Source organism: Methylobacterium fujisawaense (assembly GCF_039619325.1).
Lineage (GTDB): Bacteria > Pseudomonadota > Alphaproteobacteria > Rhizobiales > Beijerinckiaceae > Methylobacterium > Methylobacterium fujisawaense.
In genome coordinates this window covers 526497-641839 of sequence record NZ_CP155000.1, presented here as the reverse complement: position 1 = coordinate 641839, position 115343 = coordinate 526497, and the positions used below count along the sequence as shown (strand labels likewise).

At 66.6% G+C, this 115343-nt stretch carries 96 protein-coding genes and 6 pseudogenes (2 of these 102 cut by a window edge); 44 read left to right on the top strand and 58 right to left on the bottom strand.

The window, feature by feature from the left end; genetic code table 11:
- From ABC766_RS03060 to ABC766_RS02995, 14 genes are all read right to left on the bottom strand, one after another.
- Positions 1-1685, bottom strand: partial view of a rhamnan synthesis F family protein gene (locus ABC766_RS03060; protein ID WP_345821105.1) — the 5' portion only. The gene continues 568 nt to the left of window position 1, outside the view; only the first 1685 of its 2253 coding nucleotides appear in the window; its start codon is at positions 1683-1685; its stop codon lies beyond the left edge, outside the window.
- Between the two features lie 385 nt (positions 1686-2070).
- On the bottom strand, positions 2071-2943 hold the full coding sequence (gene rfbA / locus ABC766_RS03055) for a glucose-1-phosphate thymidylyltransferase RfbA (RefSeq protein ID WP_345821103.1): 873 nt from the start codon (positions 2941-2943) through the stop codon (positions 2071-2073).
- Complete coding sequence (gene rfbD, locus ABC766_RS03050) at positions 2940-3845, bottom strand: dTDP-4-dehydrorhamnose reductase (RefSeq protein WP_342142610.1); 906 nt, start codon at positions 3843-3845, stop codon at positions 2940-2942. The genes rfbA and rfbD overlap by 4 nt, the downstream gene beginning before the upstream one ends.
- Positions 3845-4894 carry a dTDP-glucose 4,6-dehydratase gene (gene rfbB / locus ABC766_RS03045; protein WP_179696692.1) on the bottom strand — a complete coding sequence of 350 codons (1050 nt, stop codon included), beginning with the start codon at positions 4892-4894 and terminating at the stop codon, positions 3845-3847. Before rfbB ends, rfbD begins: the two co-directional genes overlap by 1 nt.
- 91 nt (positions 4895-4985) lie before the next feature.
- A complete protein-coding gene (gene rfbC / locus ABC766_RS03040; protein ID WP_345819999.1) occupies positions 4986-5537 on the bottom strand; it encodes a dTDP-4-dehydrorhamnose 3,5-epimerase in 552 nt (183 codons plus the stop codon).
- A 346-nt stretch (positions 5538-5883) separates the two neighbouring features.
- Entirely contained in the window at positions 5884-6372 is a 489-nt protein-coding gene (tnpA, locus tag ABC766_RS33960) for an IS66-like element accessory protein TnpA (protein WP_427902283.1), read from the bottom strand.
- Between the two features lie 49 nt (positions 6373-6421).
- Positions 6422-6577 (bottom strand): DUF5681 domain-containing protein, encoded by a 156-nt coding sequence (locus ABC766_RS03030; RefSeq protein ID WP_345821102.1) that lies wholly within the window; start codon positions 6575-6577, stop codon positions 6422-6424.
- On the bottom strand, positions 6570-7160 hold the full coding sequence (locus tag ABC766_RS03025) for a hypothetical protein (protein WP_345821101.1): 591 nt from the start codon (positions 7158-7160) through the stop codon (positions 6570-6572). The genes ABC766_RS03030 and ABC766_RS03025 overlap by 8 nt, the downstream gene beginning before the upstream one ends.
- A gap of 657 nt (positions 7161-7817) precedes the next feature.
- Positions 7818-8468 carry an acetyltransferase gene (locus ABC766_RS03020; protein WP_345821100.1) on the bottom strand — a complete coding sequence of 217 codons (651 nt, stop codon included), beginning with the start codon at positions 8466-8468 and terminating at the stop codon, positions 7818-7820.
- Positions 8465-9202, bottom strand: a complete 738-nt coding sequence (locus ABC766_RS03015; RefSeq protein ID WP_345821099.1) for an SDR family oxidoreductase — start codon at positions 9200-9202, stop codon at positions 8465-8467. The genes ABC766_RS03020 and ABC766_RS03015 overlap by 4 nt, the downstream gene beginning before the upstream one ends.
- A gap of 4 nt (positions 9203-9206) precedes the next feature.
- Entirely contained in the window at positions 9207-9434 is a 228-nt protein-coding gene (locus ABC766_RS03010; RefSeq protein WP_345821098.1) for a hypothetical protein, read from the bottom strand.
- Positions 9431-10471, bottom strand: coding sequence for a ketoacyl-ACP synthase III (locus ABC766_RS03005; protein WP_345821096.1), 1041 nt, complete (start codon positions 10469-10471; stop codon positions 9431-9433). The genes ABC766_RS03010 and ABC766_RS03005 overlap by 4 nt, the downstream gene beginning before the upstream one ends.
- Positions 10464-10781 (bottom strand): hypothetical protein, encoded by a 318-nt coding sequence (locus ABC766_RS03000; RefSeq protein ID WP_345821095.1) that lies wholly within the window; start codon positions 10779-10781, stop codon positions 10464-10466. The genes ABC766_RS03005 and ABC766_RS03000 overlap by 8 nt, the downstream gene beginning before the upstream one ends.
- Positions 10747-12354 (bottom strand): HAD-IIIC family phosphatase, encoded by a 1608-nt coding sequence (locus ABC766_RS02995; RefSeq protein ID WP_345821093.1) that lies wholly within the window; start codon positions 12352-12354, stop codon positions 10747-10749. Before ABC766_RS02995 ends, ABC766_RS03000 begins: the two co-directional genes overlap by 35 nt.
- Before the next feature lie 179 nt (positions 12355-12533).
- Here ABC766_RS02995 and ABC766_RS02990 point away from each other — a divergent pair, with 179 nt between their 5' ends.
- Positions 12534-13961 carry an SDR family NAD(P)-dependent oxidoreductase gene (locus ABC766_RS02990; protein WP_345821092.1) on the top strand — a complete coding sequence of 476 codons (1428 nt, stop codon included), beginning with the start codon at positions 12534-12536 and terminating at the stop codon, positions 13959-13961.
- 197 nt (positions 13962-14158) lie between these two features.
- Here the strand turns inward: ABC766_RS02990 and ABC766_RS02985 are convergent, their stop codons facing one another.
- Complete coding sequence (locus ABC766_RS02985) at positions 14159-14683, bottom strand: hypothetical protein (RefSeq protein WP_043756280.1); 525 nt, start codon at positions 14681-14683, stop codon at positions 14159-14161.
- A gap of 351 nt (positions 14684-15034) precedes the next feature.
- Between ABC766_RS02985 and ABC766_RS02980 the strand changes: the two genes are divergently transcribed.
- The 7 genes from ABC766_RS02980 (at position 15035) to ABC766_RS02950 (ending at position 24052) form a co-directional block, all read left to right on the top strand.
- On the top strand, positions 15035-15637 hold the full coding sequence (locus tag ABC766_RS02980) for an acyltransferase (RefSeq protein ID WP_043349829.1): 603 nt from the start codon (positions 15035-15037) through the stop codon (positions 15635-15637).
- 325 nt (positions 15638-15962) lie between these two features.
- On the top strand, positions 15963-19889 hold the full coding sequence (locus ABC766_RS02975) for a glycosyltransferase (protein ID WP_345821090.1): 3927 nt from the start codon (positions 15963-15965) through the stop codon (positions 19887-19889).
- 84 nt (positions 19890-19973) lie between these two features.
- The gene (locus ABC766_RS02970; RefSeq protein ID WP_345821088.1) at positions 19974-20768 is read left to right on the top strand and encodes an ABC transporter; all 795 of its coding nucleotides are present in this window, start codon (positions 19974-19976) and stop codon (positions 20766-20768) included.
- Positions 20769-20967: 199 nt separating this feature from the next.
- Positions 20968-21309 (top strand): hypothetical protein, encoded by a 342-nt coding sequence (locus ABC766_RS02965; protein WP_345821087.1) that lies wholly within the window; start codon positions 20968-20970, stop codon positions 21307-21309.
- A gap of 50 nt (positions 21310-21359) precedes the next feature.
- The gene (locus ABC766_RS02960) at positions 21360-22112 is read left to right on the top strand and encodes an FkbM family methyltransferase (RefSeq protein WP_043349817.1); all 753 of its coding nucleotides are present in this window, start codon (positions 21360-21362) and stop codon (positions 22110-22112) included.
- Positions 22113-22126: 14 nt separating this feature from the next.
- On the top strand, positions 22127-22447 hold the full coding sequence (locus ABC766_RS02955) for a hypothetical protein (RefSeq protein WP_043349814.1): 321 nt from the start codon (positions 22127-22129) through the stop codon (positions 22445-22447).
- Between the two features lie 192 nt (positions 22448-22639).
- On the top strand, positions 22640-24052 hold the full coding sequence (locus ABC766_RS02950; protein WP_345821085.1) for a phosphomannomutase: 1413 nt from the start codon (positions 22640-22642) through the stop codon (positions 24050-24052).
- A 486-nt stretch (positions 24053-24538) separates the two neighbouring features.
- On the opposite strand, the gene ABC766_RS02945 is transcribed toward ABC766_RS02950, so the two are convergent.
- The 3 genes from ABC766_RS02945 to ABC766_RS02935 form a co-directional block, all read right to left on the bottom strand.
- Positions 24539-25492 (bottom strand): sulfotransferase domain-containing protein, encoded by a 954-nt coding sequence (locus ABC766_RS02945; RefSeq protein ID WP_345821084.1) that lies wholly within the window; start codon positions 25490-25492, stop codon positions 24539-24541.
- A 33-nt stretch (positions 25493-25525) separates the two neighbouring features.
- Positions 25526-26122 (bottom strand): adenylyl-sulfate kinase, encoded by a 597-nt coding sequence (gene cysC / locus ABC766_RS02940; protein WP_427902311.1) that lies wholly within the window; start codon positions 26120-26122, stop codon positions 25526-25528.
- Between the two features lie 694 nt (positions 26123-26816).
- Positions 26817-27772 (bottom strand): IS630 family transposase gene (locus ABC766_RS02935; protein WP_345821082.1). Its coding sequence is split into 2 segments (ribosomal slippage): positions 26817-27421 and positions 27421-27772, totalling 957 coding nucleotides; the frame shifts between segments, so codons are not numbered across the junction.
- A gap of 91 nt (positions 27773-27863) precedes the next feature.
- On the opposite strand from ABC766_RS02935, the pseudogene ABC766_RS02930 reads away from it, so the two are divergent.
- Positions 27864-28624 (top strand): annotated as a pseudogene (locus tag ABC766_RS02930) (IS630 family transposase); the annotation flags it as partial.
- A 122-nt stretch (positions 28625-28746) separates the two neighbouring features.
- Entirely contained in the window at positions 28747-29241 is a 495-nt protein-coding gene (locus ABC766_RS02925) for a hypothetical protein (RefSeq protein WP_345821081.1), read from the top strand.
- Positions 29242-29400: 159 nt separating this feature from the next.
- On the opposite strand, the pseudogene ABC766_RS02920 reads toward ABC766_RS02925, so the two are convergent.
- The 4 genes and pseudogenes from ABC766_RS02920 to ABC766_RS02905 all read right to left on the bottom strand — a co-directional run.
- Positions 29401-29932, bottom strand: a pseudogene (locus ABC766_RS02920) (IS5 family transposase); the annotation flags it as partial.
- 116 nt (positions 29933-30048) lie between these two features.
- On the bottom strand, positions 30049-31773 hold the full coding sequence (locus tag ABC766_RS02915) for an AAA family ATPase (RefSeq protein WP_345821080.1): 1725 nt from the start codon (positions 31771-31773) through the stop codon (positions 30049-30051).
- A 14-nt stretch (positions 31774-31787) separates the two neighbouring features.
- Positions 31788-32231, bottom strand: coding sequence for a hypothetical protein (locus ABC766_RS02910; RefSeq protein WP_345821079.1), 444 nt, complete (start codon positions 32229-32231; stop codon positions 31788-31790).
- Positions 32232-32341: 110 nt separating this feature from the next.
- Positions 32342-33055, bottom strand: a complete 714-nt coding sequence (locus tag ABC766_RS02905; RefSeq protein WP_345821078.1) for a hypothetical protein — start codon at positions 33053-33055, stop codon at positions 32342-32344.
- Positions 33056-33992: 937 nt separating this feature from the next.
- Between ABC766_RS02905 and ABC766_RS02900 the strand changes: the two genes are divergently transcribed.
- Positions 33993-35171 carry a HipA domain-containing protein gene (locus ABC766_RS02900; RefSeq protein ID WP_345821076.1) on the top strand — a complete coding sequence of 393 codons (1179 nt, stop codon included), beginning with the start codon at positions 33993-33995 and terminating at the stop codon, positions 35169-35171.
- 309 nt (positions 35172-35480) lie between these two features.
- Here the strand turns inward: ABC766_RS02900 and ABC766_RS02895 are convergent, their stop codons facing one another.
- Positions 35481-35771, bottom strand: coding sequence for a hypothetical protein (locus ABC766_RS02895; protein WP_043349792.1), 291 nt, complete (start codon positions 35769-35771; stop codon positions 35481-35483).
- Positions 35772-36013: 242 nt separating this feature from the next.
- Between ABC766_RS02895 and ABC766_RS02890 the strand changes: the two genes are divergently transcribed.
- Entirely contained in the window at positions 36014-36277 is a 264-nt protein-coding gene (locus tag ABC766_RS02890; RefSeq protein ID WP_075379904.1) for a hypothetical protein, read from the top strand.
- A gap of 37 nt (positions 36278-36314) precedes the next feature.
- Here the strand turns inward: ABC766_RS02890 and ABC766_RS02885 are convergent, their stop codons facing one another.
- On the bottom strand, positions 36315-36542 hold the full coding sequence (locus ABC766_RS02885; RefSeq protein WP_043349788.1) for a hypothetical protein: 228 nt from the start codon (positions 36540-36542) through the stop codon (positions 36315-36317).
- A 412-nt stretch (positions 36543-36954) separates the two neighbouring features.
- Between ABC766_RS02885 and ABC766_RS02880 the strand changes: the two genes are divergently transcribed.
- Positions 36955-38568 (top strand): hypothetical protein, encoded by a 1614-nt coding sequence (locus ABC766_RS02880; protein WP_345821073.1) that lies wholly within the window; start codon positions 36955-36957, stop codon positions 38566-38568.
- Between the two features lie 375 nt (positions 38569-38943).
- Here ABC766_RS02880 and ABC766_RS02875 read toward each other — a convergent pair whose 3' ends face one another.
- From ABC766_RS02875 to ABC766_RS02850, 6 genes and pseudogenes are all read right to left on the bottom strand, one after another.
- On the bottom strand, positions 38944-39402 hold the full coding sequence (locus ABC766_RS02875) for a GtrA family protein (RefSeq protein WP_345821072.1): 459 nt from the start codon (positions 39400-39402) through the stop codon (positions 38944-38946).
- Positions 39392-40066 (bottom strand): hypothetical protein, encoded by a 675-nt coding sequence (locus tag ABC766_RS02870; protein ID WP_345821071.1) that lies wholly within the window; start codon positions 40064-40066, stop codon positions 39392-39394. The genes ABC766_RS02875 and ABC766_RS02870 overlap by 11 nt, the downstream gene beginning before the upstream one ends.
- Before the next feature lies 1 nt (position 40067).
- Positions 40068-40355: pseudogene (locus ABC766_RS02865) on the bottom strand (glycosyltransferase family 2 protein); the annotation flags it as partial.
- Between the two features lie 161 nt (positions 40356-40516).
- Positions 40517-43681: a CusA/CzcA family heavy metal efflux RND transporter gene (locus ABC766_RS02860; RefSeq protein WP_345821070.1), complete on the bottom strand. Its 3165-nt coding sequence runs from the start codon at positions 43679-43681 to the stop codon at positions 40517-40519.
- 8 nt (positions 43682-43689) lie between these two features.
- Positions 43690-45048 carry an efflux RND transporter periplasmic adaptor subunit gene (locus ABC766_RS02855; RefSeq protein WP_345821069.1) on the bottom strand — a complete coding sequence of 453 codons (1359 nt, stop codon included), beginning with the start codon at positions 45046-45048 and terminating at the stop codon, positions 43690-43692.
- 76 nt (positions 45049-45124) lie between these two features.
- Positions 45125-45322: a polyhydroxyalkanoate synthesis regulator DNA-binding domain-containing protein gene (locus tag ABC766_RS02850; RefSeq protein ID WP_043349771.1), complete on the bottom strand. Its 198-nt coding sequence runs from the start codon at positions 45320-45322 to the stop codon at positions 45125-45127.
- 285 nt (positions 45323-45607) lie between these two features.
- On the opposite strand from ABC766_RS02850, the gene ABC766_RS02845 reads away from it, so the two are divergent.
- The 4 genes from ABC766_RS02845 (at position 45608) to ABC766_RS02830 (ending at position 49817) form a co-directional block, all read left to right on the top strand.
- Positions 45608-46285, top strand: a complete 678-nt coding sequence (locus tag ABC766_RS02845) for a response regulator transcription factor (RefSeq protein ID WP_345821068.1) — start codon at positions 45608-45610, stop codon at positions 46283-46285.
- Entirely contained in the window at positions 46278-47720 is a 1443-nt protein-coding gene (locus ABC766_RS02840) for a HAMP domain-containing sensor histidine kinase (protein ID WP_345821067.1), read from the top strand. Before ABC766_RS02845 ends, ABC766_RS02840 begins: the two co-directional genes overlap by 8 nt.
- 95 nt (positions 47721-47815) lie before the next feature.
- Positions 47816-49357, top strand: coding sequence for a sensor domain-containing diguanylate cyclase (locus tag ABC766_RS02835; protein WP_342142322.1), 1542 nt, complete (start codon positions 47816-47818; stop codon positions 49355-49357).
- A 211-nt stretch (positions 49358-49568) separates the two neighbouring features.
- Positions 49569-49817, top strand: coding sequence for a PilZ domain-containing protein (locus ABC766_RS02830; protein WP_043386543.1), 249 nt, complete (start codon positions 49569-49571; stop codon positions 49815-49817).
- Positions 49818-49934: 117 nt separating this feature from the next.
- On the opposite strand, the gene ABC766_RS02825 is transcribed toward ABC766_RS02830, so the two are convergent.
- Positions 49935-50663, bottom strand: a complete 729-nt coding sequence (locus ABC766_RS02825; protein WP_043386546.1) for a GntR family transcriptional regulator — start codon at positions 50661-50663, stop codon at positions 49935-49937.
- Between the two features lie 176 nt (positions 50664-50839).
- Here ABC766_RS02825 and ABC766_RS02820 point away from each other — a divergent pair, with 176 nt between their 5' ends.
- The 9 genes from ABC766_RS02820 (at position 50840) to ABC766_RS02780 (ending at position 58619) form a co-directional block, all read left to right on the top strand.
- Entirely contained in the window at positions 50840-51589 is a 750-nt protein-coding gene (locus ABC766_RS02820) for a maleate cis-trans isomerase family protein (RefSeq protein WP_043349762.1), read from the top strand.
- The gene (locus ABC766_RS02815) at positions 51586-52668 is read left to right on the top strand and encodes an ABC transporter ATP-binding protein (RefSeq protein ID WP_043349755.1); all 1083 of its coding nucleotides are present in this window, start codon (positions 51586-51588) and stop codon (positions 52666-52668) included. Before ABC766_RS02820 ends, ABC766_RS02815 begins: the two co-directional genes overlap by 4 nt.
- Before the next feature lie 37 nt (positions 52669-52705).
- Complete coding sequence (locus ABC766_RS02810) at positions 52706-53749, top strand: ABC transporter substrate-binding protein (protein WP_345821064.1); 1044 nt, start codon at positions 52706-52708, stop codon at positions 53747-53749.
- Entirely contained in the window at positions 53746-54651 is a 906-nt protein-coding gene (locus ABC766_RS02805; protein ID WP_345821063.1) for an ABC transporter permease, read from the top strand. Before ABC766_RS02810 ends, ABC766_RS02805 begins: the two co-directional genes overlap by 4 nt.
- Positions 54652-54658: 7 nt before the next feature.
- Positions 54659-55477, top strand: a complete 819-nt coding sequence (locus tag ABC766_RS02800) for an ABC transporter permease (RefSeq protein WP_043386552.1) — start codon at positions 54659-54661, stop codon at positions 55475-55477.
- Positions 55478-55495: 18 nt separating this feature from the next.
- The gene (locus tag ABC766_RS02795; protein ID WP_043386555.1) at positions 55496-56248 is read left to right on the top strand and encodes an aspartate/glutamate racemase family protein; all 753 of its coding nucleotides are present in this window, start codon (positions 55496-55498) and stop codon (positions 56246-56248) included.
- Positions 56245-57666, top strand: a complete 1422-nt coding sequence (locus ABC766_RS02790) for an amidase (protein WP_345821060.1) — start codon at positions 56245-56247, stop codon at positions 57664-57666. Before ABC766_RS02795 ends, ABC766_RS02790 begins: the two co-directional genes overlap by 4 nt.
- Positions 57663-57995 (top strand): hydroxyisourate hydrolase, encoded by a 333-nt coding sequence (locus ABC766_RS02785; protein ID WP_345821059.1) that lies wholly within the window; start codon positions 57663-57665, stop codon positions 57993-57995. The genes ABC766_RS02790 and ABC766_RS02785 overlap by 4 nt, the downstream gene beginning before the upstream one ends.
- A 132-nt stretch (positions 57996-58127) precedes the next feature.
- On the top strand, positions 58128-58619 hold the full coding sequence (locus ABC766_RS02780) for a hypothetical protein (protein ID WP_345821058.1): 492 nt from the start codon (positions 58128-58130) through the stop codon (positions 58617-58619).
- Here ABC766_RS02780 and ABC766_RS02775 read toward each other — a convergent pair.
- Positions 58561-58893 carry a hypothetical protein gene (locus tag ABC766_RS02775; RefSeq protein ID WP_043354278.1) on the bottom strand — a complete coding sequence of 111 codons (333 nt, stop codon included), beginning with the start codon at positions 58891-58893 and terminating at the stop codon, positions 58561-58563. The two genes, ABC766_RS02780 and ABC766_RS02775, sit on opposite strands and share 59 nt — an antisense overlap.
- A gap of 64 nt (positions 58894-58957) precedes the next feature.
- Between ABC766_RS02775 and ABC766_RS02770 the strand changes: the two genes are divergently transcribed.
- From ABC766_RS02770 to ABC766_RS02760, 3 genes are all read left to right on the top strand, one after another.
- A complete protein-coding gene (locus ABC766_RS02770) occupies positions 58958-59323 on the top strand; it encodes a hypothetical protein (protein WP_345821057.1) in 366 nt (121 codons plus the stop codon).
- Positions 59324-59520: 197 nt separating this feature from the next.
- Positions 59521-60369, top strand: coding sequence for a methyltransferase domain-containing protein (locus ABC766_RS02765; RefSeq protein ID WP_043354281.1), 849 nt, complete (start codon positions 59521-59523; stop codon positions 60367-60369).
- A gap of 98 nt (positions 60370-60467) precedes the next feature.
- Complete coding sequence (locus tag ABC766_RS02760) at positions 60468-60644, top strand: hypothetical protein (RefSeq protein ID WP_164706397.1); 177 nt, start codon at positions 60468-60470, stop codon at positions 60642-60644.
- 24 nt (positions 60645-60668) lie between these two features.
- On the opposite strand, the gene ABC766_RS02755 is transcribed toward ABC766_RS02760, so the two are convergent.
- The 4 genes from ABC766_RS02755 to ABC766_RS02740 form a co-directional block, all read right to left on the bottom strand.
- Positions 60669-60953 carry a hypothetical protein gene (locus ABC766_RS02755; protein ID WP_236952889.1) on the bottom strand — a complete coding sequence of 95 codons (285 nt, stop codon included), beginning with the start codon at positions 60951-60953 and terminating at the stop codon, positions 60669-60671.
- Between the two features lie 64 nt (positions 60954-61017).
- Positions 61018-61311, bottom strand: a complete 294-nt coding sequence (locus ABC766_RS02750; protein ID WP_345821054.1) for a hypothetical protein — start codon at positions 61309-61311, stop codon at positions 61018-61020.
- A gap of 836 nt (positions 61312-62147) precedes the next feature.
- Positions 62148-63092, bottom strand: a complete 945-nt coding sequence (locus ABC766_RS02745; RefSeq protein ID WP_345821053.1) for a helix-turn-helix domain-containing protein — start codon at positions 63090-63092, stop codon at positions 62148-62150.
- A gap of 313 nt (positions 63093-63405) precedes the next feature.
- Positions 63406-64839 (bottom strand): GGDEF domain-containing protein, encoded by a 1434-nt coding sequence (locus ABC766_RS02740; protein ID WP_345822659.1) that lies wholly within the window; start codon positions 64837-64839, stop codon positions 63406-63408.
- A gap of 780 nt (positions 64840-65619) precedes the next feature.
- On the opposite strand from ABC766_RS02740, the gene ABC766_RS02735 reads away from it, so the two are divergent.
- Both ABC766_RS02735 and ABC766_RS02730 read left to right on the top strand, forming a co-directional pair.
- Positions 65620-66552: an NAD(P)-dependent alcohol dehydrogenase gene (locus ABC766_RS02735; protein WP_345822658.1), complete on the top strand. Its 933-nt coding sequence runs from the start codon at positions 65620-65622 to the stop codon at positions 66550-66552.
- 2 nt (positions 66553-66554) lie between these two features.
- Positions 66555-67256, top strand: coding sequence for a YafY family protein (locus ABC766_RS02730; RefSeq protein WP_345822657.1), 702 nt, complete (start codon positions 66555-66557; stop codon positions 67254-67256).
- Here the strand turns inward: ABC766_RS02730 and ABC766_RS02725 are convergent.
- The 6 genes and pseudogenes from ABC766_RS02725 to ABC766_RS02700 all read right to left on the bottom strand — a co-directional run.
- A pseudogene (locus ABC766_RS02725) lies at positions 67248-67746 on the bottom strand (IS5/IS1182 family transposase); the annotation flags it as partial. The gene ABC766_RS02730 and the pseudogene ABC766_RS02725 overlap by 9 nt on opposite strands.
- A 141-nt stretch (positions 67747-67887) precedes the next feature.
- On the bottom strand, positions 67888-68631 hold the full coding sequence (locus ABC766_RS02720; RefSeq protein ID WP_345821051.1) for a glycosyltransferase family 25 protein: 744 nt from the start codon (positions 68629-68631) through the stop codon (positions 67888-67890).
- Positions 68632-69057: 426 nt separating this feature from the next.
- Complete coding sequence (locus ABC766_RS02715) at positions 69058-69789, bottom strand: hypothetical protein (protein ID WP_345821049.1); 732 nt, start codon at positions 69787-69789, stop codon at positions 69058-69060.
- A gap of 451 nt (positions 69790-70240) precedes the next feature.
- Complete coding sequence (locus ABC766_RS02710) at positions 70241-71050, bottom strand: hypothetical protein (protein ID WP_345821047.1); 810 nt, start codon at positions 71048-71050, stop codon at positions 70241-70243.
- A 43-nt stretch (positions 71051-71093) separates the two neighbouring features.
- Positions 71094-73085, bottom strand: coding sequence for a tetratricopeptide repeat-containing glycosyltransferase (locus ABC766_RS02705; RefSeq protein ID WP_345821045.1), 1992 nt, complete (start codon positions 73083-73085; stop codon positions 71094-71096).
- A 513-nt stretch (positions 73086-73598) separates the two neighbouring features.
- Complete coding sequence (locus ABC766_RS02700; protein ID WP_345821044.1) at positions 73599-76058, bottom strand: hypothetical protein; 2460 nt, start codon at positions 76056-76058, stop codon at positions 73599-73601.
- Between the two features lie 116 nt (positions 76059-76174).
- Here ABC766_RS02700 and istA point away from each other — a divergent pair.
- Both istA and istB read left to right on the top strand, forming a co-directional pair.
- Positions 76175-77441: pseudogene (gene istA, locus ABC766_RS02695) on the top strand (IS21 family transposase).
- Complete coding sequence (gene istB, locus ABC766_RS02690) at positions 77438-78307, top strand: IS21-like element helper ATPase IstB (protein ID WP_345821043.1); 870 nt, start codon at positions 77438-77440, stop codon at positions 78305-78307. The pseudogene istA and the gene istB overlap by 4 nt, the downstream one beginning before the upstream one ends.
- A gap of 7 nt (positions 78308-78314) precedes the next feature.
- On the opposite strand, the gene ABC766_RS02685 is transcribed toward istB, so the two are convergent.
- Positions 78315-78845, bottom strand: a complete 531-nt coding sequence (locus ABC766_RS02685) for a hypothetical protein (RefSeq protein ID WP_345821042.1) — start codon at positions 78843-78845, stop codon at positions 78315-78317.
- Between the two features lie 507 nt (positions 78846-79352).
- On the opposite strand from ABC766_RS02685, the gene ABC766_RS02680 reads away from it, so the two are divergent.
- The 5 genes from ABC766_RS02680 (at position 79353) to ABC766_RS02660 (ending at position 88564) form a co-directional block, all read left to right on the top strand.
- Positions 79353-81536 (top strand): peptidase domain-containing ABC transporter, encoded by a 2184-nt coding sequence (locus ABC766_RS02680; protein ID WP_051044930.1) that lies wholly within the window; start codon positions 79353-79355, stop codon positions 81534-81536.
- Between the two features lie 106 nt (positions 81537-81642).
- Positions 81643-83043, top strand: a complete 1401-nt coding sequence (locus ABC766_RS02675; protein WP_345821041.1) for an HlyD family type I secretion periplasmic adaptor subunit — start codon at positions 81643-81645, stop codon at positions 83041-83043.
- Positions 83044-83074: 31 nt separating this feature from the next.
- The gene (locus tag ABC766_RS02670) at positions 83075-84862 is read left to right on the top strand and encodes a hypothetical protein (protein WP_345821040.1); all 1788 of its coding nucleotides are present in this window, start codon (positions 83075-83077) and stop codon (positions 84860-84862) included.
- A gap of 121 nt (positions 84863-84983) precedes the next feature.
- Positions 84984-85220, top strand: coding sequence for a hypothetical protein (locus ABC766_RS02665; protein WP_043354299.1), 237 nt, complete (start codon positions 84984-84986; stop codon positions 85218-85220).
- Positions 85221-86041: 821 nt separating this feature from the next.
- Complete coding sequence (locus tag ABC766_RS02660) at positions 86042-88564, top strand: hybrid sensor histidine kinase/response regulator (protein ID WP_345821039.1); 2523 nt, start codon at positions 86042-86044, stop codon at positions 88562-88564.
- A gap of 396 nt (positions 88565-88960) precedes the next feature.
- On the opposite strand, the gene ABC766_RS02655 is transcribed toward ABC766_RS02660, so the two are convergent.
- The 3 genes from ABC766_RS02655 to ABC766_RS02645 form a co-directional block, all read right to left on the bottom strand.
- Entirely contained in the window at positions 88961-89605 is a 645-nt protein-coding gene (locus ABC766_RS02655; RefSeq protein ID WP_345821038.1) for a response regulator transcription factor, read from the bottom strand.
- Between the two features lie 805 nt (positions 89606-90410).
- Positions 90411-90965, bottom strand: coding sequence for a PAS domain-containing protein (locus ABC766_RS02650; protein ID WP_345821037.1), 555 nt, complete (start codon positions 90963-90965; stop codon positions 90411-90413).
- A 96-nt stretch (positions 90966-91061) separates the two neighbouring features.
- The gene (locus ABC766_RS02645; protein WP_345821036.1) at positions 91062-91355 is read right to left on the bottom strand and encodes a hypothetical protein; all 294 of its coding nucleotides are present in this window, start codon (positions 91353-91355) and stop codon (positions 91062-91064) included.
- A 736-nt stretch (positions 91356-92091) separates the two neighbouring features.
- On the opposite strand from ABC766_RS02645, the gene ABC766_RS02640 reads away from it, so the two are divergent.
- On the top strand, positions 92092-92925 hold the full coding sequence (locus tag ABC766_RS02640; RefSeq protein WP_274926606.1) for an outer membrane protein: 834 nt from the start codon (positions 92092-92094) through the stop codon (positions 92923-92925).
- Between the two features lie 408 nt (positions 92926-93333).
- Positions 93334-93543: a hypothetical protein gene (locus ABC766_RS02635; protein WP_043382471.1), complete on the top strand. Its 210-nt coding sequence runs from the start codon at positions 93334-93336 to the stop codon at positions 93541-93543.
- Between the two features lie 995 nt (positions 93544-94538).
- Here the strand turns inward: ABC766_RS02635 and ABC766_RS02630 are convergent.
- The 7 genes from ABC766_RS02630 to ABC766_RS02600 form a co-directional block, all read right to left on the bottom strand.
- Positions 94539-94787, bottom strand: a complete 249-nt coding sequence (locus tag ABC766_RS02630) for a hypothetical protein (RefSeq protein WP_427902282.1) — start codon at positions 94785-94787, stop codon at positions 94539-94541.
- A gap of 378 nt (positions 94788-95165) precedes the next feature.
- Positions 95166-96491, bottom strand: a complete 1326-nt coding sequence (locus tag ABC766_RS02625; protein ID WP_345821034.1) for an NHLP bacteriocin system secretion protein — start codon at positions 96489-96491, stop codon at positions 95166-95168.
- Between the two features lie 54 nt (positions 96492-96545).
- Positions 96546-99155 (bottom strand): ATP-binding cassette domain-containing protein, encoded by a 2610-nt coding sequence (locus ABC766_RS02620; protein WP_345821033.1) that lies wholly within the window; start codon positions 99153-99155, stop codon positions 96546-96548.
- Positions 99152-101293 (bottom strand): cysteine peptidase family C39 domain-containing protein, encoded by a 2142-nt coding sequence (locus tag ABC766_RS02615; RefSeq protein ID WP_342145071.1) that lies wholly within the window; start codon positions 101291-101293, stop codon positions 99152-99154. Before ABC766_RS02615 ends, ABC766_RS02620 begins: the two co-directional genes overlap by 4 nt.
- A 108-nt stretch (positions 101294-101401) precedes the next feature.
- A complete protein-coding gene (locus tag ABC766_RS02610) occupies positions 101402-101863 on the bottom strand; it encodes a hypothetical protein (RefSeq protein WP_043354744.1) in 462 nt (153 codons plus the stop codon).
- A 58-nt stretch (positions 101864-101921) separates the two neighbouring features.
- Entirely contained in the window at positions 101922-102431 is a 510-nt protein-coding gene (locus tag ABC766_RS02605; protein ID WP_345821032.1) for a hypothetical protein, read from the bottom strand.
- A 65-nt stretch (positions 102432-102496) separates the two neighbouring features.
- Entirely contained in the window at positions 102497-105172 is a 2676-nt protein-coding gene (locus ABC766_RS02600; protein WP_345821031.1) for a hypothetical protein, read from the bottom strand.
- A gap of 237 nt (positions 105173-105409) precedes the next feature.
- On the opposite strand from ABC766_RS02600, the gene ABC766_RS02595 reads away from it, so the two are divergent.
- The 4 genes from ABC766_RS02595 to ABC766_RS02580 all read left to right on the top strand — a co-directional run bounded on the left by ABC766_RS02595 (position 105410) and on the right by ABC766_RS02580 (position 111036).
- Complete coding sequence (locus ABC766_RS02595; RefSeq protein ID WP_345821030.1) at positions 105410-105637, top strand: hypothetical protein; 228 nt, start codon at positions 105410-105412, stop codon at positions 105635-105637.
- A 366-nt stretch (positions 105638-106003) separates the two neighbouring features.
- Positions 106004-107083 (top strand): efflux RND transporter periplasmic adaptor subunit, encoded by a 1080-nt coding sequence (locus tag ABC766_RS02590; protein ID WP_345821029.1) that lies wholly within the window; start codon positions 106004-106006, stop codon positions 107081-107083.
- Entirely contained in the window at positions 107080-110199 is a 3120-nt protein-coding gene (locus ABC766_RS02585; protein WP_043756346.1) for an efflux RND transporter permease subunit, read from the top strand. Before ABC766_RS02590 ends, ABC766_RS02585 begins: the two co-directional genes overlap by 4 nt.
- Before the next feature lie 252 nt (positions 110200-110451).
- Positions 110452-111036 (top strand): TetR/AcrR family transcriptional regulator, encoded by a 585-nt coding sequence (locus tag ABC766_RS02580; RefSeq protein ID WP_345821028.1) that lies wholly within the window; start codon positions 110452-110454, stop codon positions 111034-111036.
- 145 nt (positions 111037-111181) lie between these two features.
- On the opposite strand, the pseudogene ABC766_RS02575 reads toward ABC766_RS02580, so the two are convergent.
- The 5 genes and pseudogenes from ABC766_RS02575 to ABC766_RS02555 form a co-directional block, all read right to left on the bottom strand.
- Positions 111182-111541, bottom strand: a pseudogene (locus ABC766_RS02575) (transposase); the annotation flags it as partial.
- Positions 111538-111828 (bottom strand): hypothetical protein, encoded by a 291-nt coding sequence (locus ABC766_RS02570; protein ID WP_345821027.1) that lies wholly within the window; start codon positions 111826-111828, stop codon positions 111538-111540. The gene ABC766_RS02570 and the pseudogene ABC766_RS02575, both read right to left, overlap by 4 nt.
- Positions 111829-112309: 481 nt before the next feature.
- The gene (locus ABC766_RS02565) at positions 112310-113641 is read right to left on the bottom strand and encodes an SDR family NAD(P)-dependent oxidoreductase (protein WP_345821026.1); all 1332 of its coding nucleotides are present in this window, start codon (positions 113639-113641) and stop codon (positions 112310-112312) included.
- 9 nt (positions 113642-113650) lie between these two features.
- Positions 113651-113899, bottom strand: coding sequence for an acyl carrier protein (locus ABC766_RS02560; protein WP_345821025.1), 249 nt, complete (start codon positions 113897-113899; stop codon positions 113651-113653).
- A protein-coding gene (locus ABC766_RS02555; protein WP_345821024.1) for an HAD-IIIC family phosphatase crosses the window boundary here: on the bottom strand, positions 113899-115343 show its 3' portion. The gene runs 457 nt beyond the window's last position; the window shows 1445 of its 1902 coding nt (coding positions 458-1902); its start codon lies beyond the right edge, outside the window; the stop codon is at positions 113899-113901. The genes ABC766_RS02560 and ABC766_RS02555 overlap by 1 nt, the downstream gene beginning before the upstream one ends.

Below are 115343 nucleotides of genomic sequence, written 5' to 3'. Positions count from 1 at the left end.
GCGACAATAATTGCAACTGAGAAGACTGGAGATGCCTCCCTGTGGATTCGGATAGTACCTCCCTGAGAAAAAAATTGATGCATTTCTGTTATCAATTTTTTAGACGAAAACGGAGAATTAATAGAATCGAGTTGATCTTGGCTTTGCGCAGCCGCGGCGATTTCGGCTAATGTCGCGTCTGCGACGCGAGCATCATAGCCGCGGCTCCGCAGTCGCTCTCGCCACCCAGCGATGTCGATCCTTGTCACCAGTCGGCAAAGAATAGAAGCCTTCAGATAAGGAAAGCCTCTGTCTATCAGTTCTCGCCATCTATATAAAGTGTAGTTTGTGTGATCAACCGACCGGAATATTGCTTCACATCTTAGTCCCTCTCCTATCATTTCACTGGCAAATTGCGTTTCATACTCATTTATAACGTCGATTTTATACTTATAAGCCACCACCCGATTGAAAAATTCATGTAACGCATGGGATTTCAGGGCACGCTGCTTGAGCGCGAGAAAATAGCTTTGCAGATGCCATCCAAGCTGGTGATTGTCTGTGAGTCCAACTATATCAGCGTCCGTATTTTCGATATCCTGCAGTAGATTTTTAAAATCACCAACATCAAACGGGCCGATCGTGCTATCATTCAACAGGTAAGCGCTGCGTCCGATATATATCTCTGGTCGCTCCCGCAATATGTGCGCCCAAGCAGCGAAATCATAGCCGAAATTCTCACGTGTGTAGATAACATTCGCCAAGTCGTAAATTTCACTGGGAATCACGATTTTCTTTGCGTCTGTAGCAACAATGAGAATGATACTTACGTCAGCATTTTTAATAGCGGCCAAATGTGCGCGCAAATGGGGCTTAAGCTTGCCAGTAGGCGAGTGAGAAACAAAGAGAGCAACGTCTGCTGATAGCTCACCATCCTTTAGGCAATTTAAGCGCGCTTCGTCTACAGAGGTATGATCGAGTATGGTTTCAGCGTTCGGCTTGCGTCGCGAAATGATTCCGTATTGAATGAAATGCTCAAGCGGCAGTAACCCGGAGCTACGCACGTCAAGATATCGATCAGCATACCACTTCTCGTCGAAGGTGTCGCTCCATAAACCGCGATCTTCTTCTGCGGTGTTCGCTGCTCGCCCCTCATAAATTCCTTTCTTTAGATAGTGCTCCAACGGCGCCAGGCCCGTTTGATCGACGTCGAGATATCGCGCCGTGTACCAAACAGGATCAAACCAATTTATCCAATATGAACGTGGTTCGCTCGCTTCATTTGGGCTTCTCCCTTCGAAAAAGCCATACTCGCGGAAATGTTGAAGTGGATCCATGCCGCTTTTGGCTACATCGCGGTTGCGCGCAAGGTACCAAACCGGATCAAATACATCGACTTGGGCTTGGCGCTTTTCGTCATCGGCGTTGGTATGGCGTCCCTCCTGAGCACCAACCTGTAGGTAGTGCGCGGCGGCTTCCAGGCCTGTGCCCACTACGTCGGGATAGCGTTCCATATACCAATTGGCATCCAACATAGCAGCCGAACGATGAGCCCTTTCAACTTGACCGTTCGGAAAGCGACCCTCTTTTTTGCCAAATCGCGCATAATGTTCAGCGGGATCCATTCCGCTGGCGGCTACATCACTATAGTTTTTTAAATACCATTCCGAGTCAAATCGGTGATAAGATTCTTTCTCGATATGCATTGCGCTTCTAATTCTCTATGCTTTGTTTCACGCCTGCTAAACGTCAGGATTATGCGATTTGTCGCATGCGCAGCTCACTCCTGTCTAAATCTTACCACTCAGCTCAGCCTTTTGGTGATCATAGGGACCACTTCGAGCCGATTCTACTGTAGGCGGTCATGGGAGCAAAGAGCCCTCATGAGACGCCGCCCGATGGTCATAAAGCCCAGAGAATTCTGCGTAAACCAGTCCAGACCCGCGGGTGCTATTAAGAGGCGCACTAGTCATTCTGAAGACTATGCTGATTGGAAAGTTATTTCCTTTGGGCGATGAAGGTGGTTTTCCAGCAGAACAGTTAGAACGACTGTGATACTACATAATTGGTTTGATATTTCTGGAATTAGCGCTATTCGCTCTCGCGGGCGAGCCGCAGCAGGTTCTGCCCGTAGGCGGTCTTGGCGAACATCTCGCCCCGGGCCACGAGCTGGTCGCGGGTGATGAACTTCTGCAGGTAGGCGATCTCTTCCAGGCAGGCGACCTGCAGGCCCTGGCGGTGCTGCAGGGTGCGGACGAACTCGCTCGCCTCCAGCAGGCTGTCGTGGGTCCCGGTGTCGAGCCACGCATAGCCGCGCGACATGCGCTCCACGTGCAGTTGACCGCGTTGCAGGTAGGCCTCGTTGACGCTGGTGATCTCCAGCTCGCCGCGGGCCGAGGGCTTCACGTCGGCGGCGATGTCGAGCACCTGATTGTCGTAGAAGTACAGGCCAGTCACCGCCCAGGTGGATTCCGGGTTCTGCGGCTTCTCGACGATCTTGGTCGGGCGGCCCGCCTTGTCGAGGTTGACCACGCCGTAAGCCTGCGGGTTGTCGACGTGGTAGGCGAAGACCGTCGCGCCCTGCTTGCGCGCGGCGGCGCGATCCAGGAGTTCGCCCATGCCGGCGCCGAAGAACAGGTTGTCGCCGAGGATCAGCGCCACGTCGTCGTCGCCCACGAAGTCGCGCCCGATCACGAAGGCCTGGGCGAGGCCTTCCGGCCGCGGCTGCAGCGCGTAGGAGAATTTCAGCCCGAACTGCTCGCCGGTGCCGAACAGGCGCTTGTAATTGTCGAGGTGCTCCGGCGACGAGATGATCAGGATCTCGCGGATGCCGGCCAGCATCAGCACCGAGACCGGGTAGTAGATCATCGGCTTGTCGTAGACCGGCAGGAGCTGCTTGTTGATCGACAGCGTGGCCGGGTGCAGGCGCGTGCCGGATCCGCCGGCCAGAACGATGCCCTTCATGGCTTGGAAACTCCCTCTGAAACCGGCCCGACGAGCCGGTCCAGGATGTCGTCGAGCGCCGCCTGCCAGGCCCGCGGCGCGATGCCGTAAGCGGCCGTGAGGCTGTCGGTGGACAGGCGCGAATTGGCCGGCCGCCGGGCCGGTGTCGGATAGGCGGAAGTCGGGATGCCCTTGACCGGCACCGAGCGGCCGCCGCGGCGGGCCGAGCCCGCCACGATCGCTTCGGCGAAGCCGCACCATGTGGTGTCGCCGGCGTTCACGCAGTGGAACGTGCCGGTGGGAGCGTCCGCATCCCCGGCCATGCGCTGCGCGATCGTCGCGAGGGCGGCGGCGAGGTCGGTGGCCGAGGTCGGGCAGCCGTGCTGGTCGTCGACGACGGTCAGGGCATCGCGCTCGGCCGCGAGCCGCAGCATCGTCTTGACGAAGTTGCCCCTGTGCGGGCTCACCACCCAGGCGGTGCGGACGACGGCGTGGCGCGGATTGCCGGTGCGCACCGCCAGCTCGCCGGCGGCCTTGCTGGCGCCGTAGACGCTCTGCGGATCGATCGGTGCGTCGGGCGCGTAGGCCCCGTCGCGCTTCGTGCCGGCGAAGACGTAGTCGGTCGAGACGTGGACCAGCGGGATGGATTGCGCCGCCGTGGCGGCCGCCAGGATCGCCGGCGCGAGCGCGTTGAGGCGCCACGCCGCGACCACATCGGACTCGGCCTTGTCGACGGCCGTGTAGGCGGCGGTGTTGATCACCGCCCGGTAGTCGCGCGCGGCGAGCGCCGCCGCGACGGCGTCCGCGTCGGTGATGTCGAGATCCGTACGGCCCGGTGCGTGTACGCGGACGCCGTCCGGCCAGGACAGGGCCTGCAGCTCGGTGCCGACCTGGCCCGCGCCCCCGAGGACGAGGATGTCCATCAGCCGTTCAGTCCCAGGCGCTCGCCCTTGTACCGGCCCTCGCGGATCGGGCGCCACCAGCCCTCGTTGGCGAGGTACCAAGCGACGGTCTCCTCCAGCGCCTGCTCGAAGGTCTTCTGCGGGCGCCAGCCGAGTTCGGCCTCGGCCTTGGTGCAGTCGATGGCGTAGCGCCGGTCATGGCCCGGGCGGTCGGCCACGAAGCTGATCAGCTGCTCGTGCGGGGCGTTCTGCGGACGCAGCCGGTCGAAGGCCGCGCACAGCGCCTTCACCACCGCGAGGTTGTTGCGCACCGCCCGGCCGCCGAGCAGGTAGGTCTCGCCGATCCGGCCGCGCTCCAGCACGGCGACGAGGCCCTTGGCGTGATCCTCCACGTGGATCCAGTCGCGCTCGTTCAGGCCGTCGCCGTAGACCGGCAGCTTCTTCCCCTCCAGGGCGTTCAGGATCATCAGCGGGATCAGCTTCTCGGGGAAGTGCCGCGGCCCGTAATTGTTCGAGCAGTTGGTCACCAGCACCGGCAGGCCGTAGGTCTCGTGCCAGGCGCGGGCGAGGTGGTCGGAGGCCGCCTTCGAGGCCGAGTAGGGCGAGCGCGGATCGTAGCGGCTCTCCTCGGTGAAGAACGCGTCCGGCGGCAGCGAGCCGTAGACCTCGTCGGTGGAGACGTGGAGGAACCGGAAGCTCTTTTTGTCCGCCTCCGGCAGGGCTTCGTAATAGCCCCGCGCCCCATCCAGCATGGTCTGCGTGCCGATGACGTTGGTGCGCACGAAGGCGCCCGGATCGGTGATCGAGCGGTCGACGTGGCTCTCGGCGGCCAGATGCATCACCGCCTGCGGCTTGAAGTCGGCAAAGGCCTTCTGCACGGCGGCGCGGTCGCAGATGTCGGCCTCGACCAGGCGATGGCGCGGGTTGTCGGCGAGCGGCGTCAGCGAGACCGGGTTGGCCGCATAGGTCATCGCGTCGAGGGTGCAGACGTCGTGGCCGAGATCGTTGACGAGGTGCAGCACCAGCGCCGAGCCGATGAAGCCGCAGCCTCCGGTCACCAGGATGCGCATGGCGTGTCACCTCTTCGGATAGGTCAGAAACGGAATAGCCGGGCAGCGTAAGACTGGCCGGCGTGACGAAATTGCGGCCGGGCCGCGCGGTTCAGAAGACTTGGCCGAGATCGGCGAGGCGCGGGGCGCGGCGATCCTTGTCGGACAAGATGGCCGCCTCGCCCGAGACCGGCCACGGGATCCCGACTTCGGGATCGTTCCAGGCGAGCGCCCGGTCGTGCTCGGGGCTGTAGTATTCGTCGACCTTGTAGGCGACCATGACGTCGGGGGTCAGGGTGCAGAAGCCGTGGGCGAAGCCGTGCGGGATGTAGAGCTGTTCGCCCGTCTCGGCGTCGAGAGTCACGGCGACGTATTTTCCGTAGGTCGGCGACCCGCTGCGGATGTCGACCGCGACGTCGAGGATCGAGCCCTGGAGCACGCGGATCAGCTTGGCCTGGGCCCGGGGCGCGATCTGGAAGTGCAGACCGCGGATCGTGCCCTGCGGCGCCGAGAAGGACTGGTTGTCCTGTACGAACGGCGTCGTGATGCCGACCCGCGCCAGGGCGTCGGCCCGGAACGTCTCGGAGAACCAGCCCCGCGTATCGCCGAAGCGCTTCACCGCGATGCGCTTCACGTCCGGGATCTCGGTCTCGATGACGTCCATGCCAGCGCCCTTCTTGCGGATCCCGTCGCGAGGTCCAGCGGACGTCTCCGCATCGGTCGTTCCGGGCCGCGCGCCCGCCTTGCCGACCACAACCTCGGTGATGCCCCGCGACTTCCGGTCATTCGCCGTCCGTGTCAAGGCGTGCCCGCTGCGGTGGCATGCGTGCGAGGCGCCGATAGCACCCTGCCCCGGCAATGTAGTTTCTAATTAAAACCCAATAAAAATAACTTTTGTAATAAATATATATGCCGGATATAGGCGGAACCAGCCATCGCAACTCAGCACAGTAAGCAATCAGTGCGCTGACCAAACTCAGTGTATAATCGCTCTATCCCGCTTTATCGCGTCACTCCTGATCTTCGATCGGATGGCGTCGCACGACGCGTCCGCCGATGAGGCGCTTGTATGGGCTCGCCCTGCCGCCCGGCAGTGGCCGGCGGCGCAGGTCTATGATGCCCATGTGCCTGTCGCGCACCCGCCGCGCCGCGGCATCGACGTCGGAGCCGACCCGAACGCGCCAGCCTCTGCCGAGATCGATCTCGATCACTCCGCCGGAGCGACGGCCGCGGCTGTGCGCTCGACCAGGCTCGACCGTCATCGCGGCGGACGGGGGAGTGATCACGACGGGGACCAGCGCTGGCGTGGGAGCACCGACACGCTCGCACAGCAACTTGCGCCAGCGAAACAGCTGACTGACGTGGAGACCGGCCCGGCGGGCGACATCCGAGGTCGACACACCCGGTTCAAACGAAGCGGCGACCAACCGCTCCTTCTCCGCCCGCGTCCAGCGTCGACGCCGCTCGGCTCTCACCAGTTCGATACCCGCCTGGGTCATGCTCGAGGTCCTAGGATTACTCTTATGACCTCAGCCTCAACGGGCCAGCTCACAAGGCGGCCTTCGCCGGATGCGTACGTTCGAACAGCGTGTCGATGTTTTTCGACCGACGCGGACGCCCACGCCGATTGCCGGAGGTCCCTGGCTTGAATTGGGTGTGGCGTGGCGGCTTGCGGTAGCCGACCTCGTAATCCTCATCACCCATAGTCGCGATCCCGAACGCGGAACTGGGCTACGACATCGCCCCAGTTTGAAGGCGGCTGAGACGGCTGACGCCCACGCTTGCGCACCGGCGCGTGCTGGACAAGTTCGGTGATGCGGACGGCCAACTCGGATAGCTCGATCACGAAGGCACCGAAAAGACCGCCGGTCAGCTCCTCAGAAAGGAACGTCGCGAGGTGCTCTGGCCCGTCCAGAATTTCGATGTTATTGAGCCGCTCCCCTTCTTTCAGCGATGGCCCAAAATATTCGACCGCGCTTTCTGTCGCCTCGACGCGACGCAAAGCGAGGAATATTTTAAGCTGCTTTCGTTTCTGGCGCAGTGATGATGCTGGATCAGCCCCGCCAGATTGGGTGAAGCTTGTACGCCCCCATGTTTGAAGGCCATCATTCGCCCTGTTGAAGGCATCCTTGAGCTTGTCTTGGGTCGCGGCGATGAGCTCGACGACTTCCCCTTGCTTGCAGCCGAAGCGGGTCAGCTCATGCGCCATAGCGAGATTGAAGACGCGGTAAGGCGTATACTGAACTTCATGCCCAGTCCCAGCCGGGAACTCGTCGTAGAACGCCAAGGGACATGCTGAATTCCCCCCTTGACTGGCGCGAGCACGCGCGACGTCCTCGTCGAGAAGGCGCCGCACGCTAGCGATAAGCCGAGGGGGTATCGGCTTATCGAGGCGTAGGCGTGCTGTCTCTGACGCCCCGTACATGAGCGCATAGACGAGTTGGATAGCCTGTTGGCGGGTCACGGTCATAAGAGCATTTATAGAACCACCGATCACAGTTTCAATAGGCTGTGTCGGCTGTTTTGAGGGCGGGTAAATACCCAGTGGCGCGTGGCTGTCCCCTGTAAGGGCGCGACAATTCCCTGAACCAAAACAGCGGGAATTATACCGCTATATATCTGGTTTCTGGTCGGAATTTCCGGCAGCGCGCTATCGAGGGAAGGCGTCTAATGGCCTAATTCCCTGATGAGCAGATCTGCCTTGAACAATCGCACCAGCCGTAGGTGCTGAGTACGTAGGGAGGTAGCGTGGAAGATCTGATCAACGTCGCCTGATTGCTCGTAGAGATCCAGCCGAGATGGGAGCGGCCAAATCGATCAGGTAGCTGAGTTGAAGACGACGCAATCGCAACCTTGCCCAACGCGCGATCGATGACGCAAATTCGAAGCGAGCTATCGCACAAACCCAAGCGTCGTCATGCCACTCAATCGGGCTCGGATCGGCTCAACCGCGATCTGAAGCGACGACAGGATTATCCGGCCTCGGCCAGATCACGGCCTCATTAGGCACAGCGCGTAGCACGGTACAGCCCATGCCGATCATCGCTCGTTCGCCGACCTTGAGCCCCTGTAGCACCTTGGCCAGCGGGCCGACCAAGCTGTCCGCGCCGATCGCGCAGCGCCCACCGATGAACGCCGCCGGCGAGATCGTCGTGTTGTCGCCGATCTCGGCATCGTGTCCGATGATCGCGCCAGTGTTCACCACGCAGAACCGCCCCAGCCGCGCATCGACGTTGACGATCACCCCGTGCGCCACGAACGCACCCGCACCCAAAGCGACGCCCTGGCTGACGATCGCACGCGGCGAGACCAGGGGCGGGCAGGGCAGGGCGTGGCGGTCGAGCCACGCGATGATCTCGGCCCGCGCCTGGATCGCCGCCCGGCTCACCCCGCCCACGGCCAGGGCCACACCTGCATACGCGGCGCGGTCGGCCAGCAGTTCGTCGAGATAGCCCCGGTAGGTGCCGACCTGCGCGCTCGGCAGGCTCGAATAAGTTGCATCCACGGTGTAGCCGCACATTTGCGCGACCTCGGCGATCTCCTTGGAAAATCCGCCGCCGCCGATCAGCGCGAGACGCTGCCCCGGCCCGGTCACAGCATGGCTCCGCCATCGACCCGGAGGATCTCGCCGGTGACGTGCCGGGCCTGGGGCGACATCAGGAACGCGATGGCGTCGACCACGGATTCGACGGTCGCGGCGCCTGCGGGGCTCCGTTTCTCCAGCGCGTCCTTGAACTCCGCGCCGTACAGGCGGGCATGGGCCTGAGTCATCTCGGTGTCGAGCCAGCCGGGGGCGACGCCGACGGCGCGCCGGGGGGCAAGTTCCCGGGCCAGCCCCTTGATCAGGGCGTCGAGCCCCGCCTTGGAGGCGGCGTAGGGCACGATCGCCGGCTCGGGCCGCTGCGCCGCGACGGACGACACCGCGCAGAACACCGCGTCCCGGGTCGAGACGCGGGCGCTGCCGAAGGACGCCGCGAACAGGGTCGGCGCGACGAGGTTGGTGCGGTAGAGACGCTCGATCTCCTCGACGCCGAGGCTGCGCATAGGCTTGATGATCTGAACGCCCGCGCAATACACGAGCCCGGTCAGGAGGCCCCGCTCGGCCACCGCCGCCTGCAGCACGCCGCCGATCGCCGGGAGATCGGTGACGTCGGACGCGACGGCGGCGCAGCCGAGCGCCTCCAGCTCGGCGAGCCGGTCCGCCCGCCGGGCGAGGGCGGTGATCCGCGTCCCGCCCGCGCGGAGACGCTCGGCGACGGCGCGGCCGATGCCGCTGCTGGCCCCGACGACGAGGACGTGCCCCTCTGGCTGCGACATCGGCTCCGACATCGGCTCAGTCCTGTAGCTTCGCGCCGGCCAGCGCGATCAGGTCGTCGGTGGTCGCCGCCCCGGCGATCCGCTGCGGATCCACCTCGAGGCCCAGCGTGTCGTAGAGCGCCATGATGTTGAGGATGCCCAGCGAGTCGAAGGTCTCGATCTCCCCGAGGCTCTGCCCGCGGGCCAGCGGCCCCGGCTGATCGAGGATCGTGCCGAGCTCGTCCAGGAATGCGCCCTCGGTCATCGGATGGTCTCCTCGTAGGTCATGACCGGGGGCGCGTAGATCCGGTCGGTGGTGATCGTGCAGGCCCCCCAGCTCAGGCCGACCCCGAAGCCGGCGAGCAGCGAGCGCACTTGGCCGTACGCATAGGCCTCCGCGAGGAAGCCCGAGATCGTACCGGGGATCGAGGCCGAGTTCTGGTTGCCGTAGACCGACTGGGTGCCGGTCGGGAGCTTGCTGTCGTCGAGCCCCAGGCGGCGCTGGAGGTTCTTGAGGATGTACTTGTTCGGCTGGTGCAGGACTAGGAAGTCGACGTCCTCGGCGCGCGTGTCCGAGACGGCGAGAATGCCCTCGATCAGCGGCGGGACGCGCTTGAGGGTGAAGTTGAAGACCTGCGCCCCGTCCATGTGCATGGTCGCGGGCTTGTCCGCATCCACCGCGTCGGCCCGCAGGCCGCTATGGGGGATGAACAGCGCCTTCTCCCCCGAGCCGTCGCTGTGGAGCTGGAAGACGCTCTCGCTCTCGCGCCGCTCGATCAGCACCGCGGCGCCGGCATCGCCCATGATCGGGGTGATCGACCGGTCCCCGGTCGCGACCATGCGGCTCGCGACGTCGCCGACGCAGAGCAGGACACGGTTGAGGCTGGATTCGACGAGGCTGTAGGCGACCGACAACCCGTAGACGAAGCCGCTGCAGCCGAGGCGGATGTCGAAGCAGAGCGTGTCGGTCCGCATGCCGAGGCGGTGCTGCATCGCGATCGACGTGGACGGCGAGCTGTAATCCGGCGTCTGGGTCACGAGGATCAGCCCGTCGACGGCGTCGGGCTGCAGGTCGAGGCCGCGCAGCAGGTGGCGCGCCGAGTGGAGGCAGAGATCCGCCGTCGTGGTGCCGGGATCGGCGACGACGTGCCGGGTCGAGAAGCCCATCGCGCGCTTGAGGCGCTCCGCCTCCTCGGGGGCGAGCCCGAGGGCGGCCGCCTCGTCGTCGAAGGCCAGGACGCGTGCGCCGACCGTGGTGACGAGACCCGCAAGGGTCGCGCGCGAGAACCGCAGGTCAGCCATGCTCGACCGTCTCGGCGACGTAGTCGATCCAGCCCTGGAAGCGGCGGAGGGGCGACTTCGTGCTGTCGAGGATGCTCTCGTTGGCGAGCGGCACGTAGCGGCCGATCGTCCGCTCGATCTCGGATTCCGTCTCGAGGAGGAGCTCGACCACCGCGAAGGAATCGAGCCGCTCGTACACGTCGTCCTCGGGCCCGAGATTCTCCAGGTCCGGGCGCCCCCAAGTCTCGACGAGCCGCGCGAAGGTGGCTCGGGCAGCCGCCTCGACGGCGCCGCGGTCACTCCGCGACGATGTGGATGTAGGGGGTGTCATCCGGTCCTCGTGTCAGTCGGTACGTCTTGCCATCCGGGCCAGCGCTGAGGGGTTCGAAGCCGTTGTCGTCGAGGAAGGTCTCGACCATCCGGTTCTTCGCGCTCGGGCGATACTGGGCCTTCAGGTCCCGATCACCCTCCTGATGGCAGATGTGGCGCAGAATTTGGGCCTCGATGCGGCGTCCGAGAGCTCGGCAGCTCATCAGGAACGTCTCGAGTTCGCCGCCCCGGACGATGGCGACCCCGACGATGCCCATGTCGCCGAACCGGTCGACCACCCGGGCCGCGTAGACGCCGCCCTCCTGCATGGCGGTGGCGACCTCGTCCTCGGTGTAGCGCCGGGTCGTCAGGTTGAACTGGTTGGTCTTGTTGATCAGCTGCGTGACCCGCCGCAGGGAGCCCGGGTTGTTGCGGGCGACATGAACCCGGATCTCGAGGGAGGCGAGGTAGTCGTCCATCGAGGCGGCCGAGCGCTGCAGCTCCTGCCGCTTCGCCTCGCCGCGGTACTGCTCGGTCTTGGCCAGATCCTCGGCGGTGACGTTCCGGGCGCGCAGCGACGCGATCCCGTCGAGCAGGGTGAGCGCCTGCTCGGGGCGCGTCCGGTCGAACAGGTGGCACTCGACCCCGGGGAGCCGGGCGCGGACCTCCTCGATCTCGAAGGGGTTGTCGTCGAGGAAGACGAAGCTGTCGAGGCCGAGGTTCAGCGTCGCCGCGAGGTCGCGGATGTTCTCGCTTTTCTCCGACCAGTTGCTGCGGTAGGCCACGAAATCGTCGAGCCGCAGCGGCATCGCGCGCTGGGCGAAGACCGCGCGGAAATCCTCCTCGTTGTTCTTCGTCACCGCGCAGAGCAGGATCCCGAGGCCCTTCAGGCGCAGGAGCTGGCGCTGGAGCTGGGTGTGGACGATCCCCGGATAGTCGCTGTCGACCTCCAGGTTCTCCACCCCGTCCTCGCCGACGACGCCGCCCCAGAGGGTGTTGTCGGCGTCGACCACCACCACCTTGCGCCGCGCCCGCAGCCGCGCCGCGACGGCGTCGGCGTAACGCTCGTTGAGCGCGTCCACGGCGGCCGGGGCGTAGGGCATCTGGTACATGTACCGGTTGCGCTCGCGGAAGGCGTTGGCGAAGCCGAGCAGCGCCAGGGCGCCGGCGGCGTCGACGACGCTGACCCGCTCCTGCGCCCGGGCGAGGTCGAACAGCACCGCGTTCACCCGCGCCAGGGCCTCCAGCTGGTCGTGGAGGTCGCTCTCGACGGAGGAGAATGGCACGAACGGCACGGTGTTGAGGATGATCGTCCCCGGCGCCCGGGCGAGCCGCGCCGAGACCAGCTCGGCGAGGCCGCGCGCGCGGGCGACGGCCGCCTCGTCCGGGGCGACGTCGAAGAACCAGCGGTGGTCGAGATGCACGATCAGGACGTCGGCGGCGGCGGGACCCGCCAGCACCTGCTCAATCTGTCCGATGGGGAAATGCTCGCAGGAGACAGTGGCGAGATCCGCGAGGCGGCCCGCCACCTTCCCGAACGGGTTGGTGACGACGTTTCCGACGAAGCCGATCGACAGGGCGCGAGCCGTGGTCATCCTCGATACCGGTCCCTGCGACATCCTGCGGATGCCTGCCCTCAGGCGATCGACCGGCCCTTTACCGTGCGTGCGAGCGCCGCCCTCTTGCGAGATCGCGTGTCATAAAGCAAGGGGCCGGGCACCCGGCGGCCGGCCAGCCCGGCCGGGGCGGGGACCGGCCGAGGAGGAGCTGCGCGATGAACGGATCCGGTTCGGACGACGCCGCCGCGGCGCGGATCTGGACCGAGGCGCACCAGGCCGCCTTCGCGCGGGCCACGGGGGACGTGAACCCGATGCACATGGATGCGCGGATGGCCCGGCGGACGCTCGCCGGCGAGCGGGCCGTCCACGGCGTCCACGCCGCCCTCTGGGCCCTCGATGCCTGCGCCGACGCCCATCCTGTCGACCGGCTCGCGACGCTGCAGATGCGGTTCGAGCGGTTCGTGCTGGTCGGGGATTGCACCGTGCTGACGGTCCACGCGGCGGACGCAGGGCAGCTGCGCCTGTCCCTGGCGGTGGACGGCGTCCGCACCCTGACGATCCAGGCGACCTTCGCGGCGGACAAAGCCCCGGCCCAGCCGATCGAGACGGCGCCCACCGCGATCCCCGCGGAGCCGATCGCCCGCGATCCGGCGGCCCTGACGGGGCTAGCCGGAGCCTTCACGCTGCCGGACCCGGCGGCGATCGCCGCGCTGGCGCCGGGCCTCGCCCGCGCCCTCGGTCCCGGCCGGGTCGCCGCCCTGGGCGGACTCTCGACGCTCGTCGGCATGTTCGTGCCCGGGCTCCACTCGATCCTCTCGAAGATCGACGTGACCGTCACCGACGGTGATGCCGGCTCGAGCTTCGGCTACGCGGTGAAGCGGTTCCAGCCGATGCTGCAATCGGTGACGCTGGACGCCGCCGGCCCCGGCCTCACGGCCCGGGTCGAGGGCTTCGTCCGCCCGCGGCCGGTGGAGCAGGAGAGCCTGCAGGACCTCGCGGCCCTGGTGGAGCCGGGCGCCTTCGCCGACGTGTCCGCGCTGATCGTCGGCGGGTCGCGGGGGCTCGGCGCCGCGACCGCCAAGCTGATCGCCGCAGGCGGCGGGACGGTGTGCATCACCTACGCGTCCGGCGCCGACGAGGCGGAAGCCGTCGCCCGGGAGATCCGCGACGCGGGCGGGCGCTGCCAGGTCCTCCGCTACGACGCCGCCGCGCCGGCCGCCGCGCAGCTCGCGGCGCTGGCGATGCGCCCGTCGCAGCTCTACCATTTCGCGACGCCCCGCATCTTCCGCCAGAAGCGCGCGCCCTTCGAGCCGGCCTGCCTGGACACGATGATGCGCGTCTACAATGCTGCGTTCTACGAGCTGAGCCAGTTCTGCCTCGACCGCAGCGACGCCGTGGCGGCCTTCTACCCGTCGACCACCGCCATCGACGAGGCGCCTCGCGACACCCTGGAATACGTCATGGCCAAGATCGCGGGCGAGACCCTCGCCGCGACTTTGGGGCGGACGCTCCCGAAGCTGCGGACCGTGATCGAGCGGCTGCCCCGGGTGAAGACCGATCAGACGGCCACGATCTTCCCCGTGCCGGCCGCCGCCCCGAGCGCGCTAATGCTGCCGATCATCCGGCGGATGGCGTCGGCCTGACCAGAAGGACCGGGGCGCGGAATCGACGGGCCGGACGGGGCCGTCACAGGGCTGTTGATCAATTCAAGCGCCCCCCTGCACCGACACGAGCGCAGGACGGTGAGCCCGGCCAGCGCGACATCTCCGCGCGCTGCGCCGCTGTCTTGTTTCGCTCCGCCCGCCAAAGGCGGCACCATCGCCCTCGCCGGACGCCCGTCTCACTCGGCGGCGTCGTGTTGGACCTCCGCATCCGAGTCCGGGTCGGCCTCGTCCTCGGCGTCAGCCTCACCGTCCTCGGACTCCACGGGCGCGGCAGCCGTGAAGAAGTCGCCGTTCCGGATCGCCTCGCCGCCGGTCACCAGCATGCTGAGATAGGTGTTGAGGGTATTCGGCGCGACGTCGGGCAGCCGCTCGGCGATCTCGACATGCGACAGGCCCTGCGGGCCGGCCGAGCCGAGCAGCGCCTTCAGCCGTCCCTTGGCCGAGTTCGCCCGGGGACCGCGGGCGCCGCGCCGTCCGCCGGAGGCCGGCGCGGCGCGTTCGGCCGCGGAGGCCCGCAGACCTTCGGGCGCGTGGAGACCGGAGGCGTCCAGCGGGATCCCTTCGACGATCGAGGTCAGCGCCGCCTCGGCCGCGCGGAGCTTGGTCAGCTCGGCTCCGATCCGGTCGTAGTCGCTCTGCAGTGCGGCCCTGCGCGCCCGCACGTCGACCAGGGCCTTCGTCAGGGTGTTGTCCTCAGCCACCGGACGGCCTCATCCCATGATTTCGCTGGGTGACGGCATACGTCATAGGACCATTGCGGCGTCAACAGGCGCGCGGAGGCTCGCCGGCCGGGCCCGGTGACGGCCCGCGATCGGCAGCGCGAGTTGTGAGGACGACGCCCGATGGCTTAGAGACATCTTCGAACGCCTCTGCCGGCTTGGAGTCATCGGCGCAATTGCCGAATCTCGACGGATTCCGATTTCGGCACGCCGATACCGTAATCGTCACGTCAGAAGGCGAACGTTCTTCCACGGGTTCGATGTGCGGCCGTCCGCTCCGGGACGTCGGCCGCGTCGCGCCCAGGGGCATTCATCGATCCCGCAGAGCAAATTATGTCTTTGAATATTTTCGACAAAGGGGAGAATAATGTCATCGACATCGATTCGCGGGATCAGCACAGCCAAGCCGGAAAGATCTACATCAACGGCGACAACAACTACATCCGCATAGGCAGAGGCTGCGTGTCCGACAAGGACATGCACATCGTCATCGAGTCCAACTGCCGGTTCGATGTCGGCGAGCACGTCCGGCTCTCGATGGCCAACATCTATGTCGGCCCCAGCTCGATCCTGCGCATCGGCGACAGGACCGGCTTCACCGGTCTTGTCCATCTCAATCCCGTCGAGGCGAAGGCGATCGAGATCGGGACGGATTGCTCCATTGCGTCCGGCGTCTGGATGACGACGAGCGATTTTCACTCGATCGTCACCCGGGATACCGGGCAGCGGCTGAATCCGGCCAAGCCCGTTCGCGTCGGCAATCACGTCTGGATCGCCAATCACGCCACGCTCCTCAAAGGCTCCGTGGTCGGCGACAACGCCATCATCGGCGCACACGCTGTCGTCACCGGAACCGTGCCGCCCCATTGCGTGGCCGCCGGCAATCCCGCACGCATCGTGCGGGAAGACGTGACATGGCGTCCGGACCTGATCTGACCGCACCCGCGATGAGGCAGGCGAGGGCGGACGGCTCCGGGCCTCGGACTGGTCCTGCGGAGCACCATCGGCGTCCCGTTGTTTACCCGGTGCGCGTGTTCCGTTAGGGCGATGAACCGCCGACACGGCGCCTCGTCCGACGCGCCGGCACGCCTTCGATCAAGCCCACAATCGGCCAGCGCGAACACATGCTCCTCCGAGCCTCAGGTCTCGTCTCAAGCGCCGCCGGGCCGAAGCCCGCCTCGGGGCTGGTGGCCTGCACCGCCTCCGACGCCGCGGATCGCGGACAGGCGCGCGCGGCGCGCGGCGCAGCGCGAGCGGTACGTTGAAGCGGTTCTTCCGCCTGTACCGCAGGGTGCGCGGCAATCCGCTGATCCGGCTGGCGGTGCGCCGCGGCCTTCCGGCGGCGAACGATCTCGTCACCGCGGATGCGCAGATCGCGACTCTGGCCCCGCATGTCGACGCGGCCTTCTACGCGAGCTGGTACGGGATCACGGCCGATCCGGTGCGCGACTACCTCGTCCGCGGCTGGCGCGAGGGGCGCGACCCGCGCCCCGACTTCGACTCCGCCGCCTACCTCGCCGACCGCCCCTACCTCGCCCGGGCCGGCATCAACCCGTTCCTGCACGCCCTCACGCGCCGGCGCGCCCGGGCCGGCGGCGAGGGGGGCGGCGAGGGGGGCGGCGAGGGCGGGGCGGCCGGCGCGCCCCTGCCCAAGCCCGACACGGCCCGGGCCGAGCGCCTCGCCCGCCGCCTCGTGGACGGGGCCTTCTACCTGGCCAACAACCCCGATCTCGCCGCCGCCGGCGTCGATCCGGTCGACCACTACATGGCCTCCGGCTGGCGCGAGGGCCGCGAGCCGGCACCGCAGTTCGACACCCTGGCCTACTGCCTCAGCCGCGGCCTCACCTTCGCCACCCAGAACCCGCTGGTGCACTACGTCCGCAACGGCGGACCCGCCCGGCCCGACCCGGACGCGGCGCTGGCCCTGCGGATGGAGACCCTCGCCCCCTACTTCGACGCCGCCCATTACCGGCAGCGCCTGCCCGGCCCCCAGGCCGAGGCGCTGGCCGGGGCCTCGGACGCCGCGCTGCTGCGCCACTACGTGGCGGAGGGCTGGCGGGCGCGGGTCAGCCCGCGGCCGGACTTCGACCCGGCCGGCTTCGTGCAGGCCCGCGCGGGCAGCCGGGCGGTCGGCGACGACCCGTTCTTCCGCTACGTCGCCGAGACCCGGCTGTCCGGGGGCGCGCCGTTCGCCGAGCCGCACCGGCTGAACCTGCCGGCGGTGGATGCGGACTGGTACCGGGCGACCTACCCGGACGTGGGCGGGCGGGAGCCGTACCTGCACTTCGCCGAGGCGGGCTGGCGGGAGCTGCGCGACCCGGGGCCCGGGCGCTCGACGCTGGCCGCGCTGCTGGGCGTCTGCGGCCTGCGCCCGGCGCGGGCGCCGATCGCCGATACGGGCTGGCTGGGGGCGATCGGGCAGGCGGCCTGCGACCGGGACGGGCTCCTGGACCTGCAGGCGCGGCTGGTGGCGGGGCATTTCGACCACGGCTTCTACCGGGCGCGCTACGGGCTGTCCGAGGCGGACGACGCCGTGCGCGACTATTGCGACACCGGCTGGCGCAAGGGCCGCAACCCCAGGGCCGACTTCAACGGCTGGGCCTACCGCGCGCACCATCCCTACGTGGAGGCGACGGGCATCGCGCCCTTCGTCCACCATCTGGCCCGGGCGCTGCTGCGCGGCGACGACCTCGCGGGCGACGCCTTCGATCCGCGCTACGGCGCGCCGCCGGCCGCGGAGGACGCGGAATTGTTCGAGCAGGCCCGCCTGATCGAGCCGTTCTTCGACGCGCCCTGGTACCTCAAGCGCTACCCGGATACCCGCGGCTTCGAGAACGGGCCGGCGATCCACTTCCTGTCCCACGGACAGGAGGAGGACCGCGATCCGAGCAAGACCTTCTCGACCCGCTTCTACCGCCGGGCCTACGGCCATCTCCTGGGTGCGGGGGAGTCGCCGTTCCTGCACTACGTGCGCACGGGCCGGGCCGCCGGGCTGATGGCCGCCCCCGAGGATCTCGGCGCCTACCCGCCCATGGAAGCCCCCGCGCCCGACGCATGGGACCGCCTGCCCCGGGCCCTGCCCATCGACCAGGCCCGGGTCGTCGTGATCGTCCCGGTCTACAAGGGCCGCGGCGAGACCCTGCGCGCCCTCCACGCCTGCCTGTCCCAGCCCCAGGCCACCCCCTTCACCCTGCTCGCCGTCAACGACCGCTCCCCCGACCCGGAACTCACCGCAGACCTCGCCCGGCTCGCCGGCCGCGGCCTGTTCCACCTCGTCGAGAACGAACGCAACCTCGGCTTCGTCCGCTCGGTCAACCGCGCCCTCGGCCTCCGCCAGGGCCGCGCCGTCGTCCTGCTCAATTCCGACGCGCAGGTCTTCGGCGACTGGCTCGACCGGCTGGTCGCCCACGCAGACCCCAAGGTCGAACCCGAGGCCGAAGCCGGGGCGGGGCTGCGCGTGGGCAGCGTCACGCCGCTGTCCAACAACGCCACGATCTGCTCCTACCCGCGCTTCAACGCCAACAACACCATGCCGCTGGAGATCGACCGCGCCGATCTCGACCGCATGGCCGCGCAGGTCAACCGCGGCCACGCCGTGCCCGTGCCCACCGGCGTCGGCTTCTGCATGTACATGACCGCCGCCGCGCTCGACGCCGTCGGCACCCTCGACGCCGAGGCCTTCGGCAAGGGCTACGGCGAGGAGAACGACTGGTGCCTGCGCGCCATCAAGGCGGGCTTCGTCAACCTGCTCGCCGAGGACGTGTTCGTCTACCATGCCGGCCAGATCTCGTTCGGGCTCGACGAGGGCGGCGAGTACGTCCAGGGCCAGGCGGCCCTGCTGGCCAAGCACCCCGACTACCCGGCCCGGGTCGGCCAGTTCGTCCAGGCCGATCCCGGCCGGCGCGGGCGGGCGCGGCTCGACCGGGCGCGGCTGGCCCGGCACTTCGCCGGCCGGGCGCTCCTGTACGTGACCCATTCCTGGGGCGGGGGCATCCAGCGGCACATCGACGACATGGTCGCGCAGGCCCGGGCCGAGGGCCTGAGCGTCGTGCTCCTGCAGATCGACCGGACCCGCAACCTCGAGGTCCACGTCGCCTACCGCAGCCCCGAATTCCTGTACCTGCCCAACCTCGACAGCCTGTACCTGCCGCGGGATGCGGACGAACTCGCCGGCTTCATCGCAGAGCTGGCGCCGGTCCTGATCCACGTGCACTCGCTGGCGGGGCTGCGCTGGGCGGCGGCGCGGGCGCTGATGGATCGGGTGGCGGGGTCGGGCCGGCCCTACGCCTGGACGCTGCACGACTACTCGCCGGTCTGCCACCGCAACCACCTCGTCCAGCCGGACGGGCGCTATTGCGGGCTGGCGCCGGTCAGCGCGTGCCGGGCCTGTCTGGCTTCGGACGCGGACGGGTTCGAGGAGCCGGATCCGGGGGAGCGGCGGGCGGCGTTCGGGGCGTTCCTGGCGGGGGCTTCGCGGGTGTTCGCGCCGTCCGCCGACACGGCGGGCCGGATCCGGGGCGTGTACCCGGATCTCGCGGTCACGGTCCGGCCGCATGTCGAGCCGGAGCGCAGCGTGCGCTCCACCGCCCTGCAGCGGCCCGGACGCGTCCGCCGCGTCGCGGTGCTCGGCGGCATCAGCCTACCCGAAGGCGGATTGCTGCTGCAGGCTTTGGCGTCGGACGCGCGCAAGCGAGACCTGCCGCTGCACTTCTCGATCGTGGGCTTCTCCGACCCGGCCCTGACGGGCGGCCTGGAGCGGGCCGGCGTCACGGAGACAGGGCGGTACTCCACCGACGACCCGACCCTCGACCGGGTCGCCCGGGCAGCCCTCCAGATCGCCGAGACCGGCCGTCACTGGGAGGATGACGAAATCCTCGATCTCGTCACCCAGGTCTCTGCCGATCTGGTGCTGATGCCGTCGATCTGGCCGGAGACCTACGCGTACGCGCTGTCGCTGGCGCTGCGCACGGGCCTGCCGGTGGCGGCCTTCGACCTCGGCGAACCGGCGGAGCGGCTGCGTGCCGACCCGGACGGCCATCTTCTGCCCTATGCCCTCGTCACCGACCCGGCCGCCTGCAACGACCGCCTGCTCGCCCTCGACATTCCGGCCGGCGGCCGAGTCGCCACGCCGATCCGGGTCGCCACCTCTGACAGCCTGATGCGCGGCTACTACGCTCCCACCACCTGACGCCGACCGGCGCGGGACGCGCCGGTCAACGCACTTTGGCCCCTTTTCTCGTCGAAGCAGGCCCGGCAACGCGAGGTCAAATCGATGCCCGCCCTCCCGACGGCTCCCGGGCAGAAGAGCCCGATCGAGTCCTATCTGCATGTCCTGCACGCCCTGATGCTGCGGGACATGCGCACCCGATTCGGTGCCTCGCTCTGGGGTTACGGCGTGGTCGTGCTCTGGCCCTGCGTCCACGTCTTCATGCTGATCGCCATCTACACGTTCCAGAAGCTGGCGGCACCGCTCGGCGACAACCGGGCCCTGTTCTTCGCGACCGGGGCGGTTCCGGTTCTGGTTTTCCAGTACATCTCCCGCGAGGTCATGAAGGCGGTGATCATGAACCGACCGCTGACCTACTATCCACAGGTCAAGCTGTTCGACGTGATCCTCGCTCGGATCCTCGTGGAGATCGTGACCGGCTTCCTCGCGCTGCTGGTCGTCTGCTCCATCCTGATCGCCATCGGGACCAATCCCGTCCCTGCAGAACCGTTCACGGCCATGTGCGGCTATCTCGCCGCCATCATCTTGGGGGTCGGGATCGGAACGATCAACGTAGCGATCATCGGCTTCTTCCCGGGCTGGCTGATCGGCTACGCCCTGTTCAGCATCATCCTGTACGTGTCCAGCGGCGTCATGTTCCTTCCAAGCTATATGCCCGACAAGGTGTATTACTGGATGAAATACAATCCCGCCATGCAGCTGTCGGAGTGGGTTCGATCGGCATACTATCCCTATGCTGGAATTCAGGTCGACTACCTTTATGTCGTCATGTTCGGATTGACCTGCGCCAGCATCGGCCTACTGCTCGTCAAGCATGTCGTCAGCAAGCTGCAGGGGTGAGCCGGGGGGGGGATCGTGCCTGCCATAGAGCCGCGCACCGCGCGGTAGGCACGGTCCTCGGGCAAGCTTGGTATCACCGTAGGCACACTGGAGCCGCGGCATCCGACCGGTCAGACCGGATGCCGATCCGGATCCGGGGCCGCAGACAGACCTTCGGGCCTCGAAAACTCAACCCGCTCCGGGGCAGGGCTGCCGCACGATGACGAATGCCGTTCATGCGATCGATACGACGTACATCCGCCGGATCCAGCAGCAGCAGATCGAATTGACCCTTCTCAGGGCCGAGCGCGACGCCGCCCTGCAGGAACGCGATCTGGCCCGGGCGCGGTCCGAGGCGACATCGACCCTCCTCGAGGCGCTCCTGGGAGGCCTGCGGCCCTACGGATTCAGCCGCACGCGCTTCCTGTCCGCGATCCGCAGGGCGGCGCGGACCGTGCCGGATCACGGCCCCGCGGCGCTCCAGCACGGCATCCTGTTCGAAGGATCGAACCGGATCCTGGCGGGCCCGCGCAGGCCTGTCCAGGCGGCGGCACACCGCTGACACCCCCGCGCCTGCGCGCGTTCCCCGTTCGGAGACTGGAGCCGAGGACCATGGATGTCGAACTCCTGACGGTGTTCAATGCCCTGATCAACCTGAGGGACAATCTGGACGCGCGCCCGCACATCCTCGGCTCCGAACTCGACTTCCTGTCCTTCGCCACCCGGATGGCGCCGTACTCCAACGCGCAGCTGCTGCAGGACCTGTGGGTGCTGTATGAGCTTCAGGAGAAGCGGAACGGCTATTTCGTGGAGTTCGGCGCCTGCGATGGCGTGAGCCTCAGCAACACGCTCCTGCTGGAGAAGACCTACGCTTGGCAGGGCGCCCTCGCTGAGCCCGCCCGGGCGTGGCACGCGGCGCTGCAGCGCAATCGCAACTGCTACATCTCCGACAAATGCGTCTACAAGACCGACGGGATCGAGGTGCTGTTCAACGAGGTCGACATCGGCGAACTCTCCGGCATGGAGGACTTCGCAGACGGCGACTTCCACGCCCAGTTCCGGCAGGAGCGCCGGCAATACCCGGTGGCCACGATCTCACTGGACCGGTTCCTCGCGGAGGCGCGGGCGCCGCGGCGCATCGATTACATGAGCATCGACGTGGAAGGCGGCGAGTTCGACGTGCTTCAGAGCTTCGATTTCACGCGTCACGACATCGCGCTGATCAGCGTCGAGCACAATTTCTCGGGCAGCCGGGAGAAGATCGACGCGCTGCTGACCGGTCAAGGCTACCGGCGGCGCTTTCGTCAGCTCTCCCTGTTCGACGATTGGTACGCGCGCCCGGATCTCGTGGCCGCACGGTCCTGACGGAGGGCGGGGTTATGTCGGCACAGACCGCGATCGCGATCCTCGATTCCATGTTCGACCTGTTCAAGGAGATGGGCAGCGGCATCGCCCTCGACCTGAACTGGCTCGCCATCGCCCGGCGCCTTCAGCAGGTCCGGGCGCAGGCCGTCTGGTCGGCCGATCTGGACTTCGTCGCCACCAAGCTGAAGGCGCACGCCGCCCATTATGCGGCGACCTACCGCCCGCCGCTCGGCTCGGAGGCGATCAGCAAGGCGAACGCCGACAGGCTCGATGACGTCGTCCGCCACTACTCGATCCTGCGCGCGCATCTCGAACAGCAGTTGCCGGCCTCTTGAGGCGCTGGCGGCGGGTCCGCCGGCACAGAGGCGTTCCGAGCGCGGGCCGCACCAGGCAGCGCCGCCCGCGTCCCGGGGCGGACCAGTCTCGCCCGGCCCGAGCCAATCCGCCGGTCCCAAGCGTTGAGAATGCGAACGGTTTGGGGCATCGATCGCGAACGCGTGCGTCGAACCGGAGACGATGGGGATCTCGTGAGCAGTCTGAAATTCGGGACAAGCGGCTTGCGCGGTCTCGTGACCGACCTCGTCGGCGGGCCGAGCTACGCCTATGCCAGCGCATTCTTCCGATCCGTCTCGGCGGAAGACACCCACCGAGCGGTGGTGATCGGGCGGGACCTGCGCGACAGCAGCCCCGCTATCGCCGCCACGGTAGCGGAGGCGGCCGCGGCCGCCGGCTTCACCGCGATCGATTGCGGCGCGCTGCCGACCCCGGCCCTGGCCCTCGAAGCGATGCGGCGCGGCGCCTATGCGGTCATGGTCACGGGCAGCCACATCCCCGAGGATCGCAACGGCCTGAAGTTCTACCGTCCCGACGGCGAGATCACCAAAGCCGACGAGGTGGCCATCCTGGCCGCCCTGGCGGACATCCCGGCCGGCGGAGAGAAACCGGCGGCGTCGTCCGCGACGCCCGAGCCTGACGCCATCACGCGCTACCAGCAGCGCTACGCCGCCGCCTTCGCGCCGGACACCCTGAAGGGCCTGCGCATCGCGGTCTATCAGCAGAGCTCGGTGGCCCGCGACCTGCTGGCCGACCTGCTCGCCGCCTTCGGCGCGCAGGTGACGCCGATCGGTCGGTCGCAGGTCTTCGTGCCGATCGACACCGAAGCCCATCGTCCCGAAGACATCGCCTTCATCCGCGATGTCATGGCACCGAGGTCTTTCGACGCCCTTGTGACCACGGACGGCGACGCCGACCGGCCGCTGGTCGCCGATGGGACGGGCCGGATCCTGCGGGGCGACGTGCTCGGGCTCATTACGGCCCGTTACCTCGACGCCGACACGGTGGTGGTGCCGGTCACGGCCGGCTCGGCCCTCGAGCAGTCCGGGGGCTTCCGGACGGTTGTGCGCACGAAGGTTGGCTCGCCCTTCGTCATCGCCGGCATGGAGCAGGCGACGTCCGCCGGGGCGCGGATCGTCGTCGGGTTCGAGGCGAACGGTGGGTTCCTGCTCGGATCGGACCTCACCGTCGACGGGAGGACACTGCCCGCCCTGGCCACGCGCGATGCGATGCTGCCGATCCTGGCCACCCTGGCAGCAGCCCGCGCAGCCGGCACCACCCTGGCGGACCTCGTGGCGTCCCTCGATGCCGGGGAGATGGCCAGCGATCGCCTGCCGAACACCCCCTCCGAGGCGAGCGCTGCCTTCCTCGAACGTCTGCAGGATGCGGACTTCCGGGCCGCCTTCCTCGGGCCGATCGGGTCACCGGACTCGATCGACCAGCAGGACGGGATTCGGATCGAGCTTGATAGCGGGCGCATGATCCATTTCCGGGCCTCGGGGAATGCCCCCGAGTTGCGCTGCTACGCGGAGGCTAAAACCGCACAGGACGCACAGGAACTAGTCCAATGGGGGCTGAAAGCGGCGGCTGCCGCCATGGCACGATAGGAAAACTTGTGATCCCAACCAAGGCGGCCCTAACGTTCCTGCACTCAATTTTGCGGACCCATTGCACAACCGCTGACAAGCTGGTTATGCCGTCGCTGAGCGATTCATTGCGATTACTGCTGAAGCCGTACGCGTTGCACGTTTTGTTGACGTCAGTGCCCCAGCGCACTCAACCGGCAACCAAAACGCGTCAAATTCGAGCGCCGCTTCAATGATGAAATACCGCTGTCGACCATGTTTTCTTTCCACAGACGAAGCCGAGTACGCCTGGAGAGCCCTATCGGCTTAGTCCAGGCGACGATGAAGATCGGACTGCCTCATCTCACCGGCAAATGGTTCAATTGAATTCTTGAACCAGCCCCTTGGAGAAATTGAAGGAGATCGAAGTCAGTACTGAAATATTAACATACAACAAATACGCCCACAGCCAATCATTTTATTTTTACTGATATAGTGCTAATAATTATATAGCGCTTACAGCGAGGCCTATCGGTGTCTGTCCAAGTTTTCCAATGCATACGAACGCATGTCCTCAATGAGACCAGGTATTGCGAGCCAAACGTCGGCATGGATATAACAATATGATCGATCTCGAATTTCAAACAAACGATCACCGCTGAAGCCATCAATGCGGTCGCTCCAGTTTAATACCATTGAATTCTCAATTTCTTGAAATTCGCCAACATCATAATTGAGACTGAAACTCGCAGCGAATGGCGCCGACTTGTCAATGAACATTTGACGCATTTCGTCGTAATTTGACGACTGAATAATATCAGCACCGCGAAAACCTTGCGCATTCCAAAAACGCATCAATTCGCAGTCGACGCAATCATAAGATTTATTGCTAACTTCGGAGACCCCGACCGGACTAATTATATTGAGAAGCTCGGACGCAAATTGGCTGGCTACATCCGGGATTCGATCGAATAAAAATATCCTGATGGATTCTCTACCGAAGACCGATGCCCATGCGCTGAGCAAGGCATCTGGTACCAAGAGGTGTAGGTGGCTGGGCCTGACCACGCAAGAAAACGCAAACTCAAGAAGAGTGTGTGTTGCCCCATGCTTTATTGTTTCTTGCCACCAAGAATACAATAATTCAAGCGGGTTTCTTTGATAATATACTATCGTAAAATCTGAATTTTTTAGTTCATTGCGCAATAACTGCATCGCTGAACGCGGTATATAGCACAGTTCTTCACTAGATAATACGCACGTTTTATTAAAAGATTTCAACGCAGCAAGCATTTCAGAGAACACGGGATCGCGTGGTTTGCTTGCTGCCAGTGCAAAAGCATGCTGACCCAGCGATTCGGGGCCAGAAAACGGATACGCAAACGTACTGTCGCCTTGAGAAGATTGCGAAAACAGCATTCGCTGGATGGATGTCGTACCAGTTTTATGGGGCCCAATGTGGAATATAAATCTTAATCTCATCTCTAAAAAACACGCCACTAGTCGGGGACGAGGTCACAATGACATAGCAACCGTTGGATTGCCGGTATTTGAATCTATTGACTTAGCAAACCGGCTGTGCGGAGCACTCAATCGCACCAGCGTATCAATTAGGGGCTGTGCGGAGGCGTCAACGCAGCGGCCCGCAGTGGAAAGCGTCAAATCAGGCTGGAGGGGCACTTCGTACGGAGCAGAGATACCCGTAAAGTTCGCTATTTCACCTGATCTTGCACGACCATATAACCCTTTAGGATCGCGGGCCTCGCAGAGTCTAAGAGGCGTATCGACAAATACTTCAAGAAATGAAGTATCTCCGGAAATTTCTCTCACGACTTCCCGCTCCGCCCGAAATGGAGAAATCATCGAAACTATTGTAACGAGTCCCGACTCGGCCATGAGTCTAGCGACTTCGGCAGCGCGACGTATATTTTCCCTTCTATCGACATCGCTGAAGCCCAAATCTCGATTAAGACCTTGCCTAAGGTTGTCTCCGTCGATGACCATGCTCGCTCGTCCAGCTTTGGTCAAAGCACGATCGACCACGTCGGCGATACTGGATTTCCCGGCACCGGAGAGACCCGTTAACCAAGCGATGACAGGCCTCTGTCCCAGCGCACGCCATCTTCGCTCACGCGGCTGCAGGAGCTGCCAAGTTAGATTCCGCTCGCTGGTTGTGTCTTGCGACTGGCTCACAGCTCGCCTCGCGCTCTCCGGGACATCGAGGACCACCTTTACACAAATTCGTGATCTCCGGTGTTACCACAACGTCACGTTGATAAGCGAAGCGCATGGCGAGTGGTTCACACGCTGCCGGCAGGGGTTGGATCGGGATCAGACCGGGCTTTGGCTAGGCTGATGTGAAAGCCAAAGAGCGCGTGCTCTCAATGTCTGGATCGACCGATAGCCCCTGCCCCCGCCCCTTGTGCGAACGAGCGAAATAGCTCGCAGCATCGCGGTGCAGAGCACCAATGCGCCAGCCGTGGACGCGATACTTTTTAGTCTTCGATCATAGACTTCAGCCCAATTTCCGCAATCGGACTGGATTTTTATTGTGCGATCAATTGCCGAACCGCATTGAATGAGCCAGAAAATCCCTAGATCGGCAAAGAGGAGTTAAAATAGCCCCACCTGTGGCTCATGAGCCATTAAAGCGGCGGCCATTGCATTGCGGAGACGCCGGCGCCGCTCTGGCAGCTTACTGATAACAATCACGTCGCCAGCCGCTTTGCCTGGGGCGGGTGGGACCTGAGCTGCCCTTCAATAGCCGGACGCGCCGTGGCGGCTCAATGGCTAGAGCCGTGCCCTTTCAGGTTGGCTCATAGGCATCGTATCCAGCTGCGGTGAGGTAGTTTCGGCACTCTTCCGGTCGGACGGCGGCGAACGCGTCCTCGATGGCGATGGTCAGGTCGGCGGCGGTCCGTGCTGCAGCCGTCCGGAGGAGGGCTTTGACCTTGGCAAAGACCTGCTCGATCGGATTGAAGTCGGGACTGTCGGGCGGGAGGTAGAGAACCCGTGCGCCGACCGCCTCGATGGCCTCGCGCACCCCGGCGACCTTGTGGGCGTTCAGATTGTCGAGGATGACGGTGTCACCGGGCCTCAGCACCGGAGCCAGGGTGTCGGTGACGTAGGCGCGGAAGCGCATACCATTCGTGGCTCCATCGAAGACGCTCCTAGCGATCAGTCCCGTGGCGCGCAGGGCGGCGGTGATGGTGGTGGTCTTGTAGTGCCCGTGGGGCACGGCGATCCGGCAGCGCTGACCGCACGGAGCACGACCATAGCGGCGGACCATCTTCGTCGTGGCCGCCGTCTCGTCGAGGAAAACCAGGCGATCTGGATCGAGGTCGGGTTGGCCATAGAACCAGTCCTCGCGCGCGGCCCTCACATCCGACCGCGCCTGCTCGGCCGCGTGGACAGCCCCTTTTTACGGGTGATCCCATGCCGGGCGAAGAAGCGTGACAGGCTGCTCGTGCTTGCCCGGACGCCGCGTTCCGAGAGCCTGTCGCGCAGTTCCCGCAGGAAGGAGAGCGGGTATTCTTCGTTGAGCCGAAGGATCAGGGCGGCCTGCGCTTCCAGACGCTGCGAGTTGCGGTCGCCGCCCATGGGCTTGGGCGCGATCTGCCCGTCCTTTCGGAAGCGCTCATGCCAACGGACCGCGCTGGCCGCCCCGACCCCGAAGCGTTTGGCCGCCCGACGCCGCGATGCACCCGCTTCAATCGCGGCGACCACACGCTCGCGCAGGTCCACCGACAGGGCTGAAGGCATGGCAATCCTCCATCACAAGCCCTTCCAGTCAATCACACGCCAGACAGATCGCCTACCTCAAGCGATTCAACCCGCCAGGGCGCGGCTCTAGGCGCAGGCCGACCTGATCCGGCAGATCTACGAAGCGCAGCCCGAGCTGCTCCTGCATGAGTTGCGCGACCGTCTGGCCGAACAGGGTCTGCGGGTTGGGGTCAGCAGCCTGTCCCGCTTCTTCAAGCGCCACGGCGTCACGCGCAAAAAAACACCGGCCATGCCGCCGAGCAGGAGCGGGAGGACGTGAAGGCCGCGCGCCTGTCCTGGTTCGACGGCCAGCTCGATCTCGACCCGGACAAGCTCGTGTTCCTCGACGAGACCGCCACCAACACGAAGATGGTCCGCCGCTATGGGCGAGCCCCGCGCGGCGAACGCTGCCGGGTCGCGGTGCCGTTCGGCCACTGGAAAACTATCACAGTCACTGCCGGTCTGCGCACCAGCGGCCTGACAGCCACCGCACTCTTCGATGGACCGATGACCGGCGCTCGTTTCCGTGGCTATGTCGAACAAACCCTCGTCCCAGCCCTCAGGCCCGGCGACACGGTCGTGCTCGACAACCTGCCCGCCCACAAGGTCAGCGGCATCCGCGAGTGCATTGAGGCGGCGGGAGCGAGGCTGCTCTACCTCCCGGCCTATTCCCCCGACTTCAACCCGATTGAACGCGCCTTCGCCAAGCTCAAGGCCATTCTTCGTGCCGAGGTCGCTCGCACGATCAGCGAACTCTGGGACACTATCCGACGAGCCTTCAGACGCTTCACGCCAGCCGAATGCCGCCGCAATCTCGCCGCCGCAGGCTACGACGCATATGATCCGACATGATCGGATGACGCTCTAGACAGAGCGGGCAACTGACACAGCCGACTGTCGACGCGGCCGAGCTAGCGTTCGAGCGGTGGGCGAATTTGCGCTCATACGCTGCGGATCATAATCTGCCCCACGTCGTGACCATGTTTGGAGTCGATGTGCTCCATGTCGCTGAAGAGAATGCCATCGATTTCAAGGCGCCAATTTCTCATCAGCGTCGCTTTGCTCGGCCTCTTTCTGCATTGTGCAAGCCCACGCTGATCGCTGGACGAAGTGATTGGATGCACGGATTTCATTGCATCGTCGGCAATCATCGACCAAGTTTCGCCGACCTTTTCCTATTCCATATCACCCATTGCGACAATGGGATTTGGTACGAACGACAGAAGAAGCGAAACGCTGCCACACCAACCAGCATTGAAGTATCACATCATTCAATACCACTGGACAAGTTAATAGATCACATTCAAAACGAGGTTGCGAGTCTGCCTCGCCGCGTCATAGAGATGCGACGGGGAGAGAAACATTTCGAAGATACGAAACGTGTATTTGCAGATCAGATCGAAAAGAAGGATTGGATCGCCGCGCCAGACATCTGGCGTATACCGAGCCGTTTCTCTGGTACCTTATAGATTCGCTAAGGCCAGACACATCGCACGCCTCACAGTAGTGCTCAATGGCCGGCTCGACTCTCGTTGTGCGCCCTGTCGCCTACCGTACAGCCTCGGTATCGCGCATCTCTGTTTTTCGGAGATCGGGTCGCCGGCTCATCGCTCTGCTCCAAGGTAACGAAGGACGGGCATGATGCCGTTCCTGCGCAGATCGGTGGCCAGCCAATCGGCGTCGTAGCCCTTGTCGGCGCTCAGGCGGCGGATCCGGCCCGGCGCCTCGACCAGCAATACTGGGGCGGTTGTGACGTCGCTGGCGTTGCCCGGCGTCAGCGGGAGGACGTTGGGCCGGCCGAGGACATCGCTGAGAGCGCGGATCTCGGTCGTCTGGCCGCCGCGCGACGAGCCGATGACCTGCGCCCTCGCCCCCTTTCCCTCCATGGACAGACCGGTGAGCCCGGGCGAAACTGCTGTCGAGAGTGCCTGCGTTGCCGGCTCACCCGGCCTCGGCCAGCGCGGAGAGCATTGCTTTCCAGAAGCTGCGCCGCGACCAGCGATTGAAGCGGTTGTAGACCGTGGTGCGCGGGCCATACGCGGCCGGGCAGTCGCGCCAGCGGCCGCCCGACGTCGGGACGTGCAGGATGCCCGAGATGATCTGCCGGTCGTCCTTTCGCCCGCGGCCGGGCTGGACCCTGGGCATGAACGGCTCGATCATCGCCCACTGCTCGTCCGAGAGTCAGAACAGGTTCGCCATCGCCACCTCCAGGCTGCAAACGGCCGCCTGGAATCACAAACTGCCAAACCCTACAATGCCCTGGTTCGGTTCACTTCCTAATGCCGAACCGCAAGAGTTTCGCGCGCCGTTACGAATGCCTCGACCAATCGGGTCAACCGCCTCACCGATCCCCCGCGCCAGGATCGACGAAGCAGCGCGACCGCTTCCCCATCCAGAGGCGCTTCAAAGGCAGGATCGAGCCCGCGATTGGCAGCGATACCCTCCAGGACCGGTCCGAGCAGCGCCTCAAGATCTGCTTGGCTGGGCACCGCCATCTCCAAGACACGCAAGCGGTCGAGCAACGGACCAGGAATGTTGCCCACCCCGTTGGCCGTGGCCAACCAGGACACTCGGCTGATGTCAACCTCGGTCTGAAAACAAGGATCTTGGTAGGCCCGGGCGGTCTCCGGCTCGAGCATCGGAAGCAAGGCATCCCAAAGCCTACCGTGATCTGCGCGCGTTGCGGCCTTCTCCAACTCGTCGATCAGCATCAGCGGATTGGCGGTGCCAGACCGAGCCACCGCCATGATCGGATGCGCGGGCTCCGACGTTGCCCAACGACGATCAAGGCCACCCAGCGATGCGCCCGCGTCCCGAGTCGCATCGACTCGCCACAGCCCCAATCCAAGATGATGGGCGATCCTCGCGACAAGGCGGCTCTTGCCGGCTCCCGGCGGGCCGATCAGCAGGGTCGGCCGGAACGTGGCGTGCTCACGTCCGATCAGATCGGCAAGAAGCCTGTCGATCATGGCCTGCGCGTAAGGAAACTCGAAGGTCAACCGAGCGCGCACAGCCGCGAGATCCGGCACCTCGACGAGCGGGAGCGGCTTGCCGATGATGTGCTCATAGCCGCGCGCGATGGACTTGCCGCGGTCGCTCCCGGTCTCCTGGATCGTTGGAACGACGAGAACGTGCCCCTTGGGCACTTCGGCGTGTGGGACATCGGCGTCCGGTATCTGTGCCGTCGTCTCGACGGTCGCCGCCTTCTCGCGCCGGCGCGCCTCGTTTTGGGCGAGGCGAGCCTCGATCATCTTCCACCTGCACCGCTCCCGCGTCGTCGCGTTGTCTGCAACCGGCCGTGTCAAGACCTCCCCAACGGGTACGAGCGCGTGGACGAGTGCCACATCGCCGGCGAAGGCGTCATCGACGCCACAGGCCAGGGCGGCAGCCGCAGCGATGGCGCTGCTCGTCTTCTCGGAAAGTGTCAGAAGCGCATCCTTGAGCGCGTCGTGCCAAGCTGCCTGCAGGGCGACAGCGAGATCGGTCGCCCCGGTTACATCCGTATCGGCGCCCGGTTCGGCAACGCGTCCGAGAGCGAGGCGCGTCTGCGCCTCGGCCAGGGCTGCGAACCCATTCCGAAGGTCGAGAACCGCTTCGCGTTCCTGCCAAAGGGGCTGGGCCAAGCGCGCGGCAGCTCTGCGATCATCGCCGGCGCAGGAAAGCAGCGTCGCGACATCGGCCAACGCCCGCGCCACCGGCTGATCGCGCTCCACGGCCAACACGTCGAGGAACCGGATCAGGGCGGATCGTCGGGCGATCCATCGACGGTCACGCCATAAAAGACCGTCCGAAGAAGTCCTTGCCGCGATCCAGGCCGAGACCAGGGCCTCGGCATCCGGGGCGAGGGTGGTGATCTCCAGGGCGATCTCGGAACAGGCAGAATCCACGCGCAGATCCTGTGCAAGGCAGGCTCGCAGGCGGCGCGGAAGCATCGGTTCGAGCAGGCGACGTGCCGCTTCAGGGTCGATCTGGAAGGCAGGCGGGGTCGAAGAGAATGCCATCGGATTCCTCCCTCTCAGCGGGCGACGCCGACGCGGTCGGAACCGCGGCGCGCAACGGAGCACCAAGCGTGGGCGAGGCAGAGCACCTTGAGATCAGCCCGGCGTCGAGCGCGCCGCCCGAGCACGTGCACGAGCAGGTCGATGCAGGAGCCGTCACCCCGCGCTGCGCACAGGCAGAGCGCCGACATCGCCGGATCGAGGCGCCCAGGAAAGGCGATGGCCTCGGCGAGGACGCCGAGGGCGATATGGATCGCAGCCGCCGAATCGCCCCGGCAAGCCGCGGACCAGTCGGGGGACGGCAGGGGCTGCGCGGCCTTCAGGGCAGCGGCCAGGCGGCACTGCGCCGGCATATCGAGCGTCTGAGGGGCGAGGACGCGCCACCAGGACAGCGGCAGCGAGAGGCTGGCCGCGTCAGTTGTGCCGGAGGGGTGGGCATCGGGGTCACGAGCGAGTGTCATTGAGACAGACCTGGAGAGCACGCCAGCGCGCAGGCGCGCGGTGCGGGATTGATGGAGAGCGAGATGGACGCATCAGGTCGCGGTCGCGACCCGATGCCAGCGTGGTGCGATCAGGGCGAGAACGGCCCGGGCGAGTGCGGGTGTTTGACGTTTTCAGGAACGGCGAGGCTCGCCAACGCCATCGTCAGAAGGTCCGGCACAGCCGCGCGCAATCGGGCTTGAAGCGCCGCCGTTACAGTCTCGAGCGCGGACGAGACCGGGGTCGCGAACAGCTGATCTATGGCCGGTCCGCTCACCGTAAGGTCATCGCAGTATCCCGCCCTTCCATAGACGTCGATCAGCACCGCGCGAGTCTGAGCGACCTCGTAGCCGAGTGAGGCCAAAAATGAGCGACCCTGGACCTGCGCGCACCGCAGCACCCATTCGACTTGGTGTATTTTCCTAGCCTCATTTTTTCCGGAGCCTCTCTTGACCTCGGCGATGATGGCTCGGCTCTCTCTCCGGTCGACGACGATTAGGTCGAGGAATACCGACTGCGCGACGGCGCCAGCGAGTTCGATCGAGGTCTGGTTGAGCTGGGCGACGCTGCTGGCGCGGACGAGTTCCTGGGTCGGCACGGTGATCGGCATCGCGACATTGCGCAGCACGATGTAGCGCCCGCTTCGCTCGAGGACGTCAGTGATGGCCGCCTCGATCAGAGACCCGTGCCGCTTGACCATGGAGGCCAGCACGGAGCCGAGCTGCGACAAGCCTGGTCCGAGCAGGGGATCGGGCACGAAGGTCGCCCGGAACGCGCCGTCGAGCGCTGCCTCGGCCGCGGCCATCAGTTCGGGTGCGCAGATCTGTGGGATCGCGGGCTGGACGTGGCCGTAGCCGAGGGCGGCGGCGCTCCCGAGCGGGACGGTGATCCGGCTGGTCGGCCCGGAGCTAGGCTGCCCACGTGCAGATAACCGCTGTCGGCCGCCGCGCTGGGCGGCGGGGTGGGGGACGACGATGGTCATGGATGGTTTCCGTCCAGGCGACACCAAACCGCGCGCCCTTCGCCGAACGGCGGCAGGGCGGCGAACGGGCTCGTTCCGCGGCCTCAGGCCTGCGGCGACGAAGGCGTCAGGATTGCGGGATTGCGAGGGGACGCTGAGGCACGGCGTATCGCGTGCCAGCGCACCTTCAGGCGATCAGGCGGGTTGCCGGGACGGGCGGTGGGACTGCCCGGAATTCATGCATCGGGCCAGTTTCGTCGGCGTGATTACGCCGGTAGTGAAGGTCTCAGCCATGGTCGGTATCCTCATGCGATACGGATCGTGGTCAGGCCGGCGCTCGGTGCTGCTAACACCGGTGCCGGCCGCCCTCTGCTAAAGAGCGGCGCGGCGTGTGCGGGTGGTCTGCCGAGGACGAACGTGGCGCGTATCGGCGTCTTTGAGAAGACCACAACGGCGACGATATGATCTCGAGGAAGCCCTTCCTGTCGCGATCGTTAACGGAAGCCTGGCGCCCTTTTCCTTGTTGCAGGTGAGCGCTTCACATCGCATGATCGCCTAACGGCCGGGTGGCAGATTGTCGCCAGCAAAGCCTTGCACACTGCGCCGATCTCACGGATCCGCACAGATCTAAGTGGTGACATTTGCCTGTGTGACCACGTCAGAGACACAGCGGATTTCATGCTGTATCGCCGCAGGATCAGTGTGAGCGGGTATGTGGCGGACCTCTAAGTACAACCGCATTGAGGAAATGCACGTGTTTCGGTCAGGGCAGAGCGGCTACGTGCCCATCGGCCTCTTGATCTTCGAGGGTGGCTCCTCAAGGCGCATCGGTCGGTTTGCCTATAGCTCCGACTATCTAGCTGCAGAAGGACGTAGGCCACTCGACCCCATTGGCCTGCCGCTCGGAACCAAGTGGCGGCCAGCGGCTCCGGGAGAGGTTCATCTGGCCTTTCACGATGCAGGCCCTGACGGCTGGGGAAAAGGAATTCTGTCGCAGGTATTCCCAGAACTGGAACTCGGCATGCCGGAATTTCTGGCTCTGGGCGGGCTGTCGCGCACGGGCGACCTGGCCTTTGGCTCAACGCCCGAGGCTCCCGAGAGGTGGACACCCAGAGCGGACGCGGCGCCTGGGTTAGTTCAAAGCGAGGACGTTCTCGAAGAGGTGCTCATCGCAGCAGAAAATTATGAAGGAGGCGAAGCGTCGGCGGACCAACTCGCTCAGCTATTCATTCACAGCTCGGACATTGGAGGAGCTCGACCGAAGGCGCGCATTCGGGTTTCAGACAAGGAATGGATAGCCAAATTTTCCACGTGGGATGACAGGTTCGACAATCCCAGGGCTGAAGCGGTTTGTCTGGATTTTGCTGAGGCCGCAGGACTTCGAGTCCCTGACCGCGAACTGCGTGTCGTTAGCGGTCGGTCGGTTCTCTTGATATCGCGGTTCGACCGGTCCTCGGATGGGGCTCGTTTGTCTTACCTCAGCGCCGGCACTTTGCTGAGTGAACCTGCCCATGGATATGCCACAAGCAAGACCTATTCGGACATCGCATCAGCCGCGCGCCGGATCGGTGTTCAGGATCCAGAGCGCGAGATGTTCCGCAGGCTCCTGGTTAATGCCTATCTACGGAACACCGATGATCATTTGCGCAACCACGCCTTCATCCACGATGGGGCCGGCTGGCGGCTCTCACCGGTATTCGATGTTGTACCGCATCCTTCGGGCACCAAACATGTCTGCGCCCCAGCTCCCGGTATCAGTCGAGAGTGCAACCCGAGCATCGCATTCGCGAGCTACGCCAAATTTGGCCTCTCCACGGCCGAAGCCACATCGATTCTCGTTGAAATTCATGAAGCGACCTCACGCATCCCGGATTTTTTCGACGCCCGAGGCGTATCTCGACGGGACCGGGAAATGCTCTTGGCATGCTTCGGCTTGCTGCCCAGACCTATCACGTCCTAGCGAATCTCCGCATCAGCGAATCAGTGCCACCTCTTTATAATTGGTCTCATTCGACGGAACGCCCGTACCTTTATAGGTAAAATATTTCGGTCAAATAAACATACCGAAAATCATTAGAGACCGATTTATATCTCCAGAAAAAATTAAGGACCCAACAATTATGTCAGTTTTAAACTCGCCTGAATCTGCCTGCGAAGCGACATGTCGTGTTTTCGAACCACATTCATAAATATGATTTTTCTACCAAAACTTGAAATTTCAGCCGATCGGATCGAGTAATAACAATTTTGAGGGTCCGCAATCTTTCAATCAGGCGGCCCGCACGCCGGGCCCATCCCGCCCATGCGCCTGATCCATGATCTCGCCGATCCGCTCGCCGACGGCGACGGCGATCTCGACCGAGGCCGCCCCTTCCGAACCCTGCCGGCAGATCCGGGTGAGGACGTCGGTCACGCGCTGCTCCATGACCCCGAGGATCGCCGCGGCCGCCTGCGGCTGCGCGCCGCGCAGCACGGCGGCGAGGTCGCAATAGGCGTCCTGAAGAAGTCGGAGCGTGAGCCGCTCGACCGCTTGTTCATCCTCCGCCGACAAGGCTTGCATCAGACCCCACTCCCGACAGCGCCCCCAGCCTTGCCCCGACATCTTAACAAGCCGTGAAGGATGCCGCGGGACCGCAAGATTCGGCTAACCCTGCCGCAGGGCCGGAGGACGCCCGCTCCTCATGCGCGGCGCGGATTCCGGGCGGCCGAGGCGCCTCGGTGCGATCCGCGGCCGGGCGGAGGGAACTTGGCGGGCCCTCGGCGGGTCGACCCCGCAAGATCCGTCAGCGCGAGAGCCTCCCCATGCGCCTCCTCATCATCACGAGCCTCTGTCTGGCCGCCATCGCCGCGACACCGGCATCGGCCCAGGTTCAGCAGACCAATCCCAACGCCGCCAACCGATCCATGGAAACCGGCGGCCAGCTGCGCGCCCTGCGGCAGGAGCAGACGACCCAGAGCAACACGCTGCGGATGGACATCCAGCGCAACCAGGCCGCGACGCCCGCCCCGAATACCGGACCGAACGCGATCGGCCCGACCGGCGGCACGGGCGTGATCGGCCGCTAGGACCGGGACGGTGCTGGCCGGAACCGGTCCACGCTCCCTACACGTCCGGCAGGCGCCGCCCCTTCACGACCACCCGCGGCCACCGGTCCAGCCCGATCGGCATCAGCACGGCGATCCCGGGCGGCACCGCGGCGTCGCCGAGCAGGCTCTCGAGGGAGACCCGGCAGGCTTCCTCGAGCTCGCCCCGCGTGCGTGCGCCGGACGTCTTGATGTCGGCGATCAGGAGCGCCGCGATCTCGTGGGCAAAGGCGTCGCCGTCCAACATGCCGGGCTCCTGTTCTACGCGTGATCCCGTAGAGCCTCTCGCACAACGCCCGGAGCGCGGTTGCGGTCGGAGGCGAAGCCGCCGGCGCCCGAGAGTCTTGTGGGAAACCCTTAGCCGTCTCGGGCCCCCGCGAGCAGCCGGACAGAATTACGTATCCCCATACCGATTGCGGATGGTGTCACCGTCCGGTCCCGGGCGGCCATCCTCCGCGAGACGACCGTGCCGGGCCCCTACCCATAAAGGAGAGATAGTCCGCCCCGGACGGCCCGTGCCACGTCGGACCGGCAGATCGCGGCTCGGAAGCCGCTTGCCGATCGGCGGCGCGCTCCTGGGCTCGCGTGACGGGGACCAGGGTCCGGGTGCCGTGGGGACGCAGCCCGCGATGGCGCCAGAGGGATCGAGGACCGGACCGATGATCATCGTCGACGAGCGCTCCGGCCCCTTGAGCCCTGGCGCCGCCCCCGCCCGCATGCGCGCGTCCGCGGAGAGCTCGCCCGCCGGACGCCGCGGCGCCGGGCGACTGGCGATCCTGGTGTCGGCGGGGACGATCCTGTTTCTGATCCCGGCCCTCTGGAACGGCCACCCGTTCCTGTTCCCCGACAGCGAGCACTACTTCATCATCGGCCGGAGCATCCTCAGCGGTCTCGCCCGGCTCGGCGGCTCGGCGGCGGCGGCCGGCAGCGGCGGCGCCGTCATGGCCGATCCGGCCGCGAGTTCGGATGCGGCGGGCGGCCTTGCCGCGATCGCGGGCGGGCGCTCCCCGGTCTATGCGCTGCTGCTCTACGTCCTGTCCGCCCTGGCGAGCGTGTGGTGGATCATCGTCCTCCAATCCGTCCTCGTCTCCTGGCTGACCGTGACATTCCTCGACCTCGTCTGGGAGCGGTACCGGCCCGGTGCGGTCCTGGCCGGTCTGGCGGCCTTGGCGCTGCTCACCTCCGCCGGGGCGTTCAGCGGCTTCCTGATGCCCGACGTCTTCGCGGCGACCTTCGTCCTGGCGGCCCTGCTGCTCGTCTTCGACACAGCGGCGTCCCGCGGAAAAACCCTCGCCTATGCGGGCGTTGTCGCCCTCAGCCTGGTGATGCATGCCACGATCGTCCTGCTGGCCGGATCCGCGCTCGTCCTGATCGCGCTGTGCCAGCTCGTCCCCTTCGCAGACCGACATGTCCGCAGGGCGTCGCTGCTCTGGATCGGCGGCGCGCTGATCCTGGGGCTCGCCTTCAATGCGGCCTATCTCCGGCTTGCGGAACGCGTCTCCGGGCATCCGGTCGGAACGCCGCCCTACCTGATGGCGCGCGTCATCGCCGATGGGCCGGGGCGTCTGCTCCTCACCGAGACCTGCACGCCGTCCGATCGCCCCTTCGCGGCGTGCGCCTTCGCAGGCCGGCACTTCGTCGACCACAATGACTTTCTCTGGGGCAGCGGGAGCCCCGGTCCCAACTTCAGCACCGCGCCCGCCGCCCTGCGCACGGCGCTCGGCGCCGAGGAGGGGCGCTTCGTCCGCGCGGCAATCCTGCATCATCCGATCGCGCAGGCGGCGGCCTCGACGCGCAACGCCCTGCGGCAGCTCGTCAGCGTGGACATGACCGAGTTCGTGATCGGGACGCATCTCCTCGTCGACGATGCCGAGTTCAGGACGGCCGCGATCCTGAAGACGATCCCCAAGCTCGACCGGTGCCTCGCGCAACCCGGCGTGTGCCCGCCGGAGGCCGCGCTCGTCCCGACCCTCCAGGGTGCCTTCGGCGTCAACCTCCTGTCCTGCTTGGCCGCGATGGCCGTCACCGCGCTCTACTGGGCACTGCGGCCCCGGCTCGGGGCCGACACCCGGGCGCGTCTGGATCGCCTCATGCTGATCGGGACCGGGATCTGCCTCCTGCTGCTCGTCAACGCGATAGCCTGCGGCGCTCTGTCCGGACCGCATGACCGCTACCAAGCGCGCCTGGCTTGGCTGAGCGCGCTGTTCTTGGTGGCGCTCGCGGTCCATGCGGGCGGGCCGGGCGAGCCGCAGCCGGCGCGCAAGCCGGTGTGACGGGCGCTGCGCGCGCCGAACCGACCCGTCCGCGGCGGGACGGACGGCATGCGCCGGCGGAGACGCGAAGCGGCCGCCTCCGGGGGATGCACGGCGGCGGTCCCCCCGCGGTCAGGCATTCAGGCGCGGATCGCGCCGCCCAGACCTTCAGACGATCTCGCCGGGCAACGAACGGACCCGTCCCGAGGCTGAACCGGCTCCAGCGCCTTCCGGCAGCCGAAGCCGACGGTGCGGATTGGTCCAGCACGGCCGGACCGAGAGGCCGGCTCCGTCCAGGGAGCGATCCGGACACGGCCGTCCGCTACGGCCGGACCCGTCCCGATATCGCGGCGCGGCCTGCGGATCGGAGGCGGCCTGGGCAGCCGCGCCGCCCCGCTATCGAAGCTCGGGGGCGGACGACAAGTCGACCCGGGAGCCGACCCGGGAGAAGACGAGGAGGCGCGCGCCCGCATAGTTCAGGACGAGGGCGACCGCGGAGGCCAGGGCCAGGGCGGCGAGGGGGGCGGAGAACGGCTCGGGAAGCCGGAGGATCGCCAGAGCGAAAACCAGCATGTTGCAGGCGAAGCCGAAGGCCTGCACCAGCAGGTAGCCGGCCAGGGCGCTCAGGACCGGGCGCCCCCGCAGATCGGCGAAGCTGAGGCTCCTGTTGAGCAGGAACGTGACCAGCACCGCCACCGCGAAGGACACCGCCCGGGCGGCGAAGGGCCCGCAGCCGAAGCCGTGGATGCAGAGCGCCATCAGCCCGGCATCGGTGACGAATCCGATCCCGCCGACGAGGCAGAAGCGCGCGAAGCGCTCCGCCTCGCTGCGGGGTGCCCGGGCCTCAGCGGACATCGAGCTGCCGGGCCACCGAGAGGTAGAGCAGGCGCTTCAGCTCCTGACGGGTGCGGGTCGTCAGGTCCAGGACGATCCCGGTGAAGAAGGTCAGCACGCTGAGGATCACGATGCCGAGGCTCAGGACCGCCGTCGGCAGGCGCGGCACGAGGCCGGTCTCGACGAAGGTGACGATGACGGGCGCGACCAGCACGAGCGCGGCGAGCAGCAGCGCCACGCTGAGCGCGCCGAAGAACTGGAGCGGCCGCTCGTCCTTCATCAGGCGCAGGATCAGGTACAGGATGCGCGCACCGTCCCGGTAGGTGCGCAGCTTGCTGACCGATCCCGCCGGCCGCTCCTGATAGGCCGTCGTGACCTCGGCGGCGGGCATGCGCAGCTCCAGCGCGTGGACCACGAGTTCGGTCTCGGTCTCGAAGCCGCTGGACATCGCCGGGAACGACTTCACGAAGCGGCGCGACATGACCTTGTAGCCCGAGAGCATGTCCCGGAACTCGCGCCCGAACACGCCCTGGACGAGGCCGGTGAGGACGCGGTTCCCGAAGCGGTGGCCCGGCCGGTAGGCCTGCTGCGAGACCTCCGCGCGGGCGCCGTTGACGAAGTCGAGGGTCGTCCTTGAGCACGCGTCCGACCAGGAACGGTGCCGCCGCGGCGTCGTAGGTGCCATCCCCGTCGACCAGGATGTAGATGTCGGCCTCGACGTCGCCGAACATCCGCCGGACGACGTTGCCCTTGCCCTGGCGCGGCTCGATCCGGACGATCGCGCCCGCGGCGCGGGCGACCTCGGCGGTCCCGTCGGTGGAGTTGTTGTCGTAGACGTAGATCTGCGCCGTCGGGAGGGCCGCGCGGAAATCGCCGACGACCTGCGCGATCGTCAGGCTCTCGTTGTAGCACGGGACCAGAACGGCCAGGCGGGGCGGGCGCGCGGTTTCGGCGACGAGGCCAAGGACGGACATGGCGGGGCTCCGCGGCCTCTGCCTGAGGCCTGCCGCCACCGTGCGGGCCGTCCGGATCGACCACAATCGGCCGCGCTCCGGAGCCGGACCGCGCTTTCGACGTAGCGGCGCCGGCCGAAGGAGGGCGGGCTACGTCCTTCGGCGGACCCGGCCGCGCGGGCTCACGCCTCGGCCCGCGCCCGCTTCCGCGCCTCCGGGACGGCGGCGGGCGCCGCGCGGCCGGGTCCGCCGAAGGGCAGGCGCAGGCCCGCGACCACCGGATAGACCGCCGGCAGCACGACGAGGGTGAGCAGCGTCGCGGAGATCAGGCCACCGATCACCACGGTGGCGAGCGGCCGCTGCACCTCCGCGCCCGCGCTCGTCGAGAGCGCCATCGGCAGGAAGCCGAGCGCGGCGACCAGGGCGGTCATCATCACCGGCCGCAGCCGCATCTCGGCGGCGCGCGTCGCGGCCTCCTTGGCGCCGAGGCCGGTGGCCTCGAGGTCCCGGATGTAGCTCGTGAGCACCACGCCGTTCAGGACCGCGATGCCGAAGGTCGCGATGAAGCCGATCGCCGCCGAGATCGAGAACGGCATCCCGCGCAGGGTCAGCGCCAGGATGCCGCCGGTGGCCGCCATCGGCACGTTGAGGAAGATCAGGCCGGCGATGCGGATGTCGGCGAACATCACCACCAGCAGGATCAGGATCGCCGCGAGCGCGGCCGGGACGACAACCGTCAGCCGGCCGGTCGCCTCCTGCAGGTTCTGGAACTGGCCGCTCCAGACCAGGGCGTAGCGCGGCGGCAGCGTGACCTGCTGCGCCACGGCGGCCTGGGCGGCCGCGACGAAGCTCTGCACGTCGCGGCCCCGGACGTTCGCCTGAACGGAGATCCGCCGCTGCAGCCGCTCCCGGCTGATCTGCGCCGGTCCCGTCGCGACCTCCACGCTGGCGACCATCGCCAGCGGCACCATCATCCGGCTGCCGGCCTCTCGACCCGCCTCCTGGCCGGAGCGGCCGGCCGGCAGGGCACGGATGCGCTCGATGTCGCCGCGGTCGGCGGGATCCAGGCGCACCACGATGTCGGTGATCGAGTTGTCGTCCCCGTAGACCATGCCGGCGGTGCGGCCGCCGATGCTCTCGACGACGTCGAGCACGTCGGACACGGTGATGCCGTAACGGGCGGCCCGGGCCCGGTCGACCTGGATCGAGAGCGCCGGCATGCCGGCCTGCGCCTCGGCCTTCACGTCCGCCGCGCCCTCGACCCCCGACACCGTCCGCACGATGGCATCGGCCGTGTCCTTCAGGACCTTGAGATCGTCGCCGTACAGGCTGATCGCGACGTCGCCGCGCACGCCCTCCAGCAGATCGTCCATGCGCATCTGGATCGGCTGCGAGAAGCTGTAGGCGACACCGGGCACCTCCTCCTTCAGCCGCGTGTCGAAGGCGGCCACGAGGCCGTCCTGCGTCGCGGCGGTGGTCCAGGTGGCGGGGTCGGCGAGGGTGATGAAGCTGTCGGTCGATTCGACGCCCATCGGGTCGGTGGGGATCTCGGCGCTGCCGGTGAGGGAGACCACCCGCTTCACCTCGGGGAAGGATTTCAGGACCCGCTCGATCCGGCCGACCGTGGCCAGCGACGCGTCGAGGGCGATGCCCGGCAGCTTCTCCGAGGTGACGACGATCGCGCCCTCCGACAGCTTCGGCAGGAACTCGCCGCCGAGGCGCGTGGCCAGCACGCAGGAGCCGGCGAAGAGCGCGAGCGCAACCCCGACGGTCAGGACCACGTGCCGCTCGGCGCCGCGCAGCAGCGGCCTGTAGGCGGCGCGCATCCCCCGGACGAGGCGCGTCTCGCGCTCGCCGACGCCGCGACCGGCGAGGAAGAGGGCGGCCAGGGCCGGCATCAGCGTGAGGGTGACGACCAGAGCGCCGGCGAGCGCGAGGATCACGGTCAGCGCCATCGGCACGAACATCTTGCCGGCCACGCCCTGCAGCGCGAGGATCGGCACGTAGACGAGGATGATGATCGCCACCGCGAAGATCACCGGCCGCGCCACGGCGGCGGTGGCGTCCCGCACCACCTCGGTGGCCGGCCGGTCCGGATGCTCCCCGCGCGCGCGCAGCACGTTCTCGATCATCACCACGGCGCCGTCGACGATCAGACCGAAATCGATGGCGCCGAGGCTCATCAGGTTGCCCGACAGGCCGAGCAGGCGCATGCCGGCGAACGCCATCAGCATCGCGAGCGGGATCGCGACGGCGACGATCAGGCCGGCCCGCAGGTTGCCCAGCAGCAGCAGCAGGACCACGATCACCAGCACCGCCCCCTCAAGGAGGTTGTGCGCGACCGTATGGATCGTGCGATCCACGAGGGCGCTGCGGTCGTAATAGGGGACGATCGCGACCCCGGGCGGCAGTTGCGGGCGCAGGTCGTCGATGGTCTTCTTGACCCGCTCGACCACCGCGCTGGCATTCTCGCCGTAGCGCATGAGGGCGATGCCCACGACCGTCTCGCCCGCGGCGTCGTGGGTGACGGCGCCGAGCCGGACCTTGGGTGCCTCCTGCACGGTTCCGAGCGTCGCGAGCGTGACCGGGACGCCGCCGGGGCCGGTCGCCACCACGACGTCGGCGATGTCCTGCGGGCCCTTGGCGAGGCCGAGGCCGCGGATCACCTCCTGCTGATCGTTGTGCTCCAGATAGGCGCCGCCGCGCGCGGCATTGTTGTCGGCGAGCGCCGTGTAGACCTGGGCGAGGGTGACCCCGTAACGGCGCAGGGCGTCGGCGGAGATGCGGGCCTCGTAGGTCGGCATCTGGCCGCCGTAGATGTTCACATCGGCGATGCCCGGCGTCAGCTTGAGCTTCGGGGCGATCGTCCATTGCAGGATGCGCTTGAGCTGCATCGGCGTGTAGGCCGGCCCGCGCAGCTCGAACTGGTAGATCTCGCCCAGGCCCGTCGCCATCGGGCCCATCTGCGGGTCTCCGACGCCGGCCGGCATCAGGCTCTTGGCCTGCGGCAGGCGCTGGAACACCTCGGCCCGGGCCTCGGTCACCGATACGGATTCGTCGAAGGTCGCGTAGACCGCCGAGACCCCGGCCCGGGACGTGGAGCGCACATTGGCGAGGCCCGGCGCGCCCGCCATGGCATTCTCCACCGGGAAGGTGACGAGACGCTCGACCTCCAGGGGGCCGAGCCCCGGCGACAGGGTCAGGACCATCACCTGCCGGGGCGAGATGTCCGGCACCGCGTCGATGGAGAGGCCCTCGAGGTTGGCGATCCCGCCCGCGGCGGCCGCGAGCGCCACCACCAGGACCAGGAACCGGCGGCGCACCATCAGGGCGAACCAGGTCTTCATCGCGGTGCTCAATCCGTGGAGCCGAGCAGGCTGCGCATGAGGATCGCCTTGAGGCCGAAGCTGCCCGCCGTCGCGACGCTCTCTCCGGCCGCGACGCCGCGTGTCACCTCGACCCAGTCCGCCCGCTGGATCCCGAGGGTGAGGACGCGCCGTTCGAAGCGGTCGGGGGCGACGCGCACGAAGGCGATCGGGCCCGCCTCGGTCTGCTGGATCGCGGCGGCCGGGACGGTGACGCCCGACCGGCCGAGATCGGCGGCCACCGTGACCGACACGAACATGTTGGCGCGCAGCAGGTCCTCGGGATTGTCGAGTTCGAGCCGCGCGGGCGCGGTGTTGGTCGCCGGATCGAGGGCGGCGTTGACGGAGCGCACCCGGCCCTCGAAGGGCGGCTGGCCGGGGATCGGGCTGTCCACCGTGGCCGCGTCCCCGGCCTTCACCCGGGTGATGTCGGGACCGTAGAGATTGGCCAGCACGACGACGCGGGCCGGATCGGCCACCGTGAACGCGTCGCGGGCGGTGTCGACGACCTCGCCGAGGGTCACGCCGACCTGCGTCACGACCCCGGCGATCGGGGTGACGACCGCGCTGGTGCCGGGCGCGGCGCCCTCCGCGGGGGCGAGGCGCTGATACTGCGCCCGGTACATGTCGGCATTGGCCTGGGCGGACTGGACCGCCGCGCGCGCCTTGGCGAGATCGACCTGCCGCCGCTCGACCTCGGCCTGGGCGACGCCGCCGAACTTGAGCTGCTCCTGGCCGCGCTTGAGCTGTATCTCCGCGGCCCGCTCGGAGGCCTGCGCCTCGCCCAGGGTCGCCTGGGCGGCCTGGAGGCCGTTGCGCGCGTCCAGGATCCCGGCGGCGTCGAGGGTCGCCAGGGTCTGGCCGGCCGCGACACGGTCGCCGGGCTGGACCGCGAGGCTCAGGACCCGCCCCTGCGTGCGCGGCTTCAGATGCGTCACGCGCCGCTCGTCGAAGGCGACGGTGCCGGGGGCGCGCACCGGCAGGACGATCCGGCGCGTCTCGGCCGTCCCGAAGGCGAGGCCGGACCGCTTCTGGCCGTCCGCGTCGAGGGTGACGAAGTCCGATTGTGCCGGCGCGTCCTCCGTCTTCGCGGCGGACGAGGCCGTCATCGAGGCGTCGTCACCGGTTTGGGCAGGCCCCAAGCCGAGCCGGTCGCGCAGCGCGTCGCGCGAGATCCAGCCGGCGCCCAGGAGCGCGGCGAGGATCAGGACGAGCCAGACCAGGCGTGCGCCGCCGCGCCGGGCCTTCCCGGGCCGGACCTCCGGAGCGGCCGCCGCGGTCGGCCCCACATCCGGATGCGGCGCCTGCGCGTCGGTCTCGGCCTCCCGCGCGGCGTCGGAGGCGTCCATGGTCAGCGCCATCCGATCCACCGCAGGCCTCCCCATCGCCCGGCGCCGAGCGCCGCAGCCGACTCGACCGGCCGCCTCATGCGTCGAGGCCCGGCTTGAGCACGTCCTCGGTCACGAAGCGCCCGGTCTCGACCTCACGGACCACGACCTCGTAGCCCGCGCTGCGCAGATCCTTGAGGTGATCGAGGGTGACGTAGGCCCGGGTCTCGACATCGTACAGGCGGCTCGCCGCGTAGCGGTTGATCAGGCGCCGCGGGCGCCGCTTCCTAGGCATGCACCGACGTCCACGGATCGGGCGCGAAGCGGCGGGACGGGCAGGGAAGGCGAGACCAAGTCCGCATCGAGGGAATCCGGAAGCGCACCGTCCGGCGGCCGAGGGGCGGGCGGGTACGGGCTAGAGTCATTCCAATAAAGAGGGCCAACGCGATGCGGTGCCATTAAATTCGGGTTCATGCAGACGGTCGCGGGGCGATTTGCGCCGCGAAGTCCGGCACAAGGGTCCGGGACCGGGAAACAGCCGCGCCTGCGCCGGGGCGTGGAACCGGGGCGGGGGCCGCGCGTGGCGAAGCTGCTGCTGATCGAGGATGATGCGGAGACAGCCGGGGACGTGCTCGACGACCTGCGCGGGCGCGGCCACGAGGTCGTCTGGACCGCGACCGGTCCGGACGGAGCCCAGGCGGCCCGGGACGGCGGCTGGGGCGCGATCATCCTCGACCGGATGCTCCCCGGCCGGGACGGCCTGAGCGTCCTCCAGGATCTGCGCCGCGACGGGGATCGGACGCCGGCGCTGGTCCTGAGCGCCCTGGGCGACGTCGACGAGCGGATCCGGGGCCTGCGCGCCGGCGGGGACGACTACCTCGCCAAGCCCTTCGCGCTGGCCGAACTCGCCGCACGCATCGAGGCGCTGCTGCGGCGGCCGGTCGACAGCCGCGAGACCGTCCTGCACGTGGGCAACCTCGCGATCGACCTGATCGCCGGCACGGGCCGGCGCGGCGCCCGCGACCTGGAGTTGCTGCCGCGCGAACTCAAGCTCCTGGAGTATCTCATGCGCCGCCCCGGCCAGATCGTGACCCGCGCGATGCTGTTCGAGGAGGTCTGGAACTACCGGTTCACGCCCAAGTCCAACCTGATCGACGTCCATGTCGGGCGCCTGCGCCGGAAGCTGGAGGCGGGCGGGGAGCCGCCCCTGATCCACAGCGTGCGCGGCACCGGCTTCACGCTGACGCCCGATGGTTGATCGGCTCCGCTCGGCGGACCTGTTCCGCTCCACCGCGATCCGCTGGGCGCTCGGCATCGCCCTGTGGTCGCTCCTGCTCGCCCTGGCGATGTTCGCCTTCGTCTACTGGCAGACGGCCGACTACCTGCGGGAGGAACTCGCCGAAACGCTCCGGCTGGAGGTCCGGGCGGCCGCGGCCGACCCTGGCGTCGCGGCGACCCGGGTCGATACGTGGATCGCGATGGATGTCCACGCCACGCATTACGGCGGCCTGTTCGCGCCGGACGGGACGCGCCGGGCCGGCAATCTCGGGGCGTTGCCGGCCCGGCTGGCGCGCGACGGCGACGCGTACCGGGTGAGCGCGACGGTCGATCTCGCCGGTCAGAGCCTCCAGGACGAGATCTGGGCGGCCGCGCTGGCGCTCGCCGACGGCAGCACCGTGGTGATCGCCCACGACACCGACGAGATCGACCGCGTGAAGGCCACGATCCTGCGCGCCCTCGGCCTCGGGCTGGTGCCGACGCTGGCGCTCTCGGCCCTGGGCGGCCTGCTGCTCACGAGCCGCGCGCGCCGCCGCCTGGCCGCCACCGAGGCCGCCGTGACCGAGGTGATGCGCGGCGACCTGGGCAAGCGCCTGCCGGTCGGCCCGGGCGACGACGAGTTCGACCGGCTGACCCGGACCGTGAACCGGATGCTCGACGAGATCGAGCACCTCATGGGCGAGGTCCGCAGCGTCGGCGACGCCGTCGCCCACGACCTGCGCACGCCGCTCACCCGCCTGCGCGCCCGGCTCGAGCGCACCCGGTCCCAGGCCCGGACCGTCGCGGAGTTCCACGAGGCGATCGACCAGGGGCTCGTGTGGATCGACCAGACGCTCGCCATGGTCACCGCCGTCCTGCGGATCGGCGAGATGGAGGACGGGCGGCGGCGCGGCGCGTTCACGCGGGTCGATCTCGGCGAGGTGGCGGCCGTGGCGGTCGAGTTCCACGCGCCGCTCGCCGAGGAGAAGGACATCGACCTCGCGCTCGCGGCGCCGGACGGGCCGCACCCCGTCCACGGCGACCGCGACCTGTGCTTCGAGGCCCTCTCGAATCTCCTCGACAACGCCCTGAAATTCACGCCGCCCGGCGGCCGCGTCGCGGTGGGATTGCAGCGGACCGAGGCCGCGATCGTCGTGACCGTCGCCGATACCGGCCCGGGGCTGCCACCGGGGGAGCGCAGCCAGGTGTTCCACCGCTTCTATCGCGCGGAGGCGGCGCGCCAGACGCCCGGCCACGGCCTGGGCCTGAGCCTCGTGGCGGCGATCGCCGACCTGCACGGCGCCCCCGTGGCGATCCGCGACGCGGCGGGCGGTGGCTGCCATGTCGAGTTGCGCTTCCCGCACGCCGAGGCGGAGGCCGGCCTACGGACGGCCCGGTCAGCGCCGTCCATCACAAGTGGACCGTCATCCCCATAATTCGCCCGTGACGGCTCGGCCGCTCGGGTGCGAAAGCCGCGGTTAAGGCGCGCCATGCCAGTACCCGGCAACGAAACGACGCCTGTGTGGGGCCGATGAACGTGTTGCGGCGCGCCGGTTCCTGGCTCAGATCGGCCCGCACCTGGATCGCGCTCGGCGTCCTGGCCCCGTTGGGCATGGTGGTGACGTCCGGCCTGATGCTGGCCGATCTGCGCCGGGACGCCTGGGACAGCGCGGACCAGACCAGCCGGAACCTCCTCCAGGTCCTCGAGCGCGACATCGTGCGCAACATCGAGATGTACGATCTCTCGATCCGCGCGGCGGTCGACAACCTGAAGGTGCCGGGCCTGGCCGAGGCCGATCCGCGCCTGCGCCAGCTCATCCTGTTCGACCGCGCCGCGACCGCCCGCGACATGGGCGTGATGCTGATCCTGAACGAGGAGGGCGATGTCGTCGCCGACATCGCGGCCGTCCCGCCCCGCAAGGGCAACTACGCGGATCGCGAGTACTTCCAGGTCCACCGGGCGAGCGCCGGGCTCGGCCTCCATGTCGGCCGCCCGATCGTGTCGCGGCTCGACGGCGAGCGGATGCTGCCGTTCAGCCGCCGCATCGACAGGCCCGACGGCAGCTTCGGCGGCGTGGTTCTGGGCACCGTGAAGCTGTCCTACTTCACGCACCTGTTCAGCGAGATCGACCTCGGGCCGGAAGGGGCCATCAACTTGTACCTGAGCGACGGCACCCGCCTGATGCGCTATCCCTACGTGGAGGCCGATCTCGGGGCGAATATCGGTCAGAGTTCGATCTTCAAGCGGTTCCTGCGCGACGGGCGGGGCAGTTTCGTCAGCACCTCCGTGCGCGACGGCGTCGAGCGGAGCTACACCTTCACGCGGATCGGGACCCTGCCGCTGATCCTGAACGTCGCCCTGTCCACGAAGGACGTGGAGGCGGATTGGGTCGTGAAGGCGACGATCATCGGCGGCATCGTGCTGGCGCTGTGCGGCCTCACGGTCGCGCTCTCGCTCCTGTTCGGGCGGGAGCTGCGCCGCCGCGAGGCGATGCGGGCCGAGATGGCCGCCTTGTCGCGCACCGACGCCCTGACCGGCCTGCCGAACCGCCGCTCCTTCGAGGACATGTACCAGCGGGCTCTGGACGCGGCCCGGCGCGACGGCCATCCCCTGTCGCTGCTCATCGTGGATGCGGACCATTTCAAGCGCTTCAACGACCGCTACGGGCACCCGGTGGGCGACGAGATCCTGCAGAGCTTGGCGCGCTGCCTCGCGGCGAGCGTGCACCGCCCGCAGGATCTCGCCAGCCGCATCGGCGGCGAGGAGTTCGCCGTGCTCCTGCCCGAAACCGACGAGGCGGGCGCCCGACGCGTCGCCGACACGATCCATGCCGAGGTGGCGAAGCTCCCCGTCCCGTCGGCCGGGCTCGGGGCAGGCGTCGTGACGGTGAGCATCGGGCTCGCCGCCGCGCGGCCGAGCGGCGACCGGAGCGCGCCCCCGCCGGACCTGTACCGCTTGGCGGACGGTGCCCTCTACGAGGCCAAGACCGGCGGCCGCAATCAGACCCGCAGCGCGGCGCCGTCACCCGCGCCGCTCCAAAGGGGCGCGCTGCAGCTGGTGAAGACGTCCTGACGGGGCCCGGCTGCGATCGGTCTTCCGATTTCTTGACGGAATCGACACGAAAACCGTGATCTTCTCGCGCCGATGGCTGACGGACCGGCCCGAGCCGCCCGTCGTCATCGCGCGCCGATGGACGGGTAGGCAGCGGGACCCGTGCGTCGGATCAGCGATGCTCGTGTGGATTTCGCGTGGAATCCGGCCCCGCAAGCCAAGGGTAACGAGGATGGACGACAGACGTGTGGCGCCCCGCAGACGGACGCTTCTCGAGGGGCACATCGAACTCGCCGGTGGCGGTGCGATCGACTGCACGATCCGCAACATCTCGGACGGCGGCGCCCGCCTGCGCGTCGTCAGCGTGATCGGCGTTCCCGACGCCTTCGTGCTGTCCTACGGGATCAACGGTCAGCGTCGGCCGGTTCGCGTCACGTGGCGTCAGGAAACCGAACTCGGGATCGCGTTCGACGACGCCTGACGGCCCGCGCCGGACGAGGCTTCCACGCCCACCCGTGTTGAGGGGCGGATCGGAGGGGCGTGGAAGGCCTGCGTCCGGCTGGTGGCCCACCGATGCGCCGACAGGGTTAACGTTTCCTTACCGGGCGGCGGGGGCCGCGCGCCGGGCGTGGAGCGTCTCGGCGATCACCACGCCGGTCCGCAGCACGTGGCGATGGGCGATGGCCCCGGCCTCGGCGGCGTCCCGCCCGGCGAGGGCCTCGAACAGATCCCGGTGCTCCCGGGCGGATTCCGCCCAGCGGCTGCCGCTGGAGAGCGCGCGCAGGCGCGCCCACTGAGCCCGGGCCTGGAGCGGCGCGTGGGCCTCCGCCAGCGGACGGTTGTGGGCGGCCGTGACGATCGTCCGGTGGATCTCCTGGTTGAGGGCGAAATAGGCGTCGAGCACCTGGTCCCGGTGCATGCGGTCGAGCTGAGCCTGCTTGCCGCGCAGGTCGTCCATCAGGGCCTCGGAGATCCGCGGCGCGGCGAGTTCCGCGGTGAGCCGCTCGATGCCGGCCAAGGCCTCGAACAGTTCGAGGATCTCTTCCGGCGTCCAGTCCGGGACGCGCGCGCTGCGATTCGGGTGCAGGTCGACCAGCCCCTCCGCGGCCAGGAGCTTGAGGGCTTCCCGCAGCGGGGTCCGGGAGACCCCGAGCGCGACGGAGAGGTCCGTCTCCACGAGGGTCGCGCCCGCCGGCAGCACGCCGCGGACGATCATGTCCTTGAGCCGGGCCGCCGCCTGCTCGTGCAGTCCGATCCTGTGCACCTGCGCGGCGGGGACGATCAGGGCCTTGCGGGGCCGGCCCCGGCCTCGTGCGACGACGTCCATCGATCCTCCCGCTCCACCGCGCCAGCCTAGCGCGTGCGGCCGCCCGATCGATGATCCATTTTTCGGCCGCTTGCGCTGCCATATCATGCATTTGCGCAAATTGCATGCAGAATGCAGAAAATACCTTGTCGCTCGTCCCGGCCTGTCGGATGCTCCGCGTGTCGGGGAAGGATGCGATGGAACGACCGAACCGCACGACGCGCCTGGGCATGCTGACGCCCTCGTCGAACAGCGTCCTCGAGCCGGCCACCGCCCATCTGCTGGCCGGCTGCGCGGGTGTGAGCGCCCATTTCGCCCGCTTCCGCGTGACGGAGATCGGCCTGTCGGCGGCGGCGCTGGACCAGTTCGACCCCGAGCCGATCCTGAGCGCGGCCGACCTGCTCGCCGACGCCCGGGTCGCCGCGATCCTGTGGAACGGCACCTCCGGCGCGTGGCTCGGCTTCGACGCGGACGAGCGCCTCGGCGCGGCGATCACCGACCGGACCGGACGCCCGGCCTCCACCGCCGCGCTCGCCTTCCGCGACCTGTTCCGCGCCCGGGGCTTTCGGCGGATCGGCCTCGTCACGCCCTATACCGGCGACGTCCAGCGCCGGATCCAGGCCAACTGGGGTGCGGCCGGATTCGACTGCGGCGCCGAGCGCCATCTCGGCCTGTCGGAGAATTTCGCCTTCGCCGAGGCCGGTCCCGAGGCCATCGCCGGCATGGTCCGGGCGGTGGCGGCCGAGGGCGTCGACGCGGTGGCGATCGTCTGCACGAATCTCGCGGGCGCCGTCCTCGCTCCGGATCTGGAGGCCGAACTCGGCGTGCCGGTGATCGATTCGGTGGCCGTCACCCTGTGGAAGGGCCTGGACCTCGCCGGCTGCCCGACCGCGCATCTCGCCGCCCATGGCCGCGCCTTCGCGGCGGACGGGGAGGGCCGTCCGTGAGCGCCGGAGCCGGAACCACCCTGATCCTCGACGGGATCACCCAGCGCTACGGGACGGCGCTCGCCGTCGACACCGTGACCCTCGACATCAAGGGCGGCGAGCTCGTGGCGCTGCTCGGGCCCTCGGGCTGCGGCAAGACCACCCTGCTGCGGGCGGTGGCGGGCTTCCTGAAGCCGACGGAGGGGCGCGTCATCATCGGCGGCCAGGCGGTCGACCACCTGCCGCCGAACCGCCGCACCGTCGGCATCGTGTTCCAGAACTACGCCCTGTTTCCCCACATGAGCGTCGCCGACAACGTCGCCTACGGCCTCGCGGCCCGGGGGGTCGGGCGGGCCGAGCAGAAGGCACGGGTGGCCGAGATGCTGGCGCTGGTGCGGCTGGAGCACCTCGCCGGGCGCTACCCGCGGGAGATGTCGGGCGGCCAGCAGCAGCGCGTGGCGCTGGCCCGGGCGCTCGCCGTGCGCCCCTCGATCCTGCTCCTCGACGAGCCCTTCGCGGCCCTCGACAAGAACCTGCGCCTCGACATGCAGATCGAGATCAAGCGTATCCAGCGCAGCGCCGGCACCACCACGCTGATCGTCACGCACGACCAGGAGGAGGCCCTGTCGATGGCCGACCGGGTCGCCGTGCTCAATGCCGGCCGCCTGGAGCAGTTCGCACCGCCCACCGACGTCTACGACCGCCCCGAGACGCTGTTCGTCAACACCTTCGTGGGCACGGCCAACGTCCTGCACGGCCGGCTCGCGACCGGGCCGGGGGGCACCCGCGTGGTGGCCCTGGAGACCGGCGGCCTTCTCCCCACCGTCACGGCCCTGCCGGACGGGACGCGGGTGGCCGCCTGCCTGCGGCCCGAGCACGTCGCCTTCGCGACCGGAGGGGAGGGGCTCGACGGCGTGGTCGAGATCGGCCTGCCGCTCGGCGCCACCCTGGTCCACGAGATCCGCCTCGACGGCGGCGCCCGCCTGAAGACCGCCGAGGCCCGGGCCGCGGGCGCCCGGCCCCGACCGCCCGGCACCCGCGTGCGCCTGTCGCCGACCGCGCCCGAGCGGGTCAGCGTCTTCCCCGATTCCCGCCACTGAAGCCGAGCCGCCCGAGTCCGAGCCAGGAGAGCCGACCATGACCCTGCACCGCCGCAGCCTCCTCGCCGGCGCCCTGACCCTTGGCGCCGCGCAGGCCTTCCCGGGCCTGTCCCACGCGCAGGCGCGCAAGCTCGTCTTCGCGACCTTCACGGGCAGCTGGGAGGAGGCGCACCGGGCCGTGCTGGTGCCGGCCTTCCGCAAGAGCTCGGGGGGCGACGTCATCCTCGATCCGATGCTCTCGGTCGACCAGATCGCCAAGGTCCAGGCCGCCCGCGCCAACCCGCCGATCGACGTGATGCTGCACGATCCGGGCCCCGCCCTCACGGCCATCGCCCAGGACCTCGTCGAGCCCTATCCGGTGGCCCAGTCGGCCCATTACGGCGACCTGATCGCCGACGCGCAGGAGCCGATGGGCCCGGCGCCGTTCTTCCAGATCGTCGGCCTGACCTACAACCCCGAGAAGGTGAAGACGCCGCCGACCTCCTGGGCCGACCTGTGGAAGCCCGAGTACAAGGGCCGGGTCGGCATCACCAACCTGAACTCGACGCTCGGCACCGGCTTCCTCGTGGAGATCGCCCGGATGCACGGCGGCTCGGAGACCGATGTCGAGCCGGGCTTCAAGGCGCTGGAGGCGCTCAAGCCGAACCTCGCCGCCGTGGCGGCCAACCCGGGCGCCCTGGCGGCCCTCTACCAGCAGGAGCAGGTCGACATCGGGCCGGGCAATTTCAACGCGATCCAGATCCTGAAGGCCAGGGGCGTGCCGGTGGAGTTCGCGATTCCGAAGGAGGGCATCATCGCCTTTAAGACGACGATCCACATCGTCAAGAACACGCCGGTGAAGGAACTGGCCTTCAAGCTGATCGAGGCCGCCCTCTCGCCGGAGGTGCAGGCCAAGCTGATGCAGAGCCCCTACCTGATCGTGCCGACCAACCGGAAGGTCGCGATCGAGGGCGCGATCGCGAAGGTGCTGGCCAAGGACGCGGACGAACTGAAGCGCAAGTCGGTCTTCCAGGACTGGGCCGCAATCAACCGCAGCCGGTCGGCCTGGATCGAGCGCTTCAACCGCGAGATCCGGGTGTGACCGCCGACCCGGCCATGGCGACGGCGGGCCCGGTCGCGGCGCCAGGCCGCCCGGTCCGCGCCTGGACGGCGGCCTACGACATCCGCCTCGCGCTGCCCCTCGGGGCGTTCTTCCTGGTCTTCTTCCTGGCGCCGCTGGCGCTGCTTCTGCTGGTGAGCTTCTACGCCGATCCGGGCATGACCCGGTTCGGCCTCGACCAGTACGCCCGGTTCCTGCTCGACCCGTTCTCCCTGCGGGTGCTCGGCGCGACCCTGTGGCTCGGCGTCGAGGTCACGGCGCTGACCCTGCTGCTCGGCCTGCCGCTGGCGCTGCTCCTGACCTGGGCGCCCGGCCGGCTGCGCGGCCTGCTGACCCTGATCGTGCTGCTGCCGCTGCTCACGAGCGTGGTGGTGCGGACCTTCGCGTGGATCGTGATCCTCGGGCGCCAGGGCATCGTCAACGCCGCCCTCCTCGGCCTCGGCCTCACCGACACGCCCCTGAAGCTGCTCTACACCGAGGGCGGCCTCGTCCTGGGGCTGGCGCAGGTGCAGATGCCCCTGATGGTCCTGCCGCTGGTCACCGCCCTGTCGCGGATCGACCCGAACCTCGCCGACGCCTCGGCGGCTCTGGGGGCGGGGGCGTGGCGCACCTTCCTCCGGGTGACCCTGCCGCTCTGCCTGCCCGGCATCGTGGCGGGCTGCCTGCTGACCTTCGCGGCGGCGATCACCGCCTTCATCACCCAGTCGCTGATCGGCGGCGGGCAGATGCTGTTCATGCCCATGTACCTGTACCAGCAGGCCTCCTCGCTCAACAACTGGCCTTTCGCGGCGGCGATCGCGATCGTCTTCCTCGTGGCGGTGCTGGCCTGCGTGACGCTCCTCAACCTCGTGGGCCGCCTGTCGCGCGGCTACGCGCAAGCCTGAGGTCACCATGCGGACGTCCCTGCGGCGCGACTTCGACTGGTTCAGCTTCCACGGCACCGTGCTGCTGCTCGCCGGCCTCTGCCTCGTCCTGCTGGCGGCGCCGACCGTGATCGTCGTGGTGGTCTCGTTCACCAACGGCTTCTCCCTGCGCTTCCCGCCGCCGGGCTATTCCCTGCGCTGGTACGCGGCGCTCGCGGAGGCCGAGCAGCTCCAGGCCGCCGCCTGGAACAGCCTGGTGGTGGCGGGCTGGGCGACCCTCCTGTCGGTGGTGCTGGGCACCGCGGCGGCGCTCGCCATCGCCCGGTCGCGGCGGCTTTCCGCGCGGCTCCTCGACAGCCTGTTCCTGTCGCCGCTGGTCCTGCCGGCCCTGGCCTTCGGGCTTGCCGCCCTGATGCTGTTCAGCCTCGCCGGGATCCCGGTCTCGCCGCTGACCCTGATCCTCGGCCACACCGTGGTCTGCGTGCCCTTCGTGGTCCGCACCACGGTCGCGGCCCTGTCGCAGATGGACCCGGTGCTGCTGGAGAGCTCGACCTCGCTCGGCGCCTCGCGCCTCTACACGTTCCGCCGGGTGACCCTGCCGCTGATCCGGCCCGGGATCCTGGCCGGGGGCTTCATCGCCTTCATGGCGAGCTTCGACAACGTCCCGGTCTCGCTGTTCCTGCGCGACGCCGCCACCGACATGCTGCCGATCCGGATGTGGCAGGATCTGGAGGGTCGACTCGACGTCACGGTGGCGGCGGCCTCCAGCCTGCTGATCCTGGTGACGGTGGTGCTGGCGGTGGTGATGGAGCGGGCCGCCGGCCTGTCCCGCCGGATGGCGGGCTGAAGCGCCCGGAGCCTGTGCATGCGGATCCTGCTCCTCAACCCGAACACCTCCGCGGCGATGACCGAACGCATGGCGCGGGCGGCGCAGGCGGCGCTGGCCCCCGATGCGCGGATCACCGCGCTCACCGCCACGACGGGCCTGCCCTACATCGCCAGCCGGGCCGAGGCGCAGCTCGCCGGCGCGGCGGTGCTGGAGACGCTCGCCGCGCACCAGGCCGGCCACGATGCCGCGGTGATCGCGGCCTACGGCGATCCCGGGCTGATCGCGGCGCGGGAGCTGTTCGACCTGCCGGTGGTCGGGATGGCCGAGGCGGCGATGCTGACCGCCTGCCAGGTCGGAGCGCGCTTCGCGATCGTCACCTTCGCCCCCGCGCTGCTGCCCTGGTACGAGGATGCGGTGGCCCTGGCCGGCCTGTCGGCCCGCTGCGCCGGCCTCTACGCGGTGCGCCGGCCGTTCCAGGCGGTGACCGAGGTCCAGGACGACTTGCGGCCCGAGATCCTGGCCCTGGCCGAGCGGGCGGTCGAAGAGGGGGCCGACGCGGTGATCCTGGCCGGAGCGCCCCTCGCCGGCCTCGCCACGACCCTGCGGGACGCGGTGCCGGTGCCCCTGGTCGACCCGCTGGCGGCCGCCCTCGGCCAGGCGCAGGCGCTGGTGCGGCTCGGGACGCGGCCGCCCCGGGCCGGACGCTTCGCCCGGCCGCCCGCGAAACCGGCCACGGGCCTGAGCGGGCCGCTCGCCCGCTGGATCGCGCATCGCGAGGGAGAGCCATGATGCAGACCGATGCGACGGGCCCGCTCTGGACCCTCTCGGCCACCGCCCTGGGCCGACGCTACGCCGCCGGGACGGCGAGCCCGGTCGCGGCCGCCCGTGCCTGCCTGGACCGGGCCGAGGCCGTGAACCCGGGGCTCAACGCCCTGGTCGCCGTCGATCCCGAAGGTGCGGCGCGCGCCGCCGCGGCGAGCGCGGCCCGCTGGGCGGCGGGCCGGCCGCTCGGCCCCCTCGACGGCGTGCCGGTGACCATCAAGGACAGCCTGAACGTCGCCGGGTTCGCCACCGGCTGGGGCAGCCGACTCTACGCGGGGCAGGGGACGGACCGGGACGAGACGCCGGTAGCCCGCCTGCGCGCGGCCGGAGCGGTGATCCTGGGCAAGACCAACGTCCCGGAACTGACCGTCCAGGGCTATACCAGGAACCCGGTCTCCGGCGTCACCCGCAACCCCTGGGATCCGGCGCTGACCCCGGGGGGCTCCAGTGGTGGCGCCGTCGCGGCGGTGGCCGCCGGGATCGGGCCCCTGGCCCTCGGGACCGATGCGGGCGGCTCGATCCGCCGCCCCGCCTCCCATACCGGCCTCGTCGGCCTGAAGCCCACCGCCGGACGGGTGCCGCGAACCGGCGGGCTGCCGCCGATCATGCTCGACCTCGAGGTGGTCGGGCCGATGGCGCGCACGGTCGACGACCTCGCGGCGCTGATGCGGATCCTCGGGGCGGCCGATCCGAACGCGGTCGCGCCGAACGGCTTCGGCCCGTTCGGGACCGCCGCAATGCCGGAGCGCCCGCTGCGGATCCTCCATGTCCCGGCCTTCGGCACCGCCCCGGTCGATCCCGAGATCGCCGACAGCGTCGCCGAGGCGGCCGGGCGCCTCGCCGGCCTCGGCCACCGGGTCGAGACCGGCCGCTTCGACGCGGCGACCGCCATCACGGAGGCGTGGCCAATCCTCGGCCAGGCCGGAATCGCCTGGCTGATGCGGGCGCATCCGGGCCGGCGCGACGACCTCGGCCCCGACATCCGCGCCCTGGCGGAGGCCGGGGCGGCCCTCTCGGCGGCCGACCTGTTCGACGTGCAGCGGATGGCGCTGGCGCTGCGTCAGGATCTCGCCGCCCTGTTCGCCGCGCATGATCTTCTGATGACGCCCACGGCGGCGGCGCTGCCCTGGCGGGCGGAGGACACCCATCCGGAGCGCATCGCCGGGGTGCCGGTGGGCCCCCGCGGCTCGGCGACCTTCACGGGCTTCGTCAACGCCGCCGGCTGTCCCGGGATCTCGATCCCCTGCCGCCCCTCCCGTGCCGGGCTGCCGATCGGGTTCCAGCTCGTGGCGCCCTGGGGCCGCGACGAGGCTCTGGTGGCGATGGCGGCGGCCTACGAGGCCGCCCATCCCTGGCGGATGCTCTGGGAGGGCGGCGCCTCGTGACCGGCCTGTCGCTCCACGCCGTCAACGCCGCCACGGGCCGGCCGGCCGCGGGGATGCGCGTGTGCGTCCTGCGGGCCGGGTCCCGGCGGCGGGTGCTCGCCGAGGGGCGGCTCGGCGCGGACGGGACGCTCGATCATCCGATCGTGCGGACGCGGCTCGCCGCCGGACTCTACGAGGTCGTGTTCGCGATCGGGGACTTCGTCGGGGCGGCGGGGGAGGGGTTCCTGGAGGAGGCCGCGATCCGCTTCCGGATCGACGACCCCGACGGCCACTGCCACCTGCCGCTGAAATTCACCGCCTTCGGCGTCGCCCTGTTCCGCGGCTGCTGAGCCGGGGGTGCGTCGTCCCGGCACGCGCCTGCGGCGGCGCGGCCCTGCCGGCTCCCTCTCCCTTTGAGGTGACCGAGGCCCCCGGAGCGCCTAGACTCGATTCCGATCGGAGCGGGGCGCAGGAGGAAGCCGATGCGGGTTCAGGCGATGACGATCCCGGCCGCGGCCGGGCGCGCGACGCGCGGCGCCCCTCCGGCGCGCCTGATGCTGGCCGCGCTGACGGTCCTCGCACTTCCGCTGGCCTGGATCGCGGCCGGACGCTCCCCTGCGGCCGAAATCGACCCCGATCTCGTGCGGGTGATCCGCTTCATGGCGCTGATCAAGGGCGGGTTTGCCCTGGCGGCGCTGGCCGGCTGCCTCTGGCGCCTCGGACGCCCCGCGGCCGCGTGGCGGAGCCTCGTCTACGTGGCCGGGCCGCCCCTCATGGCGGTCGGTGCGGCCGGCCTGTGGTCCCTGCACGATGCCGGCTCGGCGGCGCTCGCCCTGCATCTCGGTCTGTTCGCGCTCCTCGCGGCGGCGCTGACCGACCCCGATGCCCTGCCCGACGGTCCCCTGCGGCACGCCGTCAGATCGTCTCGTAGGCGAACAGAACCGAGATCAGCGTCAGGCCGATCAGCCCGATGACGAAACAGATGTCGGCGCAGCGCTCCAGGCGGATCGCGAGGTCGCTGACATCCCCCAGACGGATCGACAGGTAGGACGCGATCGCGCTGACCAGGAACAGGACCGCCGTCAGGGCGGCGGCCTCGTCGACGTGGCTCGGCCCGATCCAGCCCTCGGCGATCTTCACGAGGCCGATCAGCGTGGTGCAGACACCGACCATCGTGCCGGCATTGGGGAGGATGTGGCGCGACAGGCCGTCCTCGCCGGATCCGGTGGCCTTCCGCCTTTCGGCCATGCGCTCCTCGTACAGCTCCGCGCCGGCCGATCCCCCTTAGATATCGCGCCCGTGGAGGTTCGTCATGAAGCGACCGCTCACCACCAGCTTCTCCGCGCCGCCGCCGGCGCAGGCCGCCTCCCCCGAGCCGGCGACCTCGACGGCGACCACAGCGTCGACCACAGCGGCATCCTGGCGCGACGTCGCCCCGTTCGCGGCGGCCCTGATCGCCACCCTGGAGGGGATCGAAACGGGGCCGAAGGCGGGGCCGGCGATGCGGGCACACCGCTCCGCCATGCGCCGCCAGGGCGCGGCGGCCGCGGCGCTCGGCGGATCCGAGGCGCTGGAGGCGGTCCTCCACCAGGTCGCGGAGGCCGACGCGGCGCGGGCCGCTCAGCGCCTCGCGCTCATCCGCGAGGCCTGGACCGGGCTGCCGGGGGCGGGGGCGTGAGGCGTTCGGTCGGCCTACCGGACCGGGCTGGCGGCAGGTCCCGGACGCAGGTCCCGGACGAAGCGCGCCGTCGGGCGGGGCGCCGCCTTTTCGCGCCCCGGATTCGGACCGTCGCGTAAAGATTTGATACAGGATCTGGGATAAATTCGGGCTCAGCCACGCCGCGTCACACCGAGATCGATCGTCAGGAATTTGTGATGAACGACCAAGACAAGCAATTCATCACCCAGCAGATTCTTGATGTGGGCCGCCAGCTCTACGCCGCCCTCGACAGCAAGATCATGGCGGCTCACGCGCAGCAGCTCGCGCAGATGCAAGATGTCAGGCGCCTCGCCGTCGTTCAGCTGGCGCCGAAAAACAACTTCTGTCTCGTGACAGATCATCCGATCGCCTACGAGAGCAACGATCACACGGTTCCGCGCGGAACAAAGGATGACAATACACGCAATCAGCGGTTCTGTCATGCGATCGAAAGCCATTTCGGCCGAAAGGTCACCGCCCTGGACCTCGGCTGCGCAGGGGGCGGCCTCGTCTTCGACTTCCTCATCAGAGGCAACGCGGCGTTCGGAATCGAGGGAAGCGATTACTCCCTTCGCGCGCAGCGCGCCGAATGGTCTATCATTCCAGATTATCTAAAGACATGCGATATTACCAAGCCATTTTCTCTGATAGATCAGAAGACGGGTACGAAAGCCAAATTTGACGTCATCACGATGTGGGAGGTCCTCGAGCACATCGAGGAATCGTTGCTTCCTCAGCTGTTTGCGAATGTGAAATCTCACCTGGCCGACGGCGGTCTTTTCGTGGGCTCCGCCGCGACATACGACGATGTCGCCAACGGCGTGAGCTACCATCCTACAGTCAAGCCGGAGACGTGGTGGCGCGAGCTTGTCCGGCAGCACGGGCTCGAATTCGTCCCGAAGAGCATGTTTCAGTTCAAGGATTTTTGCCGAGGTTCCGGCAATGAGAACGCATTCTACGATGCCGATTTCAGCAAGAACCCCGAACTCGGCTTCCACTTCGTGATGAAGCACGTCGCCGCTTAGGTGCGGGGCATCCGAACGCGGCCATGAGGGCGCCGCACGCTTGAGCGGACCGAGCGCGCGCCCCACATGGACGGGAGCGACAGCATGGGGGGCCGGCCGTGTACGACCTCATCCACACCCTCCGCCTCTGGCTCTGGCGCCGTCAGATGTGGGCCATGGCACGGGCGTGCCGAGTGCCCGCGACCGGCGACGGCGACTGGATCGCCGCCACCGTGGCGGCCTCCGCGACGAGCTCGGGCGCGCCGGTCTCGTACGTGAGCGGCGCCGGCCTGTAGCGGATCCCGCTTTACCGGGAGCGATCAGCCTTCCGGAGATGGCTCGGCGGCGGCGGCGCCCGGCTCGGGTGCCGGGCCGGTGTCGAGGGTGCCGCTGTGGACCAGGGCGCCGGCCCAGGCGCTCGCGATGATCCGGACCTGCTCGATGGCCTCGGCGCGGGTGAAGGCACTGTCGCCTCCTCCCGGCCTGCCCTCGTCCCAGTAGACGTAGCCGGTGCGCCGGCCGCCGGCATCCTCGACGCAGGCGGCGTTCTCGAGGACGCAGATCCGGAGCGGGAGCTTGAGGCCGAGTGTGGGCATGGGGCCCATATAGGGCGCCGATCCCGCAGGAAATCGGCGCGCCCGCCGCGTGACGGTGCGCCTCAGGCAGGCCTCAGGTGGGTTTGGCCGCGTTGAGCGCCCGCGTCAGGTGCGCCACGACCTCGTCGCCCTTGGGCGGAGGCTCGGCTTCCTCGACCCGCCGGGCGACTTCCATCACGAGGTATGTCACCGATGGCGGCCACGATATGCCGTTGTCCAGGAGCATCCGGGCGGCGCTCACGAGCATCCTGAACTGGTCCGGCGGGATCGTGAGACCGGCCTCGTGCTGCGCGAGGATGTGGTCGGCGATGGCGGCCGCCAGTCCAGCAACCTCGGCCATCTTGTCGGGCGGACCCTCAGCCGTCATCTCAGATCGCGCTTCGTCTTGGAACGCTCGGTGCGGAGCATCTGTCACCTCTCCCAGGCCCACACGGTTCCACAAGCAATCCTGGGCAGCAAGCCACGCGGGCGGTTCGCAACTCCGACGTGTTGGATTGTGAACCATCGACGTCATGCGGCGGATCGGGCGACCCATGCGTCTGCGCGGCTGGCCGTGCGCCCTGGCATCCCCTCATCGAGGCTCCCCGTTGGTGGCCGCTCTTCACCCGGCGGTCGGCCCCGTGCGGCCAGGGAAGCGGGCCATTGCCGCCCATGAATGGGATCCGGGCCTCGCGTCCGTGCGGAGCCGCGCGCCCGGCCCTCCGCCGTCCACCCGAATGCGATGTGACGGGCGCTCCGACGCGGCTCGACCGGTGAGCCAGCTGCGCTGGTCTGGGAGGCAACCGCGTCCTGACCGAAGCCGCGGGCCTCGAAGATCCTGTGGACGACGCCTGTCCGCTTCGCCTCGTCCAGCCAGGCCGTGACGCAGGCGAGGGCAGCGGGGCGGCCCTGCGGGACAGCGACCTGCATCTGCTGGTCGACCGGCCACAAACGGAACGGCGACGGGCCGCGCGTGCGTCAGCGTGCGGGTGGCGGCGCGGACGGTCGTCGGCCCATCGATGACCACCGTCACGCCGTCGGGTTTCCCGTCATCCGAGCGACTGACAAAGATCGGCCCGGCGGTCGGCGCCCCTATCCGGCCGACCCGGAGCGGGCCGGTCGGGGCAATGTCGAAGTAAGAGCGGACGGTCCGTCTCCGATCCAATTCGGCCACTCGGCGGACTCGGACGACAGCCCGAAAACGGATGCGGCCGACGGCACGTCCTACCTGTGCGCCCGCCGGTAGTCACGCGCGCTCATGCCGTGGCGATCCTTGAAGCGGCGCGCGAAATGCGCCTGGCTGCTGAAGCCGCAGCCGTAAGCCAACATGCCGATCGACAGGTGGGCGCAGGCCGGATCGGCTAGGCGCTTGGCTGCCGCCTCTAGCCGGCGTCCCCAGATGTAGTCGGAGATGTGCCGGTCGCGCTCGTGGAACAGCTCCTGCAACCGGCGCAGCGACACGCCGACCGCGGCGGCGAGCTTCGGCGGGTCGAGGGTCGTGTCACTCAAGTGCGCCTCGACGTAGGCCTTGGCGCGCTGGACGGTGGCGTTGCCGTGTATGGAGCGGGGCACCTCCTGCGCCAACCGTTCGGCGAGACTGGCCACGACGAGATCGATCCCAATCGACGCCATGCGCGCCGCACCGTCGGGGTTGAGCCGATCTCCCACCCGGATCAGTTCCTGGACGTAGGTGTTCGCGAGCATCGTAGAGGCGAGGTTGGCCTCGACCGCGAGGGCAGTGAACAGTTGAGACGGGCCCAGCACGCTCTCCAGGCGCTCCCGCGGCAGGTCGAGGATCAGGAAGGTGCCGGTCTCGATCTCGCTCACGCCCGGTCGATGATCGAGCACGACGAAATCGCCGGCCCGAGCCAGCGCCTCACGCTCGTTCTGCTGGACGGCATGGCGGCCGGATTGGCTGAAGACCGCGTAGAGGCGGTCACCCCGGCCGTTCCGCCGCACCGCCTCGGGTGTCACTTCGGTCCGGGTGGAACTCTGAACGCTTCGCGTGATCGGCAACGCTCCGATCGCGGTGACCTCGATCCGGCCGTGGAACGGCGCAGCGTCAAGATTCCGGATCTCGTTCGGAACCATCTGATCGCACATCATCTCCCGCCATCGACGGAAGGCGATCCTGGGGTGGAGGCCCTCAGTCGAAAAAAGCGGTCGCATCCGCGGTCTCGGTCCACAGGTCGCCATACGAGGGCGGAGATTGGAGGGGCCGCCCGTCTATTGTATATAATCTAATGATTCAAGCATTGCGGGCCGCCCGAAAACGGACCGGCGGAAACCCATCCCGAGCCGCGTTTCCGGACGCGACCCATACCGGTCTTAGGAGACGCTAAAGGCAGAACCCGAAAGCAGCCATCGGTTCGCAGTCGGGTAGCTTTGGTTCAAGGTGCAACGTGGTCGATTCGCCGAGAAGCCGCAGATCGTAGCGTGAAGTCCGAAGGATGCCGCCGAAGCAGGACTTGCCGATCACCGGTCAGGCGGAAAGAAGCTCTTCGGGCGCAATCAGTCGAGATGAAGCACGCGAAGTCTCTGTTTTGCCGGCGACGTTATCGATCGTGCGGACTTGATTGCGTCCCCCTCGCTTCGCTTCGTAGAGCGCGGCATCTGCAAGGCTCAGCCACTCCGTCTGGGCCATCATGGGCCGGCGGTCAGCATACAGCAGCCCCACGCTCACTGTGACTATGCCGAGAGGGCTCAGGGCATGGGGCAACGCCAAGGCTTCGATTGATTCTCGGCAAGCGTGCGCGACTTTCTGCGCGCAAGCCTCTTCGACCCCGGTCAAGACGACCGCAAATTCTTCCCCTCCGACCCGGAAGGCAATACCGCCGGCGCGCGCTGCACACTTCGCCAATTCTGCTCCAACGGCCTTCAACGCCAGGTCACCGGCTGGATGTCCAGAATGGTCGTTGAAGGCCTTGAAGCGATCGACATCGATCAGCGCGAGCGCGCACTGCTCGTGCAACGAGACTCTCTCCAATTCCGCAATTTTACGGTCGAAGTGGCGGCGATTGGGAATGCCGGTCAACGCATCGGTCAACGCGAGGGCGGCGAGTTCTGCCTCCGCGGCAGCCCTGCGCCGCAACTCGCTTCGCAATAGTTGAAGAAGGCAAAGGAGAGCGACGCCGAGCGTGCCAACGATCAAGACGAGTGCCATGGCGCGGCCCTGCCAAGCTGAATTGATCGTGCCGATCTGGACCGACACAACGACGTGCATCGGCAATGTCCCCACCCGGTGCGCAACGTGCAGCGCTTCCGCTCCTGCAAGCGAGGAGATGAGCGTGATATGCCCGGCCTTCGCAATCGTCGAGAGCGTCCGCGCGTCCAGAGGATCAGTAGCCGGATATTGCACGGGCGCCTGCCCGCTCGTGATAGCGCTGCCGCCATGGAAAAGTACGGTAATCTTGAGGTTGAGATTTCGGTTGAGCCGAGCAAATACTGCCTCGAAGTAGGCAAGCTCGATCGCACCGACGACGACGCCGGCAAACGTTCCGTCAGCATAGGAGAAGCGACGGCTCATCGGGATCATTTCTCGACCGCTGATCCGCGTGCGCCATGGTCGTCCAACAAACAGGCCAGCATCACTGTCGCGATGCACCTGAAAGTAGGCGCGATCGGCGCCGTTCAGCCGACGCGGCACCAAAGAGCCGGAGTCGAGGAATGCATCACCCTGCGCGTCGAGGACGAAAATGGCTCCATAGCCTGAGGCCGTTGCCGCCCGATCAAACAGAGCAAGATGCCGGACCTGAGGTGAAACGTTCTCGAGAATCGGGTCGCTCAGGCGATCGGCTACAGCCTGCAATGACAATCCATAGAGTTCAAAGTCGCGCGCGAGCGTCCGTGTCAGGCTGTCCAGCAGGGTCTCGGCACCGATCTTTGCCTGCTGCCAAGCTGCGTCGCGCAGGCCCACGACGGCCAAGCCCGCGCATCCGCACAGCACGATGGTCACAGCCAGGCCGGCGGCAATCAGAAGGCGCGGAGAGCGAATGCGATCGCGGTTTTGGTGTACTCCAGGCATTGCACGTCGTTATGAGTGATCCCACGCGATAACATATGTTGTGGGGTATTAAGCCGCCCCTACCAGACTGGCAGCGTCGAACCTTTACATTTCAAGTTGTATTGAGCGCGCGGGACTGAGCAACTAGAAGCTGTACTCGCCTGCAGCTGACAAGCCTGACAAACAACTCCTCTGGTGATTTTGCTCCCCAAAGCAGTCTGTCGCGATTCTACCCTGAGCCGCCGGTCCGCACCCCCCCCCCCTGCCAGCCGTGCCGCCAGCTTTCGCCGACACCCGGAAGCAGCCATCCACCGCCCCTCCGACACCTTCGGCTCGGGGTGGACAACGGACCGTAGATCGTCGTTCAAAAGCCGACGTTCAGCCTCCGACCGACCATCGTTGCACATGTTGCGGCCTGACTCGCGCCAGATCTGACAGAGATTCCGATCCAGATCTCAAACAGGAACTGCGATCTATCCACCACGTCTCGATCGCGAAGGTTCGGACTGCATCATGGATCGGGGCCAATCAGCGACCGAGCGCTCCCTGACTTGCTGTTGAAGCCAGTACGCCTCCGCCATCAGGGCGCGCTCCTACGCGGGCGGATGCCGTCCGCCGCTCCCGTTTCCACGATGGTGACAGAAATTGTCACCACGGCGGCGTAGGACGCCGCCTCGGGTGAACGGCGAGTCCATGAAACGCATTCAATATCACTCCTACGGCGGCCCCGAAGTCATGCGGCTCGAAGAGTTTGCTCTGGGAACGCCCGGGAAGGACGAAGTGGCGGTCGCCGTCCGTCGCGCCGCGCTCAACCCGATCGACTGGAAGGTCCGCAACGGCGCGATGAAGATCGTGACCGGGCGATCGTTCCCGCGTGGAATGGGTCTGGACCTGGCCGGCACCGTCACCGCGGTCGGGGCCGACGTGACCCGATTCAAGATCGGCGACGCGGTCTTCGGCATGGCGCGCTTCAAGGAGGCCGGTTCACTGGCCGAAGCTGTCATTGCCAAGGAAGCCGCGCTCGCGAAAAAGCCGGAGACCGTCTCCTTCGAGCAGGCCGCATGCCTCGGGACGGCGGGCGTCACGGCTTGGAATGGCCTCATCGACAAGGCGCAACTGAGGCCCGGTCAGAGCGTGTTCATCAATGGATGCTCGGGTGCTGTCGGAGAGGCCGGCGTGCAGATCGCACGCATGTTCGGCGCCGAGGTGTCGGGCAGCTGTGGCGCCGAAGGGATCGAGCGCGCCCGCTCGCTCGGGCCCCAAACAGTCTATGACTATCGGGTCAAGGCCGCATCGACGATTTCCGAGGTATTCGACGTGGTGTTCGATGCTGCAGGAACGCTCTCGACGTCAACCGGTATCGGCCTGCTGCGCAAGGGCGGCACCTTCACCACGGTCGAGCCTACGCCCGTTCGGTTCTTGCGTGCCGTGTTCGACCGGCGGATGAAACCGATCGTCGGAAAGCCACGTGCGGACCTGCTCGACCGCCTGGCAAAGGCAGCCCATGACAGGACGCTGGTTCTGCCGATTGCCGAAACCGTGCCGCTCGCGCAAGCTATTCCGCTGATCTCGGCAATCGAGGCGGGCCACAAGCTGCGCGGCAAAGTGGTCGTCACGATCGGGTAGCCGTGTCGCGCAGTCACCGTCTCTTCGACCTCCTCCAGCGTCTCCGCCGTCACCGAGGGGTGGTGGCGGGCGCGGTGCTCGCTCGCGAGGCCGGCGTCTCCTTGCGCACCATCCGCAGGGATATCGCGACTCTGCAAGCCATGGGGGCCGACATCGATGCGGAGGCCGGCGTCGGCCATGCTCTCCGCCCTGGTTTCTTGCTCCCGCCGCTCTCATTCACCGAAGAGGAACTGCACGCACTGGTCATCGGTGCGGAATGGGTGAGCCGTCAGACCGACGCCGCCCTGGCTGAGGCCGTTCGCAATGCTCTCGCCAAGATCGATAGCGTGCTGACTCCGACCCTGCGGCCGGCTCTCGACGAGAGCAGTTTCTACGTCGCCTCCGGCCCTCCCTCGGTCGCCACGCGCTTCGATCTGGCGCAGTGCCGCCGCGCGATGCGCGAGCAGCGTAAGATGCGGGTTGTCTACCGTGAAGAAAGTGGCGGCACGTTGGAGAGGATCGTCTGGCCGATCATGCTTGGTTTCGACGGATCCGGGCGAAGCTTTGCAGCTTGGTGTGAGAGAGAGGCCGGTTATTGCATTTTCGACGCCGAACGCGTTGTCGACATGGCCCTTCTCGTGGAGCACTACCCGGGAAGCCGTCGACAGCTGGTCAAAGCGTGGCGCGCCGTGGCAGAACGACTGTGCGCGCAAAGGGTCCGATAAGGCCGCGGTCCTCCGCGGGGCTGCCGAGGAAGCGGCCGCACCAGCCTTGCAGTCGGCGATCGGCCCGCCGATCAGCAGGAAAGCGAGCGGCCGGCAGGCGCGGTCGGGGGGGCGCGTGGATCCCGGCCATGCGTCCACCGCGCGAGCGCCCGCTTGCCCGCATCGGTTCTCCCCTTCGCCTCCCGTGGAACAGCGATGGGCCTCCACCCCGGATGCGTCGATCAGACCCTGGGCCGGCGGTCCGCCAGCCTGAGCCAGAGCTTCGAACAGACCGCCCGTCCTTGCCTGCCCAGCGCATGAAGCGGTCGACGATCTTCTTCGGGCCGTAGATCTCGCGCGGTGCGCCCGCCCGACGTCCGCCGGTTTTCAGCCCGTGACCGATGCCGCCGATCACGCGCGGGTCGTCGACGCGCTCCTTACCTCGCGTATCGGTGGGCAGGTGTGGAGCGATCTTCGCAGACTGCTCGTCCGTCAGCCAGGAATGATCCATCGGCGCCTCCGGCAGGAGGCGTGAATCACATCCTGTCGGGCCGCGCTATCGTTATGGGGGACGACACTGAGACGGCAGGCTGCCGGCTCACTTTTATTGAAATAATACGATCCATGTTCGATTAAAAGCAGAAGCCATTCCTTACTTTGCACCCTGAATGGTCGACGACTCGTGGCGATTTTCCGATATGGCCAGTGGTGGGATGCAAACGAATGCCTTGAGACTCGGATAAGCCGCGTTCATTGCCGCATCGATCGTGTTGTTTTCGATCACGACCCCATAGCCCGGAAATTCGATCAGCAGATTGGAAAGCGGAAGACAGATCTTCATGAGGCTTCTCGCGCCGAGGGGTGAAACCGTGTAAGCCATTACCCCGAAGCTATGACGCAAACGGAGCGGCACGTTCAGCCCGGCACGATCACGGAACTCTGCAACCCGAGCGCGAAGATCATCCTGTTCGAACTGCAGCTTGCAGCGAACCCCTTCGACAACCTCAAGCCAGAGAAAGGCGTCGAAGTTCACCCCCCAAAGAACGACATCCCAATCGGAGGGAAGCGCGTCCAGGATTGCGCGTGCCCCGGCATGAAAATCTCTCGAAAAAATCGCGTCGTCTTCCGCAATCGTTACACAGACATCCTCGTCCGCTGCCTTGGTCCAGAGACCGATATGGGAGTGTGCATTGCCCAAGGCCGGATTCGTATAGCGCAAATCTCGATGGATCATCCCGGTCCTGGCAAGTTCGTCGCGATCCAGGTTTCGGCCTTCGACAGCGTCCGGCCGGACAACCTGGAGGAAATCGTTGCGATGCATGAACGTTTTCAATCGCTCAGCGTCGCGATCCAGGTTGATGATGTGAACGGGGACATTCCGGTCGGCATCGATCATCGTCTTGTGCCTCGGCCACACGGGACATCGAAAAATCTCGATTCGAAAGAGCAGACAACAACACAGAGCGAGATTCTTGATAACTTGGCTCGTGGAGCAAAATCTTGTGTGCCGGTACGCAATACGAAAATCTTTCGCCTGCCTCTGGGAATAAAAATGTTAAATCTTTCCCTCAAGACATTGACTTTCCATCCGGATATCAATCAAGCCGCAGTATAGTGATCGTATTGGTCTGGTTCCGGACTCCCTGCTTTCCGCTCCCGATCCGCAAAGCCAATTCGAATCATCCAAGTGGCGAGCTCATGATAACGCGTGATGTGCGGCTGCGACAGGAGCAATCTGGCGTACAGAGGCGCATTTACATCTGCCTGAAAGTCATCCACACGATGTGCGACAATCGAACCTGCGCCAGATGCCTTCCATCCGTCACGATGAATTGCAAATAAAGTAGTTTGTTATAAATTTGTAAGCGCCCTCATAAGCCATATTGTGCCCACCGGTCGACAACGCATCTCGATCGGCGTGCGCCATCCAGCCTTCGACCATATACGGAACATCGTCAGAAGGGACGTTGTGCAAGAATATTGGCACCTGGTGATGATTAAAATACATGGCCAAAACGATGTCGTCATTTGCGCGGCAAAATTTATCGTTTGATGTTTCGAATAAATATCGATCAAAATCGTCCTTGATACAATTCGGAGGATACAGGACCCCACCAAACCCTTCGAGCATCGTGCATGCGCCGTGCCCGTACCAGGGTTCGAAGAGACCTCCTTCTTTCAGGTTGCCTCCATAACGGGTGAGTATCCGATCTTCGTTCGGACCACAGATAGATGTCAGCAATCTCAATTGATTTCGCGGATATCGGCAATCGTCGTCAACCGACCATATGTACGCATCGTCATGTCGATGCCGGAGCAGGGTGGGGGCGATCTTCGTGATCGGCCCATAATCATCGGTTCGAAAAACCGCGATCTGACCTTCCGAAACAAGCCAATCCGGAAGAATGTTTTCTTCTCCATTGCGCTTGCAATGGAACGGAATATTGATCTCCAGACGATCGACAGCCACGTCCTGATGGAGAACAGACTCGATGACGGGCTCGATCTCCGCGATACGAGACGGTATCGTCGTCATAGAGGCAATGATGCGCATCTCGATCCCGCCTCGCTGATGCAAGGAAGACTATTATTGACGCAACTGGACAACATTCGCAAGAACCTTGCTCCTGCATCAGTTGCCCATTCAGGAATCGGAAGCGGTCGTCGGCAGTTCTGCCAAGAAACTCCGCGTCTGCCGCCGGTCGCGGGACGAGCGGCGAACGGGGCGGCAACCCTCGCGCCGATCGGGTCCACCGAAGCGCCTGCGTCGGCAGCGCCAACACCCTCGCGGTCGTGACCCCCGACAAGGGCCAGGAGCGCTTCGCCGCTCGGCCGTGCCGCCGTCGCCACGAGCGGATTGTCGACCGGCTCGCCCCGTGTCGAAGACTTGCGCCGCTCCCGCGATGCCGCCCCCTGATCGCCCCCTCACGGCTGGCAAGACCTCCAGAGACGAGGCGCCGATGCCGAGGACTGTGCGAACCCGGATGAGCAGAGATCGATCCCGATCAGCGCGAGCAGATCGTTGTCTTGATCAGATCGGGCAATAAACCGGCCGATCCCAAGCTCTTGCAACTCGCACGCCACCGACTGAGATACGCATCCAGAGGCAATGCCGCCCGTTCCGGCCAGCGATTGAGCGCACCGATGTCTTCCAACAGTGCGGGACGCGCCATCAGGGCGGGTAGAAGTATCGAAACCGCCGCCTTCGCATGGTCGGACAGTCCGACGAACCCCTCCAAGGCCGATCTATTGCGGGTGAACCAAGAACTGGATGTTCCGAGGCCTTGAGATGACGCAATCTGATTGTACTGGGCCAGAATGTTATCTCGATAATGGCTTATCTCCTTCCCATAGCCCGCGTCTCCCGGAAACGGCGGGGTCCTCTCCCAAGCCGCCGCCAGGTTGGCGAGTCCGCGGAGCGAGAAGCTTTCAGCGATCATTTCTTCAACCCACTGGCATGGCGCGCTGGGTTTCGCTTCGCTGTCCCAAGAATTACTCACGACATGACCCAGTTCGTGGCCGAACTGATAGGCCAACTGGGTCCAAGCACGCTCGCCCACGTCGACATGAATGATGGCAGTATCGCTCGCATCCCGATGCAGCCAGACCGCGGGTGGACCGGCGGGGCAATTCTCGATCCGTAATATCTGCGGCTGCCGATCGGACACCATACGGATGCCGGAGCAGCAGGCCTCCCGCATGCGGCCGATCACGAGCGCGGCCGACCGTGGCGGCGCGTGCCATTCGCCCCGGACTTCGACAGGATTCGCCAGGATCGGAGTGCTGCCTGCTCTGGTACGGCCGAGGCTTATCATGTATAAACCTCCAGCAAAAGCGACGCTCCGACGTGAGATCAGCCTATCCCGCATGTGTCGGGCTGCGGCTTAACAGGATGCGCGCCTGTTCGGTATCGTTTCGTATGTCATCGCGCGCCATGTAGCCGTAGATCTGACGATTATCGATGTACTGTACGACATTGCTCTTCCGAGCGCTGTCGGAGAAAATTACATACTCGTGCCTGTCGGTTCCGTCCTGATAGTTGAGCAGCGGGATGACGTCGGTTCGGACGAGGTAGGTGCAATGGACCACCGGCATTTCGACGACACCTGTGATCCAGCGGTTCAACACCCAATCGTACTGATCGCAGTGACTGTAGTATCCCTGATCGTCGACCGCCGCATGGTAGTTCGAGTAATAGCTTCCTCTCTCCACCGATCGTAGAAAGGGGGCCACGATGGGCAGCTGCAGCGCCACCAGTTCGCGAAGCGTGTTTGGGCGAATGAAATTGTCGACATCGGCCGTGAAGTAGAAATTGCATCCATGATGGATCGCCCGTTGAAGGCTTTCCTGACGGATGCGCCCCAGGACCCGGAACCGCGTCGCGTTCCACTCGTGCAATTCGTAGGTCTGAACGGGATCTTCGACGTCGCTGGCATCGAACTCGACGGCCGCATACTGAGCGCCGAATGTCTCGATCCACTGCGCCAGGATGTTCTCCGTCTCATCCGTATTGTTGTTGGTTCTTATATAAAGTACGATCTTGGATTTCGGATAATTCATATTTCTCAAGCAGTCGAGATAGAGCGGGAGCGCTGCGGCCATCTGCTTCGCCAATATCGCGACCAGCACGCGGGCATCTGCGGCGGCGGGTTTCAGCTCCCGCGCGGGGCCGATCTCGTACTGCTCAAGGAAATTCGGCGTCGCGCGCGAGCCCAGACGGACGGCGGTCTTCTCGTCCTGGATCTTCGTCAACGACGCACGGGCATTGGCCTCGACCCGAGCGCGTTCCGACAGCGGAAGCCTGTTGTCCGCCAGAAGCGTCAGACAGGCCTCTAAGCATTCGCTATAATGTCCCGCCCAGTAAGCGTTGATGGCGAGCTTGTCCAATAAGCCGTAATCGTAGACCCATTTGGAAAGAAAGAGTCCGCCTGCGGGTTCGACGAGATGAGAACCCGCTTTGGCCGCAGCGAAGCCCTCCTCGTTGCGGCCGTGTCGAAAATAGAGGTCGCTGATGTGGTAAAAGGCTTCCGCGCGAGTCCCGCAAACCGCTATGGCGCGTCGGTAGACGTCAGCGATCTCGTCGACGGGCCGGCCGAGACGATCCATGAGGTGGCCGGCTTCCAGTAAACTGATGTACACCTCTTCGGTCCAATAACCCATCTCGCTCCGTGCGAGATAGGCATCCAGGGCCTTTTCGAGCTGATTGCTATCTCGGTAACTTTGGCCAAGATAGAACGTATACCTTGACCGAAGGAAACTGTCGCTCTCGACATCGAGGGCGTCCTCCAATCTGCGGGCGTCGCGGCGATAAGTGTCCGGATCCTTTTCTCGGGCGCCCCCCGATGCGCCCGATGCGATGTGAAATCCGATGGCGTCTCCCGATGTGACGCCGTCCGGTGCCTCGATATACTCGTGCAGCACGCCCTTGTAGTAAAAATTTGTGTCGTTCGACATGATTTGAGGGCGCCAATATCTTATGCCGCCGCGTCGGATCTCGACGTTGTAATAATCATGGATTAAAGACGCTTTGAATTTCCGCGGATCGAAACCGTCGTCGAAGGTCAGCGTTTCGTCCGCGTCCATGACGAAGGCGTATTCGACGACGTTTCGCGCTCTGAGATGGCGCAAAGCCGAGCTTCGATTTGTGGCAAAGTCCTGCCACGTCTCCTCGACGACGTCCCCCGATACATGATTCCGCTCGAGCCAGGAACGAATGATGTCCTGGGTGCCATCCGTCGATCCGGTATCGGAGATGAGCACGTAGTCGATCAGAGGAAGCATGCTCTCGAGGCAGCGCTCGATTACGCGCGCCTCATCCTTGACTATCATGGACAAGCCAATTTTTGCCATGGTCCCGTTCTCTCCCGATCAAAGAGGCGAGCGGCTGACAAGAATTTTCAGCACCCCCGTCCGGACGCAGGACGCACATGAAAACCGGACTTCGTTGATATATTACAGATTTCAGAGCGCAGAAAGGACGCCTATGTTGGCAGATCTTCGTCGGATAGTATAGCTCGCGCGGTGCAACATCAATCTGTCGGCAGGAACGATCTGGACCGAATCGTCCTGGCTGGCAAAGCCCGCATGGGGTGAGATCCCGATCTCGGAGGGCACAGAACCGCCCCTCGGTCAGGTGCCGGACGACGGGGCCGCGGACCGGCCCGGATATGCCGACGTCTGGTCGACCAGCCGCCGAGGCCATCCCGGACGAGGTCGCAGGCCTTCCCGTGTCGCGAAGCGTTGCTGGATGCGACGGTCGGCGAGGGCTTCCGTGCGTGTGGGCGGCGTCTGCCCGCAGGCGTGAGGTGCGTCTGGCGCTGCCGAGGGGAACGTCGCCGTCGGTCGGGACGGAGGAAATGCTGTTCAATACGCGCGTGGCCACGGCGCATCGAAGCCACCCGCGCAACACCGATGCCACCCCCATGCACACCGCTCGTGGTCTCCGTGGCGGTCCGGCACCGGAGCGAATCGGGCGCTGGACACATCTCGCCTCGCCCTGCGCGGCCCGCGCCGAACGTGGAGAGGCCGCAGCGGCGAGCTGCGGCCTCTCTGTTCCGGAGGGCGCCCGGAAAGGCGCCCTCCGCATGTCACCCCAGTCAGCTCGGCCGACCCAGATTGTTGAGCAGATCGGTCGGCGAGGACGTGGTCGAGGACGCGCCACCCGCCGTCGACCGGCTCGCTCCGAGCGAGGCGCTCGCTTGGGTCGTCGCGTCGCCCGAGCTTCCGCCGAGCCGGAACGCGTTCATGAGAGTCAGGATGTCTTGTTGCGCGGCCGTATCGCTGAGTAGGCCACTCACCGAGCCGTTGTTGGAGATCAACCGGCTGATGAGGTCTCCCAGCGATCTCAGGACATCCATGTCGGACACGCTCGAACCCTGAGTCGACTGAGCGAAGACCGGGTCCATCCCCGTGCTGACGGATCCCTGATCGATCACAGCTCCAGCGCCGCCGTTCGATCTCGTCGCATCCGCCGAGTCGTAACCATGGTGATGATCGTGACCATGGTGGTGGTGGTGATGGTGGCCTCCAGTGGCACCCGTCGCGCCCGTGCTGCCGGTCGAGCCGGTCGAGCCGGTAGCACCCGTCGAGCCGGTCGAACCGGTCGCGCCGGTGCGGCCCGTGGCTCCGGTGGCACCCGTCGAGCCGGTCGAACCCGTCGCGCCGGTGCGGCCCGTGGCTCCGGTGGCACCCGTCGAGCCGGTCGAACCCGTCGCGCCGGTGCGGCCTGTGGCTCCGGTGGCACCCGTCGAGCCGGTCGAACCGGTCGCGCCGGTGCGGCCCGTGGCTCCGGTGGCACCCGTCGCGCCGGTCGAACCCGTCGCTCCGGTGCGGCCCGTAGCTCCGGTGGCACCCGTCGCGCCGGTCGAACCCGTCGCGCCGGTGCGGCCCGTGGCTCCCGTGGCACCCGTGGAGCCGGTCGAACCCGTCGCGCCGGTGCGGCCCGTGGCTCCAGTGGCACCCGTTGAACCGGTCGAACCCGTCGCTCCTGTGCGGCCCGTAGCTCCAGTGGCACCCGTCGAGCCGGTCGAGCCCGTCGCTCCGGTGCGGCCTGTGGCTCCGGTGGCGCCCGTGGCGCCGGTCGAGCCGGTGGCACCCGTCGCTCCGGTACGGCCTGTGGCTCCGGTGGCACCCGTCGAGCCGGTCGAGCCGGTGGCACCCGTCGAACCCGTAGCGCCGGTCGAACCCGTAGCTCCCGTCGAACCCGTGGCACCGGTCGAACCCGTGGCACCCGTCGAACCCGTAGCGCCGGTCGAACCCGTGGCACCCGTCGAACCCGTGGCACCGGTCGAACCCGTGGCGCCGGTCGAACCCGTGGCGCCAGTCGAGCCCGTAGCGCCAGTCGAACCTGTGGCTCCCGTCGAACCCGTGGCTCCCGTCGAACCCGTGGCTCCCGTCGAACCCGTGGCTCCCGTCGAACCCGTGGCTCCCGTCGAACCCGTGGCTCCCGTCGAACCCGTGGCTCCCGTCGAACCCGTAGCACCGGTCGAGCCGGTGGCACCCGTCGAACCCGTAGCGCCGGTCGAACCCGTAGCGCCGGTCGAGCCGGTGGCACCCGTCGAACCCGTAGCGCCGGTCGAACCCGTAGCTCCCGTCGAACCCGTGGCACCGGTCGAACCCGTGGCACCCGTCGAACCCGTAGCGCCGGTCGAACCCGTGGCTCCCGTCGAACCCGTGGCACCGGTCGAACCCGTGGCGCCGGTCGAACCCGTGGCGCCAGTCGAGCCCGTAGCGCCAGTCGAACCTGTGGCTCCCGTCGAACCCGTGGCTCCCGTCGAACCCGTGGCTCCCGTCGAACCCGTAGCACCGGTCGAGCCGGTGGCACCCGTCGAACCCGTAGCGCCGGTCGAACCCGTAGCGCCAGTCGAGCCGGTGGCACCCGTCGAACCCGTAGCGCCGGTCGAACCCGTGGCACCGGTCGAGCCGGTGGCTCCGGTCGAACCCGTAGCGCCGGTCGAACCCGTAGCGCCGGTCGAGCCCGTGGCTCCCGTCGAACCCGTGGCGCCGGTCGAACCTGTGGCTCCCGTGGCACCGGTCGAACCCGTGGCGCCGGTCGAACCCGTGGCGCCGGTCGAACCCGTAGCTCCCGTCGAACCCGTAGCACCGGTCGAACCTGTGGCTCCCGTCGAACCCGTGGCGCCGGTCGAACCCGTGGCGCCGGTCGAACCCGTGGCGCCGGTCGAACCGGTGGCGCCCGTCGAACCGGTGGCGCCCGTCGAACCCGTGGCGCCCGTCGAGCCCGTGGCGCCGGTCGAACCCGTGGCGCCCGTCGAGCCCGTGGCGCCGGTTGTCAGCGGGCGTTGAATACTCCCTGATTGTGGGCATCGAAAATTCCCTGGTCGGTGCCCGGGCCTGAGAGCGCGCAGGGCACCCCGCGCTCTCAGGCTTATCCATCCTGCGCCACCATGCCGGCCGATGCGTATCGGTCGGGAGCGACGAGGATGGTCCTGCTGGGAGAACTCCTCATGATCCTCGACCTGCACCGACAGGGCCTGTCGGTTACCGCCATCGCCCGCCGGACAGGGCGTGATCCGAAGACGGTCCGGAAGTACATCGAGCGCGGCCTCGAACCACCCGCCTACGGTCCCCGCCAAGCCGGACGTCCGAGCAAGCTCGCTCCCTACCTCGTCTACCTGCGCGAGCGCGTCGCGGCCTTCCCCGATCTCAGCGCCGTGCGCCTGACCCGCGAGCTGCGGGAGCGCGGCTATACGGGGGCCTACACTGCCGTGAAGCGGTTCGTCGCCGCGACCCGTCCGCCCGAGGCCAAGCCCTACGAGGTTCGCTTCGAGACCCCCGCCGGCCAGCAGGCGCAGGTCGACTTCGCTCGCTTCGTGGTCACCTTCACAGACGCACCGGGCGCGAGCTGCATCGTCTGGCTGTTCTCGCTCGTGCTCGGCCATTCCCGGCACATCGAGGCACGCTTCGTCCTGCATCAGGACCTGCAGACCCTGATGCGCTGTCACATGCAGGCGTTCGCCGCGCTCGGCGGCGTGCCGATCGAGATCCTCTACGACCGCATGAAGACTGCGGTCACCGGCGAGGAGGCGGACGGCCATATCGTCTACAATCGATCCTTGCTGGCGCTGGCCAAACATTACGGCTTCCTGCCGCGTGCCTGCCGGCCGTACCGGGCCAAGACGAAGGGCAAGGTCGAACGGCCGTTCTCCTACATCCGCCAGGACTTCTTCGTTGCCCGCTCCTTCCGCGACCCTCGACGACCTGAACCTCCAGCTCCGGACTTGGCTCGACACCATCGCCAACGTCCGCCTGCATGGCACCACGCAGCGGGTCGTCTCAGAGGCCTTCGCCGCCGAGAAGCCCGAGCTGCAGCCGCTGCCTGCCGTGCCCTTCGACGTCCTGCTCAAGCTCGAACGGCGCGTCAGCCACGACGGCCTCGTCTCGATCGGCGGCAACTACTACAGCGTGCCGGATCGGACGCGGCGCGTCGTCGAAGTGCACCAGTTGCCCGACACGATCCGCATCCTCGACGGCGGCCGGCTCGTGGCGAGCCACCCGATCCTGGAGGGACGGCGCCAGTACCGCGTCGATCCCGAGCATCGGCAGGGCGCGGCCGCCCGAGCCATGTGGCACGGCCATCCCGACAGCCTGCCGATCGGTCGGAGTGGCGATCACGTCGCGCAGCGCTCCCTGGCCGTCTACCAAGCCGTCGGCGAGCGGCTCGCCGCTGGGATCGGGGTCCGGTCATGACCCGCACCGCTCCCGCCCATGCCGCGACGACCCTCGACAGGATCAAGCACAGCTTGGTCGGCTTGCGCATGCCACGGGCCCTGGAGGTGCTCGACGCCACGGTCCGGCGCATCGAGCAGGGCGAGATCGATGGGATCACAGCCCTCGACGAGATCCTGATGGAGGAACTGACGCTGCGCGAGAACCGCCGGGTGAAGACCGCCCTGCTGGTCGCACGCCTGACGACGATCAAGACGCTCGCCGGCTTCGACTTCACCTTCCAGCCCTCCCTCGACCGGGAGCGGATCATGGCGCTGGCGGAACTGACCTTCATCGACCGGGCCGAGGTGGTCCATCTCCTCGGCCCGCCCGGCACCGGCAAGAGCCATCTGGCCACGGCGCTCGCCGTCGAGGCGGTGAAGGCCGGGCGCAACGTGGTGTTCTCGACGCTGGCCGATCTGATCGCCTCGCTGGCCAAGGCCGAGCGCGACGGCGCGTTGCGCGAGCGGATCCGCTACCTCAGCCGGGCCTCGCTCCTGGTCGTGGACGAGATCGGCTACCTGCCCGTCGTCCCGGGCGGGGGCAACCTGTTCTTCCAACTCGTCAACGCGCGCTACGAGCGGGGAGCGATGATCCTGACCTCGAACCGCGGCTTTGCCGAATGGGGTGAGGTGTTCGGTGATCCCGTCGTGGCCACGGCCCTGCTCGACCGCCTGCTGCATCACGCCGTCGTCATCCAGATCGAAGGGGCGAGCTACCGGCTGCGCCAGCACGGCGATCTCATCCCCGAGCACGTCCGTTCGAAGGCGCTGATCACCCCGCCGCCGGTTCCACGACGCCGCGGCCGGCCACCCAAGAAGGCGACCCTTGATCATATCGCCGGCTGATCACCGATCACCATCGAACCCGCCGGGTAGGGAATTTTGAAAGCCCACAAATGCGGAGACTTCGGCGCTCGTTGACACCGGTCGAACCCGTGGCGCCCGTCGAACCCGTGGCGCCCGTGCTGCCGGTGGCTCCCGTGGCACCGGTCGCCCCCGTGCTGCCGGTCGCGCCGGTAACGCCGACCACGCCAGTGATCGGGTACCCGCCATCGTTGGTGAACGTTACGCTCGTGCTTCCGGCACCATTGGTGGCGCTCTGCGTGCCACCGCTGAATGCGACCTGCGCGGTGGTGATATTGATGCCCGTTCCCGTCGCATCGTAGATCGCGAATTGCTCATAAATCCCCTGGCCGAGCGCCGCGGAGAAGGAAAAGCTACCGCCCGTCGAGAAGGGATTCGGTGTATCGGCCACCGTAGATCCGAGCAGGATCCAGTTCCCATTCTGCCTGGCGTAGAAAAACAGCTGATCTCCGGCATCCGCTGTTCCGGAGAATGCAACGAGGCCGTCGCTTGAGGTTCCGGACAAGTTTTCGTTGGCCATTGCAATCTCCCTCGCTATGGCTCTTGCCCACCTTCAGTCTTGGTGGCGCCGGCCTCTCGAACAACGGAAATCAGATCTGTTTTCGCACAAGGCAGCGCATACGAGGCAGCATGCCAGCACAGGGGATCCTCCTATCGCGAGACAAATTGGCCGAGCCATATGCCAGAGGTTATAATTCGTTAACTAAACACGCCGGACCCAAAACCGAATCACGGTCAGGCGGATGCGAAAGCAGATTTCACGAGACGATCTGCGGACCCGGGAGGCGCCGAAGTCGAAAAGGTTAAGAAGTCTATAACCTGTGGCCTATTCCAGCCCGAACCGCGGGCCGGCATGATCGTGAGCGGCGGGCGCGCCCGCCTGAGACGCACCGAGCGGGCGCCCCCTCAGGGTGCCTGCCCGAGCTTCGCATGACCCGATCAGACGACGTGGAGTCGCCATGCACCAGCGCCCGACACCCGCGGGGCCGCGTTCGGAGTTCGAGAGGTGAGCGTCTCAGACCGCGCGATGTCGCGCGAGGCGCAGGCGCGTATCATGGCGGTCGTGCGGGTCGCACACCACCATGGCGCTGACCTCGATCCCGCCGACTACCCGCGCGAGTCCGAAGGTCCGGTACCGGCGCCGGCCTCGCTCGCGGCATGGGCAACGGCGTCCGGCCTTTGGGCCAGGGCGGTGCGCATGCGCCGGTCCCAGCTCATGCGGCTGGAACACGTCGGCCCCATCGTTGTGTTTCTTGCCGACGGGCATGCCGCCCTCATCACGCGCCGCGATCGTGAGCGAGGCGTCTGCTTCATCGAGGGACCGACGGGCCCCAGTGGCACCGGCATCGAGATCGACGAGCTGCGCCTTGAGCGGGTCTGGAACGGCGAGGCCCTTCTCGTCCGCCGCTCGCGCGCGACGACGGACGACGAGGCCGCCTTCTCGCTCGGTTGGCTCGCCAGGCTCGTCCTCACGGAGAAGCGCAATCTCCGCGAGATCCTGACCGCCTCCCTGGCGGTCAGCGTTCTGCAGATCCTGCCGCCATTCCTGGTCATGGCGGCACTCGACCGGGTTCTGACCCACAACACGGTGTCGACGCTCACGCTGATCACGCTCATGCTGGTCCTCGTGACGGTCTACGAAGCGCTGATCAGCTACGCGCGGCGCGAGATCGTCGAAGTGATGTCGACCCGGATCGATGCCCGTCTGAACGTTCACGTGTTCCGGCGCCTGCTGGCCTTGCCGATCGAGTTCTTCGAGCGATCCCCGACCGGCGAGACGACTCATAAAATCTCGCAGGTCTTCAAGATCCGCGACTTCCTGACAGGGAAGCTGGTCTCGACCGTTCTGGACCTGCTCACGCTCGTCGTCCTGCTGCCGTTCCTGTTCTACATGAGCGTGACCTTGGCGTGGATGGTGCTGGTCGCGTCCGCCTGTGTCGGGGGGCTCGTGCTGGCCTTCCTGCCGGCGATCCGGACCGTCTATGCGCGGCTGATCGCGGCCGAGATCCAGAAGGGCGGGACCCTGGTCGAGACCGTGCACGGGATGCGGACGGTCAAGTCGCTGGCGATCGAGGACGTGCGGAAGCGCGAATGGGACGAACGCGTCGCCGAATCGGGCAAGGCGCGGCTGGCGGCCGGCCGTATCGTCAACTGGGCGCAGACGCTCTCGCTGCCGCTCGAGCGCTTCATCGACCGGGGCATCCTCCTCTGCGGCGCGTACATCGTGGTCCTGGCCCCGGCGGGAACGACCGGCATCACCGCGGGCAGCCTGATCGCCTTCATGATGCTCGGCGGCCGCGTCGCGAGCCCGCTGATCAGCTTCGCCAAGCTGCTTCAGGACATCGAAGAGATCCGCATGTCGATCAGCCAGGTCGCGGAGGTGCTCAACCATCCGACCGAGACCGAGGCGGCACGGAGCGGCCTGCGCCCCCAATTCGCGGGACAGATAAGCTTCGAGGAGGTCGGCTTCCGGTACCCGGGCGCGCAGTCGGCGGCCTTGCGCGAGGTTTCCTTCAGCATCCCCGCGGGAACGATGCTGGGGCTGGTCGGCCGCAGCGGGTCCGGCAAGTCGACCATCGCGCGCCTGCTGCAGGGGATCAATCGCGATTACACGGGCCGGTTGAAGATCGACGGCTCGGACCTGCGCGAGATCAACCTCACGCACCTGCGTCGGAGCTTCGGCGTGGTCATGCAGGACAACTTCCTGTTCCGGGGGACGGTGCGCGAGAACATCATCGCCGGCCGGCCGGGCTTGACCTTCGAGGACGTGATCCGCGCCGCGCGGCTTGCAGGCGCGGAAGAGTTCGTCGAACGGCTGCCCCGCGGCTACGAGACCTGGATCGAAGAGGGCTCCGCGAACCTGTCGGGCGGCCAGAGGCAGCGGCTCGCGATCGCCCGCGCCCTGATCACGGATCCGAGATTGCTCATCCTGGACGAGGCGACCAGCGCGCTGGATCCCGAAAGCGAGGCCCTGGTGAACGCGAACCTCCAGCGGATCGCGAGCGGCCGGACCATGATCATCGTGTCCCACCGGCTCTCGTCCCTGATCCGTTGCGACCAGATCCTGGTGCTCGACAAGGGCAGTGCGATCGCCATCGGTCCCCATGACCATCTGGTCGAGCATTGCACGATCTACAAGCAGTTGTGGCAACAGCAGAATCGGCATCTGGAGGAGGCGCGTCCGTCCCCGATCTACCTGAGCGCCACCTGATCGGAGACCGCAGATTGCGCCGTTCGCTCCGGACGAACGCGGCGCCGGGTGGAGCAAGCCCTCAGGTTGTTCTGAGCCACGGCCATACGGAAACAAAGGCTCGCCGATGAGTAGCTCTCTCGCAAGCTGGTTCAATTTCCGGATCAGGCGCCTCTCGCCCGCGGAGGCGGATGTCGGTCCGGTCCTCCTGGAGTTCCAGTCTCCGACGGCGGCGCTCCTCGCGATGCCGGTTCAACCTGCGGCGCGCAGCATGCTCGGCGTAGTCCTCACGCTCGTGATCGCCTCGGGCCTCATCCTGGCCACGTGTCCCGTCGACGTCGTGGTCACGGGCGGGGGGCGGATGGTGTCGACGAGCCCGACGATCGTCCTTCAGCCCTTGGAAACGTCGATCGTCCGCTCGATCAAGGTTCGCGAAGGCCAAGTCGTCCGCGCCGGCGAACTCCTTGCCGAACTCGATCCGACCTTCACCGGCGCTGACGCACGGGCCCTGGAGAACCAAGTTCTCAGCCTTCAGGCGGAGGTGGATCGGCTGACGGCGGAGAGCACGGGATCGCCGTTCCATCCGTCCTCGGCCGACGCCGCGACCGTGATTCAGGTCGCTCTCTACGGGCAGCGACAGGCCCAGTACCGGCACCAGATCGAGAGCTACGATCAGAAGATCAGAGGTTTGGAGACGCAGCTCGCGCGCGCGGATCTCGACGCCAAGGCGTTCGGCGAGCGCGCGGAGATCGCCGGGATCCTCGAATCGAAACGCCTGCAGCTGGAGCGCCTCCAGGTCGGCAGCCAGATGAATCGCCTGGTCGCTCAGGACCAGCGCATCGAGATGCAGAGGAACCTGAAAGATGCGACCGCGTCCGTGGGCCGGGCCCGGAACGACCTCAATCAGATGATCGCCGAGCGGGATGCCTTCTCGCAGCACTGGAAATCGCAGATCAGCCAGGAGATCACCCTGCGGCGCCGCAGCCTCAACGAGGCCCAGGAAGGCCTGCGGAAGGCGACCCTCCGTCGACAGCTGGTCAATCTGGTGGCCGAACAGGACGCGATCGTCCTGAATGTCGCCAAGGTGTCGGTCGGTTCGATCCTGCAATCCGGCGAGCAGCTCATCACCCTGGTGCCGCGGGACACGCCCCTGGAAGTCGAGACGCGCATCGCGGCCGACGAGGCAGGTTACGTCCATCCCGGACAGAAAGTCAGCGTGAAGTTCGATACGTTCCCCTTCGTGCAGTACGGCATGGCGGACGGCGTCGTGAAGAGCGTGAGCGCCGACAGCTTCACCGGGCAGCAGGAGACGCAGCGAAGCAGTGTCGGCGGGCAGGCGGCCAACGGCGTCTGGTTCCGCGCGCGCGTGGAACTGACCGCGATCAAGCTTCACGGACTGCCCGATAACTTCCACATGACTGCCGGCATGCCCGTGACGACCGATGTGATGGTCGGGGATCGAACGATGCTCAAGTATCTGTTCGCCCGCCTGCTGCCCGTCGGACTTGAAGGGATGCGGGAGCCGTGAATAATCGCCACTCTTCGGAGGCGTGCGGCGGATGAAGATCGTCGACAGGTTCCTGGCTCCGGCTTCTCCGACCGCGCGGCTCAGGCTCGGCCTCAGCCTGCTGGAGAGCGGCCGGTTCAAGGACGGCGTCACCCAGATCAGCCGGGCGGCCCAGGGCGGCTTGCCGGACGCGCAGTTCCACCTCGGGCAATGCTACCTGGACGGGACGGGCGTCCCCGAGAGCATCACCGAAGCCGTCCGCTGGATGACCGCCGCGGCAGAAGGCGAGCATGCGGAGGCACAGTTCAAGCTCGCGTTGCTGTGCATGCGCGGCGATACCGGGATGGCGGAGCAGAGGTCTTCGCTCACGGACGAGTTGGCCTTCGACCGCGCAGACGAGCGAAAGCAATCCGATCCCGTCTCCGCCATCCTCTGGGCGCGACGGGCCTCCGCCAACGATTCGCGCGAAGGGCAGGCCCTGCTCGGCTACATCCTGACGGCGGGCCCGAACGCCCTGCGCGACGAAGCCGAGGGGGAACGCTGGTACCTGGCGTCAGCCAGGGCCGGCTGTCCGCAGGGGCATCTCGGCCTGGGATTGCTGCGTTTGCGGAAGCAGACGCCCGAGGACACTGCGCTGGCGGTCGCCGAGATCGAGAAGGCGGCGGCGGCCGGCTTGGGGGATGCGTTGTTCCTGCTCGGTGCGCTCACGCATGCGGGCATCGGCGTGTCGAGAAGTGCAGAACGCGCCGTCGAGCTCTACGCGCGGGCGGCCGAGGGCGGCATCGTCGCCGCCCAAACGAGCTTGGGTCTCGCACTGCTCAATGGCGACGGCGTCGAGCGGAATCCGATCCTGGGGGAGACGTGGCTCAGACGCGCGGGTCTGGCCGGAGACGCACACGCCGCCGCGCTGGTCGGGCACCTGCACGCCAGAGGAGGCGATCTGGCGCCGAATTTCGCCGAAGCGGCGCTCTGGCTCGAGCGCGCGGCAAAGGCCGGCTATGCCGGCGCGGCGCGAACGCTGAGCCAGCTCTACCAAGTCGGCCTGGGCGGCGCTCAGGACCCGGACAGGGCCGCGCACTGGCTGCGGGAGGCGGCCAACCTCGGCAGTGAAGTCTCCCAGGTCGATCTCGGAAATCTGATCCTCGCCGGTGAGGGCGCGCCCGGCGACGATGTGCGGACCCGCCACTGGTTTGAGCGCGGCGCCAGGCAGGGCAATCTGGCGGCGGCCTTCAACTTCGGCATCTGTCTGTCGCACGGCATCGGCGGTGGATACGACGAGGCGCAGGCGGCCCTGTGGCTGCGCAAGGCGGCCGAGGAGATGCCGATCGCCCAGTTCTGGTACGGTCGGATGATCGCCGAGGGCCGAGGGGTCGTCGGCGATGCCGTGGAGGGCCGGACTTGGATCGCGCGCGCCGCCGAAGGCGGCGTCGCGGAGGCGCAGGCGATGCTGGGCGAGATGATGGTCAACGGCCGAGGGGGCCCCGTCGACCGCGTCCAGGCCTTCCATCTGTTCGAGCGCGCGGCCGAGAGCGGCCATGTCGGGGCAATCTATGCTCTGGCCGCCATGCTCGACGGCGGGTACGGCCTGAAACCGGACTTCCCCCGTGCGTTGAGCCTGTTCAGAGCAGCGGCGGAGGCAGGACATGCGGATGCGCAACTGGCTGCAGGTCGCTACCTGGCCCGTGGGCTCACGGGCTCGAAGGACGAGGCCGAGGCACGGCGCTGGTTCGAAGCGGCACGCGGGCAGGGTGTCCGCGAGGCTGCCGCGGAACTCGAACAGCTCGACCAAATCAGCTTTTCGAAACGCGACGACAGTGGAGCCGCTTTTTTCGCGGCTTAATTATACTTTGACATCGCGGCATTATCGGCCTAATAAGGCCGCGTATCTCACATGTTCCTTAGTTCTGCTCGGCACGATCCTGATGCGACCTGCCGAGGCGGACATGTTGCGGAGACAAGCGATGAGTGGCTGGGTCGTAAAAATTACGAAGGCCGGGAATTTCACTGCGCCGAAGCTTTACGCGGTCGCGGAGGCGGATCCGCGCCGGGCGCTGTACCTCGTCAACAAAGCCGCCGACGGCGCCCCGCCAGCCGATCGCGTCGAGACGGTCGGCGAGCTCTCGCCGGATGCGGTTCACAATCTCGGGCTTGGGCCCGAAGAGATCCGTGACGTGACGGCCAATCCGCCCGCTCACTGACCGGCCCACGGCCGCACCATGGCTTGCAGGCCACTCATCGGCCGGTGAACCTGATCGAAGCACCGTTCACGGGATCCGGAGCAGCCGGATCCTGTGCGCGCGTGTCGGCGGCAGGGCGATGACCCGGACGCTCATGCGCCGCGATGCCGGAGATGATCCGACTGATCGTTCGCTGCGGCGCACGGGCGGTGTCCGGTTGCAACGCGCACGATCCACAACGGTGAAGCTGTGACGGGCGCGGCGTGCCCCCTCTCCCGTCCAGAGGAGGGGACCCGCGTCTCATCCGGACGACACGGCAGCCTCGTGAAATGTGCCGTGCGCACCGCGATCGGGCAGGATCCGGACGCCTGCCGCGGCCTCGAACGTCATGTGCGAGGGCAGGGGAGCCTAAGCATCCCCGCGCCCACCGGATATCGACCGGGGCGATGCCATCGTGCGTGAGGGGGCAAGGCTCAAGTGTCGGACCGGTCCTCGCGCCGCCCCGTGCCGGCCGACGCATCTCCCACCCGGAACGGACCAGAGGGTCCAGTCCTCAAGGCCGAAGTCCCCCTCCGCGCGACTGACGACGGGCATCGGCGCCGCGTGTGACGGCCGGTTCGGTCCGCGCTCAAACGCAAACGATCGTCAGGACCTCGGGACAAAGGACTGAAAATTCAGATTTTACAGACAATCGCGATATACAGATTCATATCGCGACTTGAATACAATCTTCTGTCGATGAAAATAGTTGACCCACCGGGAAACCGCTCCATTCTCATGGCCGCGAACCGCAGACGGCGACCGAGACTGTAACCTGCTTCCGATCCACGAGGCACGCCCTCATGCGTCAGATGAAGCACATCATCGATGGGCTCACCCGACCCGCCGGCGGCAACTGGATTTTTGCAGCCGCCTTCGGCCCCGTTCCGATCCTCTATCTGATCCCCGCAGCAAGCCGCTTTTATGTGAACGATCACGCCGTCTTCGCGATCATACCCTGGTGCGCGAACAGCCTCTTCCTGGCCATCGTGCTCCGTACGCGCCGGGAAGCATGGCCGCCGGCGATCGCGACCGCCGCGGCCGCCAACTTCGCCGCTCACTTGTTGATCGGCAGATCGATTCTGGCGACATCCGGCATCGTCATCGCGGACGTGTTCGAAATCTGCGCGACGGCGGCACTTTTCAGGCAGATAAACCGTGGAGAAAATTGGTACTTATCAGTCAAAACCATCCTCCTTCTTACGGTCTTCAGCTCGCTCGCCTGCCTGCTGAGCGCGGCGTTCGAATTCGCCTGGATCAGTCTCCTTGTTCCCGCAACGGAGCGGCCGATCATCCAGATCCGGTCCTTCACCGAAGCCCTCGACTTGCTCGTAGCGCTGCCTTTGGTGCTGAGCTGGACTGAACGGTCTCTTCTGGAAAAGCTCGACACCCGGAAATTATCTCAGATCGCCGTTCTGACGATCGCGAGTGCGGCCGCCAGTTACGCTCTGCTGGTGTCTCACACGCCGTTTCTTTTTCTCGCGATACCGCTGTTGCTGTTGGCAACGCTCAGCGGCGGATTGTTGGGCAGCAGCGCGGCGGTCTTCGGTGTGTCGCTCGCCGTTCGATTGTTCACCTTCAACGGACCGGCGGCCCTGAGCGCGGCCAAGGGCGCTGCAAGTGCCGAATTGCTGATCATCTACAATTTGTTCGTCCTCACGGCCCTCTTATCGGCCATCCCGTTGGGCGTGCTTCTCGCCCGACTTGAAAACGCGGCCCACCGCTTGCGTGAGGCGGGCGCGGCGGCCGACCGCGCGCGTGAGGAAGCCGAAGCGGCACGTGACAAGGCCGAGACCGCGGGCCGGGCGAAGAGCGATTTCCTGTCCGTCATGAGCCACGAGCTTCGAACACCCATGACCGGCGTGCTCGGCCTGGTGGACCTGCTCGCGAAGGAACCCCTGACGGACAATCAGAAAATAAATCTCGATCTCGTCAGGCAATCCGGCCATCATCTTCTGAGTGTTATCAATAACGTTTTGGATTTCTCAAAGATCGAGTCCGGAAAATTCGAAATCGAGTCCACGATCTTCTCGGTGAGATCCCTCTTCGATGAAGTATGCGCGACGACGCACCCGCTCTGCCACGCCAAAGATATCGCGTTCAAGGAAGACTATTCCGAACGTATCCCAGCTTGCGTGATCGGTGATCCGACCAAGATCCGGCAAGTCTTGCTGAATTTCGTCGGAAATGCGATAAAATTCACACATCATGGAACGATCAGGATTATCGCAACCCATCGCTCGATCGGTGAAAACAAGCTCTTGCTCCGGATCGAGGTGCAAGACAGCGGCATCGGCATCGCCGAAGAGAATCAAGCGGAGGTTTTTACGGCCTTCACACAGGAAGATAAATCGACAGCGCGTCGCTACGGGGGGAGCGGCTTGGGACTGGCGATCTCCAGACGTCTCGTCACCGCGATGGGCGGAACGATCGGTTTTACCAGCTCGCCCGGTTCCGGCAGCCGCTTCTGGTTTGAGATCCCCCTTCTTGAGCATGACGGATCTGACGTCGTGGCCCCCATCCCATGCAGGCCATCGGATCTGCAACCGCGTCGCATCCTCGTGGCCGAGGATATTCCGCTGATCCGCAGTATCATCCGCTCAATGCTGGCATCGGATCGTCATACCGTGATCTTCGCCCAGGATGGCGCCGAGGTTGTCGAATTGGCCAAGCAGGGTTGCTTCGATCTGATCCTGATGGATGTCCAGATGCCGGTCATGGACGGTGTCGAGGCGACGCGGGCGATCCGGCGCCTCGAGGGCCCGGAAAGGACCCTGCCGATCATAGCGCTCACGGCCAACGTCTACGAGAGCGAGCGCAGACGCTATCTGGAAGCCGGAATGAACAGCTGCATCGCGAAGCCGATCGATTGGGGTTCGCTGAACGCATCCATTGCTCACTACACGGCGAGAAGGCGAAATCTCGTGAGCGGCAGCGCGGTCTCGCCGACGCCTCCACGTCAGCAGTCCGATCTGCTCGACGATCGTAAACTTCAGTCCTTGCAAAAGAGACTGGGTAGCGAGCTCGAATCCCTCCTGCTTCAGGCACTCCGAAATGCCCATGGCACCTGTGCCCATCTCGACCGCACCGATGCCAGCGGGAAGGCGAAAGCGAAGGAGGTCCATGCGCTCAAAGGCATGGCCGGCATGCTCGGGCTCTCAGGGATGCAGCGTCTTTGTCTTGGGTTGGAGATCGAGCTGGGATGCGATCAAAGCATCGGCACCAGTAACGCCGATCTGCGCGCGATGATCACATCGACCCGGGCAGCTCTCGTCCGAAAGAATTTCCTGACCGAACCGGAATTCGCCGCGCAAACAGGATTGTGATACGGCGGTTGCGGACAGCATTCTTGCCAGTATCTCGCGCCGTTGCGGGTGGCGCAGCGCGCATCGCCGAAGCCCGCAGGAGGAAATCCGCGCACGCGGTCTGCGCGGGGCGCCCCCCGCTCGCGGAGCCGCTCATCTTCGGCGCCCCGCGTTGTGCGGCTCGGGCGGGCAACGTCCGGCCGCTGCGCAACCACCTGCAGAGCGGCACATCGCGCCGAAGGCACCGGCAAGGTCTCCGGGGTCGCACGCGGCGTGAACGAGAGCTCTGATGACATCCGGTTGTCGCGCGACGATCCGATCGCCGATCCGCCAGGTACGCGGACACTGAACACGCATCGCGGATCGTCAGACCGTCAATATTGCAAATAATAAAACCGCATCCTGCGACCGGTCGAATCAGAAGCGCTGCTCCTGCAATCCGACGACCGAACGGACATTGGCGTAATTTGCCAGCTCGGTCCGATTAGAGAGAGACAACTTCTGAAATATATTATACAAATGGATCTTGACTGTACCCTGCGAGATATTAGCCTCTCGCGCGATCTGTTTGTTCGTCAGACCTCTTGCAACGAGCATCGCGATCTCGCGTTCGCGAGCCGTCAGGTTCCGCGTGCCTCCGTCCCCGTCCTCGCCATGGTGTCGATCATAGGATTGGCCTTGGCGTTGGATATGGCCGCCTTCAATCCAATCCAGAAGGTCGTCGCTGGCGGAGTCTTTGTGAAAGATCGCGATCGCACCGCATTCCGAGGCCGTGGCAAACTCTTCACGAGCGACTGAGCCGGTCAGGACAATGAACTGCGTCTCTGAACCGGCCTGCCGCGCAGCCTGAATGACCTCGACACCTAACAATTTCGGCATCTGCACATCGAGGCACGCGAGATCGGGTTGCAGTTCGAGGATCACCTTCAATGCCGTTTCGCCCTCGCAGCAGGTGGCCACGACATCCAGATTGTTGACCTGCCGGAGCAGGGCGGCCAATCCAGCGAGGACCACCGGATGATCATCCGCGATTATGATACGACGACCGGGGGAACAAGCCATAACGCGTCTCTATACGCCTGCTGTTGCGATCCAGTTATTCTCCGATACGCGAGATCAATTTTTGCCGTATAAAATTCTTATTGAGCGGCACGACTTGCGGACTCGCCGTCTTTCAGCATTGTCTTTCAAATCGACACTCTCAAGCTCACAATCAATCATTCAAATCCGACCGCGAAGATATGATACGTAAAACAACTCCATCGACAGCTCAATTTATGACACATCGACATACGATATGCATCTTCACGCCGCGAAGCCGGAAAGAGCAACATCGATAGACAATGTCTCTTTATAGATGCACCAATATTGAAAGCTCGGTCGGTATAATTGTATTTAATAGCGGAATTTCGAAGGATTCATCTGTACAGACGGGAAAAACAGGTGTCAAGATTGATTTCTGGCGATGCATATAGGTTAATATTTTGACGATCCGCCGCGGCGAACGGCTCTGCCGGCAGGCTGGTCTTCCGCGGCGCGACCGCGACTGTGATACCGTTCCGACGCGGCGGCGTGACGGACACGAGAGCCGTTTCCGAACGCGTTGCGATGAATCGCGGCCCAGGCGCCGCGGGTCCGGACTTGCGCAACGGGCTCCTCTCCCGGGCGGGAGAGGGCCGGGGCGCGGGACGAGACGCTTCAGGACCGAGCGCCGTGGACGCGCGCCGGACTCGGTCGGGATTGTGCTCGTCGCCCCTGCCGCACGGAGCTATAGACCTTCCCGCACGGTGTCATGATGCCCCGGATCACGGCGGCTGCCGTCATCGCCTATGAAGAGGCGAGTGCGATCCCCGCTCAACGCTGAGCCCTAATGGAAGCGGCCGCTCGGATCGGACGCGGTCATGCTCCGCGCAAGCAGTACACCGGCCTGCATCAGGGCCTGCCGCAAAACCGGCAGCATCTCCTTGGCATGATCCTGCTCAATGAGCCCATGGGCTATCAGCAGGTGGTCGGCCACGAGTTCCAAGGCTGAGCCCGGTGGCGTCGTCGGGCTCACGGGCGGCGGCACGAAGCGCGCCAGCGTGCCGAAGGCACCCAACGGTTCCGAACCGCTCACGGCGATCTCCGTGACCGAGCCGAGATAGCCGAGGAAGGTGCGGCCGGGCGGCCCGAACGAGGGGACGGCCTCGATCATCGCCCAGGCGTAGCTTCCGTCCGCACGGCGCAAGCGTAGGCGCAGGCTGTACTCGCACTGCCGATCGCGAGCCTCGCGCAGGAACGTGACCGCAACCTCATGGTCGTCGGGAATCACACAAGCGAACCAGCCATGCTCGACGGCCTCGGCCGCCGCCTGGCCGGTGAAGACCGTCCATTCGGGACTGACGTAGCTCACGCCCCCGTCCGCCTTCGTGACGAAGATCATCTAGAACGCTCCTCGGCTTCTGACTCGCATCGGCGCGGAAGCCCGAGCGCCAATCCCCAGACCCACCGAATTCAACTGGAGCGATACTTTTACTTTTCAACCGAGTTCATTGATTTTAGTCAATTCGCGGCCGCGGAACATACATCTTCGATCTAAGGTTTCGCTGATGACATGAGAAAAATTGACGAGCCCGATTGGACGACGCTGAACCGGCTCGCTGATGCTCTCGGCGTCCCTGTCGAGCGATTCTTCGCCGAGAAGCCGCCTGCTGGCGAAGCCGCGAGCACGGACGAATGCCTGCGCCTGTGGTTCAAGATCGAGACGGAGGAGGGACGACAACAAGCCCTGGAAGCGCTGCGAGGCGTTGCGGAGAGAGAAGAGCCATAGCAACCGGTGGATCCCGACGGCGGAGATGGGCCGCCGAACACATCACCGGACGCCTCCGCCGAAAAAGCGTGCGCCGCCGCCGATCCTCCGGCCCGGCTTGGATCATGTGGCCGCGCTGGCAGAAGGCCGCGAGGCTGGCGTCGGCGTTGTTCGAGGTGTCGTGATCGCGGTGTGCGACGGCCAAATCCGTCCGGGTCCAGCGGGCAAGGATGTCGGCTTCTGCCGCGACCCGGAAGCGGCGCCCCCGTCCATCGCGCCACCGGCCGGCTTCCGAGCCCCACCAGCGACCATCCAGCGACCATCGCCGAGGGGGTAGACCATTCCCGCCCGTATGGCCGCCCCCAGCCCTTACGGCAGCCTTCCGCCCGCCCCAACCGGCTCACGTCCGAGAGCTGGGGCCAGCCGATGGGGTTGAAAAAGCGATGCTCAGGCCGGATCGGCACAGCGGGGCTGAAAATCCGGTGCGGGGCCCAAGCTGCGGCGAGCCGGCTCACCCATCCTGTAGCCATTTGGCCACAGCCGCCCGGCAACGTGCCGGCGGAATGCAACCAAAGCGCCAGCGAGATGTTGTGGCGCCCGGATGAGGATCGAGCGGCATATCTCCCAAATCTAACTCATTTTTACAGACGGTTTACTATGTCGCCCCGCCTCGTCGCCCAATGGTGTGCCCATAAAACTACAGCTATTTTCGGCACGAACCGGTAGCCATACATCCAGATCGAAATTTGGACCTTACCTCATGACCAAGCTCCTGGCCTCGCTGGCTGCCTTCACCGCTCTGACCGCCGCCGCCTCGGCCGCCGACCTGCCGCGCCGCGCCGCCCCGCCGCCGATCTTCACCCCCGTCCCGGTCTTCACCTGGACCGGCGCCTACTTCGGTATCAACGCCGGCTACGCCTTCGACGCCAGCGACCGCAACACCGGCAACACCTTCGCCGTGCCGTTCCCCTACGCCGCTCCCGGCACCGTCGCCTCCTTCCGCAACCGCAGCCAGGACGGCTTCTCCGGCGGTGGCCAGATCGGCTACAACTGGCAGCTGACCCCCGGCTCCGGCGTCGTGTTCGGTATCGAGGCGGACGCCCAGTACCTCGACTTCGGCCGTAACCGGAACAACGCCTTCGTCGCCGGCGCGCTGGCCCCCGGCTACTACGTCACCGACCCGCGCGGCCTCTCCAGCCTCGACTTCTTCGGCACCGTCCGCGGCCGCCTCGGCTACGCCTTCGACCGCACCCTCGTGTACGGCACCGGCGGCTTCGCCTACGGTTCGGGCAGCGCCGACCGCTCCTTCGGCGGCTACGCCGGCAACGACAGCTTCCGCACCGGCTGGGCCGTCGGCGGCGGCGTCGAGTACGCGCTCCCCACCGACTCCTTCCTGAACTTCTTCCGCTCCTCGGCCGTGACGCTCAAGGTCGAAGGCCTGTACGTCAACCTCGACCGCAACACCCGCAACCAGGGCGCGTTCGTCATCAACGCCGCCAACAACTTCCCCGTCGTCTACAGCGGTATCGGCCGCCGTTCCGACGAGTTCGCCGTCGTCCGCGCCGGCCTGAACTACAAGTTCGGCTCCTACTAAGATCCGGTCGCGCTGCTCCCGGCGGCTGTGCCGGGAGTTGCGGCGGCGGGCGAGGGGTCGTTGGTCCTCCTCATCGCCCTCTGCCGCCGAAGAGCAGCCGATCGGCTGACCTTCGCATCCCCAGCCCGATCAAACTGGCCGCGAGGTCGGCGACACCCTGGGAGCTCCCGCTCCTGGGGTGTTTCTCGTTGGAGCCCCTGGCCGGGCAGCGCGGCCCTCCGATGAGGCGTGACCATCGCCGGCTCACGCCGACCGGCGTTGGAACGAGAGCGTCCCTCCCCGCGTATGGGGGGCGATCCTGCTGTGGACGAGATCGCTGGTGCGGGTCCTGAGCCGCCGTCCTTTCTGACGCGGTAACCATGCCAGGCCTATCAGCCACATCCCCGAGGCCGCGAGGCAGGTGCATGCATGGGCGATGATGTGGCTGCGATCCTTTTGACCCTCGCGACCGAGAACGTCGAACTGCGCGAGCAGCTCGCCACCGCGCAGGACATGCTGATGGAGACAGCCGTCGATGCCGGGCAGCTCCATGCCCGAATTCAGGATCTGCAGGCCGAATGCGATGCGTGGCGGGCTGAGGCCGAGCGCCTGGAGGCTCGGGCCCTTCGAAGAGCCTGAAGGGTCAGGCTATGGCCCAGAACAGCGGCAGCGCACCCGCCAGGAATAGGGCTGAGGAGAGGAGCACGGCAAGGCGCTCGCGATGGTAGAGGACGAAGGCGTGAGGGCTGGCGAACATGGCGACATTGGATTGGACGGGGAGAGATCACGTACGCCCCTGAACCTTGACGGATCGAGGGCGCTTCGCGCTGTCCACAATTGATGGCCGATCCCTGTCGCTGCCGAGCCACATCCTTTTGGATGTGCTCGGACGCACCCTGCGGAGGCCGGGCCGAGCGTAATGCGTCCTCGTGGCTGCTATCGCCCCCTCAGCGGCCCGATCCAGCGGCGCAGTGACCTTCCGGGTTGCTGCGCCGTTGTCGCCCCAGGCGGCCCGCAGAGCCGCCGGCATTCCGTGCGAGCCGCCTCTATCCGCCGGACAAGGTCGGCCGCGCGATCCACGAGGCCGACGCCCTTGGCGCAGTTCGGACCGGCGTCCATCCGCACAAGCGGCACCGCCAAGCCCCGGCTCAAACCTTTCGCACGAAGGTCACCGGCAGGAGCGGCGTGAAGTGATCTCGGCACACGCGATCCAGCGGGATCACGGCACGCGGGCCAGATCGCGCCATGAGGATGAGGGGGTACTGACGGCGCCCTCCGAGAAGGTCAGCGCTCAATCCGGGACGCGGCGCTGCCGCCTCGATACCGCCGGGCTCTTCCATTGGCGTCCGGGTCTACAGGTCCCCAACCGGGGGCATCACGGTCGGCAGCTTCGACCGAGCGCCGAACTTGTCGCGCCTCCGCGGCGGCGATTGCCTCGACCGCGGCGATGACGTTCTTCAGTGCAGCGATCTGGTGAAGGGCGCTCCCGGTCGGCACTCCCTCATGCTCGGCCATCGGCACAGGAGGAGCGCACGCTGCTGCGCCTTCAGGCGTTCACGCAGGGCGTTGAGCCTGTCGGACATGGGCGGGCTGCAGCCCCTCCCTGTCGGACGCCTCGCACCGCGTCCCGTTCCTCAGCCCCGGCGCCGCTCCTGCCGCCACAGGGCGACTGCGATGCGCCGCGCCTCATAGGTTCGCCGGAGCAACGTCCCGAGCCCGCCCTGGCCCTCCGGGGCATAGGCGTATGACAGAACTCCATCAGGCCCGTAATTCCGAAGCATCTCGGCACGCCACAGACCGTCCGCCGCCGCGAGCGCGGACTCCGTGAGGGCGAGGCGGGCGGGGTCCGAAGTCGGCGAGGGCTGAGCGATCATCTCATTCAACGCGCCGTTCGGGCGAGTGATCCAACCAAGACATCTCGACACCTTGAGGGGTGCGCTCCCACCCGTGAAGTCGGCGCCACACCCTCGTGACCGCTGCTCTCGTAGAGTCGGCCTCGGCTGCGCAGTCGCCGGACGCCGCCGTCAACGGTTGCCACCGGATCCCGTGCCGGACCTCCAGCAAGCCGATAGCCGATCCGACCGGTTGCCCCCTCGGCAGCCCTTCGACGGACCCGTATCCAACCTGTCTTTGTGAATCCCCCTTACCTTGTCCTTACCTTGTGAGGTGCATCGTCTCGCACCCTGTGGCGCCCAGAAGCGTCGGGGCCGCCGATCGTGGACGAACAACGGATTATCACGACGTCCGGCTGCGCATGCGTTTCAGAAGGTGTCGTGCTGCTGGTCGGGTCCGCGGAGCAACTCCTTCAAGGCCGGTATCAGGAGGCTGAGCAGAGAGGCGCGTTCGGTATGGATCTGGCCGTCCAGCAGGGTGCCGGCGGTGATCTGCGCATCCGGGCCTGCAGAGGTCGTCCAACGGAAGCCCGACGCGGTCTTGGGATCGCGCTCCAGTTCGACCACCATCAGGAAGCGCGGCCCCTCCGCTGTCAGCTTGCGCACCAGATCGTCGTTTCGCAGCGTGTGGCGCATTTGCTCCGGGCTCACAGCCACGTCCGAGGTCTTGGTCACGACACCCCGGATGGAGCCGAAAACGTCCCGCCTCACGGAGGACGGATCGATCAGGGCGGGCATTCCGGTGCGCACCTTCTTGCCGTCCTTGGCGGGCACGAAGATCGCTGCCACGAGCCGTGTGCTGCCGGGCCGGAAAGCGGAGAAGCTCTCATCCACGGGCAGCAGGCTCACGAGGGGCGTGTCGAACCGGATGAGGTCGCCTGGAAAGACCTTCATCTCGGAGACGATTCCATACTCGGTGCTGCGAACCCAGGAATCCTTGCTGATGCGATCCTTCAATCGGCCGATCTGGCGTTCGGCCTGGGCGCGACGCGTCTCAAGGGATTGCAACTCGCGCTCGTACTGCGCCTGCTTCTCATAACTTTCGAGCGTGACGCTGAGGAGGCGCCCCTTTTCCGTGGCGATGCGTTCCAAGGCCTGCGCGAGATCTGCGCGCACCTGAAGATAGCGCTCGAAGGTCGCGTTGCCGCTCTTGCGCAGCGCTTCGACCCCGTCCACCAGCTTGCTCAGGAGGTCTCGACGTTGTTCGAGAAGGTCGATCGTCTCGCGGCTGGTTGATTCCTGCTGCTGACGAACGGTGCCGAAGATCCGTGTGGCCTCCTTCTGGAGCGTGCGCACGCGCTCCTCCTCCTGGGTCACCAGATCGAGTTCCCCCTCCGCCAGCTTCAGCTCGGTCTGGAGAGTAGGCTGCACGATCCGGGCGATCGCCTGTCCTGGCGCTACGCGTTGGCCGACATCGACCAGCATCTCGACGACGCGGCCTTCATGATCCGCGGCGATCGTGAATTCGAGCACGCCCTTCGAACTGAGGATGACGCCGGCCCCGGTCACACTGATCGGAACCCGAACGAAGATCGTGCCCAGAATGGCGGCGATGGCGGCGAGACATAGGACGCACAGGGCAGCGAAGTGCCCGGGTGCGACGAGGCGCAGTGTTCCGGCCAAGTCGTCCGGCCGGTGAAGCTTCGCTTCCGCCTCGGGACGGAACAGGGCGTGGCTTGTCGCGGATTGAGCCAAAATCTGAGCCTTTCGAGGGACGAGGTGGACCGCCGTGCCGCGGCGCGGTGCCGGTCAAGCGGATCCGGTGCACATCGCGAGCTGGTCGGTCGGAAGGCCGGCATAGGAGCCGCGCGGACCGGAATGCGGTCTGTGATCAAGGACCAGGCTCGGGGGGCCGTCCGCTGTCAGGACGCCGTCGCGCAGGATCAGGATGCGCTCCGTGCGCGCCCAGACCACCGGACGATGCGCGACGACGATGCGCGTGAGGTCCAAGCGCGCGAGCGTATCGATCAGCTTGCCCTGTGCCGCATCGTCGAGCGCGCTGGTGGCTTCGTCTAGGATCAGGATCGCCGGCGTCTGCGCTAGCGCCCGGGCGATCAGGATGCGCTGGATCTGCCCCAGGGAAAGACCCGATCCCGCTTCGCTCACAAGGGTCCTGAGGCCCATGGGCAGCGCGTGGAGTTCGTCGGCGACACCGGCCTGCTCGGCGTAATGCCACGCCGCGTCGAGCGGGATGTCGGTGACGCCGCGAATGTTGTCGTAGAGCGATCCCGGGAACAAGGTGCTGTTCTGGAGCACGACGCCGAGCCTGCGCGTGAGCTGGCGCCGATCGACGCGCGCGAGGTCGTACCCGTCCAGAAGCACGCTGCCCATCTGCGGCTGTTCGAGACCGGCGAGCACCCGCAGGAGCGTGGATTTGCCGCTGCCCGAGGGGCCGGCGATGCTGACGAATTCGCCCTGGCGGATCGAGACGCTCACGTGGTCGAGGGCGCGCTTCGCGCCGTACAGGAAACTCACGTCGACCACGTCGATGTGGCCGTTCAGATGCGGCACGGCGGCCCCGGTCACGAGCGGTTCGGTCTGGAAATCCAGCAAGGGCCGGGCAAGCTTCGCCATGGGCAGCAGCTTGGCCGTCCCCATCACCGCGTGCGACAGGTCCTTGCCGGCGCGGATCAGGCGGCTGAGTGCCAGGACGAAAGTGACGGCGGCACCGGCCGTCAGAGTCTGGGTAGCCCCGGCATAGGCAACGGCTGCAAAGCAGGTCGCGAGCATCAGGGCGTCCCACAGGTGCTCGAAGATCGGAACGATGTTGCTGATGCGCGCCGAGCGCAGGAGGCGCGTCTGAAAGGCGAGGAAGTTCTCGCTCCACTGCGTGAAGGCGCGCTTCTCGAGCCGGCTGCCGCGCGCCATCGGGACGAGGCGGACGAGATCGTACACGAAGGCGAGCACGATCACGTCCATCCGCTCGCCCTCATAGATGGCCTTGAACTGAAGCCATCCGACGAGAGCGGTCACTCCGAAGAGCAGCAGCACGAGACCGATGCCGATGAGGCCAGCGACCGGCGAGATGAACGCGACGAGGATCGCCGATGCCAAGCCGCTGATCAGGGCGAGGAGCGCGACGACGGCGAAGCCGACGACAGCCCGGCGGAACTTCTCCACCGTCTCCATCTCGGTGGCGAGGATCAAGGTGGTTGAAGACCGCAGATCCGCAGGGGACAAGCGCAGCAGGCGATCGACCATGGCCGCGTGCAGCGCCAATCCGGCTTTCCCCTGGGCCCGGAGTTGCGCGAGCTGGCCGACGACGAAGAAGGCCGTCTCGACCATCAGCGATATCGCCAGCACCGTGAGCAGCTGTGCCAGGAACTCGGTATCGGCTGTGTGGACGGCGATGTTGATGATCTGCTGTGAGGCGATGGGCGGCAGCAGCGCGAGCAGCGTGCCCAGGATCCCGCAGGCCACGAGCAGCAGGATGTCGCCCAGGGCGAAACCGAGGCCGAAGCCGAGAACCCCGCGATAGGTCAGCGGGCTGCCCGGCAGTGTGCGGCACAAGGCGAACGCTTGTGGACCCAGCCGCGACCAGTCGCCCTTCCTCATCCGCCTCGGGCGCGCACCGGGCTCGGCGGGGTCCAGATCGTAGGCGCCCCAGAGACGCGGCTTGATGAGGCACGGCCGATCCTCACGGTCGAAAGCCAGGACGGGGCCGTCACCCTGCAATGGCGTGCCCGCCTCCAGGCGCAGGACACGCAGGCGCATGTGGTTGGCGATCGCGAAGCGCTCAAGGTAATTCGCACGGGACTCCCCGTCGTTTGGCCGAAGTGGCACGGGCTTCTCGCCCATCGCTTCGACCCATCGCGCGGCAGCGGCCGTGAGCGGGGTCTGGGTGCCGGACCCCGCGCGGCGGAACCGGTTCCGCAGGAGTTGCGCATAGCCCGAGAGGGTCGCATCAAAGGCCGCGTCCTGGGCTGTGGATGCCCGATGCCCGGCAGTCTCCGCATCGGCCACGGCCAGCGCGTCGACCACAGCTTCCTGCAAGGCCAGGCTGGCATGTCCGGGCTCGGTCGGCCCCTGTGCGCCGTCGCCGGATACGTCCAGCGCGGCCGCAGCCCGGTGCCAGGCCGCAGCCCAAAGCGCGAGGCCGTCGCGATCGCCGCCAGCTGCCAGCACAAGCGTTGCCCGCGCCCGGATGACGCTGCCGGCGATCGACAGGGCGGGGAGCAGTGTTCCGGGCTCCAGCGTGGCGACGAAGCGGAGGCCGCCATCCGGTGTCCGGATGAGCAGATCCGCCTGGCCTTTCTGCAGGGTGGCCGGCGCAACGGCCTCGACCGCGACGATCTCGCCGCGCTCGAGAGGCCAGACCATGGAGGCGCCCCCGGGCGCGCGGGCGGCGGGATCGCTCACGATGTCATGCTCCCAACGGCCGCGAGCCGTTGCGCGGGCGCGCTGCGCCGGGCCGGAGCCCGAGACGTCTGCTCCTCCAAGGGGTGCAGGTGCCCACCCGCCAGGCGAAAGACCCGATCGAGGTGCGCGGTGGCGCCGAGCCTACTGGTCAGAAGGATGAAGGTGATCCCGCGCCGGCGCAGGTTCTCGATGACGCGCGCCTCCGTCTCTTCATCCAGATTGCTGGTCGCGTCGTCCAGCACGAGCAGGCGCGGCTGGTCGACCAGCGCGCGGGCGATGGCGAGGCGCTGCTGCTCGCCCACGCTGAAACCGGTGCCGTTCTCGCCGATCGGCCCGTCCAGCCCCCCGGGACGACCGAGGATCACGTCCCGGATCTCGGCATCGGCGAGCGCCCGGGACAGCACGGCGGGCGGCACGCCGTCGTTCCAGAAGGTGACTGCGCTGCGCAGGCTCCCCCGCGGGAAGAAGGGCTGCTGATCCACGAAGGCGATCCCGCGGCAATCCCGTATCCAGGCCGTGGCCCGCGCCGTCTGCCCGGCGTCCTCCGCCTCGTACAGGACATCGCCCTTGTCGGGCGGCACCAGGCCGACGATCAGTCGGGCGAGCGTGCTCTTGCCGCTGCCCGAGCCGCCCAAGAGGCCGATCGCTTCGCCCGGCGCGATGGTGAGGTCCGTCTCCGACAGGATGGCGGGACTGCCCGGGTACGCGAACGCGATGCCGCGGAACCTGACGCCTCCCGTTGCCGTCGGAGCCGAACCGGTCTCGACCGCGCGGATCGGTGGGGCGTCGGCCGGCGTGGTCGAGTGGTCGAGGGCGTCACCGAGGCGACCGAGTGCGGCGGTCGCTTGACCGACCGCGGTGCCGATCCCCGTGAAGGCGTTCAGGGCCGCCGAGAACAGGCCGGACAGGGCGAGGAAGCCCACAAGTTCGCCGATGCTCATCCCAGTATGGATGATCAGCAGTGTTCCCGCGCCGAGGATGACGAGCGTGGTGATGCGGCTCATCGCATAGGGCAGCGCCGCCATGAGATGAAGGACGCGGCCGCTCGACTGTTCGGCGTTGACGAGTTCCGCCTCCGCTTGGATCATCCGGTTGAACAGGATGCCGTCGCTGCCGGTGGCCCGTGCCTGCTCCAAAAGGGCGACGCCCTGGACCGACGCGGCATGCGCCTGGCCGGCGGCCATCTGGAGGCGCACCGCGTGATCCTGGACCCGGCGGCTCACCTGACGCAGGATCAGCAGCTCGACGGCGCCCAGCCCCACGGTCACGGCGGTGAGAAGCGGGCTGTAGAGCAGCATCACGGCGGCGTAGCCGACCATCGCCGTCGCGTTCACCACGATCTGTGCGGCCGGTCCGGACACGGTGTTGGCCACCTGCATCGCCAGCTGCGGGCGGCTCGAGATCTCGACCGCGCTCCGGCGGCCGAAGAACTCGTACGGCAGGTGGAACATGCTCCAGATGTACCGGGCCGAAACGACGGCGTTGATCTTGGTCCGGAGAAGCAGGAGCCCGTGTAGATAGAGGTAGCCGAAGCCGGCATTGAACAGGCCGACCGCAATGATCGCCGCGAAGAGCGGCAGGAGCAGATTGCTGCGGCCTTCAGTCAGGTAATCGTCAACAAAGATCTGCGTCAGTCCGGGAACCAGGGCGCCAACGACGACCATCACCGCACTCGTGAAGACGATGGCGAAGAACGCCGTCCAGGAGCCGTGCAGTTGGTCGAACAGGCGCAGGAGCGTCGAGCGGGGGCGCGCCGTGACCCGGAAGTCGGGGCCCCGCCGGAACGTCAGCGTCACGCCGGTGAAGCTCGCCCCGAATTCCGCGCGCGACACGATGCGACGCCCGAAGGCCGGATCGTTGATCTGGATCTCGCGCCGGCCGATCCGCTCCAAGACGACGAAATGATCGAAGTTCCAGAACAGGATCTGGGGCAGGGGCAGCTTGGCCAACCCGTCGAGATCCCGGCTATAGGCCTGAGCCTCCAACCCGCGGGCCTGGGCCGCAATGACGAGATCCGCCGCGGACGTGCCGTCCCGGGACGCGCCGCAGCTGTCGCGCACCGCGTCGAGCGACTCCCATCGACCGAAGGCGGCGAGAACCATGGCCAGACAGGCGGCGCCGCACTCCGCGGTTTCCATCTGCAGGAACGTCGGCGTCGGTCGCCCGCGGCGAAACAACGGGATCACGCGGTCGCCCCCCGGTCTCGTGATGTGCGCGTCGCAACCCTCGTGTTCACGCCCGGCCGCCTATTGCTGCCGCAGGATCAGGAAGGCCGTGGCGAGCTGCTCCTCGACCGAATCCTTGCGCGCGGCCGCCTCCTCGAGGGCGCGGAAAGCGGTCTGCAAGGCTTGGTCCGGGTAATTCGGCGGCTTGCCGCCTGCCCGCATGATCACCTGCTTCTCGAGATCGATGACCGTCAGGAACGCGACGAGGCGGCTCTTTCCTTCGTCTAAGGCATGGTTGAAGTAGCCCGCCGACAGGCGTCGCCCGGCCGCCTTGTAGGCTCGGTCGATCGCCGCCGGTGTGGGAGACACCGCACCGTCGAGGGCCGCGACGCCCAGTCGGCCGATCCATTCGGCCTGCGAGTCAGACCAGCCTTCGCGCTTGGCGCGCGCGGTGAACATCGCTTCGAGCGCACCTGGCGCCTCGTCCGCGCGGATGGCTTCCGCGAGGATCGGGGGGGTGGGCAGGTCGATGAGGGGCGGCATGGCTGGGTTCCCCGTGAGGCGAGTAGCCCTGCGCGCGAGCCGGGCCGTGCTGGATCCGCTACTGCTGCGGCTTCTCCATCAGCTCGCGAATCACCGCGAAGCCGGTCGCGATCTGCTCCTCGGAAGATGATCCGCCCTCTGCGGCGGCCTCGACGGCGCGGCAGGCCTCCAGAAGAATGGCATCCGGATAATCCGGCGGCGGAGCGCCGCGCCGCTCCACGATCTGCTTCTCAAGGTCGATCACCGTGAGGAAGGCGGTGTAGCGATTCTTGCCTTCGTCCAGCGCGTGGTCGAAATAGCCGACGGTGAGCTTGCGCCGGGCGAGCCCGTAGGCCTTCTCCAGCGCCTCGCTGCCGGACACGCCGTCGGCGACCATCTGGAACAGTGGCTGCTTGGCGAGCTTGTCCAGCCAATCCGCCTGCGACTCGGACCAGCCTTCGGCCGCGGCCATCGCCAGGATCTGCTCGCGGACGGTCTCGTTGAGTTCGCGTGCCGCCGGCCCGGCCTCGCGCTCAACCTGGGCCTTCCAGGCGGCGATCTCTTCGGGCGTGCTATTCTCGTCGATCAAGGTCGGCCTCCAAGGCTCGATGGTATGACGCGATACGTTAAATAATCAGGCCTCGCCGGCGGCGATCAGCTAAATATTCCTCGCATGAACCCGCCGATTGGATTGCAGGTCAGTACTCCACGGAACTTCTCGAACACGTTGCCGCGTTCGATGTCGCGCTTGGCATTTTCCATGGCAAGCTTGACGTTGCTCTCGAACTTGACGTTCACGCTGATCCCGATCCCCAGCGCCGCGCCGAGGTTGACGCCGGCCGAGACCTTGCCGTCCCGGTAGCCCAGATCGACATCGGCCTTGACGCCGATCTTGCCGGCATACACGCCGCCGCCGACCTCTGCGCTTCCGCCGCCGGCCGACTTCACACCGACTGTCTTCTGCACACCGACCCCGGCGGCCGCCTCGGCGCCGACGCTGGCCTTCGCTCCGAGCCCCTCCTTGCCGAAGGGGTTGAAGTTGACCTTGACGTCGGCTTTCGCTTCAGCCTTCGCCCGAGCGAAGACCTCGAGATCGTCCTTGATTTTGACGTCGCCAATCTTGACCTCGTGCGTGAGGTTAGCTTTGGCCGAGACTTCGGCCGATACGGAGGCCTTCACGGAGACGCCGTCGAAGCCCAGGCTCGCGCCCGCCTTCGCCCCCACCTCGCCGTGCGCGGTCGCACTGATGCTCTGCTTGGCTTCGATGTCGCCGGCCTTGAGCGTCTCCGAGTAACTCGCCTCGGCGTGCGCGACCAGCTTGGCCGCGGCCTCGACGCTCGTCGTCCCTCCCGTTCTGACGACCTCTGCCTTCGCCTCCGCGCCACCCTCCGCATAGGCCTTCTTGACCTCGGTATGAACGGCGTCACCCCCGAGGCCGGTCGTCTTGACGTGCTCGGTGCCGGCCTGGGCCCGGATAGACGCTTCGCGCGTGTGCTGCGACCCGTACACCGACGTGAAATCGATCGCGTTGGTCGCAGTCTTGACCTGCGCGATGGTCTTGTCGACGTTCGTGGTCTTGCCGTCCACGGCCACGGTCTGGCTGATGCCGCCGGCGAGGACATTCTCCCTAGAATCCTCGTGATACTGCTTCCGGTCCTTCGCATCCTGTTTCGCGACATCCAGCAGAATGTCGCGCCCGAGGTCCGTTACCTTCTCCAAGCCCTTGTCCTTGGCCAAGTTCTTCAGCGCGTTGCGGTCATCCTGCTGAATCTTGTCCCGCGCAGCCTCGGGTTTGTTCACCTTCGCAAGCTTGTCCTCGGCGGTCTTGAGCGCCGCGGACTTGTCCGCCGCGATCTTGGCTAGGTCAGCGATGCCGGGCTTCTCGCTCACGGACTGTGACCGCGCTTTGCCGTCGGCGGGCAGTTGCTCCGCGGTCTTTTGGGCCGTCACGCTGGTCGCGCGCTCCCGCGGCTTGCCGTCGGCGTCCATGGCGCCGAGTGCCTTCTTGGCTGCGGACGCATCCGCCATCGCCTTGTCGACCGAGGCGTGATTGTCCTTGAGGGCTTGCTTGGCCTCGGCATATTTCTGCGCCGCATTTTCGGCGCGACTCGATGCGGTCTCCAAGTCCTTCCCGGTCTTCGCGGCAGCGTCCTTGGCCGTGGTGCTTGCCACGACGGCTTTGACCAAAGCCTCGCGGGCCTCGCTCGTGGCGACGGTCGGTTGCGTGCCCTCCTTCTTCGCGGAGAGCACGTCATCGGTGGTCTTGAACCCCTTCGGGTGCGCGGTGGGCGTCGCCTGTGCGGCACTCTTCAACGCCTTATCGGCATCGGCCTGCGCCTTCTCGCTGTGCGCGGCTGCAGTCGTATGGTTGGCCTCTGCCTTGACCTTCGCGCTGTCGGCCGCGTTCATTTCGGCCTTCTGAGCCGTCACGGACCGAGCGCTGTCGGCGAGCGTTTTCACAGCCATCTGGGCCGCCTCGGCGGACGCCTTCACCTCGCCGCGGGCCGCATCCTGCGCGGCCGCCTTCGTCGGTGCCGCGGCATGCTGCTCGACGGCTTTGCCGTAGCTGTCTGTCGCGGCCTCATGGGCGGCACGGCTCGCGTTGACGTCGCCTTGGGCGTGCTCGGCGAGCTTCGCCTGCGTTGCCTCGATCTTCCCTTGCCAGCCCTTGCTGGACGTCTCTCCCTCCGGCTTCCAGGTCACCTGCCCCTCTTCGTTGGCCTTGAGAAGAGAGCCCTTCGCCTCCGATCCGATCGAATAATATCCACCGGACGGGCCAGCCGTCTTGGTCTTCATCCCTTCACGGAATGATTTCTCGATATCGACGCCGAAGCTTCCGGAATCCTTGGTCTTGCCATGCAGATTGTCGATCTTGCTCGCGACATCCTTGAACATGGCGCTGCCCGACGCCGCCCGGTCCGCGACCTGCGCGGCCGTCAGCTCAAGGCGGGCATTGGTGCCGTGATCGAAGACGGTGACCTTGACCGAATCGAGGTCCCCCTTCTTGCCGGACACGTCGACATCGACTTTGCCAACGAGGCCGCCCGACGCGCCGTCCTGAGACGGTCCGTAGCTGATTTTGGCCTCGAACCGGCCTTCGACACCCATTGTGGTCTCGCTGCCAGTGATCTTGGGCGCTTGAGCGGAGAAGCCGATGGCTTCGCCGCTCACCGGTGCTGCACTCTCGGCGCCGGCGGTCAGCGCGGAGGCACGCTCACCATCCATCGGCTTTGCTTCGTTCGGCCGATTGCCGCCAATGATGGCTTTCAGCTGTTCAAGCGGAATCGGTCCGCCGTCCGGGTCAAAGGCAGCGTCGTCCTGTTTGTTCATGGCTGACCAGTCCCATCGGTAGCTTCATCAGGCGCTGATGCGCTTGTAACGCGCCTTGCTGAACAAAAATTTGCTTGGCGCTGCGCCCGACGCAGCGTCTTTCGACGTGACAAGCCCGTAACGATTCCTGACTCTAAGAAAGTGACATTGGACACCCCGACCGCCAGCAGGCGTCCTGTGCGATCCCGTTTCCAGAGGATTCGGAGCGAAAAGCCTCTGAACGGCGGCGGATGCCCCGTGACCGACGTGGTGCTCGCGGCCAACCTGCAGGACAACACGACGCCCGTGGGTAACGGACACGACCACGGCGCCTGGCTCCCCGGCTTCGGACGACCGCATCCGCACTGGCTCGGCTACACCCTCGGCTACCGGATCGTGGACGACGGGCTGGAGGCCGAGATGGACACCGGCGGCGACACCTCGGTCGACGTCCGACCGCGCGCAGTCATGCGCGCGCAGTCTTGAGGCGGCCTGGGGACGCATCCTGGCGAGCCTTTAACCATCGACCAGCAGGGGCAGATTCCCAAACCGAAGACGTCGGACGGCCGAGAAATGTCCGCTGCTGCGGAGCACAAATGCTGGCTCGCACGGCCTTGATGGTTCGATCGGCATAGGCTGAATGAGCCGAAAGCCGGACGACGGCTTTCCGCATTCCATCAACAACGACGGCCGTTCCCACGGAGCCAGAGTCGGAAGCTTCCCGGCTCGTGGCGTCGCGGCTGTCCGCCAGTGGCGCCTCCCTTCGGTAAGCCGCCATTGACGCCCGACGGGCCCTATAATAAATTACGACCATAATTTTTTTAGCGACTCGACGATCCCGGAGGGGAGCCGATGACGGTCAGATGGATAATCGGTATCGGCGGCCTCGGTCTGTCAGCCTGTTCGCCTGCCGAAACGGCCGTGGTGCCGGACCCGCCCTTGGTCCAGACCGTGGAGGCCGCTCCCGGAACGGCTGCGGTCGCTCGCTTCACGGGTGTCGTCCGTGCCCGGACGGAGAGCAACCTCGGCTTCCGGGTCGGCGGCAAGATCTTCGAGCGCCTCGTGGATCCCGGCGACCACGTACGCTTCGGCCAGCCGCTCATGCGCCTCGATCGGACCGACTTCACCCTGGCGCTCAACGCAGCCCGTGCCTCGGTCGAGGCGGCCCGCGCGCAGATGATCAAGGCCAAGGCCGACGAGGAGCGCAGCCGCAAGCTCGTGGGTGACGGCTGGACCTCGAAGCAGACCTACGACCAGAACAAGGCGGCTGCGGACGCGGCCATCGCCCAGTTCGCCAACGCGGAGGCTCAGGCGAGCCAGATCGCCAACCAAGCGGGCTATTCCGAGCTCCAGGCCGACGCGGACGGCGTCGTGATGGAGGTGCCGAGCGAGCCCGGCCAGGTCGTCGCCGCCGGGCAGACGGTGGTGAGGCTCGCCCGCGACGGCGCTCGCGAGGCGGAGGTGTTCCTGCCCGAGGGCAGCCGCCACCTCGCAACGGGTACGGCTTCCGCCACGCTCTACGCCGAGGGCGAGAAGACCTATCCGGCCCGGCTCCGGGAGCTGTCGGCCACGGCCGACCCGGCGACGCGCACCTACCGCGCCCGCTTCATCCTCTCCGGCGGCGGGGAGACGGCGCCCCTGGGGGCGACGGTCACGCTCCGTTTGAAGCCCGCGCAGGCGACGGCGCCGGTCTCCGTGCCGCTCGGGGCGCTGTTCGACCAGGGCGGAGGCCCGGCCGTCTGGCGCTACGACGCGCAGACGCAGACCGTCGCGGCGCAGCCCGTCGCCGTCGCGCGCCTGTCCGAGGAGAGCGCGGAAGTCGCCTCCGGCCTGAACCCCGGCGACCGGATCGTCGCCCTCGGGGCGCACCTGCTCAAGGCCGGCCAGAAGGTCCGGCTGGCGGGAACGCCCGTGACGGAGGCCACACGATGAACGCCTCGTCCTTCAACCTCTCGGCCCTGGCGGTCCGCGAACGGGCCGTCACGCTATTCCTGATCATCGCGCTGACCGCCGCCGGGATCTTCGCCTTCCAGAAGCTCGGGCGCGCCGAGGACCCGAGCTTCACGGTCAAGACCATGGCCGTCTCGGCCGCCTGGCCCGGCGCCACCGCCGAGGAGATCCAGCGGCAGGTCGCCGACCCGCTGGAGAAACGTCTGCAGGAACTCGTCTACTACGACCGGGTCGAGACGACCGTCCGCCCCGGCCTCATGCTGATGAAGGTGTTCTTCAAGGACTCGATGCCGCCGGCCGAGCTCCAGTCGGAGTTCTACCAAGCGCGCAAGAAGCTCTCCGACCAGGCGTCCACCCTGCCGCGCGGCGTGCTCGGGCCGCTGTTCAACGACGAGTTCTCGGACGTCTACTTCGCCCTCTACGCGCTTCAGGCGCAGGGTCTGCCGCACCGGCACCTCGTGCTGCGCGCCGAGGATCTGCGCCAGCGCCTGCTGCGACTGCCCGGCGTCGAGAAGATCAACATTCTCGGTGAGCAGGCCCAGAAGATCTTCGTCGAGGTCTCCTACCAGCGACTCGCGACGCTGGGCGTCACAGGCCAGCAACTCCTGGCGGCGCTGGCCAACCAGAACGACGTGACGCCGGCTGGCTTCATCGAGGCCGACGGCCCACGGGTCTACCTCCGGCTCGACGGTGCCATCGACGGCCTCGACGCGATCCGTAACCTGCCGGTGGCCGTCGGCGACCGCAGCCTCAAGCTCGGCGACATCGCCGAGGTGAAGCGTGGCTACGAGGACCCGAAGGTCTTCGCGATCCACAATGACGGCGCGCCGGCCCTGATGCTGGGCGTCGTCATGAAGCCGGGCTTCAATGGCCTCGGTCTGGGCGAGTCGCTCAATGCCGAGGAAGTGGCGATCCACCACGACCTCCCGACCGGCATCACCTTCACCAAGATCACCGACCAGGCGAAGGTCATCGACGACGCCATCCACGAGTTCATGGTGAAGTTCTTCACCGCCCTCGGTGTGGTGATCTTCGTCAGCCTCCTCGCCCTCGGCTTCCGGGTCGGCATCGTGGTGGCGCTGGCCGTGCCGCTGACCCTCTCGGCCGTGTTCGTGGTCATGATGGTGACCGGCCGCGACTTCGACCGCATCACGCTGGGCGCCCTGATCATCTCGCTCGGCCTGCTCGTCGACGACGCCATCATCGCCATCGAGATGATGGTGGTGCGCATGGAGGAAGGCGCCGACCGGGTCTCGGCGGCGACCTACGCCTGGAGCGCCACCGCGGCGCCGATGCTCACCGGCACCATCGTCACCATCGCGGGATTCCTGCCGGTCGGCTTCGCCGCGTCCACGGCGGGCGAGTATGCCGGCAACATCTTCTGGGTGGTGGCCTTCTCGCTCATTGTCTCGTGGATCGTAGCCGTGACCTTCACGCCCTATCTCGGCGTCAAGCTCCTGCCGGACATCAAACGCGTCGAGGGCGGTCACGACGCCATCTACGCCACGAAGAATTACCAGCGCCTGCGCCGGGTCGTGCGGCGCGCGGTCGACCACAAGTGGATGGCGGCCGGCATCACCGTCGCCCTATTCGCGGCCGCGGTGGTCGGGATGGGCAAGGTCGAGAAGCAGTTCTTCCCGAATTCGGAGCGCTCCGAACTTATCGTCGAGGTGACGCTGCCCACCGGCTCCGCGTTCGCGACCACCGAAGCGAGCGTCAAGCGGATCGAGGCGGCGGTGCGCGAACTGCCGGAGGCCCGCGAGATCACGAGCTACATTGGCCAGGGCATGCCGCGCTTCGTGCTGTCCTTCGATCCGGAACTGCCCGACCCCGCCTTCGCGCAGATCGTCGTCCAGACCGCCGACGCCCAGGCCCGCGACGTCTTGCGCGGCAAGGTGCGCCGGCTCGTCGACGAGGGCCGCTTCCCGGAAGCGCGGGTGCGCGTCCTGCAGATCGTGTTCGGGCCGCCGGTCCGCTTTCCGGTCGCTTTCCGGGTGGTCGGCCCCGACCTCGACGTCATCCGCGGCATCGCCGCCGAGGTGCGCGACGTGATGATGGCGAACCCCAACATGCGGCTCGTCCACCTCGACTGGGGCGACAAGACGCCGACCCTGCACCTCGCCCTCGACCAGGAGCGCCTGCGCCTGATCGGGCTGACGCCGAAGGAGGCCGGCCAGCAGTTGCAGAGCTACCTCAACGGCACGCCCGCGACCCAGGTCCGTGAGAACCTACGGTCCGTGGACGTGCTCCTGCGCAGCCCCGGCCCGGAGCGTCGCTCGCTCGGCGACATCGGCGACCTGACGCTCGCCACGAAGGACGGGCGGCAGGTGCCGCTTTCGCAGGTGGCGCGCCTGGAGAGCCGCAACGAGGACGCGGTGCTCAAGCGCTACAACCGCGAGACCTACATCCGCGTGCAGGGCGACGTGCTCGACGGCAAGCAGCCGCCGGACATCCACGCGCAGATCGTCCCCGAACTCGCCGCGATCACGGCCAAGCTGCCGCCGGGCTACCGCATCGACACGGCGGGCTCGGTGGAGGAGAGCGAGAAGGCGATGAAGGCGCTGGTCCTGGTCTTCCCGCTGATGCTGGTCGTCACCCTGACGGTCATCATGCTGCAGGTGCGATCCTTCACCACGATGTTCATGGTGTTCGCAACTGCGCCGCTCGGCCTCGTCGGCGCCGCCCCGACGCTCTTGGTCTTCCAACAGCCCTTCGGCTTCAACGCGATCCTCGGCCTGATCGCGCTCTCGGGCATCCTGATGCGCAACACGCTGATCCTCGTGGACCAGATCCATCACGACCGCGCGGCGGGCCTGTCGGACTACGAGGCCATCGTCGAGTCGACCGTGCGGCGGGCCCGGCCGGTAATCCTAACGGCAGCGGCGGCGATGCTGGCCTTCATCCCGCTCACCCACTCGGTGTTCTGGGGTGCGCTGGCCTACGTGCTGATCGGGGGCGTCGGCGTCGGGACCCTGCTGACGCTGCTGTTCCTGCCGGCCCTCTACGCCTTGTGGTTTCGGGTTCGTCGGCCATCCGGGGCCGAGGCCGCCAACCTCGGCAAGGTTGGCCCCGTCGCCGCGATGCCGGTCTCCCGATGAGGCCGTCGCGCCCCCGCGGAGCCGGCCCAAGCGATCGCACGCCCTCCCAAGGTCGCGTGCGATGATCCGGCGGGCCCGCAACCGCCCCCCCGCGGGCCCGCCGGAACCCTTTGCCGATCGCGCCGCCTTCGAGATGCGACGCAACCGGCGCGTTGGAACGGGCATCATGGCACGACGACATCCACCGGCCACTTCATAAATTACGAAAAACATCTATATTGATAGAAGTCGCGTCGGACGGAGGGTCAGCACATGCCGAGGGTTTCGCAGGAGCAGGCCAAGCTCAACCGTCAGCGCGTGGTCGAAGTGGCGGCGACCCTGTTCCGCGAGCGCGGCCTCCATGGGGTCGGCGTCGCCGACATCATGGGAGCCGCCGGCCTCACCCATGGCGGGTTCTACGGTCAGTTCGCCAACAAGGAAGCCTTGGCCGCGGAGGCGTTCGACACCGCGCTCGTCAACAATCGACGGGGGCCCTCCGACAGCCTCGTGTCCAATTACCTTTCTCTCGCCCACGTCCGCGCCCCTGGCGTAGGCTGCCCTATCGCCGCCCTCGCCAACGATGTCGCGCGGGAAGCCCCGGACAGTCCGGTCAGGTCACGCTTCACGCACGGAGTGCGCGGATTGGCGGCTTTGGTCGCGGAAGCCGTGCCAAGAACGGCAAAGAGGAAGCGGGAGCGCACGCTGTCCTCGCTGGCAACGCTCGTCGGTGCGGTCGTCCTCGCCCGCGCGGTCGATGACGAAGCGTTGGCGGAGGAGATCCTCTCGGCGGCACGGGCCTCGCTGGGTAGCGGAGCGCCCGAAACCCAAACGGCGATGAGCTTGTCCAACGACGGATAGCAGACGGCGAAGCGCCGGTCCGGCATGGCCCGACACGCTTTGCTGCTGTCATTTTATATTATGTATATAATCTATATGGTCACCGGCTGCGATTTTGACCTGACCGGTATCTTGGACCGAGCCCATTGAGCGACTGTCTTGCCGGTCAAGCGGTTTGCCATGGCGTTCCGTCTCTCAGGATGGCGTTGAGGATGGTGATCAGCTTCCGAGCAGTGGCAATCAGAGCAACGAGCTTGGGCTTGCCGGCCGCGATGAGGCGGCCACGGAAGGTTTTCAGCGCGGCGTTGTGACGGCTGGCCACCAGGGCGCCCATGAACAGCGCCGTGCGGACAGGCGCGCGACCGCCCGCGATAAAGCTCCTGCCGCGCCACTGACCGGATTGCCGCGTCCAAGGGGCCAGGCCGACCAACGCGGCGACTTGCTTTCGGTCAAGGCTCCCTAGCTCGGGCAGCTCTGCGATCAAAGTCCGCGCGATCGTCGATCCAATACCAGGCATAAAGGTCATTCGATGGCATAGACACCATCGTCAGGCCGCCCAAAAAAAGCGAATGCAACATCTTCTGCTTCATCGGTGAAGCCAACGACATCGATATCAGGACGAAGCGCCCAATTGCCGAAACAATTTGCTTCGAGCCAAGTTTGCGCCTCGGCAATGAAAACATGCGCCTTGCGAAAATTAAGCTTTAGTTCGATAGTAAGCGGCCATTGATTTCGAAAATTTCGTGTACTTTGTTCACGCATGCGGGCGACGGCGCTATGAACTATTGCCAGAACGGCTTCAGGGCTTGTCATGCAATTATTTAAAAGAAATTAAGCGCTCAGCACTTCATCGCATTGACTTTGCTAGATCGATCGTTTTCGACGAGATGTCCTCCGCAGGCATCGGCTTTTACATTCGGCATCTGCCATCAAGTTGATCCACGCCCTATCTGATCGCTGTCGGGGTCGATGTCTAAGCAACGCCGAAGTGTCGACCCCTGCACCGTCTCCGAACAGTGCGACGTCACCGCTCCATGACCGCCAGAGCTGTCGGTCGGTGAACGCTGGAATCATGTGGCAGGCAATCAACAAAATTTACGTCACGAATCGACATCGCTGTCGATGACGCCGCGACGGCAGCGAAGCCATGCACGTAGAGGATTAAGTCCAAACCTGCCCACCTCCGCTCAACATCGACGTCAGCGATCTATTGACTTGGTTGAGGCTCCGGGTTGGGCAGCGATCGGTCGTCAGGCTGAAATAGTTTTAAGTTACGAAGCGGGGTGAGAGCCGCCTACGAGACGGCTCGGATCGCCGCGAGCATTTCGTCGACGGCTGATCCCGTCTCCACCGGTTGGACGCTCGACGTCTGGTCGGTTGGAAGCCTCGGTAGCCGCCGGATCGTTGCCTTGACGTTCTTGAGCATCCTCGGGAGATCGGCACAGAGCTGTTCACCGGCGGCCTTGGCCATAGCGTACTCGGTCAGGCCAGCGGGTCGCTCCGTCACCGCGATCGTCGACGGATAGAAGACGTTGAGCTTCTGCTGCCTGCTAAAATGGGTGCAGAGGTCGTAGAAGGAGTCGACGTAGAACCCCATCATTTGGCCCAGCAGGCGCCTGTCGAAGCCCTTGCCACGCTTGCCGAAAATGAAGGGGGTCGCGAAATAGTAGAGCTGGTCGAAAACCTGCGGGGCATCGAGCTGCTGCGTCGGCAGGTTGCGCACGTCGAGCTGCTTCACCGCGCAGGACCCACCGGCCGCGCGGATCTCGCTCGCCACTCGCTGGGCGTCGACGTCACCGGTGGCGTAGGTGATGACGACGTCGGCCCCACCGAGAGACAGGAGCTTTGCCGTGATCTCGCCGAGCCCGCGCGAGCCGCCGACCACGAGGGCTTTGCTCCCGGAGAACTCATCCGGCGAGACCAGCCCCCGCAGCTCGTCACAGCTCGGTTGATCAATTGGCGGCGGCCGCCGGAAAGCGGTGACCTGCCCCCTCAGGATCTGCCCGGTGACGCTTATGGTGATGCGGTTGAAGCGTTCATCCTCGTGCGCGATCTCGAACCGCATACCCAGGGGTACATCCCCGGGCTCCCGAAGGATGTTGAAGCCGCTGAAAATCGAGTGCAGGCCCGGCTCGACCATGCCGACCAGTTTCGACAGCCCGGCGAGTTCCTGTAGGAAGGCGCCTCCCAACACCGCTGCCGCCTCTGGGAACGCCTCCTCAAAGAGGGCGGGCGTGGCCTCCACCGCGAACGAGTGCTTCTCGTGTTCCGATGAGTGCCTGCCCTCGACGGCGGGCCCGAGGTCGATGCGGGTGACCACGGTCTCGTCAACGAGGATGTCGAGGGAGAACCCCTCGCCGCGGCTCTGGCGCTGCCGGAGCACACAGCGATCGCCGACGTAGATCATCCGCTCGAAGCGCACGGACAGGGCCCCGAAGTCCCTCAGATGGCCGCCAGCGGCGTTTAGGGCCCACAGGACAGCGTGGACGCCGTGAACCACCGGATAGCCTGCCTGGGTCCGCCTTGCGGCCACAGGGTCCATGTGCATCGGGTTCTGATCCCCGGACAGCTTCGCGAAGGCGATCTGATCCTCGGGGAGGAAGGTACGTTCGGCGAGGTCGTTCATGGGCGCACCTCAGCGCTCGGCGAGCTTGGACTCGATCAGCTCGGCCAGCGACCCGACGGTCTTCAGCTTCTCGATCTCCCGCGTGCTCATCCGAATGCCGAAGCGCTCCTCGACCGCGAGCAGGATGTTGATGTGGTTCGAGGAGTCCCAGCCCTCCACATCGTCGGCGGTAGTCTCAGGCTTGAGGTCGATCGTGTCATCAGCGAGGAAGTCACGAAATATTTCGTTGAGCGCTGCGTAGATCCCGTCCGCTTTCATCAGTTCGTCTCCACGATTTTCATGGGAAAGTCTGGGCGATCGCGTCCATGCAGGTAGAACGACCAGCGCGTCGTTTCGCCTTCACCGCCACTGTCCGCATCGAAACCGAGGTGCGGGTAGTGGTCCTTGACCATTCCGTTCTTCGGAGTCGGCCGGTACTCCCCGACGAGGAACCGCGCTCCGAGACGTCTGGCTTCGCCAGCGAGCACGTCCAGGGTCGCCTCCTCAACCCGCCGCTTGAGCACGCGGCAGCTCATGAGCCACGTATCGATCGCGAGTTCATCGCCCTGCATCTTGCCGATGACGACGGCGATCAATCCGTTGTCGCCGAACCGATCCTTGAGGCGGAAGTGCAAGCCGACGGCGCCGACGTCGGCCATGATCGCGCAGACCTCATCCTCGGTGTAGCGCTTCGTCGTCAGGTTGAACTGGTTGGTCTTGTTGATGAGCTGGACGATCCGCGTCAGGTTCGTGGCGTCGAAGCGACCCCATTCCAGAACCATGTCCAGGCTTTTAAGGTAGGACTCGACGTCGGTCGCGTCTGAGGCCGCAGCCTCCCGCTCTGCGTTCTGGCGGTATTGCTCGGTCCGGCCGAGATCGTCCGCAGTGAGCGCCACCCCCTCGAAGTAGCCCGCATCGGCGAGGCATTGCGGCACCAGTGCGGGATCCTCGGGGACCTCGGGCGTCGCCACCATCGGCAGCGCCGTTCGCACCAGATTGCGCTCGAATGGATTGTCGTCGACGAACACGAGGCTGTCGAGGCCGATATTGAGCCGCCGGGCGATCTCGCGGATGTTGGCCGCCTTGTCGTCCCAGTTGGCGAGGAAGCAGGCCACATCCTTGCGCCGGATCGCCATCTCGGGATGCCGATCGAACGGCTCAAGGGCGTTCGCCTCGTCATTCTTCGAGCAGACGGCCAGGATGATGCCGCGACGGGCCTGTTCGAGCCCGTAATGCTGGACCGCCAGGAAGGCTTCACCCTCGGCGTCCCCGTTGCCGATCACGATCCTCTCGACGCCGTCGTCGCCGACGACGCCACCCCAGAGGGTATTGTCGAGATCGAATACGAGGCACTTGGACGAGAGGCCCTGGCGAGCTGCCAGGACCCGGGCCACGTACTCGCCGTAGATCGGCGCCATCGACGGCGAAACCTCCTGCTTGGCACGGTGCCAGAGCATGGGGTTGTGCCACGCCTCGATCCCGTATCGGACGGCGCCGTCATCAACGGCGACGAGGTCTACGCCCGCGCTCTCGGCGCGATTGCGAAGCTCAGAGTTGAGCCGCGTGATGAAGCGGTGCCGCGAGCCCGGCATCCTGTGCTCGTTGCCGCCGAACAGGGGCGGAAATACAGGCAAGACGGTCTGCTGGATCACACGGCAACCGAGCCGATCCTGCGCCACTTGCCAGAGCATATGCAGGTGTGCGACCGCGTGGGCTGGCCCGT

Coding starts and splice junctions, on each gene's coding strand:
- rfbA (WP_345821103.1), bottom strand. CDS start 2,943: ATGAAGGGCATCGTTCTGGCCGGCGGATCCGGCACGCGCCTGCACCCG.
- rfbD (WP_342142610.1), bottom strand. CDS start 3,845: ATGGACATCCTCGTCCTCGGGGGCGCGGGCCAGGTCGGCACCGAGCTG.
- rfbB (WP_179696692.1), bottom strand. CDS start 4,894: ATGCGCATCCTGGTGACCGGAGGCTGCGGCTTCATCGGCTCGGCGCTG.
- rfbC (WP_345819999.1), bottom strand. CDS start 5,537: ATGGACGTCATCGAGACCGAGATCCCGGACGTGAAGCGCATCGCGGTG.
- tnpA (WP_427902283.1), bottom strand. CDS start 6,372: ATGACCCAGGCGGGTATCGAACTGGTGAGAGCCGAGCGGCGTCGACGC.
- ABC766_RS03030 (WP_345821102.1), bottom strand. CDS start 6,577: ATGGGTGATGAGGATTACGAGGTCGGCTACCGCAAGCCGCCACGCCAC.
- ABC766_RS03015 (WP_345821099.1), bottom strand. CDS start 9,202: ATGTCGGAGCCGATGTCGCAGCCAGAGGGGCACGTCCTCGTCGTCGGG.
- ABC766_RS03010 (WP_345821098.1), bottom strand. CDS start 9,434: ATGACCGAGGGCGCATTCCTGGACGAGCTCGGCACGATCCTCGATCAG.
- ABC766_RS03005 (WP_345821096.1), bottom strand. CDS start 10,471: ATGGCTGACCTGCGGTTCTCGCGCGCGACCCTTGCGGGTCTCGTCACC.
- ABC766_RS03000 (WP_345821095.1), bottom strand. CDS start 10,781: ATGACACCCCCTACATCCACATCGTCGCGGAGTGACCGCGGCGCCGTC.
- ABC766_RS02995 (WP_345821093.1), bottom strand. CDS start 12,354: ATGACCACGGCTCGCGCCCTGTCGATCGGCTTCGTCGGAAACGTCGTC.
- ABC766_RS02990 (WP_345821092.1), top strand. CDS start 12,534: ATGAACGGATCCGGTTCGGACGACGCCGCCGCGGCGCGGATCTGGACC.
- ABC766_RS02980 (WP_043349829.1), top strand. CDS start 15,035: ATGTCTTTGAATATTTTCGACAAAGGGGAGAATAATGTCATCGACATC.
- ABC766_RS02970 (WP_345821088.1), top strand. CDS start 19,974: ATGCCCGCCCTCCCGACGGCTCCCGGGCAGAAGAGCCCGATCGAGTCC.
- ABC766_RS02965 (WP_345821087.1), top strand. CDS start 20,968: ATGACGAATGCCGTTCATGCGATCGATACGACGTACATCCGCCGGATC.
- ABC766_RS02960 (WP_043349817.1), top strand. CDS start 21,360: ATGGATGTCGAACTCCTGACGGTGTTCAATGCCCTGATCAACCTGAGG.
- ABC766_RS02955 (WP_043349814.1), top strand. CDS start 22,127: ATGTCGGCACAGACCGCGATCGCGATCCTCGATTCCATGTTCGACCTG.
- ABC766_RS02945 (WP_345821084.1), bottom strand. CDS start 25,492: ATGAGATTAAGATTTATATTCCACATTGGGCCCCATAAAACTGGTACG.
- ABC766_RS02915 (WP_345821080.1), bottom strand. CDS start 31,773: ATGGCATTCTCTTCGACCCCGCCTGCCTTCCAGATCGACCCTGAAGCG.
- ABC766_RS02910 (WP_345821079.1), bottom strand. CDS start 32,231: ATGACACTCGCTCGTGACCCCGATGCCCACCCCTCCGGCACAACTGAC.
- ABC766_RS02905 (WP_345821078.1), bottom strand. CDS start 33,055: ATGGCCGCGGCCGAGGCAGCGCTCGACGGCGCGTTCCGGGCGACCTTC.
- ABC766_RS02895 (WP_043349792.1), bottom strand. CDS start 35,771: ATGCAAGCCTTGTCGGCGGAGGATGAACAAGCGGTCGAGCGGCTCACG.
- ABC766_RS02890 (WP_075379904.1), top strand. CDS start 36,014: ATGCGCCTCCTCATCATCACGAGCCTCTGTCTGGCCGCCATCGCCGCG.
- ABC766_RS02885 (WP_043349788.1), bottom strand. CDS start 36,542: ATGTTGGACGGCGACGCCTTTGCCCACGAGATCGCGGCGCTCCTGATC.
- ABC766_RS02880 (WP_345821073.1), top strand. CDS start 36,955: ATGATCATCGTCGACGAGCGCTCCGGCCCCTTGAGCCCTGGCGCCGCC.
- ABC766_RS02875 (WP_345821072.1), bottom strand. CDS start 39,402: ATGTCCGCTGAGGCCCGGGCACCCCGCAGCGAGGCGGAGCGCTTCGCG.
- ABC766_RS02870 (WP_345821071.1), bottom strand. CDS start 40,066: ATGGCACCTACGACGCCGCGGCGGCACCGTTCCTGGTCGGACGCGTGC.
- ABC766_RS02860 (WP_345821070.1), bottom strand. CDS start 43,681: ATGAAGACCTGGTTCGCCCTGATGGTGCGCCGCCGGTTCCTGGTCCTG.
- ABC766_RS02855 (WP_345821069.1), bottom strand. CDS start 45,048: ATGGACGCCTCCGACGCCGCGCGGGAGGCCGAGACCGACGCGCAGGCG.
- ABC766_RS02850 (WP_043349771.1), bottom strand. CDS start 45,322: ATGCCTAGGAAGCGGCGCCCGCGGCGCCTGATCAACCGCTACGCGGCG.
- ABC766_RS02840 (WP_345821067.1), top strand. CDS start 46,278: ATGGTTGATCGGCTCCGCTCGGCGGACCTGTTCCGCTCCACCGCGATC.
- ABC766_RS02835 (WP_342142322.1), top strand. CDS start 47,816: ATGAACGTGTTGCGGCGCGCCGGTTCCTGGCTCAGATCGGCCCGCACC.
- ABC766_RS02830 (WP_043386543.1), top strand. CDS start 49,569: ATGGACGACAGACGTGTGGCGCCCCGCAGACGGACGCTTCTCGAGGGG.
- ABC766_RS02825 (WP_043386546.1), bottom strand. CDS start 50,663: ATGGACGTCGTCGCACGAGGCCGGGGCCGGCCCCGCAAGGCCCTGATC.
- ABC766_RS02820 (WP_043349762.1), top strand. CDS start 50,840: ATGGAACGACCGAACCGCACGACGCGCCTGGGCATGCTGACGCCCTCG.
- ABC766_RS02810 (WP_345821064.1), top strand. CDS start 52,706: ATGACCCTGCACCGCCGCAGCCTCCTCGCCGGCGCCCTGACCCTTGGC.
- ABC766_RS02800 (WP_043386552.1), top strand. CDS start 54,659: ATGCGGACGTCCCTGCGGCGCGACTTCGACTGGTTCAGCTTCCACGGC.
- ABC766_RS02795 (WP_043386555.1), top strand. CDS start 55,496: ATGCGGATCCTGCTCCTCAACCCGAACACCTCCGCGGCGATGACCGAA.
- ABC766_RS02790 (WP_345821060.1), top strand. CDS start 56,245: ATGATGCAGACCGATGCGACGGGCCCGCTCTGGACCCTCTCGGCCACC.
- ABC766_RS02780 (WP_345821058.1), top strand. CDS start 58,128: ATGCGGGTTCAGGCGATGACGATCCCGGCCGCGGCCGGGCGCGCGACG.
- ABC766_RS02775 (WP_043354278.1), bottom strand. CDS start 58,893: ATGGCCGAAAGGCGGAAGGCCACCGGATCCGGCGAGGACGGCCTGTCG.
- ABC766_RS02770 (WP_345821057.1), top strand. CDS start 58,958: ATGAAGCGACCGCTCACCACCAGCTTCTCCGCGCCGCCGCCGGCGCAG.
- ABC766_RS02765 (WP_043354281.1), top strand. CDS start 59,521: ATGAACGACCAAGACAAGCAATTCATCACCCAGCAGATTCTTGATGTG.
- ABC766_RS02755 (WP_236952889.1), bottom strand. CDS start 60,953: ATGGGCCCCATGCCCACACTCGGCCTCAAGCTCCCGCTCCGGATCTGC.
- ABC766_RS02750 (WP_345821054.1), bottom strand. CDS start 61,311: ATGACGGCTGAGGGTCCGCCCGACAAGATGGCCGAGGTTGCTGGACTG.
- ABC766_RS02745 (WP_345821053.1), bottom strand. CDS start 63,092: ATGCGACCGCTTTTTTCGACTGAGGGCCTCCACCCCAGGATCGCCTTC.
- ABC766_RS02735 (WP_345822658.1), top strand. CDS start 65,620: ATGAAACGCATTCAATATCACTCCTACGGCGGCCCCGAAGTCATGCGG.
- ABC766_RS02720 (WP_345821051.1), bottom strand. CDS start 68,631: ATGATCGATGCCGACCGGAATGTCCCCGTTCACATCATCAACCTGGAT.
- ABC766_RS02715 (WP_345821049.1), bottom strand. CDS start 69,789: ATGCGCATCATTGCCTCTATGACGACGATACCGTCTCGTATCGCGGAG.
- ABC766_RS02710 (WP_345821047.1), bottom strand. CDS start 71,050: ATGATAAGCCTCGGCCGTACCAGAGCAGGCAGCACTCCGATCCTGGCG.
- ABC766_RS02705 (WP_345821045.1), bottom strand. CDS start 73,085: ATGGCAAAAATTGGCTTGTCCATGATAGTCAAGGATGAGGCGCGCGTA.
- ABC766_RS02700 (WP_345821044.1), bottom strand. CDS start 76,058: ATGCCCACAATCAGGGAGTATTCAACGCCCGCTGACAACCGGCGCCAC.
- istB (WP_345821043.1), top strand. CDS start 77,438: ATGACCCGCACCGCTCCCGCCCATGCCGCGACGACCCTCGACAGGATC.
- ABC766_RS02685 (WP_345821042.1), bottom strand. CDS start 78,845: ATGGCCAACGAAAACTTGTCCGGAACCTCAAGCGACGGCCTCGTTGCA.
- ABC766_RS02680 (WP_051044930.1), top strand. CDS start 79,353: ATGTCGCGCGAGGCGCAGGCGCGTATCATGGCGGTCGTGCGGGTCGCA.
- ABC766_RS02675 (WP_345821041.1), top strand. CDS start 81,643: ATGAGTAGCTCTCTCGCAAGCTGGTTCAATTTCCGGATCAGGCGCCTC.
- ABC766_RS02670 (WP_345821040.1), top strand. CDS start 83,075: ATGAAGATCGTCGACAGGTTCCTGGCTCCGGCTTCTCCGACCGCGCGG.
- ABC766_RS02665 (WP_043354299.1), top strand. CDS start 84,984: ATGAGTGGCTGGGTCGTAAAAATTACGAAGGCCGGGAATTTCACTGCG.
- ABC766_RS02660 (WP_345821039.1), top strand. CDS start 86,042: ATGCGTCAGATGAAGCACATCATCGATGGGCTCACCCGACCCGCCGGC.
- ABC766_RS02655 (WP_345821038.1), bottom strand. CDS start 89,605: ATGGCTTGTTCCCCCGGTCGTCGTATCATAATCGCGGATGATCATCCG.
- ABC766_RS02650 (WP_345821037.1), bottom strand. CDS start 90,965: ATGATCTTCGTCACGAAGGCGGACGGGGGCGTGAGCTACGTCAGTCCC.
- ABC766_RS02640 (WP_274926606.1), top strand. CDS start 92,092: ATGACCAAGCTCCTGGCCTCGCTGGCTGCCTTCACCGCTCTGACCGCC.
- ABC766_RS02635 (WP_043382471.1), top strand. CDS start 93,334: ATGGGCGATGATGTGGCTGCGATCCTTTTGACCCTCGCGACCGAGAAC.
- ABC766_RS02615 (WP_342145071.1), bottom strand. CDS start 101,293: ATGGAAACCGCGGAGTGCGGCGCCGCCTGTCTGGCCATGGTTCTCGCC.
- ABC766_RS02610 (WP_043354744.1), bottom strand. CDS start 101,863: ATGCCGCCCCTCATCGACCTGCCCACCCCCCCGATCCTCGCGGAAGCC.
- ABC766_RS02600 (WP_345821031.1), bottom strand. CDS start 105,172: ATGAACAAACAGGACGACGCTGCCTTTGACCCGGACGGCGGACCGATT.
- ABC766_RS02590 (WP_345821029.1), top strand. CDS start 106,004: ATGACGGTCAGATGGATAATCGGTATCGGCGGCCTCGGTCTGTCAGCC.
- ABC766_RS02585 (WP_043756346.1), top strand. CDS start 107,080: ATGAACGCCTCGTCCTTCAACCTCTCGGCCCTGGCGGTCCGCGAACGG.
- ABC766_RS02580 (WP_345821028.1), top strand. CDS start 110,452: ATGCCGAGGGTTTCGCAGGAGCAGGCCAAGCTCAACCGTCAGCGCGTG.
- ABC766_RS02570 (WP_345821027.1), bottom strand. CDS start 111,828: ATGACAAGCCCTGAAGCCGTTCTGGCAATAGTTCATAGCGCCGTCGCC.
- ABC766_RS02565 (WP_345821026.1), bottom strand. CDS start 113,641: ATGAACGACCTCGCCGAACGTACCTTCCTCCCCGAGGATCAGATCGCC.
- ABC766_RS02560 (WP_345821025.1), bottom strand. CDS start 113,899: ATGAAAGCGGACGGGATCTACGCAGCGCTCAACGAAATATTTCGTGAC.